Source organism: Pantoea sp. LS15 (assembly GCF_012241585.1).
In the GTDB taxonomy this organism is placed as follows: Bacteria; Pseudomonadota; Gammaproteobacteria; order Enterobacterales; family Enterobacteriaceae; genus Enterobacter.
Map to the genome: position 1 here is coordinate 1 of NZ_JAAVXA010000005.1, position 115343 is coordinate 115343.

Genomic DNA, 115343 nt, shown 5'->3' on the forward strand with positions numbered 1-115343 from the left:
TGCACCGTCACCACTGTTCAGATAGTGGAGAACAACTTTCTGCTTGAATTCAGATGAATATTTTTTTCTGCCCATTGAAACGCAAAACCCCTAATCATTGGATGTCCAACTTTCGGGGTTCACTTCACCGGGCGGCCTTTTTTATTTCATCGCGTCTACACTTCATGGCAAAGTACATAAAAGCCTGTGCCATTTTCTCTTTGGTAGCATGGCCTTACGGACATAATGGATATTTGCCTGGAGTTTTATGCCCACCCATCTGATTTGGTTCCGTGCAGATCTGCGCGTACATGACAACACCGCGCTCGCTGCGGCTTGTCGTTCTCAGGATGCCAGCGTATTGGCGCTGTTTATCGCTGCGCCTGGACAGTGGCAGCTGCACGATATGGCACCGCGACACGCGGCTTATCTCAAATCGCATCTGAACGATCTGCAATGTTCGCTTGCCGAAAAAGGCATTCCCCTGATTTATAGAGAGGTGAGTGACTTTGCCGCACAACTTCAGACGGTACAGGAGATCTGTCAGCAGAACGAAGTCACACATCTTTTTTATAACTATCAGTACGAACTGAACGAGCGTCAGCGAGATCGCCAACTGGAGTCAATCCTGAAGGATGTTCAGTGCCAGGGATTTGATGACAGCGTAATACTGGCGCCGGGCAGCGTCATGACCGGCAGTCATGAAATGTACAAAGTGTTTACGCCCTTTAAAAATGCCTTTGTTAAACGCCTTAAAGAGGCACTGCCGGAGTGCGTGGCCGCACCCGCAGCCCGGGGCGACGTGATAGCGGATCTGCCTGAACTGACGTTTAACTATCCTCAGCAGGCGTTCAATGCGCTTCTGTTCCCCGAAAACGAGAAATCTGCCATCGCGAAACTGCGCCAGTTTTGCAAACAGGGCGCGGGCGAATATGACACGCGCAGGGATTTTCCCGCTATTGAAGGAACCAGCCGGTTATCGGCCTGTTTAGCGCTGGGTGTCCTTTCTCCACGCCAGTGTTTGCACCGCCTGCTGGCCGAACAACCTCAGGCGCTGGACGGAGGCGCTGGCTCAGTCTGGCTTAACGAACTTATCTGGCGTGAATTCTATCGCCATTTGATGACGTATCACCCTGATTTATGTAAGCATCGGCCATTCATTCCCTGGACCGATAACGTAAAATGGCAGTATAGCGAGACGCTTTTACAGGCCTGGCAGAAGGGAGAAACAGGCTACCCAATTGTTGATGCCGCGATGCGCCAACTGAATGAAACCGGATGGATGCACAACCGTCTGCGGATGATCACCGCCAGCTTCCTGGTGAAAGATCTGCTTATCGACTGGCGTATCGGGGAGCGCTATTTTATCTCTCAGTTGATCGATGGCGATCTGGCGGCAAACAACGGTGGATGGCAGTGGGCGGCCTCGACCGGCACCGATGCGGCTCCCTATTTCCGGATTTTTAATCCGACCACCCAGGGGCAAAAATTTGATGCTGAAGGCGCATTTATTCGTGCCTGGGTACCTGAACTGAAGGATGTTCCCGCCAAAGCGATTCACGAACCGTGGGTCTGGGCGGATAAACAGCACGTCACGCTGGATTATCCTCGTCCGATTGTCGACCATAAACAGGCGCGCGTCGCCACGCTGGCGGCGTACGAAGCCGCCCGTAAAGCTTAAGAGAGTCATGATGAAAAATAGCGAACTGGAAAGCCTGATTAACGAAAAACTGAACAGTGTCTCCTTCAGCGATTATGGCCCGAATGGGCTCCAGGTTGAAGGACGTGAAACGGTACAGAAAATTATCACCGGTGTGACGGCAAGCCAGGCTCTGCTGGATGAGGCTGTTCGTCAGGACGCAGACGCGGTGATTGTCCATCACGGTTATTTCTGGAAAAACGAATCGCCGATTATTCGCGGAATGAAGCGCAATCGCCTGAAAACGCTGCTGGCAAATGACATCAACCTGTACGGTTACCATTTGCCGCTGGATGCGCATCCGGAACTGGGTAACAACGTCCAGCTGGCACAGCTTCTGGGGATTACTGTCATGGGTGAGATTGAACCTCTGGTACCGTGGGGCGAACTGGCGATGCCGGTTCCAGGTCTGGAGTTGGCCTCCTGGATTGAAGCGCGCCTGGGGCGTCGTCCATTGTGGTGCGGTGATACCGGACCGGATTTGGTTAAACGTGTTGCCTGGTGTACCGGTGGCGGTCAGGGCTTTATCGACAGCGCTGCACGCTTCGGTGTTGATGCGTTTATCACCGGCGAAGTCTCAGAGCAGACGGTTCACTCAGCCCGTGAGCAGGGCCTGCATTTTTACGCGGCAGGCCACCATGCCACTGAGCGCGGTGGCATTCGCGCCCTCAGCGAATGGCTGACGGAAAATACCGAGCTGGATGTGACCTTTATTGATATCCCCAACCCGGCCTGATGAGAGGTGATTAAGTGCAGCGAGCGCGTTGTTATCTTCTGGGGGAAACCGCAGTCGTACTGGAGCTTGAACCCCCGATCACGCTGGCCACACAAAAGCGTATCTGGCGGCTGACGCAGCGTCTGACCGAGATCCCTGAAGTGGTGGAAACCATTCCAGGTATGAATAACATCACCGTGGTACTGCGTAATCCGCATACGCTGGCCCTCGATGCCATCGAACGTTTGCAGTGCTGGTGGGAAGAGAGTGAGGCGCTGGAGCCTGACTCCAGAACGATTGAGATCCCGGTCGTTTATGGTGGTTCGCAGGGGCCCGATCTCTTAGTGGTGGCTGAACACTGCGGCTTAACGGAAAAGCAGGTCGTTGAGCTGCACGCCTCTGTTGATTACGTTGTCTGGTTTTTAGGATTTCAGCCGGGCTTTCCGTACCTGGGAGGACTCTCTCCGAGGCTGCATACGCCGCGTCGCGCCGAGCCTCGCCTGAGTGTGCCAGCAGGTACTGTTGCGATTGGCGGTGAGCAGACCGGTATTTATCCACTGGCCTCACCGGGAGGCTGGCAGCTAATTGGGCGGACATCCACACCGTTATTTGAACCCGGGCAGGAATCGCCGGTTCTCTTGCGTCCTGGCGATACCCTTCGCTTTATTCCGCAGAAGGAGGGGGTATGTTAACGCTTATTCGCGCCGGGCTTTACACCTCCGTTCAGGATGCGGGCCGCTTTGGTTTGCGCCAGTCTGGCGTGAGCTACTGTGGTGCGCTGGACAGGCCTGCACTGGAGATTGCTAACGTGCTGGTGGGCAACCCTGGCAATACGGCTGCGCTCGAAATTACGCTGGGTCAGTGTGTCATTGAGTTTGCTCAGGAGACATGGTTTGCCTTAACCGGAGCGGGGTGTGAGGCCACGCTGGATGGCAAAGCCGTCTGGACGGGCTGGAGACTGCGGGCGAAAGCCGGACAGCGTTTGACGCTTAAACGTCCTCTGCACGGTGTCCGGAGCTATCTTGCGGTCGCGGGCGGTATTGATGTACCTGCGGTCCTGGGGTCTTCCAGTACCGATCAGAAAGCGGGTATCGGTGGGCACGAAGGACGTTTGTTACGCGACGGAGATCGCCTTGCGATTAAACCTTCAGCCCGCCATTTCTCCACGACGCTTGGCGTAAAACAGCTGTTGTGGGGAAATCAAATCCGCGCGTTGCCCGGACCGGAATATCAGGAGTTTGATGAGGTCTCTCAGGAGTCTTTCTGGCGTTCACCGTGGAAAATAAGTCCGCAAAGTAACCGCATGGGCTATCGTCTTCAGGGGCAACCACTGACCCGTACCACCGACCGGGAATTGCTTTCCCACGGTTTATTGCCTGGTGTCATTCAGGTACCGGGTAATGGTCAACCCATCGTCCTGATGAACGATGCGCAGACAACGGGCGGATACCCGCGAATTGCCTGCATTATTGAGGCCGATCGCTACCATCTGGCACAAATTCCCCTCGGGCAGCCGATTCATTTCGTGCAATGCTCACTGGAGGAGGCGCTGAAAGCGCGTCAGGATCAGCAGCGTTATCTGGAACAACTGGCGTGGAGGCTTGATGGCAAAGATTGATTTAAACGCCGATCTGGGCGAGGGCGGCAGCGCCGACGCGGAGCTGATGACACTGGTCTCTTCGGTCAATATTGCCTGCGGTTTTCACGCGGGCGATGCGCAAACCATGCTGGTGAGCGTGCGTCGTGCCATTAAAAATGGCGTGGCGATTGGCGCTCACCCGAGCTTCCCTGACAGGGAAAACTTTGGCCGTACAGCGATGGTGCTCCCACCTGAGACGGTATACGCCCAGACGCTTTACCAGATTGGTGCGCTGGAGGCGATAGTGCGTGCTGAGAAGGGGACGCTGCGCCACGTGAAGCCGCACGGCATGCTCTATAACCAGGCGGCAAAAGATCCGGCTCTGGCAGATGCTATTGCCCGTGCGGTAAGAGACTGCAATCCACAGCTTATTCTGGTGGGACTGGCGGGTAGCGAGCTTATTCGTGCCGGGCAGCGGCTGGGTTTAACCACTCGCCAGGAAGTGTTTGCTGACCGGGGTTATCAGCCTGATGGTAGCCTGGTTCCCCGTTCACAACTTGGGGCGCTTATCACCGACGAAGCGCAGGCGTTAGCGCAGACGCTGGAGATGGTGCGTCTGGGACAGGTCACAGCGGTTGATGGCACTTTAGCACGGGTGCAGGCGGAGACGGTTTGTTTACACGGTGATGGTGAGCATGCGCTGCAGTTTGCGCGCCGTTTGCGTGCAGCGTTTGCAGAGCAGGGGATCCTCGTCAGCGCCTGACAAACACGATAAGGACAGAAAAATAGCAGAAGGCCCGGTAGGCGTTAGCGCCACCGGGCTTGTCTTTTAGCGCTTCAGATCAGACTTAAAATCACGCTGCTCGTAGCCGGTATACAGCTGACGAGGACGGGCGATTTTCATGCCTTCGCTGTGCATTTCGTTCCAGTGCGCAATCCAGCCTACGGTACGTGCCATAGCGAAGATCACGGTGAACATGGAAGACGGAATACCCATCGCTTTCAGGATGATACCGGAGTAGAAATCGACGTTCGGGTAGAGTTTCTTCTCGATGAAGTACGGGTCGTTCAGCGCGATGTGTTCCAGCTCCATCGCCACTTCCAGCAGATCATCTTTGGTGCCCAGCTCTTTCAGCACTTCGTGGCAGGTCTCACGCATTACAGTTGCGCGTGGGTCGTAGTTTTTGTAAACACGGTGACCAAAGCCCATCAGGCGGAAGGAGTCATTCTTGTCTTTCGCGCGACGCACGAATTCAGGAATGTGTTCAACAGAGCTGATTTCTTCCAGCATCTTCAGTGCCGCTTCATTCGCGCCGCCGTGTGCCGGTCCCCACAGGGAGGCAATGCCCGCAGCGATACAGGCGAACGGGTTCGCGCCTGAAGAGCCTGCGGTACGTACGGTGGAGGTAGAGGCGTTCTGTTCGTGGTCAGCGTGCAGGATCAGAATACGGTCCATTGCGCGTTCCAGAACCGGGTTCACTTCGTATTCTTCGCATGGTGTGGAGAACATCATGCGCAGGAAGTTACCGGCGTAGGAGAGGTCGTTACGTGGATACACAAACGGCTGACCGATGGAGTATTTGTAGCACATCGCTGCCATAGTTGGCATTTTGGACAGCAGGCGGAACGCCGCGATATCACGGTGGCGTGGGTTATTCACGTCCAGAGAATCGTGGTAGAACGCCGCCAGCGCACCGGTAATCCCGCACATCACCGCCATCGGGTGAGAGTCACGACGGAAAGCATGGAACAGACGAGTAATCTGCTCATGGATCATGGTGTGACGGGTCACGGTGGTTTTGAATTCATCGTATTGTGCCTGCGTCGGTTTTTCGCCGTTCAGCAGGATGTAGCACACTTCCAGGTAGTTGGATTTAGTGGCTAATTGATCGATGGGGAAGCCGCGATGGAGCAGGATACCTTCGTCACCGTCAATGTAGGTGATTTTGGATTCGCAAGATGCGGTAGAGGTAAATCCAGGGTCAAAGGTGAAAACTCCTTTAGAACCCAGCGTACGGATATCAATAACATCCTGACCGAGCGTGCCTTTTAGCACATCCAGTTCAATAGCAGTGTCACCATTTAGGGTGAGCGTTGCCTTTGTATCAGCCATTTACGGTCTCCTTAGCGCCTTATGCTTAAGACTGCGCTTTACCGGATTTGCTTTCAGCTGTTAATCACCGTTACCAGATTGTTATTTGGCTTACCGCTCAGCTCACGAGGACAAACCAGGGTACAGAGCTATGGCGCCTTGCAGGTAAACGAATGAAATACCAGTGAAACAACAGCAAATCAGCGTTTTTGCAGTCCGAATTATTCAAACCTGTATATCACTAATAACTGTCCTGATAACTTCGGTCAATACCATCACACTGTTACATAACTATTTGTCAGGTGAAAGAGAGACCTCATAACTTTTGCGCATTATATGCCTTTTCTGATGACGTTTGTAACAATATTGTTTAACATTTGTCAAATCAGATGATTAAAATTTAAAAAGATGTTGTTATCGTGACCCTGATCACTGTTCCAGAGAAAACCCGACAAACTGTATGTAGGTTAATTGTAATGATTTTGTGAACGGCCTATACTGCCGCCAGGTCTCCGGAACACCCTGCAATCCCGAGCCACCCAGCGTTGTAACGTGTCGTTTAAGCATCTGGAAGCAATGTTTTGCATGACGCGCAGTTATAGAAAAGGAACGCTGCTTGACCCGCATCGCAGTCCGGAGGAAGGAAACAATAAGAACAGCATGTGGGCGTTATTCATGATAAGAAATGTGAAAAAACAAAGACCTGTCAATCTGGATCTCAAAACGATCCGGTTCCCTGTAACAGCAATAGCGTCCATTTTGCACCGTGTTTCTGGTGTGATTACGTTTGTGGCGGTCGGTATTCTGCTGTGGCTACTGGGCACCAGCCTCTCTTCCCCTGAAGGATTCCTCCAGGCCTCTGCCATCATGAACAGTTTCTTCGTGAAATTTATCATGTGGGGCATTCTGACCGCGCTGGCGTACCACGTTGTGGTGGGTGTTCGCCATATGCTGATGGACTTTGGCTATCTGGAAGAAACGTTCGAAGCCGGGAAACGCTCCGCTAACATTTCATTTGTGATTACAGTCGTGCTCTCACTTCTCGCAGGAGTTCTCGTATGGTAAGCAACGCCTCCGCATTAGGACGCAACGGCGTACATGACTTCATTCTGGTCCGTGCTACCGCCATCGTTCTCACCCTTTACATCATCTATATGATCGGTTTCTTCGCGACCAGCGGCACGCTGACGTGGGAAATCTGGAGTGGGTTCTTCGGATCTGCCTTCACCAAAGTGTTCACCCTGCTGGCGCTGTTCTCCATCCTTATTCATGCCTGGATTGGCATGTGGCAGGTGTTGACCGATTACGTTAAACCACTGGCTATTCGCCTTCCTCTGCAGCTGGCAATCGTCGTTGCTCTGGTGGTTTACGTTATTTATGGATTCGTTGTGGTGTGGGGTGTGTAATGAAACTGCCAGTCAGAGAATTTGATGCTGTCGTGATTGGTGCGGGTGGCGCAGGTATGCGTGCCGCACTGCAAATTTCCCAGAGCGGCCAGAGCTGTGCGCTGCTCTCTAAAGTATTCCCAACCCGTTCCCACACTGTGTCTGCGCAGGGCGGTATCACCGTTGCGCTGGGTAACTCCCATGAAGATAACTGGGAATGGCACATGTATGACACGGTAAAAGGTTCCGACTACATCGGCGACCAGGATGCCATCGAATATATGTGTAAGACGGGCCCGGAAGCGATTCTGGAGCTGGATCACATGGGCCTGCCATTCTCCCGTCTGGAAAATGGCACCATCTATCAGCGTCCTTTTGGCGGCCAGTCGAAAAACTTCGGCGGCGAGCAGGCGGCACGTACTGCGGCAGCGGCTGACCGTACCGGTCACGCACTGCTGCACACCCTGTATCAGCAGAACCTGAAAAACCACACCACCATCTTCTCTGAGTGGTATGCGCTGGATCTGGTGAAAAACGCCGATGGCGCAGTGGTGGGTTGTACCGCGCTGTGCATCGAAACCGGTGAAGTGGTCTACTTCAAAGCACGTGCAACCGTGCTGGCTACCGGTGGTGCAGGCCGTATCTATCAGTCCACCACTAACGCCCACATCAACACAGGTGACGGCGTCGGTATGGCTATCCGCGCTGGCGTGCCGGTGCAGGATATGGAGATGTGGCAGTTCCACCCAACCGGTATCGCCGGTGCGGGCGTTCTGGTAACAGAAGGCTGCCGTGGTGAAGGTGGTTATCTGCTGAATAAACATGGCGAGCGCTTCATGGAGCGTTATGCCCCGAATGCGAAAGACCTGGCGGGTCGTGACGTGGTGGCGCGCTCCATCATGATCGAAATCCGTGAAGGCCGCGGCTGTGACGGTCCATGGGGTCCACACGCCAAGCTGAAACTCGACCATCTGGGTAAAGAAGTACTGGAGTCCCGTCTGCCAGGCATCCTGGAACTGTCCCGTACCTTCGCTCACGTTGACCCTGTAAAAGAGCCAATCCCGGTAATCCCAACCTGTCACTATATGATGGGCGGTATTCCGACCAAAGTGACCGGTCAGGCGCTGACCGTGAACGAGCAGGGCGAAGATGTGGTTATCCCGGGCCTGTTCGCGGTAGGCGAAATCGCCTGCGTCTCCGTACACGGTGCCAACCGTCTGGGCGGTAACTCTCTGCTGGACCTGGTGGTATTTGGTCGTGCGGTGGGCCTGCATCTGCAAGAGTCGATTGCAGAACAGGGCGACCTGCTTGACGCGACCGACGCTGAAATTGATGCTTCTCTTGAACGCCTCAACCGCTGGAACGGTAACCGTAACGGCGAAGATCCGGTGGAAATCCGTAAGGCTCTTCAGGAATGTATGCAGCACAACTTCTCGGTATTCCGTGAAGGTGACGCGATGGCCAAAGGTCTTGAACAGCTGAAAGCGATCCGCGAGCGTCTGAAAAATGCCCGTCTGGACGACACTTCCAACGAGTTCAACACCCAGCGCGTTGAGTGCCTGGAGCTGGATAACCTGATGGAAACCGCATTTGCCACCGCGATGTCGGCAAACTTCCGTACCGAAAGCCGTGGCGCGCATAGCCGCTTCGACTTCCCGGAGCGTGACGATGAAAACTGGCTGTGCCATTCCCTGTATCTGCCAGAGTCGGAAACCATGACGCGCCGTCAGGTGAACATGGAACCGAAACTGCGTCCGGCGTTCCCGCCGAAGATTCGTACTTACTAATGCGGAGACAGGACAATGAAACTCGAATTCTCAGTTTATCGTTATAACCCGGACGTAGACGATGCTCCGCGTATGCAGGATTACACCCTGGAAGCGGAAGAAGGTCGTGACATGATGCTGCTGGATGCCTTAATCCAGCTGAAAGAAAAAGATCCGACGCTGTCGTTTCGTCGTTCCTGCCGTGAAGGGGTGTGTGGCTCTGACGGCGTGAACATGAACGGCAAAAATGGTCTGGCCTGCATTACGCCAATTTCCGCGTTGCAGCGCCCGGGTCAAAAAATTGTTATCCGTCCTCTGCCAGGCCTGCCGGTTGTGCGTGATTTGGTGGTGGACATGGGGCAATTCTATGCACAATATGAGAAGATTAAGCCTTACTTGTTGAATAATGGGCAAAATCCACCCGCTCGCGAGCACTTACAGTCTCCTGAGCAGCGTGAAAAACTCGATGGGTTGTACGAGTGTATTCTCTGTGCATGTTGTTCGACGTCCTGCCCATCGTTCTGGTGGAACCCGGATAAGTTTATCGGCCCGGCCGGTCTGCTGGCTGCCTATCGCTTCCTGATCGATAGCCGCGACACCGAAACCGATAGTCGTCTGGAAGGACTGAGTGACGCTTTCAGCGTATTCCGCTGCCATAGCATCATGAACTGCGTCAGTGTGTGTCCGAAGGGGCTGAACCCGACACGCGCCATCGGCCATATTAAGTCGATGTTGTTGCAGCGCAGTGCATAAGTAGTGAGAGGGGAGCGCTGTTCCCCTCACCCTGACCCTCTCCCTGTGGGAGAGGGGACAGATTGCAGAAACCTTTAAAAACTGCCCTGTACTACCCTGAAGTCCAGACAGTTTCTAAAGGTTCCTTCGCGGGCCAAATGAAAAGAGCTCGCAGGTGAACCCCGGCACGTACACGTGGTGTGCGTGGTAGTTTCTACGGCGAAAGTAAGCATAAAAATGCTTAAGGGATCACGATGCAGAACGGCGCAATGAAAGCCTGGCTGGACTCTTCTTACCTCTCTGGTGCCAACCAGAGCTGGATAGAACAGCTCTATGAAGACTTCTTAACCGATCCTGACTCAGTGGACGCAAACTGGCGTTCCATGTTCCAGCAGTTACCTGGCACGGGAGTCAAACCGGATCAATTCCATTCCAAAACACGTGATTATTTCCGTCGTCTGGCGAAGGATGCCTCACGTTACTCTTCTGCGATTTCCGACCCTGACACCAATGCGAAGCAGGTTAAAGTCCTGCAGCTTATCAACGCTTATCGCTTCCGTGGTCACCAGCATGCGAATCTCGATCCGCTGGGACTGTGGCAGCAAGACCGTGTGGCCGATCTCGATCCGGCGTATCACGATCTGACCGAGGCCGATTTCCAGGAAAGCTTTAACGTAGGTTCCTTTGCCATCGGCAAAGACACGATGAAGCTGGGCGATCTGATTGACGCGCTCAAGCAAACCTACTGCGGCTCCATCGGCGCGGAATACATGCACATTACCTCTACCGAAGAGAAACGCTGGATCCAGCAGCGTATCGAATCCGTAGCGGGCCACGCGACCTTCTCGGCTGACGAGAAAAAACGCTTCCTTAACGAACTGACCGCTGCCGAAGGTCTTGAGCGCTATCTGGGCGCGAAATTCCCGGGCGCAAAACGCTTCTCGCTGGAAGGCGGTGATGCGCTGGTGCCGATGCTGAAAGAGCTGATTCGTCACGCAGGCAAGAGCGGCACCCGTGAAGTGGTACTGGGTATGGCGCACCGTGGTCGTCTGAACGTACTGGTCAACGTGCTGGGTAAAAAACCGCAGGACCTGTTCGACGAATTCGCGGGCAAACATAAAGAACATCTCGGCACTGGCGACGTGAAGTACCACATGGGCTTCTCGTCTGATATCGAAACCGAGGGCGGTCTGGTTCACCTGGCGCTGGCGTTTAACCCGTCACACCTGGAGATCGTCAGCCCGGTGGTTATCGGTTCCGTGCGTGCGCGTCTGGATCGTCTGGACGAGCCGAGCAGCAATAAAGTACTGCCAATCACCATCCACGGTGATGCGGCGGTAACAGGGCAGGGCGTGGTTCAGGAAACCCTGAATATGTCCAAAGCGCGTGGTTACGAAGTGGGCGGTACCGTTCGCATCGTGATCAACAACCAGGTGGGCTTCACCACCTCTAACCCGCTGGATGCACGTTCTACCCCGTACTGCACCGACATCGGTAAAATGGTACAGGCGCCGATCTTCCACGTTAACGCGGATGACCCGGAAGCTGTTGCTTTCGTTACCCGTCTGGCGCTGGACTTCCGTAACACCTTCAAGCGCGATGTGTTCATTGACCTGTTCTGCTACCGTCGTCACGGCCACAACGAAGCGGATGAGCCAAGTGCAACCCAGCCGCTGATGTACCAGAAAATCAAAAAACACCCGACCCCGCGCAAAATCTACGCTGACAAGCTGGAAGCTGACAAAGTGTCCACGCTGGAAGATGCAACCGAAATGGTTAATCTCTACCGCGACGCGCTGGATGCGGGTGAATGCGTGGTGAAAGAGCTGCGCCCAATGAACATGCACTCCTTTACCTGGTCGCCGTACCTCAACCACGAGTGGGATGAGAGCTACCCGAACAAGGTCGAGATGAAGCGCCTGCAGGAGCTGGCTAAACGCATCAGCACCGTACCAGACGCTATCGAGATGCAGTCTCGTGTGCAGAAAATCTACGCTGACCGTCAGTCCATGGCGGCAGGTGAGAAACTGTTCGACTGGGGCGGCGCGGAAACCCTGGCTTACGCAACCCTGGTTGACGAAGGCATTCCTGTTCGTCTGTCCGGTGAAGATGCGGGCCGTGGTACCTTCTTCCACCGTCACGCGGTTGTTCACAACCAATCCAACGGTTCAACCTACACCCCGCTGCAGCACGTGCACAACGGTCAGGGCCAGTTCAAGGTCTGGGACTCCGTGCTGTCTGAAGAAGCGGTGCTGGCATTCGAATACGGTTACGCCACCGCAGAACCTCGCACCCTGACCATCTGGGAAGCGCAGTTCGGTGACTTCGCCAACGGTGCGCAGGTTGTTATCGACCAGTTCATCTCTTCTGGTGAGCAGAAATGGGGCCGTATGTGTGGCCTGGTGATGCTGCTGCCGCACGGTTATGAAGGCCAGGGTCCGGAGCACTCCTCCGCGCGTCTGGAGCGTTATCTGCAACTCTGCGCTGAGCAGAATATGCAGGTCTGCGTACCGTCTACTCCGGCTCAGGTTTACCACATGCTGCGTCGTCAGGCGCTGCGCGGTATGCGCCGCCCACTGGTGGTCATGTCGCCGAAATCGCTGCTGCGTCATCCGCTGGCCGTGTCCAGCCTGGACGAACTGGCGAATGGCACCTTCCTGCCAGCCATCGGTGAGATTGATGAACTGGATCCGCAGGCTGTGAAGCGTGTGGTGATGTGTTCTGGTAAGGTTTATTACGACCTGCTGGAACAGCGCCGTAAGAACGATCAGAAAGATGTCGCCATCGTGCGTATCGAACAGCTTTATCCGTTCCCGCACCAGGCGGTGCAGGAAGCGCTGAAACCGTACGCTCACGTTCATGATTTTGTCTGGTGCCAGGAAGAGCCGCTCAACCAGGGCGCATGGTACTGCAGCCAGCATCATTTCCGTGAAGTGATTCCATTTGGGTCAGCCCTGCGCTATGCAGGTCGCCCGGCCTCCGCCTCACCGGCGGTAGGGTATATGTCCGTTCACCAGAAGCAGCAACAAGATCTGGTCAATGACGCGCTGAACGTCGATTAATTAAAGGATACATAATGAGTAGCGTAGATATTCTTGTTCCCGACCTGCCTGAATCTGTAGCTGATGCGACCGTCGCTACCTGGCACAAAAAACCAGGCGATGCCGTTAAGCGCGATGAAGTGCTGGTAGAAATCGAAACTGACAAAGTGGTACTGGAAGTACCGGCTTCGGCGGATGGTGTTCTGGATGCAGTGCTGGAAGATGAAGGCACGACCGTAACCTCTCGTCAGATCCTGGGTCGTCTGCGCGAAGGCAACAGCGCGGGCAAAGAGTCCAGCGCGAAATCTGAAGAGAAAGCCTCTACGCCGGCTCAACGCCAGCAGGCTTCTCTGGAAGAGCAGACCAATGACGCACTCAGCCCGGCGATCCGTCGCCTGCTGGCAGAGCACAACCTGGACGCGGCTGCTATTAAAGGCACCGGTGTGGGTGGTCGTCTGACGCGTGAAGATATCGAGAAGCACCTGGCGAAAGCGCCTGCGAAAGCAGAAGCAAAAGCCCCTGCGGCAGCGCCAGCAGCACAGCCTGCTCTGGGTGCCCGTAGCGAAAAACGTGTGCCAATGACTCGCCTGCGTAAGCGTGTGGCTGAGCGTCTGCTGGAAGCGAAAAACTCCACCGCGATGCTGACCACCTTCAACGAAGTGAACATGAAGCCAATCATGGACCTGCGTAAGCAGTACGGTGACGCGTTTGAAAAACGTCACGGTATCCGTCTGGGCTTTATGTCCTTCTACGTGAAAGCGGTGGTTGAAGCGCTGAAACGCTACCCGGAAGTGAACGCGTCCATCGACGGTGATGACGTGGTTTACCACAACTACTTCGACGTCAGCATGGCGGTTTCTACTCCGCGCGGCCTGGTGACCCCGGTTCTGCGTGATGTGGATACCCTGGGTATGGCTGATATCGAGAAAAATATTAAAGAGCTGGCTGTGAAAGGCCGCGACGGCAAGCTGACCGTAGATGATCTGACCGGCGGTAACTTCACCATTACCAACGGCGGCGTATTCGGTTCGCTGATGTCTACCCCAATCATTAACCCGCCGCAGAGCGCGATCCTGGGTATGCATGCCATCAAAGATCGTCCTATGGCGGTAGACGGTAAAGTTGAGATCCTGCCGATGATGTACCTGGCACTTTCTTACGATCACCGTCTGATCGATGGCCGCGAGTCCGTGGGCTTCCTGGTGGCGATTAAAGAGCTGCTGGAAGATCCAACGCGTCTGCTGCTCGACGTCTAGTTTGCAGTCTTGCCCGGCGGCATATGGCTGCCGGGCCTATAAAAGCACGACCTAACGATTACCTGAAGGATGGATAGAACACATGAACTTACATGAATATCAGGCCAAACAGCTGTTTGCCCGGTATGGCTTACCGGCTCCGGTGGGTTATGCCTGTACTACCCCGCGTGAAGCAGAAGAAGCCGCATCTAAAATCGGTTCCGGCCCTTGGGTAGTTAAGTGTCAGGTTCACGCTGGTGGCCGTGGTAAAGCGGGCGGTGTGAAGGTTGTTAAGAGCAAAGAAGAGATTCGTGCGTTTGCTGAACATTGGCTCGGCAAGCGTCTGGTTACGTACCAGACAGATGCGAACGGCCAGCCGGTTAACCAGATCCTGGTAGAAGCCGCGACCGACATCGCGAAAGAACTGTACCTGGGTGCGGTCGTTGACCGTAGCTCCCGTCGCGTGGTGTTCATGGCGTCTACCGAAGGCGGCGTGGAAATCGAAAAAGTGGCAGAAGAAACCCCTCATCTGATCCACAAAGTGGCAATCGATCCGCTGGCAGGCCCAATGCCTTACCAGGGTCGTGAGCTGGCGTTCAAACTGGGTCTGGAAGGTAAACTGGTTCAACAGTTCACCAAGATCTTCATGGGTCTGGCGACCATCTTCCTGGAGCGCGACCTGGCGCTGATCGAGATCAACCCGCTGGTGATCACCACCCAGGGTGACCTGATCTGCCTCGACGGTAAACTGGGCGCTGACGGCAACGCACTGTTCCGCCAGCCGGATCTGCGCGAAATGCGTGACCAGTCTCAGGAAGACCCGCGTGAAGCGCAGGCTGCACAGTGGGAACTGAACTACGTGGCACTGGATGGCAACATCGGCTGCATGGTTAACGGTGCGGGCCTGGCAATGGGCACCATGGACATCGTTAAGCTGCATGGCGGTGAGCCAGCAAACTTCCTCGACGTAGGCGGTGGCGCCACCAAAGAGCGCGTAACCGAAGCATTCAAAATCATCCTGTCTGACGACAACGTGAAAGCCGTTCTGGTTAACATCTTCGGCGGTATCGTGCGTTGTGACCTGATCGCCGACGGTATCATCGGTGCAGTTGAAGAAGTGGGTGTTAACGTTCCGGTTGTTGTGCGTCTGGAAGGTAACAACGCTGAACTCGGCGCGAAAAAACTGGCTGACAGCGGCCTGAATATTATTGCAGCGAAAAGTCTGACGGATGCAGCTCAGCAGGTTGTTGCCGCAGTGGAGGGGAAATAATGTCCGTTTTAATTAATAAAGATACCAAGGTTATCTGCCAGGGCTTCACCGGTAGCCAGGGGACTTTCCACTCCGAACAGGCGATTGCCTACGGTACGCAGATGGTTGGCGGCGTAACGCCAGGTAAAGGCGGCACCACACATCTGGGTCTGCCAGTCTTTAACACCGTGCGTGAAGCGGTAGAAGCGACGGGCGCAACCGCGACCGTGATCTACGTTCCGGCACCGTTCTGCAAAGATTCCATCCTGGAAGCGATCGACGCAGGCATCAAACTGATTATCACCATCACCGAAGGTATCCCGACGCTGGATATGCTGACCGTGAAGGTGAAGCTGGATGAAGCTGGCGTGCGTATGATCGGCCCGAACTGCCCGGGCGTTATCACCCCAGGCGAATGCAAAATCGGCATCATGCCAGGTCACATTCACAAGCCGGGCAAAGTGGGTATCGTTTCCCGTTCCGGTACGCTGACCTATGAAGCGGTCAAACAGACCACCGATTACGGCTTCGGCCAGTCCACCTGTGTGGGCATCGGCGGTGACCCGATCCCGGGTTCTAACTTCATCGACATCCTGAAGCTGTTCCAGGAAGATCCACAGACCGAAGCGATCGTGATGATCGGTGAGATCGGTGGTAGCGCTGAAGAAGAAGCGGCTGCTTACATCAAAGAACACGTAACCAAGCCGGTTGTCGGTTATATCGCGGGTGTGACTGCGCCGAAAGGTAAGCGTATGGGTCACGCAGGCGCGATTATCGCGGGCGGTAAAGGTACGGCTGATGAGAAATTCGCAGCGCTGGAAGCCGCAGGCGTGAAAACTGTTCGCAGCCTGGCGGATATCGGCGAAGCACTGAAATCCATCATTAAGTAAGTCCTCTCTGCTCCCCGAAAGGGGGGCGTTGAAGTATAAAAATGTCCGTTTCGACATGGTTGGCCGCTGTAAAGCGGCCTTTTTTATTGTTTGCGTTTAGCGACCAGAGTGAATTTGTAGTCGTCGGTGTTAAACACGTTGCGGCTATATTCAAATACCTGGCCATCTTTCAGAAACCCGCGGGACACTTTTTCCAGTATCGGTTTTGCCGGATCGAGCGCCAGTGCGGCGATTGCTTCTTGCGAAGGCATGATCGGCACCAGCTCCTGCTCACTGCGGTCGATAACCATCTTTTTAATTTGTTCGATGTAATGATATTTGGAGTTTTCCATCACCGCCCAGGTGAGGTCGTCGAACATTGCCAGCGGCATCCACGTCTCTTCCAGATTCACGGGTTTTTGCTTAATAAAACGTACGCGTTTGATATGCCAGACGTTGTCATCAGGGCGAATGTTGAGTTTTTCCGCGAGTTTCTCATCCGCTTTGATCACTTCGAATGTTTTTACGTCGCTATGGGTATCAACGTTTCGATCCGCCAGTTTTTCATAAAAACCGGTGAGTTGATAAATGTCGTAATTAACTCGCTCCTCTTTGACATAGGAGCCGCTGCCCTGAATGCTCTCAATAATGTGCTCTTCGGTGAGCAGTTTCAGTGCCTGTCTCACCGTTACCCGACTCACGCTAAAGGCTTCCTGCAGACTGGATTCCGTCGGTAACGCATCACCAGGTTTTAACTCACCGGCGTTGATTTGCTCGCGAAGCGCATCGGCTATCTGCCGGTACATCGGTTTATTGCCCATATCATCTGCCTTTCTAATACCTTTTAACGGAATTATGCCTTCAGATTATAATTTGTAAACAATGCAAATTAAATACAAATTGTTATGTTTAGTTGAAAGTGATCACATAAATGTATTGTTTTGTCTGCCACACTCGATCCCGAAAAATAACCATTGAGTGTGAGGATCTTTATGGACCTGACGACCCTGACCCACCCCAGCGCAGTCTGTGTGCAGGCGAGATATACCAGCCGTGATGAGGCAATACGCCAGCTCACCCAGCGGCTGGTGGCACTGGGCAAAATTGCAGATAGTGAGACATTTTTGGCTGATGTCTTTCACCGGGAATCGCTTGGCCCTACCGCGCTGGGAGAAGGCCTGGCGGTACCGCATGGCAAATCTGGCGCAGTGAAAGAGGCCGCTTTTGCGGTAGCAACATTACGGGAGCCGCTGGCCTGGGAAGGTGTCGATGGCCCGGAAAACGTCGAGCTGATTGTCCTGCTCGCCATTCCCCCTGCTGAGGCGGGTTCAACGCATATTCAGGTGTTGACGGAACTGACATCTCACCTGGCGGATGATGTGCTTCGGGCGCGGGTGATGGCGGCAACCACGGCAGAAGCGCTGCTTGCCGCGTTAAATGATGTGCCACAGGATGAAGATGTTATCGCGTCAGAAGATGCGCCCACTGTTGTCTGTGTGACGGCGTGTCCGGCCGGGATTGCGCATACCTACATGGCTGCTGAGTACCTTGAAAAAGCCGGGCGCAAACTCGGCGTGAACGTGGTGGTTGAAAAACAGGGGGCGAACGGCATTGAAGGACGCCTTACCCCTGAGCAACTGCAGGAAGCTCGCGCCTGTATTTTTGCGGCAGAGGTGGCTATCAAGGAAAGTGAGCGTTTTCAGGGGATTCCCTCGCTATCAGTGCCTGTCGCGGAACCGCTGCGACATGCTGAGGCGTTGATTGAGCGCGCGCTCGCATTACAGCCCTCACAGGGCGCGCGCCCTGTGCAAACAGAAACTGAGGCGAGAAAGAGCGTTAAAACGGAACTCAAGCAGGCGCTTCTCAGCGGGATCTCCTTTGCGGTGCCGCTTATTGTCGCCGGGGGCACGGTGCTGGCCGTCGCAGTGTTACTGGCGCAGATCTTTGGATTGCAGCATCTGTTCGATCAGGAAAATTCGTGGCTGTGGATGTACCGCAAACTCGGTGGCGGCATGCTCGGCATTTTAATGGTGCCTGTGCTGGCAGCCTACACCGCGTACTCGCTTGCGGATAAACCCGCGCTGGCTCCGGGCTTCGCTGCCGGTCTTGCTGCCAACATGATCGGCTCAGGTTTTTTGGGCGCGATCGCAGGTGGTTTGATTGCGGGTTATCTGATGCGTTGGGTGAAAAACCATATCCGTCTCAATAATCGCTACAACGGTTTCTTAACCTATTACCTCTACCCGGTTCTCGGTGTGCTGGGCGCAGGCAGTCTGATGCTGTTTGTGATTGGCGAGCCGGTGGCATGGCTGAACAACACTCTGACGGCCTGGCTTAACGGTCTATCCGGCGCCAATGCGCTATTACTCGGTACGCTCCTCGGTTTTATGTGTTCGTTCGATCTGGGCGGGCCTGTCAATAAAGCCGCGTACGCATTCTGTCTGGGGGCAATGGCCAACGGTGTATATGGCCCTTACGCCATTTTTGCCTCTGTCAAAATGGTATCGGCGTTTACCGTCACAGCGTCAACGATGCTGGCCCCGCACCTCTTCAAACAGTTTGAAATCGAAACCGGTAAATCAACGTGGCTTCTCGGGCTAGCGGGTATCACAGAAGGGGCGATCCCAATGGCGATTGAAGATCCTGTCCGGGTTATTGGTTCGTTTGTACTTGGATCGATGGCAACGGGTGCGATTGTTGGCGCGATGGGGATCGGCTTGTCTACGCCAGGGGCGGGGATTTTCTCCCTCTTTTTACTTCATGACGCGGGGCTGGGCGGTGTGGTCGCTGCGGCGGGCTGGTTCACTGCGGCATTGGCAGGTACCACCCTCTCTACGCTCGTTTTGCTGCTCTGGCGACGTCAGGCCGTCAAAAAGGGCAAATACATCACAGAAGACGTTACGCCGTAAAACTCACTAACAGGAAACGAAGATGAAAGCTGTATCTCGCGTTCATATTACACCGCATATGCACTGGGACCGTGAGTGGTACTTCACCACCGAAGCGTCGCGTATTCTTCTGGTCAATAATATGGAGGAGATCCTGACCCGCCTGGAGCAGGACGATGAGTATAAATATTACGTTCTTGATGGGCAGACGGCGGTGCTGGAGGATTACTTCGCCGTGGTGCCTGAAAACCGGCCACGGGTGAAGGCGCTGGTCGAGCGTGGAAAGCTGATTATCGGTCCGTGGTATACCCAGACCGATACCACGATTGTCAGCGGTGAGTCGATTGTCCGCAACCTTATGTACGGCATGCGTGACTGCATGGCGTTAGGTGAGCCGATGAAAATTGGCTATCTGCCGGACTCGTTTGGTATGTCCGGGCAACTTCCGCATATCTACAATGGGTTTGGCATTACCCGTGCCTTGTTCTGGCGTGGATGTTCTGAACGTCACGGAACCGATAAAACCGAGTTTTTTTGGCAGAGTACAGACGGCAGTGAAGTGACGACACAAGTGCTGCCGCTGGGCTACGCGATTGGTAAGTACTTACCGGAGGACGAAGACGGGTTGCGGAAACGACTCGATAGCTATTTTGATGTGCTGGAAAGCGCCTCTGTAACCAGAGACATTTTGCTGCCCAATGGCCACGACCAGATGCCGTTACAGCAGAACATTTTTGCGGTGATGGATAAGCTTCGTGAAATCTACCCGCAACGTAAATTTGTAATGAGTCGGTTCGAGGAGGTGTTCGAGCGGATTGATGCACATCGTGATGAACTGGCGACGCTGAAAGGCGAGTTTATTGACGGGAAATATATGCGCGTGCACCGGACAATCGGCTCGACACGTATGGATATCAAAATCGCCCATGCGCGCATTGAGAACAAAATCGTCAATATCCTTGAGCCGCTGGCGACGCTCGCCTGGACGCTGGGCTTCGATTATCACCATGGCTTACTGGAAAAAATGTGGAAAGAGATCCTCAAAAATCACGCTCACGATAGCATCGGCTGCTGCTGCAGCGACAAGGTACATCGAGAGATTGTCTCCCGGTTCGAGCTGGCCGAAGACATGGCCGATAACCTGACGCGTTTCTATATGCGCAAGATTGTCGACAACATGCCGCAAAGTGATACCGATAAGCTGGTCATGTTCAACCTGATGCCCTGGCCGCGTGAAGAGGTGATGAACACCACAATACGTCTGCGCGCCAGCCAGTTCCGTCTGCTTGATGAGAAAGGTAACGAGATCCCGTATTTCATCCGTAGTGCGCGAGAGCTCGACCCAGGTCTTATTGACCGGCAGATTGTCCATTACGGCAATTACGAACCGTTTATGGAGTTTGATATCCAGCTGAATCAAATCCTGCCGTCGATGGGGTACCGAACGCTGTTTATCGAACCGAATGTTGCCGGGAAGGTGCTTTCCCCGGAGAGAGAAACAGAAACCCTGCTGGAAAATGCCTTCTGGCAAATAGAGATAAACGACGACGGCACGCTGCGTCTGAGGGACAAAGAATCCGGGTGTATTTATGACCGGGTGCTGGAAGTCGAAGAGAGTTCGGATGATGGCGACGAGTATGACTACTCGCCTTCGCGAGAAGAGTGGCGACTCACTTCAGCACAAGGAGAGCATGATGTTGAGGTGGTGCATGAGGGGTGGCGGAGCAGGGCGGTAATCCATCATCGGATCGCCGTTCCGGCAAATCTGGCCGAGCGTTCGGCGCGTCAGCGAAAGGGGTCTCTTGACGTAGCGTTTGAAGTCACTCTTGCGCACAACAGCAGACGCATTGATGTTGACGTGCGTCTGGATAATCAGGCAGATGATCACCGTGTTCGGGTGCTCATCCCTACGCCATTTACCACGCAAGAGGTGCTGGCCGATACGCAGTTTGGCTCGATCACCCGCCCGGTACAGGACCCGGCGATGGAAAACTGGCAGGAAGAGGGCTGGAAAGAAGCGCCGGTGCCCGTCTGGAATCTATTGAACTACGCCGTTCTTCGGGAAAGGAGAAACGGACTTGCGTTGTTCACTGAGGGACTGCGCGAATTTGAGGTCGTGGGCGAGAACAAAAAAGCATTTGCCTTGACCTTATTGCGCGGTGTGGGATTACTCGGCAAAGAGGATCTGTTGTTGCGGCCAGGCAGGCCGTCGGGTATCAAACTGCCTGTTCCTGACTCTCAGGTTCGTGGCCGGTTAACCTGTCGTTTTAGTCTGTTCAGTTTCAGTGGAACGCCGGAAAACGCGGGTGTCGCGCAGCAGGCCAAATCGTGGTTAACGCCCGTGCAGTGCTATAACAAAATTCCCTGGGATGCGATGAAACTGAATCGCTCGTCGTTTACCACGCCGGAAAGTTACAGTCTGTTAGCCCTTTCGCCCACGGGATGCGTGCTCAGTGCGCTCAAGAAGGCGGAAGATCGTGACGAACTTATTCTTCGCCTGTTCAATCCTTCGACGTTCAGCGCATGTGACACGACGTTATCCGTGAACCCGACGGTGAAACGGTGCTGCGAGACGGATATGAATGAACGGATAACGGGCAGGGAAGAGATGCAGGGCATTGTGGGAGGGTTTAGACCTGGAGAGTCGCGCACTTTTAGCCTCCTTATCGACCGATAGCCGGTGATGCCCGTAAAAGGCCACAGGGAGTGTGGCCTTTTATACTAAATAGTCACAGTGCGGTGTTAACTTATGGGGTAATAAAAGTGAATTAAATGTAATTTTGCGGTTTTGCGGAAGAAAAATGGAAAAATAATTAGAGAAGACTATTCTTTATTGTTTACCTCTATGTGAAATGGCATTGTTCTGCTGCGTTAATTAAAATCACTTCTGTTCATATTTTTTCCCGTCTTCGATAACCAATTACACTTTCGAACGCACATGTCATTAACAAGAATTTTACCATTCTTACCACGATTAAACATGGTTAACATTGAAGTTTGTTTTTGATTTAAATCAAAGTTTAATCCTTGGAAAAAGGTACTGAAAAGCGCTAAATTGTCCCCGATCAAAATGGCCGAAAAGTGGTAATTTTGCTATAAATTGATCACCGTCGAAAAACGTAAATGTGATTCAATAAAAACCTGTTTATTGTAAGGGTTTTGCAGCGTATTATATTTGCGGGATCAATTTGAGTTTTTTATTAACGTATTTGTAACCTGACGTCATCGTTTTTATCCTCCCTCAGGGTAATAACGACGACAGGGATGCGAATAATTTGTATTGGGGCATGCGTGTGGATCTCTCTCTGACGGGGTTCACTCTCGGAGTCTTCATGCGATGAGCAAGGAGTCATGATGTTAGATATAGTCGAACTGTCGCGCTTACAGTTTGCCTTGACCGCGATGTACCACTTCCTGTTTGTGCCACTGACGCTCGGTATGGCGTTCCTGCTGGCCATCATGGAAACGGTATACGTTCTCTCCGGCAAACAGATTTATAAAGATATGACCAAGTTCTGGGGCAAGTTGTTTGGTATCAACTTCGCACTGGGTGTGGCTACCGGTCTGACCATGGAGTTCCAGTTCGGGACTAACTGGTCTTACTATTCCCACTATGTAGGGGATATCTTCGGTGCGCCGCTGGCCATTGAAGGTTTGATGGCCTTCTTCCTCGAATCCACCTTTGTAGGTCTGTTCTTCTTCGGTTGGGACCGTCTGGGTAAAGTCCAGCATATGGCAGTGACCTGGCTGGTGGCATTAGGTTCGAACCTGTCCGCGCTGTGGATCCTGGTGGCGAACGGCTGGATGCAAAACCCAATCGCGTCTGATTTCAACTTCGAAACTATGCGTATGGAGATGGTCAGCTTTGCCGAGCTGGTACTGAACCCGGTTGCGCAGGTTAAATTCGTTCACACCGTGGCATCTGGCTATGTGTGTGGCGCGATGTTTATCCTGGGTATCAGTTCTTACTACATGCTGCGTGGTCGTGACTTTGCATTTGCTAAGCGCTCTTTCGCTATCGCTGCAAGTTTCGGTATGGCCGCAATCCTCTCTGTTATCGTCCTGGGTGATGAATCCGGTTACGAAATGGGTGACGTGCAGAAAACCAAACTGGCTGCTATCGAAGCTGAATGGGAAACGCAACCGGCCCCTGCTGCCTTTACCCTGTTCGGTATCCCGGATCAGGATGCGCAGCAAAACCACTTCGCCATTCAAATTCCTTACGCGCTGGGCATCATCGCAACCCGTTCTGTTGACAAACAGGTGACGGGGCTGAAAGAGCTGATGGTGCAGCATGAAGGCCGTATCCGTAACGGTATGAAAGCTTACGCACTGCTGGAACAGTTGCGTGCTGGCTCGACCGACCAGGCTGTGCGTGACCAGTTCAACGACGTGAAGAAAGATCTGGGTTACGGTTTGCTGCTGAAGCGCTATACCCCGAATGTGTCTGATGCGACGGAAGCTCAGATCCAGATGGCAACCAAAGACTCCATTCCGCGTGTTGCACCGCTGTACTTCGCATTCCGTATCATGGTGGGCTGCGGCATCATCATGCTGCTGATCATCGCGGCGTCCTTCTGGTCTGTTATCCGCAACCGCATCGGCGAGAAGAAATGGCTGCTGCGTACTGCGCTGTACGGTATTCCACTGCCATGGATCGCGATTGAATCCGGTTGGTTTGTTGCAGAGTATGGCCGTCAGCCATGGGCAATTGGTGAGGTGCTGCCAACGGCGGTAGCGAACTCCTCCCTGACAGCGGGCGACCTGATCTTCTCCATGCTGCTGATTTGTGGTCTGTACACCCTGTTCCTGGTGGCTGAACTGTTCCTGATGTTCAAGTTCGCGCGCCTTGGCCCAAGCAGCCTGAAAACCGGTCGCTATCACTACGAGCAGTCCACTGCGACTACTCAGCCGGCACGCTAAGACAGGAGTCATCAAATGATCGATTATGAAGTATTGCGTTTTATCTGGTGGCTGTTGATCGGCGTTCTGCTGATCGGTTTCGCTGTCACGGATGGTTTCGACATGGGGGTGGGGATGCTCACCCGTTTCCTCGGTCGTAATGACACCGAGCGTCGAATCATGATCAACTCCATCGCCCCGCACTGGGACGGTAACCAGGTGTGGCTGATCACCGCAGGCGGCGCGCTGTTCGCTGCCTGGCCGATGGTGTACGCGGCTGCGTTCTCCGGTTTCTACGTGGCGATGATTCTGGTGCTGGCGTCTTTATTCTTCCGTCCGGTTGGTTTCGACTACCGTTCCAAGATTGAAGACACCCGCTGGCGCAACATGTGGGACTGGGGCATTTTCATTGGTAGCTTCGTTCCACCGCTGGTGATCGGCGTGGCGTTCGGTAACCTGTTGCAGGGCGTACCATTCCACCTGGACGAATACATGCGTCTTTACTACACCGGTAACTTCTTCCAGTTGCTGAATCCGTTTGGTCTGCTGGCAGGTGTGGTAAGCGTAGCGATGATCATCACTCAGGGCGCAACCTATCTGCAGATGCGTACTGTCGGTGAATTGCACCTGCGTTCCCGTGCGACGGCTCAGGTTGCTGCGCTGGTCACGCTGGTCTGCTTTGCACTGGCTGGTGTGTGGGTGGTGTACGGAATTGATGGCTACGTTGTGACGTCTGCGATCAACCATACTGCGCCGTCTAACCCGCTGACCAAAGAAGTGGCGCGTCAGGCCGGTGCATGGCTGGTGAACTTCAATACGACGCCTGCGCTGTGGGCTATCCCGGCACTGGGCGTGCTGCTGCCGCTGCTGACGGTTCTGACGTCTCGTCTGGAAAAAGGCGCCCTGGCGTTTGTGTTCTCTTCATTGACCCTGGCGTGCATTATCCTGACTGCAGGTATTGCAATGTTCCCATTCGTGATGCCATCCAGCACCATGCTGAATGCTAGCCTGACCATGTGGGATGCAACCTCCAGCCATATGACGCTGAACTTAATGACTTATGTTGCTTGCGTGTTCGTTCCGATTGTTCTGGCCTACACCATCTGGTGTTACTGGAAAATGTTCGGACGTATTACTAAAGAACATATCGAAAGCAACACCCACTCTATGTACTAAGTAAGGAGCTGAATATGTGGTATTTCGCATGGATTTTAGGGACGCTTCTTGCCTGTGCTTTTGGTGTCATCACTGCCCTGGCGCTTGAGCACGTTGAAGCGACTAAAGCGGGTGAAGAAAAACACTAATGAACATTATCGCAAGGTTATATGCGGTAATGGATAAGCGCCCGTTACGGGCGCTTTCTTTAGTGATGGCATTACTGCTGGCAGGTTGTATCTTCTGGGACCCTTCGCGCTTTGCAGCGAAAACCAGCGAGCTTGAAATCTGGCACGGTTTCCTCATTATGTGGGCGGTGTGTGCAGGTGTGATTCACGGCGTGGGCTTTCGTCCGAAAGCCGTTCACTGGCAGGGCATCTTCTGTCCACTTATCGCTGATCTCGTTCTGCTTGCTGGATTGATTTTCTTCTTCTTCTGAATAAGAAATGTCCGTTAACGTTATGGGCTTACCCAAGCCCATAAAAATTTACTCTCCGTTTACTTTCTCCCATTCCAAACCACCTTTCCCGCGCGTATAGTAGCGAAGTTTAAAAGAGTTAACTTTTATTGCATTACCGGGATGTAAAGTGAATACAACGCTGTTTCGATGGCCGGTTCGTGTCTATTACGAAGATACCGATGCCGGTGGTGTGGTTTACCACGCCAGCTACGTTGCTTTTTATGAACGGGCACGCACAGAGATGCTGCGCCATCATCACTTTAGTCAACAGGTGCTGTTGGCTGAGCGAGTTGCCTTCGTGGTACGCAAGATGACGCTTGAGTATTTTGCGCCTGCCAGACTCGACGATATGCTCGAAGTCCAAACTGAAATTACATCAATGCGCGGGACCTCACTGGTTTTCACGCAGCGGATAGTCAATGCAGAGAACACCGTACTGAACTCAGCTGAGGTACTGATTGTCTGTGTTGATCCAACCATAATGAAGCCTCGTGCGCTTCCTAAGTCTATTGTCGCGGAGTTTAAGCAGTGACTGACATGAATATCCTTGATTTGTTCCTGAAGGCAAGCCTTCTGGTTAAACTTATCATGTTGATTTTGATTGGTTTTTCAATCGCATCCTGGGCCATCATCATCCAGAGAACGCGTATCCTCAATGCCGCTGGTCGTGAAGCTGAAGCGTTTGAAGATAAGTTCTGGTCGGGTATTGAGCTTTCTCGTCTGTATCAGGAAAGCCAGGGACGCCGTGAAAACCTTACGGGCTCCGAGCAAATTTTCTATAGCGGTTTCAAAGAGTTTGCCCGCTTGCACCGTGCAAACAGCCATGCCCCGGAAGCGGTAGTAGAAGGTGCCTCGCGTGCGATGCGTATCTCCATGAACCGTGAACTGGAAAACCTTGAAACGCATATTCCTTTCCTGGGGACGGTAGGTTCTATCAGCCCGTATATCGGTCTGTTTGGTACGGTGTGGGGGATCATGCACGCCTTTATCGCACTCGGTGCGGTGAAGCAGGCGACATTGCAGATGGTTGCCCCGGGTATTGCAGAAGCACTGATTGCGACCGCTATCGGTCTGTTTGCGGCAATCCCGGCGGTTATGGCTTACAACCGTCTGAACCAGCGCGTGAACAAACTGGAACTGAACTACGACAACTTTATGGAAGAGTTCACTGCGATTCTGCACCGTCAGGCGTTTACCAGCACCGAGAGCAACAAGGGGTAAACCATGGCCAGATCGCGTGGACGAGGTCGTCGCGAGCTCAAGTCCGAAATCAATATCGTTCCACTGCTGGACGTGCTGTTGGTACTGCTGCTGATCTTCATGGCGACAGCGCCAATCATTACCCAGAGCGTGGAAGTGGATCTGCCGGATGCGACAGAATCACAGGCGGTGAGCACCAATGACGATCCTCCGGTCATCATTGAGGTTTCCGGCGTAGGGCAATACAGCGTGGTGGTAGAAAAAGATCGTATGGATCAGTTACCTCCTGAGCAGGTTATTGCTGAAGCACAGCGTCGCCTGGAGTCAAATCCGAAAACGGTCTTCTTAATCGGTGGCGCAAAAGACGTACCATACGATGAAATTATTAAAGCGCTGAACTTGCTACATAGTGCGGGTGTTAAGTCAGTTGGCTTAATGACTCAACCTATTTGATCATCCGCGTAGTTTTTGGGAACCGATAGTGTCAAAGGCAACCGAACAGAACGACAAGCTTAAGCGAGCGATAATCGTCTCCGCAGTGCTGCACGTTATTCTCTTTGCAGCGCTGATCTGGAGTTCGTTCGACGAGCATATTGATGCATCAGCCGGCGGCGGTGGAGGCTCTTCCATTGACGCCGTGATGGTGGATCCCGGTGCGGTAGTACAGAACTATAATCGCCAACAACAGCAGAAGGCGAGTGCCAAACGGGCTGAAGAGCAGCGTGAAAAACAGGCGCAACAGCAAGCGGAAGAGCTGCGTGAAAAGCAGGCCGCAGAGCAGGAGCGTCTGAAGCAGCTTGAGAAAGAACGTTTGCAGGCGCAGGAAGCGGCGAAAGAGCAGGCACAGCAGCAGAAACAAGCTGAAGAGGCTGCGAAGAAAGCACAGGAACAGCAAAAGCAGGCAGAGGAAGCGGCAGCAAAAGCCGCAGCGGACGCCAAAGCGCAGGCTGATGCCCAGGCCAAATTAGCGGCCGAAGCGGCGAAAAAAGCCGCTGCTGATGCTCAGAAAAAAGCTGAAGCAGAAGCTGCGAAAAAAGCCGCTGCTGATGCTCAGAAGAAAGCTGAAGCAGAAGCCGCGAAGAAAGCCGCTGCTGATGCCCAGAAGAAAGCAGAAGCCGAAGCCGCGAAGAAAGCTGCTGCTGATGCTCAGAAGAAAGCTGAAGCCGAAGCTGCTAAGAAAGCTGCTCAGGAAGCAGAGAAAAAAGCTGCTGCTGACGCCGCGAAGAAAGCAGCTGCCGCAGAGAAAGCGGCTGCAGAAAAAGCGGCTGCCGCTGAAAAAGCTGCCGCTGACAAAAAAGCTGCAGCTGAGAAGGCTGCTGCCGATAAGAAAGCCGCAGCTGAAAAAGCGGCTGCGAAAAAGGCTGCTGCTGCGGAGAAAGCCGCTGCCGCTGCGGGCGTTGACGACCTGCTGGGCGATCTCAGTTCTGGTAAGAATGCGCCGAAAACTGGCGGTGGGGCGAAAGGAAACAACGCAGCGCCGACGGGAAGTGGTAACACTAAGAGTAACGGTGCTACTGGCGCTGAGATCAATGACTATAAGAACCAGATAGCTGCGGCTATATCCAGCAGGCTTAACGATAAATCGCTGTATACCGGGAAAACGTGCAGGCTGCATATTAAGCTGGCTCCTGACGGACTGGTGAAGAGCGTTGAGTCAGAGGGCGGGGATGAAGCATTATGCCAGGCCGCGCTTGTGGCGGTTAACCAGGCCAAATTGCCTAAGCCGCCTACTCAGGCTGTCTACGAGGTATTCAAAGATGCTTCGCTGAACTTTAAGCCATAAGCAGAGCGGTAACGGTATCCCCGTTAACGGGTTCTGATAGTTTTGTGTATATGAGTTTGTTAACCTTCTGCTAAATTATCCAGGACTTATTGTTCGGATAAGGGAGATATGATGAAGCAGGCATTACGATTAGCTTTTGGTTTTTTAGTACTGTTAACTGCAACAGTACATGCAACGGTCAGCATTGATATTACTGACTGGAACGACTCGGCACGCCCAATCGGTGTTGTCCCGTTCCAGTGGGCCGGTCCTGGTGCTGCGCCTGAAGATGCCGGTGGCATCGTGGCGGCTGACCTGCGTAACAGCGGTAAATTCAACCCGTTAGACCGTTCTCGTCTGCCTCAGCAGCCGGGTAGCGCGCAGGAAGTACAGCCTGCTGCATGGTCTGCTCTGGGGATTGATGCCGTGGTTGTGGGTCAGGTTACGCCTAACCCTGACGGCTCCTACAATGTTGCCTGGCAGCTGGTTGATACCGGTGGTGCGCCGGGTACCGTTCTGGCACAGAACTCCTACAAGGTCACTAAGCAGTACCTGCGCTACGCTGCTCATGCTGCCAGCGATGCGGTATTCGAAAAACTGACGGGCATTAAAGGTGCGTTCCGTACCCGTATTGCCTATGTGGTACAGACTAACGGTGGTCAGTTCCCTTACGAACTGCGCGTATCTGACTACGACGGTTACAACCAGTTCCTGGTGAAACGTTCTTCCCAGCCTCTGATGTCTCCAGCATGGTCTCCGGATGGCGCTAAACTGGCTTACGTTACCTTCGAAAGCGGCCGTTCTGCGCTGGTTATCCAGACGCTGGCTAACGGTGCTGTTCGTCAGGTGGCCTCATTCCCTCGTCACAATGGTGCGCCTTCATTCTCTCCGGATGGGTCTAAACTGGCGTTTGCGCTGTCTAAAACCGGTAGCCTGAACCTGTACGTGATGGACATTGGCTCTGGTCAGATTCGCCAGGTGACTGATGGTCGTAGCAACAATACTGAACCTTCATGGTTCCCGGACAGCCAAAATCTGGCATTTACCTCTGACCAGGCAGGCCGTCCGCAAATCTATAAAGTGAATGTCAACGGCGGTGCTCCGCAGCGTATTTCCTGGGAAGGTACACAGAACCAGAACGCAGACGTGAGCAGCGACGGTAAGTTTATGGTAATGGTGAGCTCCAACGGTGGGCAGCAGCACATTGCCAAACAAGATCTGGTAGCGGGTGGCGTGCAAGTTCTGTCGTCAACGTTCCTGGATGAAACGCCAAGTCTGGCACCTAACGGCACTATGGTAATCTACAGCTCTTCTCAGGGGATGGGATCTGTGCTGAATCTGGTTTCTACAGATGGGCGTTTCAAAGCGCGTATTCCGGCAACTGATGGACAGGTAAAATCACCTGCCTGGTCGCCGTATCTGTAAATAATAATTAATTGATTACTAAAGGAATCATAGAAATGCAACTGAACAAAGTGCTGAAGGGGCTGATGATCGCTCTGCCTGTAATGGCAATCGCAGCGTGTTCTTCTAACAAGAACGCAAGCAATGACCAGAGCGGCGAAGGCATGATGGGTGCCGGCACCGGTATGGACGCGAACGGCAATGGCAACATGTCTTCTGAAGAGCAAGCGCGTCTTCAGATGCAGCAGCTGCAGCAGAACAACATCGTTTATTTCGATCTGGATAAATACGACATCCGTTCTGACTTCGCTGCGATGCTGGATGCTCACGCTAACTTCCTGCGTAGCAACCCATCTTACAAAGTCACCGTAGAAGGTCACGCGGACGAACGTGGTACTCCTGAGTACAACATCTCCCTGGGTGAACGTCGTGCTAACGCTGTTAAAATGTACCTGCAGGGTAAAGGCGTTTCTGCTGACCAGATCTCCATCGTTTCTTACGGTAAAGAAAAACCTGCAGTACTGGGTCACGACGAAGCGGCTTACTCCAAAAACCGTCGTGCCGTACTGGTTTACTAAGAGAATTGCATGAGCAGTAACTTCAGACATCATCTGTTGAGTCTGTCGTTACTGGTTGGAATAGCGGCCCCCTGGGCCGCTTTTGCTCAGGCACCAATCAGTAGTGTCGGCTCAGGCTCGGTAGAAGACCGGGTCACTCAACTCGAGCGTATTTCTAACGCTCACAGCCAGCTTTTAACCCAACTCCAGCAACAACTTTCCGATAACCAAAACGATATTGACTCTCTCCGTGGCCAGATTCAGGAAAGTCAGTATCAGCTTAACCAGGTTGTGGAACGCCAGAAGCAAATCTTGTTGCAGATAGATAGCCTGAGCAGCGGTGGTGGTGCAGCACAAGCACAGCCGGCAGCGGGCGATCAGAGCGGTGCGGCAACTTCTGCGCCAGCCCCGGCGGCTGATGCTTCTGCTTCAACAGGAGCGCCTGTACAAAGCGGTGACGCGAATACGGACTATAACGCGGCCATTGCCCTGGTACAGGATCAATCTCGTCAGGATGACGCGATTGCGGCGTTTCAGAACTTTGTTAAGAAATACCCTGATTCCACTTATCAACCAAATGCGAACTACTGGCTTGGTCAGTTGAATTACAACAAGGGTAAAAAGGACGATGCGGCGTTTTATTTTGCCTCTGTGGTGAAAAATTACCCGAAATCGCCAAAAGCGCCAGATGCGATGTATAAGGTCGGCGTGATCATGCAGGACAAAGGCGACACTGCGAAAGCCAAAGCGGTTTATCAGCAGGTGGTCTCAAAATTCCCGGGTACCGAAGGTGCTAAGCAGGCGCAAAAACGTCTGAATTCGATGGGATGATTATCGCATGACCAGAAATCGCGTTATTTCTGGTCGTGCAGCATGATTACTAAGCAGTTAAGTGATCTTCATCGAAATTTTTGTTGCGCTGAATTCTTAAATCAGTAATATATGCCGCCGTTGCCACGGGATATCAAACAACGTGAAAACAGCGTAAAAGTGGGTCGTTAGCTCAGTTGGTAGAGCAGTTGACTTTTAATCAATTGGTCGCAGGTTCGAATCCTGCACGACCCACCACTTAACACATTATCGGCAGTACAGAGTGGGTGATTAGCTCAGTTGGTAGAGCATCTCCTTTACACGGAGGGGGTCGGCGGTTCGAGCCCGTCATCACCCACCACTCGGGTCGTTAGCTCAGTTGGTAGAGCAGTTGACTTTTAATCAATTGGTCGCAGGTTCGAATCCTGCACGACCCACCACTTTAAAGTGGCACCGAGTAAAAATCTTCGAAGTCAGCACCCGAATGGGTCGTTAGCTCAGTTGGTAGAGCAGTTGACTTTTAATCAATTGGTCGCAGGTTCGAATCCTGCACGACCCACCACTTCGAAGAAAAAATTCCCGCAAGGGGTCGTTAGCTCAGTTGGTAGAGCAGTTGACTTTTAATCAATTGGTCGCAGGTTCGAATCCTGCACGACCCACCAGTGTAAAAAGGCGCCCTAAAGGCGCCTTTTTGCTATCCATTCCGATGACATTTCCTCGTAAATTCGCTATCTTGTTTAGTATACAAAACACAATTGCCGTCCGTTTTGCTATGTCATGCAAATGAAAGGCAATATTGTTAAGCCCGTAAAACGAGAAGCCATAATGAGTGTGATGTTTGATCCTGAAGCCGCAATCTATCCGTTTCCGCCAAAGCCTGTTCCACTGAGCCTGGATGAAAAGCAATTCTACCGTGAGAAGATCAAACGACTTCTCAAAGAGCGAGACGCGGTGATGGTGGCGCATTACTACACCGACCCGGAAATTCAGCAACTGGCGGAAGAGACCGGGGGGTGTATTTCTGACTCACTGGAAATGGCACGCTTCGGTGCCAGGCACTCCGCTTCGACGTTACTGGTTGCTGGCGTGCGTTTTATGGGCGAAACAGCAAAAATCCTGAGCCCTGAAAAAACCATTCTGATGCCGACGCTTAATGCGGAGTGTTCACTCGATCTCGGCTGCCCGATTGACGAATTCACGGCTTTCTGTGACGCCCATCCTGACCGGACCGTGGTGGTTTACGCTAATACCTCTGCGGCGGTAAAAGCGCGGGCTGATTGGGTGGTCACGTCGAGTATCGCCGTTGAGCTGATTGAACATCTGGACAGCCTGGGTGAGAAGATTATCTGGGCACCAGACCGTCATCTTGGAAATTATGTCCAGAAGCAGACCGGGGCTGACGTTCTTTGCTGGCAGGGCGCCTGTATTGTACATGATGAATTCAAGACGCAGGCACTGGCTCGCATGAAGGCGCTTTATCCTGACGCCGCCATTCTTGTTCACCCTGAATCACCGCAGTCTATTGTCGACATGGCGGATGCCGTGGGCTCAACCAGCCAGCTTATCAACGCGGCCAGAACGCTACCCCATAAACAGCTCATCGTGGCGACCGATCGCGGTATCTTCTATAAGATGCAGCAGGCCGTGCCGGAGAAAGAGCTTCTTGAAGCGCCTACAGCGGGTGAGGGGGCAACCTGTCGAAGCTGCGCACATTGTCCGTGGATGGCGATGAATGGTCTGAAGGCGATTGCCGAAGGGCTTGAGACAGGCGGTGCAGCGCATGAAATCCATGTGGATGCCGCTCTGCGTGAAGGTGCGTTAATTCCGCTTAACCGCATGCTGGATTTTGCGGCTACACTACGTACTTAATTCAAAACGCTCCGGGGAAAAGATGGATTTTTTTAGCACGCAGAACATTCTGGTTCATATACCGATTGGTGCAGGTGGCTATGACCTGTCATGGATTGAGGCCGTAGGTACGCTGGCTGGTTTACTCTGTATCTGGCTGGCGAGCCTTGAGAAGATCAGCAATTACGCGTTTGGGCTGATTAACGTTACGCTGTTTGCGATTATCTTCTTCCAGATCCAGCTATACGCCAGCCTGCTTTTGCAGCTGTTCTTCTTCGCTGCCAATATTTACGGCTGGTACGCGTGGTCGCGTCAGAACAGTCAGCAGGAGGCGGAGCTGCAAATCCGCTGGCTGCCCTTGCCGAAAGCTATCGCCTGGTTTGTCGCCTGTGTGGTCGCCATTGGTTTAATGACCATCTATATCAACCCGGTATTTGCTTTCCTGACCCGTATAGCGGTGTCGGTGATGTCTGGTATGGGGTTGAATGTGTCTATGCCTTCACTTCAGCCAGATGCTTTCCCGTTCTGGGATTCCTGCATGATGGTGTTGTCGATTGCCGCGATGATCCTGATGACCCGTAAGTACGTTGAGAACTGGTTGCTGTGGGTCATCATCAATGTCATCAGCGTGGTGATCTTCGCCCTGCAGGGCGTCTATGCGATGTCACTGGAATATCTGCTGCTGACCTTCATTGCGTTGAACGGTAGCCGGATGTGGATTAACAGCGCGCGTGAGCGAGGCTCTCACGCGCTTTCCAGTTAATGGTGATGATGATGTGAATGGCCGGACTGCACCTCATTCAGGTGGCAGTCCGGTCCGTTACACGGCTGATACTCCATCTGGATGGTCGCATGACTAATCTCATAGTGATGTTCAAGAAAGTGCTGGATCCGTTCAAGCAGCGCATCATGGTCATGAGGTGGGATCACCTGAACGTGCAACGTCATAACCGGTTTCTCCCCCACCAGCCAGACATGCACGTGATGTACATTGCGGACTTCCGGGACAGAGCGGTGCAGGTTACGTTTCAACTCAGCAATATCTATTGATGTTGGTGCTCCTTCAAGCAGTTCATTGACGCTCTCCTTCAGCAGTCGCCAGGCGCTACGCAGTACCAGACACGACACCAGCACTGAAAGAATCGGGTCGGCAGGCGTCCAGCCGGTATAGAGGATCACCAGCGCGGCCACAATCGCCCCCACTGAACCGAGCAAATCACCCAACACATGCAAAGCCGCAGCACGTACGTTGAGGTTCTTTTCCCCACTTCCGCGGTGCAAAATCCAGAAAGCCAGAATATTAGCCAGCAGCCCTGCCACGGCGATGACCATCATTGTCATCCCTGCAACGGGTTGCGGATGTCTGAAACGCTGGAAGGCCTCCCAGACGATGAGAATGGTAATGACAACCAGCGCAATGGCGTTAACAAAGGCGGCAAGCGTGGTAAGCCTGAGCCAGCCAAATGTATGACGGGCGTTTGGCGGACGACGTGCAAACTGTACTGCCAGCAGCGCAAACAGCAGAGCTGCGGCGTCGGTAAGCATATGACCGGCATCTGCCAGTAGAGCAAGAGAGCCTGAAACCAGCCCACCAATGACCTCGATGACCATGAACGTTGCGGTGACGCCGAAAGCCAGCGTCAGTCGTTTAGCGTTTTCGTCCCCGGAAGCGTGCGAATGAGAGTGCGCCATATCAATTTTCCTGGTTCATTTTTAGGTTAAGTGTAGAGTTTTTAATGTGTTAGACAAACGTATTTTTTGGTCTGTTTCTGCAAATCCGGGAGAGAGTGTAAAAGACGGTTTACACTAGGCGGCGAGCAAGTTAGATTGAAGGGATTGCATTCACTACTAGAGTTATGGCAGAGCTGGAAAGAAAATGAATTATCAGAATGACGATTTACGTATCAAAGAGATCAACGAGTTATTACCTCCAGTAGCACTCCTTGAGAAATTCCCCGCCACTGAAAATGCCGCAAACACGGTTTCTCATGCTCGTAAAGCGATCCATAAGATCCTGAAAGGTAATGACGATCGTCTTCTGGTGGTGATTGGTCCTTGCTCTATCCACGACCCGGCAGCCGCGAAAGAGTACGCCGCCCGTCTGCTCACCTTGCGAGAAGAGTTGAAAGACGAGCTGGAAATAGTCATGCGCGTCTACTTTGAAAAACCGCGTACCACCGTGGGATGGAAAGGGCTGATTAACGATCCGCACATGGACAACAGCTTCCAGATCAACGACGGTCTGCGCATTGCACGCAAACTACTGCTCGAAATCAACGACAGTGGCCTGCCGGCAGCTGGTGAGTTTCTGGACATGATCACGCCGCAGTACCTGGCTGACCTGATGAGCTGGGGCGCAATTGGCGCACGTACCACGGAATCGCAGGTTCACCGCGAACTGGCTTCCGGTCTCTCTTGCCCGGTAGGGTTTAAAAACGGGACTGATGGCACTATCAAGGTAGCTATTGACGCTATCAACGCTGCCGGGGCGCCGCACTGCTTCCTCTCTGTGACCAAATGGGGTCACTCCGCCATCGTTAACACCAGTGGTAACGGTGATTGCCATATCATTTTGCGCGGTGGCAAAGAGCCAAACTACAGTGCAAAACATGTGGCGGAAGTGAAAGTCGGTCTGGAAAAAGCGGGACTGCCATCTCAGGTGATGATCGACTTCAGCCACGCTAACTCCAGCAAGCAGTTTAAAAAGCAGATGGAAGTAGGGGCAGATGTCTGCCAGCAGATTGCCGGTGGTGAAAAAGCGGTGATTGGGGTGATGATCGAAAGCCATCTGGTTGAGGGTAACCAGAACCTGGAAGGCAGCGAGCCGCTTGTCTATGGCAAGAGTGTGACGGATGCCTGCATCGGCTGGGAAGATACCGACACGATCCTGCGTCAGCTGGCGAATGCGGTAAAAGCGCGTCGCGGCTGAATAATCAGGCACAAATAAAAAAGCGCGGAAGGTTCCGCGCTTTTTTTATGTCGGGCGAAAATTACTTCGCTTTACCCTGGTTGGCGACAGCCGCAGCTTTTGCTGCGATCTCATCTGCGTTACCCAGATAGTAGTGTTTGATTGGTTTGAAGTTTTCGTCGAACTCATACACCAGCGGTACGCCAGTCGGGATGTTCAGTTCGAGGATCTCGTCTTCACCCATGTTGTCCAGGTATTTCACCAGCGCACGCAGGGAGTTACCGTGAGCAGCGATGATCACGCGCTCACCGCTTTTCAGGCGTGGCAGAATGGTTTCGTTCCAGTAAGGCACAACGCGGTCGATGGTCAGCGCCAGGCTTTCAGTCTGTGGCAGCTCGGCATCGGTCAGTTTTGCGTAACGTGGATCGTGACCCGGGTAGCGCTCATCATCTTTGGTCAGCTCTGGTGGAGTAACCGCGAAGCCACGACGCCACTGTTTAACCTGCTCGTCACCGTATTTCTCAGCGGTTTCCGCTTTGTTCAGACCCTGCAGCGCACCGTAGTGACGCTCGTTCAGTTTCCAGGATTTCTCAACTGGCAGCCAGGCCTGATCCAGTTCGTCCAGAACGTTCCACAGAGTGTGGATGGCACGTTTCAGCACAGAGGTGTAAGCAAAATCAAAGCTGAAGCCTTCTTCCTTCAGCAGTTTGCCTGCTGCTTTTGCTTCGCTTACGCCTTTCTCGGACAGATCAACGTCGTACCAACCGGTAAAGCGGTTTTCGTTGTTCCACTGGCTTTCGCCGTGACGCACCAGGACCAGCTTAGTTACAGCCATATCTTACTCCTCAAGCATTTTAGAATGATAACAATTCTCATTATATTGCCGTGGCCGTGCCAGCAGCAACGCTTAACCCTAACCATAGCGAAAATAGTCTCTGAGTGTAAGATGCTTGTGAATCCAGGGTTATGATTTTGTCTGCGATCGGCGCTATTTTCAGCAAGGCGAGCAGAAAAAAGCCCTCCGACAGGAGGGCTGGAAATTAATGCGGAATAAAATGGTATTCCGTCACGCTGATGTACTCTTCACCCGGGCGCAGTACACAATCTGGCTGCGGCCATTCCGGATGATTGGGGCTGTCCGGCAGGAACTCGCTTTCCAGCGCCAGGCCTTGCCAGTCGCTGTACTCATCGTGTTCGCGCGCTGTCGTGCCGCCAAGGTAGTTGCCTGAGTAGAATTGCAGTGCAGGGGCTGTGGTATACACCGTCATCTGCAGCTTCTCATCCGCAGACCAGACTTGTGCAGCTGGCTGGTTAACATCACCCTTTGCCTGCAGCAGGAAAGCGTGATCGTAACCTTTCACTTTGTGCTGATCGTCATCGCTGAGGAAATCCTGGGCGATAGATTTTGCACTGCGGAAGTCAAAGCTGGTGCCGCTCACGGACTTCAGCCCCTGATAAGGGATGCCCATTTCATCCACTGGCAGGTATTCATCTGCCAGGATCTGCAGCTTATGATTACGCACATCGCACTGGTTACCGTCCAGGTTGAAATAAGCGTGGTTGGTCAGGTTAACCGGACACGGTTTGTCGACCGTCGCACGGTACTCAATGGCGATACGGTTGTCGTCGGTCAGCGTAAAGCGTGCGGAGGCGATAAGGTTCCCCGGGAAGCCCTGATCGCCATCAAGCGAATCCAGTGAGAACAACACTTCCCCGTCGTTTTGCCGAACAATCTTCCAGCGGCGTTTGTCGAACCCGTCCGGACCACCGTGCAACTGGTTCTCACCCTGGCTTGGAAGCAGAGAATACTCCACGCCGTCGAGTTCAAAACGGCTCTTAGCGATGCGGTTAGCGTAGCGCCCTACAGATGCGCCCAGATAGGCGGACTGATTGACATACTGCTCAGGCGAGGCACAGCCGAGCAGGGTTTCGCGCACGCTGCCGTCCGGCATCGGTACGCGGGCAGAAAGAAGGGTTGCACCCCAGTCCATCAGCGTAACCACCATCCCCGCGCTGTTGCGCAGGGTTAACAGGCGATACGGCAGACCATCCGGTGCGAAGGTAGGTGTTTCGTTTAGCACTGTCCGGCTCCTTGTGATGCTTTACACACGTAGAACGTTTCTTTAATACCTGTTTTCGCTTCGTATTGTTTCTCTACCGCCTGCTGGACGGCAGGAACCAGTTCTTCCGGCACCAGGGCAACAATGCAGCCCCCGAAGCCACCGCCGGTCATACGCACGCCACCTTTATCGCCAATGACTGCCTTGACGATTTCCACCAGGGTGTCGATTTGCGGAACGGTGATCTCGAAATCATCGCGCATGGAGGCGTGAGATTCCGCCATCAACTCACCCATACGTTTCAGATCACCTTTCGCCAGCGCGGACGCGGCTTCGACGGTACGGGCGTTCTCCGTCAGCACGTGACGAACGCGTTTGGCGACGACCGGATCCAGCTCGTGGGCCACCTTATTGAATTCATTAAGCGTCACGTCGCGCAGGGCGGGTTGCTGGAAGAAGCGCGCACCAGTTTCGCACTGCTGGCGGCGGGTGTTGTACTCGCTCCCCACCAGCGTGCGTTTAAAGTTGCTGTTGATAATAATGACCGCGGCACCTTTTGGCAGCGGAACGGCTTTGGTGCCAAGCGAGCGGCAGTCGATCAGCAGCGCATGCTCTTTTTTACCCAACGCGGAGATCAACTGATCCATAATGCCGCAGTTGCAGCCCACGAACTGGTTTTCTGCTTCCTGACCGTTCAGGGCGATTTGCGCGCCATCCAGCGGCAGATGATAAAGCTGCTGGAACACGGTTCCTACGGCGACTTCCAGAGAGGCTGAGGAGCTTAAGCCTGCCCCCTGTGGTACGTTGCCACTGATAACGAGATCGGCACCGCCAAAGTTCTTGTTACGTTTCTGCAGGTGCTTCACTACGCCGCGCACGTAGTTAGACCATTGCTGGTTGTCGTGTGTCGCAATCGGGGCATCGAGAGAAAACTCGTCTGTCTCATTGCCGTAATCCGCCGCAATCACGCGGACTTTGCGGTCGTCGCGTTTTGCACAGCTGATGACTGTCTGGTAATCAATGGCACAAGGCAGCACAAAACCGTCGTTGTAGTCGGTATGTTCACCAATCAGGTTGACGCGGCCAGGTGCCTGGATAACGTGGGTGGCAGGGTAGCCAAATTTTTCAGCAAACAGGGATTGTGTTTTATCTTTCAGACTCATTTTTTTTAGACTCCTGATTCGCGATAGTGGACGTCGCTGACGGCACGCAGACGTTCTGCCGCCTGTTCCGCCGTCAGGTCACGCTGCGTTTCCGCCAGCATTTCATAGCCCACCATAAATTTACGTACCGTCGCAGAACGCAGCAGCGGCGGATAGAAATGGGCATGCAACTGCCAGTGTTGATTCTCTTCACCGTTAAACGGTGCGCCGTGCCAGCCCATGGAGTACGGGAAGGAGCACTGGAACAGATTGTCATAACGGCTGGTCAGTTTTTTCAGTGCCAGAGCAAGGTCGTCGCGCTGTGCGTCACTGAGGTCCGTAATGCGCTGCACGTGTGCTTTTGGCAGCAACAGCGTTTCGAAGGGCCAGGCGGCCCAGTAAGGCACCACGGCCAGCCAGTGTTCGGTTTCCACCACAGTGCGGCTGCCATCTGCCAGCTCACGTTGGGTGTAGTCCACCAGCATTGAAGAACCGTTTTCCGCGTAATAGGTTTTTTGCAGACGGTCTTCACGTTCGGCTTCGTTAGGCAGGAAACTGTTCGCCCAGATCTGCCCGTGCGGATGCGGGTTAGAGCAGCCCATAGCCACACCTTTGTTTTCAAACACCTGCACCCATGGGTAAGTCTGACCCAGCTCTGCGGTTTGTGTTTGCCAGGTGCTTACTACTTCTTTCAGCGCCTCAATGCTCAGTTCCGGCAGCGTTTTGCTGTGATCGGGCGAGAAGCAGATCACGCGACTGGTTCCGCGCGCGCTTTCGCAGCGCATCAGCGGATCGTGGCTTTCCGGCGCGTCCGGCGTGTCGGTCATCAGGGCGGCAAAATCGTTGGTAAAGACGAAGGTGCCCTTGTAGTCCGGGTTTTTATCTCCGGTGACGCGGGTGTTACCCGGACACAGGAAGCAGTCCGGATCATGCTGTGGCAGTGTCTGTTTCGCAGGCGTCTCCTGCGCCCCCTGCCAGGGGCGCTTGGCGCGATGCGGAGAAACTAAAATCCATTGCCCGCTTAACGGGTTAAAACGACGATGCGGATGATCGACGGGATTAAATGAAGTCATGACGGATCCTTAGTCCGGATAACCTTGTGGGTGGCGGGACTGCCAGTGCCAGGTATCTTGTGCCATTTCATCCAGCGTGCGGGTAACACGCCAGTTAAGCTCTTTATCGGCTTTGGAGGCATCGGCCCAGTAAGCAGGAAGGTCACCTTCACGACGCGGTGCGAAGTGATAGTTCACCGGCTTACCGCAGGCTTTGCTGAAGGCATTAACCACATCCAGCACGCTGCTGCCGATCCCGGCGCCGAGGTTATAAATATGTACGCCCGGCTTGTTTGCCAGTTGCTGCATGGCCGCCACGTGCCCGTCGGCCAGATCCATAACGTGGATGTAATCACGCACGCCGGTGCCATCTTCGGTTGGATAGTCATTACCAAAAATCGCCAGTGAGTCACGACGACCAACTGCAACCTGTGCGATATACGGCATCAGGTTGTTGGGAATACCCTGAGGATCTTCACCCATGTCACCTGATGAATGTGCACCGACCGGGTTGAAGTAGCGCAGCAACGCGATGCTCCACTCAGGCTGTGCTTTTTGCAGATCGGTCAGGATCTGTTCCACCATCAGTTTGCTTTTGCCATACGGACTTTGCGGCGTACCGGTTGGGAAACTTTCAACGTAAGGAATTTTAGGCTGGTCACCATAGACGGTGGCGGATGAGCTGAAGATAAAGTTTTTGACGTTTGCCGCACGCATGGCGGAGATTAAACGCAAGGTTCCGTTGACGTTGTTGTCGTAATACTCCAGCGGTTTCGCAACGGATTCACCGACCGCCTTCAGGCCGGCGAAGTGGATCACCGTTTCAATGGCGTGGTCGTGAAGGATCTCGGTCATCAGTGCTTCATTGCGGATGTCGCCTTCCACGAACGTTGGCTGTTTACCGCCAAGACGTTCAATTACAGGCAGCACGCTGCGCTTACTATTGCACAGGTTGTCGAGGATGATGACATCATGACCATTTTGCAGCAGTTGCACACAGGTATGACTTCCTATGTAACCGCTACCACCTGTTACCAGAACTCGCATATTTCGCTCCATTGGGCTTATGGTATGTAATAACCATAGCATAACAGAGTCGCGAAAAGTGTGACATGGGATAAAATAGTGGAATCGTTTACACTGTTTTTAAATACCGATTTTCAGATGTCGTGTGGCATTGTAGATCAAAGGGATAGAGATGTCTTAATGCAGGTTATCTGAAAAACGGAGGGCTGAGCCCTCCGGAGTTTAGTCGATTTTGCTCAGCAGATAATCATAGCGTTCACCGTCAGGGACAAACTCCAGACGGTGTGTGATGCAGGATGGGGCGTCTTCGGCATGGTGTGAAACAAACAGCAGTTGCGTTTCGCCTTCATTAATGAGGACATCCACAAAGCGGCGGATTAACTGTCGGTTCAGCGGGTCCAGTCCCTGCAGGGGTTCATCGAGGATCAGAAGCGTAGGGTGCTTCACCAGAGCGCGAACGATCAGCGCCAGCCGCTGCTGTCCCCACGACAGGCTATGAAACGGCGCGTCAGCGACCCGGGTATCCATTCCGAGAATATCCAGCCATTGCTGAGCCAGCTTGTGCTGTTTGTCCGATACCGCCTGATAAATGCCGATGGAATCAAAATACCCGGAGAGGATCACATTGCGCACCGTTGTGCTGACACGGTAATCCAGATGCAGGCTGCTGCTGACATAACCGATATGCTTTTTGATATCCCAGATGGTTTCGCCACTGCCGCGGCGCCGACCAAACAGCGTGAGATCGTTACTGTAACCCTGCGGATGATCTCCGGTGATCAGGCTTAGCAGCGTCGATTTCCCCGCACCATTAGGGCCAACAATCTGCCAGTGCTCGCCAGGATTGACTGTCCAGTTGAGGTGGTTAAGGATTGGGCGATCGTCATAAGAGACAAGTCCATCACGCAGCACGATGCGCGGCTGGTGAGGATCAAGCGCATGTCGGGCTGACGGGGCGTCGGGTTCCGGAAGCGTGATTCCATCAAGCTGTTCACTGTGTGCGAGTTGCGCAATTAATGCCTGCTTAAGCAGTACTGATTTTTCGCCTGTTTCAGTCAAGTTACAGTCGGCCAGCACACCTGCATTCTGGATAAAATCCGGAATTTCATCGAAGCGGTTAAGCACCAGCACAACGGTATATCCCTGCTGGTTAAGCGAACCCAGCAGAGTTGCCAGCTGGGCGCGAGACTGCACGTCAAGACCATCGAACGGTTCGTCGAGGATCAGCAACTCAGGTTCGCTCATCAAAGCCTGACAAAGCAGCGTTTTCCGTGTCTCGCCGGTTGAAAGATACTTAAAGCGGCGGTTCAGCAGGGCGGTGATGCCGAACTGTTCTGCCAGGTGCTGGCAACGGGCGGGATCGTTCACCTCATCCTGAATAATCTCCGCTGTCGTGCGGCCGGTATCTTCTTCACCAGGGCTGAGTAAATCGGTATTGTTGCGCTGCCATTCGTCACTCACAAGCTTTTGCAGTTGTTCAAATGACAGGCGTGTCAGGCGCGAAAAATGGCGCTGATATTCACCTTTGAGAAGAGGGAGCTCGCCAGCCAACGCACGGGCAAGGGCTGATTTACCGCTGCCGTTCGTGCCGACAAATGCCCAGCTTTCACCTGCGCGTATTGCCAAATCGGCAATCGTCAGTGTTCGGGTATCGCTAAGACGAAACGTGCCTTGCGAAATATGCAATGATGACATGATTTATCCCATTTTTTGCAGCGACAGATGTCAGGGATACTCACTGTCGGTACGATTGTCAATGTGCTCAGCACAATGTGGCGATAATCACCCGGTCTGCGTTGAAATATGCGGTGACTGCAGCACCTTCTTCTAATCCATCAGCCTCGCTGAGCGGTACCGTCGCGCAGAGCATTTGTCCGTCCGCCAGGGTCATCAGCACTTCACACTGTTCCTCACCGTGCTCAATGTGGCTGATTGCACCGTGAAGCTGGTTATCGGCTGCCTTTGCTGTATCGGGATTGCTCGTGATATTGACCCATGGCGCTTTCAGTAACACCAGCACCTCTTTACCTTCATTCAGCTCAAGACGTTTTGCACTCTGCGACGTTATTGCGGCTTTCAGGCGGGTAGTCCCATCGGCAAGCAGGATCTCGATATGCTGCTGTATCTGGAGATTATCGCGTGCCGTTACCGTACCAAACCACTGGTTACGGGCGCTGGTTTGTAACGAGAAACGGGATATGGCGGCCAGCAAACTGTCCAGCGGGAGATTGTCGTCATCACTCAACACATCAAACGCTTTTTGCTGGATCTGGGCCAGGAGATCGTAAAGCTGAATCAGACGCTGCCCATAACGCGTAACCACTGCACCGCCGCCGCCTTTACCGCCTGTGGCTCTGTCCACCAGCGGTTGCTCGCTCAGGGTGTTCATCTCGTTGATGGCATCCCAGGCACTTTTGTAACTGATACCGGCGTTTTTTGCCCCCTGGCTAATCGAGCCTGTTTGTTCTATCTGTTTAAGCAGGGTGATACGACGCGGATCGGCGAAAAGCTTTTGCTGAAGTCGGAGGGTGAGGAGAATTTCGGCCTGCATAACAGTATCCTGGCAAAAAGAGTATTGTGACCCAAATGGTGCAGGGCGCAAAGGGTACCGCACAAAAGGGGATGTTTTTCTCACTTGAAAGGGTAGAATAAGCTATTCACAATCTCTGGAGAAAACCATGTTAGAGTTGTTAAAAAGTCTGGTATTCGCCGTGATCATGGTACCAGTAGTGATGGCCATCATCCTCGGTGCCATCTACGGCCTGGGTGAAGTGTTCAACGTCTTTTCGAACATTGGTCACCGAGACCAGGCTAAAAAGCAGCATTAATTCCCTACAAACCGCCCGGCCAGTCCGGGCGTTTTGCTCTCAAGATTTTCTCCTTTTCGCCGATATTCTTTAAACCACCAGACCGACTTACTCCTTGAGCGGTAAGATTAAACGCTGGGATCTCTTTGAAGTTATCGTTATATTGATATGTATATAACGATACTGACAGGAGTGACAAATGGCTTGTTCATGGGTACGCCTTTTCGCAGGGGCAGCACTGACGCTTTCTCTTACCGGATACGCACTGGCAGACGACGGTAAAATTACGGTCTTTGCGGCGGCGTCGCTGACCAATGCGTTGCAGGATATCGCTGCTGTGTATAAAAAAGAGAAGAACGTTGACGTAGTCTCCTCTTTTGCATCTTCCTCAACGCTGGCACGCCAGATTGAAGCGGGTGCACCGGCAGATCTGTTTATCTCAGCCGACCAGAAGTGGATGGATTACGCGGCGGATAAAAAATCTGTTGATGTGGCGACCCGCGAAACACTGCTGGGGAATAGCCTCGTCGTGGTTGCGCCGAAAGCAAGTGCACAGAGCGACATCACTATCAACAGTAAGACTAACTGGATCAGCCTGCTAAATGGTGGCCGCATGGCGGTGGGGGATCCTGAGCACGTACCGGCCGGGATCTACGCCAAAGAAGCACTGCAAAAACTGGGCGCATGGGAGACATTGTCACCGAAACTGGCACCTGCTGAAGATGTCCGCGGTGCGCTGGCGCTGGTAGAACGCAACGAAGCTCCGCTGGGTATTGTCTACGGTTCTGATGCCGTTGCCAGCAAAGGTGTCAAAGTGGTGGGGACCTTCCCGGAAGACTCCCACAAGAAAGTGGAATACCCTGTTGCGATTGTTGATGGACATAAAAATGCGACGGTTTCTGCCTTTTATGATTATCTGAAAGGACCAGAAGCATCTGCAATCTTTAAACGTTATGGATTTACAACTCACTAATGATATTGACCGATCCTGAATGGCAGGCCGTGCTGCTGAGCCTTAAAGTCTCTTCCCTGGCAGTCGTGCTGAGTTTGCCCTTCGGGATCTTCTTTGCCTGGTTACTGGTCCGCTGTAAGTTTCCAGGTAAAGCCCTGTTGGACAGTGTGCTTCATCTTCCCCTCGTGTTGCCGCCCGTGGTGGTCGGTTATCTGTTACTGATTTCAATGGGACGTCGCGGCTTTATTGGTGAGAAGCTCTATGACTGGTTTGGGCTGACGTTTGCTTTTAGCTGGCGCGGTGCGGTACTGGCGGCGGCGGTGATGTCATTCCCTCTGATGGTCAGGGCTATCCGTCTGGCGCTGGAGGGGGTGGATCTCAAACTGGAACAGGCGGCCCGCACGCTGGGCGCCGGGCGCTGGCGCGTTTTCTTTACCATTACGCTGCCGCTGACATTACCCGGCATTATTGTCGGTACGGTGCTGGCCTTTGCCCGCTCGCTGGGCGAGTTTGGCGCGACAATTACCTTTGTGTCGAATATCCCCGGTGAGACGCGAACGATTCCGTCGGCCATGTATACCCTGATTCAGACACCGGGTGGAGAAAGTGCCGCAGCGCGACTGTGCATTATATCAATCGTATTAGCGCTGGTATCATTGCTGGTGTCGGAATGGCTGGCGCGACTCAGCCGTGAGCGGATGGGGAAATAGTCATGCTGGAGCTTCAATTTACCCAGACGCTGGGAAATCATACCCTGACGATTAATGAAACGCTGCCAGCCAGCGGCATCACCGCTATTTTTGGCGTGTCTGGCGCGGGGAAAACGTCGTTGATTAATGCAATCAGCGGTCTGACCCGCCCGCAATCAGGGCGCATTGTATTAAATAACCGCGTCTTAAATGACGTGGAAAATAAGGTGTATCTTTCGCCTGATAAACGCCGTATCGGCTATGTTTTCCAGGATGCACGATTATTTCCGCACTACAGTGTGCGCGGAAATTTGCGTTATGGCATGGCGAAAAGCATGGCCGGTCAGTTTGATAAGCTGGTGACCCTTTTAGGGATTGAACCGCTGCTCGACAGGCTGCCATCTTCGCTTTCCGGCGGCGAGAAACAGCGTGTGGCGATTGGCCGGGCGTTACTGACCGCGCCAGAGTTACTGTTGCTCGATGAACCTCTGGCCTCGCTGGATATTCCACGTAAACGTGAACTCCTGCCGTATCTGCAGCGCCTGACGCGTGAAATTAATATTCCGATGCTCTACGTTAGCCACTCGCTGGATGAGATCCTGCATCTGGCCGATAAAGTGCTGGTGCTGGAAGAGGGCAGTGTTAAGGCCTTCGGCAACCTGGAAGAGGTGTGGGGCAGCAGCGTGATGCACCCCTGGTTACCCAGGGAACAGCAGAGCAGCATTCTCAAAGTCAGCGTGCTGGAACACCATCCGCATTACGCAATGACTGCGCTGGCACTGGGTGATCAGCATCTGTGGGTCAACAAAATTGACAAACCGTTGCAGTCTGCACTGCGTATTCGCATTCAGGCGTCGGATGTCTCTCTGGTCTTGCAACCGCCGTTGCAGACCAGTATCCGAAATATTCTGCGTGCGAAAGTGGCGGAGTGCTTTGATGATAACGGCCAGGTTGAAGTAAAGCTTGAGGTCGGCAGCAGGACGCTCTGGGCGCGTATCAGCCCGTGGGCCAGAGATGAATTGGGGATCAAACCCGGCCTGTGGCTTTACGCGCAAATTAAGAGCGTCTCGATCACCGCCTGATTACAGCAGGTGAGTATAAATGTACTGCGCGATACTGTCGGTAGTGTTATCGCCAATCACCACGTTGGCGCGCGCTTTCACCGCGTCATCGGCATTGCCCATCGCCACGCCGGTACCGGCGGCTTCCAGCATGCTGATGTCGTTGTAGTTGTCGCCGAAGGCGATCACGTCACGCATCGACCACCCCTGAGATTCCACATACTGTGTCAGACGTTTGCCTTTGCTGTTGCCTTTGCGGGCGATATCAACCTGGTCATGCCAGGACCATTCACACTCCAGACCCAGAGTCTCTTCCACGTGTTTTGCGAAGGTATTCAGTTTGGTGGTGTCTTCATCCGTTAGCGCGAATTTCCAGATAGCATCAACATCCTTCGCCGCCTGGCGCAGAGAGGATACCAGGGTAAAGACCGGACGCTGGGCTTCAGGCAGGGACTGCGCCCAGTTGCTGGTGCGGATCACATGGCCGGTCGGGCGTTCATAGACCATCGCGTTATCCACATACATCAGGCCGTGTACGGCGTGTTCATCCAGCAGATCAATCAATTGCAGCGCCTGAGGAACCGGCAGCGGATCAGATTCCAGAACCTTTTTCGCCTGATAATCATACAAATAAGTGCCATTACAACAAATTGCAGGTGTATCTAACGCCAGTGCCTGATAAAAAGGGTGAATGGCAACGTGATGTCGACCCGTTACGATAAGGAGTTGATATCCCACTTCCTGCGCGCGTTTAAGCGCTTCAAGGGAGGAGGGGAGGAGGGTTTTTTGCGGCGTAAGTAAGGTACCGTCTAAATCCAGAGCAATCACACGCGAGGTCATTTGTTTTTCCGGGTTAATATTGAATTTACGTTTTGATGGGATGGTACACCGAGAGGCGGATGCTTCAAAACTCCTGTCGACAATTCAGCATTCACCGTCAAAAGTTAACTACTTTCATGCGCAGTGAGGAGTGAATATTCATGAAACAAACCGTTTATACCGCCAGTCCTGAAAGCCAGCAGATCCACGTCTGGCGTTTAAATACCGAGGGGACACTCACGCTGGTTCAGGTTGTTGATGTGCCAGGCCAGGTGCAGCCGATGGTCATCAGTCCGGATAAACGTTTCTTGTACGTGGGTGTACGCCCGGAGTTTCGCGTGCTGGCTTACCGTATTTCTCCGGATGACGGCGCGCTGACTTACACTGCCGAAGCGCCATTGCCGGGCAGCCCAACCCATATTTCAACCGATCATAAAGGTAACTTTGTCTTCAGTGGCTCTTATAACGCGGGCTGTGTCAGTGTTACACGTCTGGACGACGGCATTCCGGTCGAGACTGTGGATGTGGTGGAAGGGCTGGAAGGCTGCCACTCGGCGAATATCACGCCGGACAACCGCACGCTGTGGGTGCCAGCGCTGAAGCAGGATCGTATCTGCCTGTTCACCCTGAGCGACGATGGTCACCTGGTGGCACAGAATCCGGCGGAAGTGACCACCGTAGAGGGGGCTGGGCCGCGTCATATGGCCTTCCATCCGAACCAGCAGTACGCCTACGTTGTGAACGAACTGAACAGCTCGGTGGACGTCTGGGAACTGAAAGATCCTAACGGCCAGATTGAGTGCGTGCAGACGCTGGATATGATGCCGTCTGACTTCTCTGACACCCGTTGGGCTGCGGATATCCACATTACGCCAAATGGCCGCCATTTGTACGCCTGTGATCGTACCTCCAGCCTGATTACCGTGTTTAGTGTCTCGGAAGATGGCAGTGTGCTGGCGATTGAAGGATTCCAGCCAACGGAAACCCAGCCGCGCGGTTTTAATATCGACCACAGTGGTAAATATCTGATTGCAGCAGGGCAGAAATCCCACCACATTGCGTTGTATGAAATCAAAGGCGAGCAGGGCCTGCTGGAAGAGAAAGGGCGCTATGCGGTAGGCCAGGGGCCTATGTGGGTTGTGGTTAATGCCCACTAAGCGGCTTAAAACAAAAAACCTCGCGAATGCGAGGTTTTTTTATGCCCGGTGGTGGCCGGGTGAGCACATAGAAAAGAAACCAACAAGTTCATAATAATGGCGGGTCTAAGGCCTGTAAACCGGTTGAAAAGAAAGACATCGATAATGGGCTATCTTGTTTTCAGATATGTCATTTATATTCAATGTTTTACGCGTTTATTCTTTATATATTCCTAATTCCCCTCTAACTGTTTTTATGTACAGTGTTGAGTTGATATACTTCTCTTCGTTGGTTCGTTGTGCTGCAGTTCCGCAATTCAGTATCCGTTTCAAGTCCTGGCTGTCGGGTGGTGCTGCCAGTGCCTTAACTGCGGAGCACATAGAAATGAAACCAACACACTTCTGGTGACAGGCAGCGGAAAGGTAAACCAGAGGAGAAGTGCTCTATACCAAAGGAGTGGCGTATGAGCGGTGTGGAATGGGCAATTCTGTTCCTGCAACTCATAGTTGCGATTATGCAACTATTGGATGCGTATCTTAAGTTCGGTACCTGACGTATCCAGTCGCAGTAAAAAGGGGGATTAACATCCCCCTTTTACTCTTATCTTACTGCTTCGGCTCAGCAACTACTTTGCTACCCAGACCGCGGTTGTTGTATTCCCACATGCGGTTGAAGTTAGCGTCGTTCAGGTTGCGCTGCACGTTTCCTTTATCGTCCACCGCACCGGTATTGCCGGAGAACGGACGTTTGGAGATTGCGGCATCTGCCCATGGCTTCGCCATGTTAAAGCCTTCGTTGATCACGCTATCGCGGATCACCACCTGACCGTTGGTAGCAGAGTCCACATCCAGGGAGCGACCCAGTTGCGCCACGCCATCACCGGCAGCATTGAAGCGACTGTTGACGGCGAGGAAACCGTAGAACAGGTTAGACTGTGTTGCTGGCGCAAACACGTAACCTTCCTGCTGAGTACGTGAGTTCACCACGCGGAAGTCGGTGTTATCAAACACCACCGCGCCACGACCGGATACCAGGTCAACGTCACCTTCAATGTAGCTGTTGGTGACCAGCGTACGGGTCAGACGGTTATTCTGCAGGGTGTTCTGTACACCGCTGTTGGTCACGAAGAAGGTGTTCTGACGACCCAGAATGTTCACGTTGTTGATCTGGACCTTGTCACCATCGCTACGCAGCGCCACGGCCTGATGGTTACCTGCATCGACGCTGTCACCCAGGGTGTTCTGAATGGTCAGGTTCTGCAATTGCAGACCGTTGTTCTGAGACCAGACAACCGCTGAACACATCATGCCAACGGTAGCGGCACGCTTGCTCTGGCAGTTATCAAACATGTACCACGCAGGTTTACCCGGCATGTATTTACCGGCTGGGTTCACCAGGTGGCGCCAGGCGTTGCTGTCGATTTCGGAATCAATCGCCAGGCCAATTTTTACGTCGATCGCTTTTTCGCCCAGACCGTAAAGGGTAATACTGCCTGGTGCCGCCGGAACGTAAACGGTGCCTTCATATTCGCCTGGCAGGATCGCGATGTACTGACGAGAAGCGCTGTGCTTCGTGATGGCAGCATCAACCGCAGCCTGAATAGAGGTATGCGTTACACCCTGCGCACCTGCTGGCCCAACGACGAAGTCAGGCTGTTTTGGCAGGTTAATAGAAGACGGTGTCCACGGCGCAGCGTTGGGTTCCATCGCCGAGAAGTAGTGTGCACGGTCGAAGTTCTTCGCTTCATCAGCGGACAAAATCGGGCGGGAGGCGGTACCCGGTGCTACCTGCTCAGAAGGCAGCTGATCCGGTGGTGTTGAACTGCATGCGGATAATGTCACGCCAAAGGCGAGTGCTAACGCCAGACGGGAAATCCTGGAAATGTTCAAGGTAAAGCTCCTGGGTATGCAAGTCTTAACGGGATAGACGAAATAGCCTGCTTTTTTATACTAAGTTGAGCGAAACGGGAAGTTAAAAAGGGTAAAAGTTGCATTTTTTGCCCTCGGGGGGCGGGAAAGTCATCACAAATAAATAACATTTTCCATCAGGACGGTTGACAGCGGGCAGTGGATGAAAATAAATGTCTATACAACCCATGACAAGTGGAATACTCATGCAGCAGCTTCATCCCGACGATGTAATATGGCGAAATGCGCGACTGGCAACGATGGATCCGGAAGGCGACGCGCCGTATGGCCTGAAAGAGCAACACGCTCTGGTGGTGCGCGGCCAAACCATTCAGGCCGTTATCCCTGAATCTGAAATACCTTCAAGACACCGTCACAGCGTCGATCTTCAGGGACGTCTGGTTACACCAGGCCTGATTGACTGCCATACCCACCTGGTGTTTGGTGGTGATCGCGCGGCGGAGTGGGAGCAGCGTCTGAACGGTGTCTCTTATCAAACGATCAGCGCCCAGGGAGGCGGGATTAACGCTACTGTGACGGCGACGCGCAACAGTTCAGCTGAAACCCTGCTGAAACTGGCGCAACAGCGGCTGCAGCGTCTCATTAACGAAGGTGTGACGACGGTCGAGATTAAGTCCGGATACGGGCTAAACGCTGATGCCGAAGAGAAGATGTTGCAGGTTGCACGTCAGTTGAGCCTGACTAATTCGATAGAGATCAGTCCAACGCTGCTGGCTGCACATGCGGTTCCGGCGGAATACCGTCACGATCCGCAGGCATATCTTACGCTGGTGTGCGAGCAGATCATGCCTGAGTTGTGGCGCAAAGGATTATTCGAAGCCGTGGATGTTTTCTGCGAAAACGTTGGCTTCACGCCCGAGCAAACCGAGCGACTTTTCCGCGCCGCCACAGCGCTGGGTATTCCGGTGAAAGGGCATGTGGAACAGCTATCAAATCTGGGTGGCGCAGCGCTGGTCAGCCGTTACAGAGGGCTTTCCGCCGATCATATTGAATATCTCGACGACGCAGGCGTTCAGGCGATGGCGCAAAGCGGTACGGTTGCTGTATTGCTGCCTGGCGCGTTTTATTTTCTTCAGGAGCGCCAGCGACCGCCGGTTGAACAGCTCAGGAAACAGGGCGTGCCGATGGCCGTCGCGACCGACTATAACCCCGGCACTAGCCCGTTTGCCAGCCTGCACCTGGCGATGAACATGGCCTGCGTCCAGTTTGGTCTGACCCCTGAAGAGGCCTGGGCTGGCGTCACGCGACATGCTGCCCAGGCGCTGGGTCGTGGTGCAACCTACGGACAGTTACGGGCAGGATTTGTCGCCGATTTTATCGTCTGGGATGCTCACCATCCGGTTGAGATGGTCTACGAACCGGGACGCAATCCGCTGTATCAACGTATTTTCCGTGGGGAGGCAGTATGAGTTTATGGCGGCCCGTAGCTGAAACGGTCTGGCTTGGGCGCGACGACAGCGCCGAAGCCAGCAACGCAAAGCGCATTTTTCAAACGATACAGCAGCAGCCGAATTTCACGCCGCTTTCATCCGGCATTGCGCTGATAGGCTTTGAATGTGATGAAGGGGTTAAACGCAATCAGGGCAGACCCGGCGCCGTGCAGGCTCCGGATATTCTGCGAAAGGCGCTGGCGAATATGGCAAGCCATCAGGGGCACGAACGGCTCGCGGATATGGGCTCGGTTTACGTAGAAGGTGACGAGCTGGAAGCGGCCCAGCAGGCTTTAAGTGATGCCGTCACGGCTTGCCAGCAGTCCGGGATGCGTACGCTGGTCTTTGGTGGCGGGCACGAAACTGCCTGGGCGCACGGACGGGGCCTTCTGGATGCGTTCCCGAATGAACGCGTGGTGGTGATAAATCTCGATGCACATCTTGACCTGCGCAAGGCTGACCGTGCCACCTCAGGCACCCCATTTCGCCAGCTAGCGCATTACTGCGATGAGCGCGGCCGGGAATTTCAGTACGCCTGCTTTGGCGTGAGCCGCGCGGCGAACACGATGGCACTTTGGGATGAGGCTGCACGTCTGAACGTCACGCTGGTGGAAGATTTGCATTTCAGACGCGACGCGCTTTCTGCGCTGGAAACGGTGCTGGCGCGGGCCGATCGTATCTACCTGACGATTGATCTGGACGTCCTGCCCGCCAGCGAAATGCCTGCCGTTTCCGCACCGGCAGCTTTAGGGGTGCCGGCGCTGGAACTTCTGCCAGTCATCGAAAAGATCTGCCGCAGTGGCAAGCTGCAGGCCGCTGATCTGGTAGAGTTTAACCCACAGTATGATCGAGACGGACAAGGCGCAAAGCTTGCCGCCCGTCTGGCCTGGCAAATTGCTCACTGGTGGGCATAACAACATTTAAGGAATCACGATGTTTTCACGCTCACCCCTGCCGCAGTCGAGCCCTCCCGCGCCTTTTTACGAAAAGGTGAAGCAGGCGATTAGCGAAAAAATCGCCACCGGTGTCTGGCGGCCTCACGACCGTATTCCTTCTGAGGCCGATCTGGTGGCACAGTTTGGTTTTAGTCGGATGACCATCAACCGGGCGCTACGCGAACTGACCGATGACGGTCTGCTGGTGCGCTTGCAGGGGGTCGGTACGTTTGTGGCGGAACCGAAAGGCCAATCAGCCCTGTTTGAAATCCGCAGTATTGCCGATGAGATCACCGCGCGTAACCATCAGCACCGTTGTGAGGTGCTTGTACTGGAAGAAACCCATGCCAGCGCCGAGCAGGCCGTAGAGCTGAACGTCAAAGAGGGCAGCCGTATCTTCCACTCCGTGATGGTGCATTTTGAAAACGATATTCCGGTGCAGATTGAAGACCGCTGCGTGAACGCTGAACGGATACCGGACTATTTGAATCAGGATTACACGCAAACCACACCGCATGCGTATCTTTCGCTTGTCGCACCATTGACTGAAGGGGAGCACATTGTGGAAGCCGTTCGCGCCACGCCGCAGGAATGCGAACAGCTGCGCATTAAAGAGCACGATCCGTGCTTGCTGATCCGTCGTCGTACATGGTCGTCATCGCAAATTGTGTCGCATGCCAGACTGCTTTTCCCGGGTAACCGTTACCGGTTGCAGGGTCACTTTATGTCATAAGTTTTAAAAGCGTGATAGCTAACTCAATATAACAAAATTGTATCTTTTTTGTTAAATTCGACCTTGTGTGTGCTTGTCTATACAAGTATATCTAAATGCATCATCTGTCCCGTATGAGGAGCACACAATGTCGTCAGGTAAATACCGCCAACAGGATGTCCGCGCCCCGCGCGGCACCACCCTTACCGCAAAAAGCTGGCTCACCGAAGCCCCGCTGCGCATGTTGATGAACAACCTTGATCCTGAGGTTGCGGAAAACCCCCACGAGCTGGTGGTCTACGGCGGCATAGGCCGCGCCGCGCGCAACTGGGAGTGCTATGACGCAATTGTAAAATCCCTGACCGAACTCGAACACGACGAAACCCTGCTGGTGCAGTCCGGCAAACCGGTTGGCGTGTTCAAAACGCACAAAAACGCGCCGCGCGTGCTGATTGCTAACTCTAACCTCGTGCCGCACTGGGCAACCTGGGAACATTTTAACGAGCTGGACGCTAAAGGGCTGGCGATGTATGGCCAGATGACCGCCGGGAGCTGGATCTACATCGGCAGCCAGGGAATTGTACAGGGCACCTACGAAACTTTCGTGGAAGCGGGTCGCCAGCACTATAACGGTTCGCTGAAAGGTCGCTGGGTATTGACCGCTGGTCTCGGCGGCATGGGCGGCGCGCAGCCACTGGCCGCCACCCTTGCCGGCGCCTGCTCGCTGAACATTGAGTGCCAGCAGAGCCGCATTGATTTCCGTCTGCGTACCCGTTACGTCGACGAACAGGCAACCAGCCTGGACGATGCGCTGGCGCGTATCAAAAAATACACAACCGAAGGCAAAGCGGTGTCGATTGCCCTGTGCGGCAACGCGGCAGATATTCTTCCTGAACTCGTGGCTCGCGGTGTGCGCCCGGATCTGGTGACCGACCAGACCAGCGCTCATGATCCTTTGCACGGTTACCTGCCAAAAGGCTGGACGTGGGAAGCCTACCAGCAAAAAGCGGAAACCGACCCGGAAGGTACGGTACTTGCTGCCAAACGTTCCATGGCAGAACACGTCTCCGCCATGCTGGCCTTTAGCAAGATGGGCATTCCTACCTTTGATTACGGCAACAACATCCGCCAGATGGCGAAAGAGATGGGCGTGAATAATGCCTTCGACTTCCCGGGCTTCGTTCCTGCTTATATTCGCCCACTGTTCTGCCGCGGTATCGGTCCGTTCCGCTGGGTTGCCCTGTCCGGTGACCCGGAGGATATCTACAAAACCGACGCCAAAGTGAAAGAGATTGTCGCGGATGACGAACATCTGCACCACTGGCTGGATATGGCCCGCGAGCGCATCAACTTCCAGGGCTTACCGGCGCGCATCTGCTGGGTAGGGCTGGAGTGGCGGCAAAAACTGGGTCTGGCCTTTAACGAAATGGTGCGCAGCGGCGAAGTCTCCGCGCCGATTGTGATTGGCCGTGACCATCTGGACTCCGGTTCCGTTGCCAGCCCTAACCGTGAAACCGAAGCCATGCGCGATGGTTCGGATGCAGTCTCCGACTGGCCTTTGCTGAACGCCTTACTGAATACCGCCAGCGGCGCGACCTGGGTATCGCTGCACCACGGTGGCGGCGTGGGGATGGGCTTCTCCCAACATTCCGGGATGGTTATTGTCTGTGACGGAACGGATGAAGCTGCTGCGCGTATCGCTCGCGTGCTGCACAACGACCCGGCAACCGGTGTGATGCGTCACGCAGACGCTGGTTACGAGATTGCCATTGAATGTGCCAAAGAGCAGGGGCTAAACCTGCCGATGAGCGCTGCCACACAAGGAAATCATGAATGAACGCCTTAACACTCACACCTGGCTCACTGACGCTCAAACAACTGCGTAGCGTCTGGCGTCAACCGGTCACGCTCTCGCTTGATGAAAGTGCCCACGCTGCGATCAACGACAGTGTTGCCTGCGTCGAAGCCATTGTTGCCGAAGGGCGCACCGCCTACGGCATTAACACCGGTTTTGGGCTGCTGGCGCAGACACGTATTGCGACACACGATCTGGAAAACTTACAGCGTTCACTGGTGCTTTCACACGCGGCGGGTGTCGGCCAGCCGCTGGATGATGAGATTGTCCGCCTGATGATGGTGCTTAAAATCAACAGTCTGGCGCGCGGTTTCTCGGGTATTCGCCTGAGCGTGATCCAGGCGTTAATGGCGCTGGTGAACGCAGAAGTCTATCCGTGGATCCCGGCAAAAGGTTCTGTCGGTGCATCCGGCGATCTCGCGCCGCTGGCGCACATGTCGCTGCTGCTGCTCGGTGAAGGGCAGGCGCGCTGGAAGGGAGAGTGGCTTCCTGCGAAAGAGGCACTGAAAAAAGCCGGATTGAACCCGATCACCCTGGCGGCAAAAGAGGGACTGGCGCTGCTGAACGGTACTCAGGCGTCCACGGCATTCGCTTTACGCGGCCTGTTTGAGGCTGAAGATCTTTTCGCCTCAGCAGTGGTGTGCGGAGCCTTGACCACTGAAGCTGTACTGGGCTCGCGTCGCCCGTTCGACGCCCGTATTCACGACGTGCGCGGCCAGCGTGGGCAAATTGATGCCGCCGCGATGTACCGTCATGTACTCACCGAAACCAGTGGTATTGCAGATTCACACCACAACTGTGAAAAGGTGCAGGATCCATATTCCCTTCGTTGCCAGCCGCAGGTGATGGGCGCGTGTCTGACGCAACTGCGCCAGGCTGCAGAGGTGTTGCTGGTGGAAGCCAACGCGGTGTCCGATAACCCACTGGTATTCGCGCAGGAAAATGAAGTGGTGTCCGGCGGTAACTTCCATGCTGAGCCTGTGGCAATGGCGGCGGATAACATTGCCCTGGCGATTGCTGAAGTCGGTGCGTTGTCTGAACGCCGCATTGCGTTGATGATGGATAAACACATGTCTCAGTTGCCACCGTTCCTGGTACGTAACGGCGGGGTTAACTCGGGCTTTATGATTGCCCAGGTGACGGCGGCGGCTCTGGCGAGCGAGAACAAAGCTCTGTCGCATCCGCATAGCGTGGATAGCCTGCCAACATCGGCAAACCAGGAAGATCACGTTTCTATGGCACCGGCTGCCGGGCGTCGTTTGTGGGAGATGGCATCCAACACCCGTGGCGTGCTGGCGGTGGAATGGCTGGCGGCGTGTCAGGGAATCGATCTGCGCGAAGGGCTGAAATCCAGTCCGCTGCTGGAACAGGCGCGTCATGCGCTGCGCGAGCATGTATCGCATTATGACGACGACCGCTTCTTTGCGCCGGATATTGATAAAGCGATGCAGCTTCTGGAAGAAGGGCGGCTGGTGGGGCTGTTGCCTTCGGTGCTGTGATTTTTTGCCCGGTGGCGCTGCGCTTACCGGGCCCAGGAGTGCGAAATGTAGGCCGGGTAAGGCGTAGCCGCCACCCGGCTTTTTTTCTATGAATACATCGCCGTAATCGACGCGCTGCCCAGCGAATGGAAATGTACGTTAAACCCTACCATCGCGCCGCTCGCCCCTTCATCCACCTCAATCTTGTCCACATCCAGCGCATGCACCGTGAAAATGTAGCGGTGGGTTTCCCCTTTTGGCGGCGCTGCGCCACCGTAACCCGCTTTACCAAAATCGGTACGGGTCTGAATCGCGCCTTCAGGCAGAGCAACCAGGCCGGAGCCGGAACCCTGTGGTAGTACGCGTGTATCGGCGGGCAGGTTCGCCACAATCCAGTGCCACCAGCCTGAGCCTGTCGGTGCATCCGGGTCGTAACAGGTGACCACAAAACTTTTGGTTCCGGCCGGAACCTCGTCCCACGCCAGGTGCGGAGAGATATTATCCCCCTGGTACCCCATGCCGTTGAAAACATGACGCTCCGGCAGTTTTTCACCGTCGCGCAGATCTTTACTGATGATTTTCATACGATTTACCCTCGTTAATCACTCGTGCAGAAAGTGTAATGCATAGGGTTAAATCGCGAAATGCGCGGGAATGTTAACGGCTTCGACGACCGCGTCGGTTAGCTTCCGCAACTGATCGGGCGTAATGATATACGGCGGCATCAGATAGATAAGCTTGCCGAATGGACGAACCCAGACGCCACGTTCGACAAAGAAGCGCTGTAGTGCGGCCATATTCACCGGATGGGTGGTCTCAATCACGCCGATAGCGCCCAGCACGCGTACGTCCACCACAAAATTCGCACCAGAGGCAGCGCTCAGCTCTGCTTTCAATTGCGTCTCTATCGCTGCAACCTGCGTTTGCCACTTGCCGCTTTCCAGAATGGCAAGGCTTTCGCTCGCCACCGCGCAGGCCAGTGGATTGCCCATAAACGTCGGGCCGTGCATAAAGCAGCCCGCTTCACCGTCGCTTATAGTGTCGGCAACATGGCGGGTAGTCAGTGTGGCGGAAAGCGTCATCGTACCACCGGTGAGCGCTTTACCCAGACACAGAATATCTGGCGCGATGCCCGCATGTTCACAGGCAAACAACTTGCCGGTGCGGCCAAAGCCGGTGGCGATCTCATCGGCAATCAGCAGAATGCCCTCGCGGTCGCACATCTTGCGAATACGCCTCAGCCACTCCGGGTGGTACATCCGCATCCCGCCAGCCCCCTGCACGACAGGCTCCAGGATCACGGCGGCGATGTCATGACGATGCGCCGCCATCAGGCGGGCGAAACCGACCATGTCCATCTCGTTCCACTCGCCATCGAAGCGGCTCTGCGGGGCCGGAGCAAACAGGTTTTCCGGCAGATACCCCTTCCACAGGCTGTGCATAGAGTTATCCGGATCGCACACCGACATCGCCCCGAAGGTATCGCCGTGATAGCCGTTGCGGAAGGTCAGGAACCGCTGACGGGATTCCCCTCTGGCATGCCAGTACTGCAGCGCCATTTTCATCGCCACTTCCACCGCCACAGAACCGGAGTCCGCCAGGAACACGCACTCCAGGGCTTCAGGCGTCATTGCCACCAGGCGACGGCATAAATCTACCGCGGGCTGATGGGTGATCCCGCCAAACATCACGTGCGACATCTGGTCAATCTGCGCTTTCATTGCCGCATTCAGGCGCGGGTGGTTGTACCCGTGAATAGCTGCCCACCAGGAAGACATCCCGTCAACCAGCGGCTCACCGCTGGCGAGGTGTAGCTCGCAACCGCGTGCCGAAGCCACCGGATAAACGGGAAGGGGGCGGGTGGTGGAGGTGTAAGGGTGCCAGATATGCTGCTTGTCGAAGGCGAGATCGTCCTGGGTCATAATCGACTTGTAAACCATTTTGAAAAGTTTTAGGTTTACGAGTATAAACCGAACCGAAAATTAACAAAACCCTTTGGAGAAGCCCAATGGCTCACCACGCACGCTGGACGATGTCGCAAGTCACTGAATTATTTAACAAGCCTTTCCTTGAGCTGATGTTTGAAGCCCAACAGGTACATCGTCAGCACTTCGACCCCCGCCATGTACAGGTCAGTACGCTGCTGTCGATCAAGACCGGTGCCTGCCCGGAAGATTGCAAATATTGCCCACAGAGCGCGCGTTATAAAACCGGTCTGGAATCTGAACGGCTGATGGAAGTAGAGCAGGTGCTCGACTCGGCGCGTAAGGCGAAAAACGCGGGCTCGACCCGCTTCTGCATGGGTGCCGCGTGGAAAAACCCGCACGATCGCGACATGCCGTATCTGGAGCAGATGGTGAAGGGCGTTAAGGAGATGGGACTCGAAGCCTGTATGACCCTTGGTACCCTGAATGAAGAGCAGGCGCAGCGCCTCTCTGCGGCCGGGCTGGATTACTACAACCACAACCTCGACACCTCGCCAGAGTTTTACGGCAATATCATCACCACGCGTACCTACCAGGAGCGTCTGGACACGCTGGATAAAGTCCGCGATGCCGGTATTAAAGTCTGTTCAGGCGGTATTGTGGGCTTAGGTGAAACGGTGAAAGATCGCGCGGGTCTGCTGCTGCAACTGGCGAACCTGCCAACGCCGCCGGAAAGCGTGCCAATCAACATGCTGGTGAAGGTCAAAGGCACGCCGCTGGCGGATAACGACGACGTGGATGCGTTTGACTTTATCCGCACCATTGCGGTGGCGCGCATCATGATGCCGACCTCTTTCGTTCGCCTCTCCGCAGGTCGCGAGCAGATGAATGAGCAGACCCAGGCGATGTGCTTTATGGCCGGGGCCAACTCCATCTTCTACGGCTGCAAACTGCTGACCACACCGAACCCGGAAGAGGACAAAGATGTTCAGTTGTTCCGTAAACTGGGGCTTAACCCGCATCAGACAGAGGTGCTGACGGGTGATAACGAGCAACAGCAGCAACTGGAGCAGCAGATTTTCAACGCCGACACCGAACAGTTCTATAACGCGGCAGCCGTATGACCTGGCAGGCACGTATCCATTCCGCGCTGGAAGAGCGTCGGGCGGCAGATGCGTTTCGCGTCCGCAGGGTAGTTGAAAACGGCGCAGGCCGTTTTCTTACCCGTGATAACCGGCAGTTTTGTAATTTCTCCAGCAATGATTATCTCGGGCTGAGCCAGCATCCGGCCATCGTTCGCGCCTGGCAGCAGGGGGCGGAGCGATTTGGCGTGGGCAGCGGTGGTTCGGGACATGTCAGCGGATACACTACAGCGCATCAGGCACTGGAACAGGAGCTTGCCGACTGGCTGGGTTACCCGCGTGCGTTGCTGTTTATCTCTGGTTTTGCCGCGAATCAGGCGGTTATCGCTGCCCTGTTGGGAAAAGATGACCGCATTGTCGCCGACCGTTTAAGCCACGCCTCGCTGCTGGAGGCGGCAAATTTAAGCCCGGCTCAGCTGCGCCGTTTTGCCCATAACGATGCGGGGCAACTCGCTACGCTGCTGGATAAACCCTGCGACGGTCAACAACTGGCGGTCACGGAAGGTGTGTTCAGCATGGACGGCGACAGCGCGCCGCTTGCCGCGCTGCACGAGGCAGCAAAAAGGCAAAACGCCTGGCTGTTGGTCGACGATGCCCACGGTATTGGTGTGATGGGGGATGAAGGACGCGGTAGCGCGCACCAGCAAGGCGTGAAGCCGGAACTGCTGATTGTGACCTTCGGCAAAGGCTTTGGTGTGAGCGGAGCCGCTGTATTGTGCAGTGAGTCCGTTGCTGACTATCTGTTGCAGTTCGCCCGGCATTTGATTTACAGCACCAGTATGCCACCCGCCCAGGCCGTGGCGTTATCTGCGTCAATGGCGGTGATCCGCAGCCAGGAAGGCAAAGAACGTCGTGAGCGTCTGGCGGAACATATTCAGCGTTTTCGTCAGGGGTTGTGCCATCTTCCTTTCCGCAGTACCGATTCGCAAAGCGCCATCCAGCCGGTGATCGTGGGTGAAAACAGTCTGGCGCTCACGCTGGCAGAGACGCTGCGCGAGAAGGGGATGTGGGTAACTGCCATTCGTCCACCCACCGTGCCACCGGGCACGGCGCGTCTGCGTCTGACACTGACGGCGGCGCACGAAGCAGAGGACATTTCGGCACTTCTGGAGGCACTGTATGTCGCCAGTCAATAAACAGGCCATTGCGGCAGCGTTTGGCCGGGCGGCACGCAGCTATTCGCAGCATGATGAACTCCAGCGCCAGAGTGCACTGGGGTTACTGGCTTTACTCGGCGAGACCCGTTTTGCGCAGGTGCTGGATGCCGGATGTGGTCCCGGCGGGAATAGTCGATACTGGCGCGAGTCGGGAAGCCACGTTACGGCCATTGACCTGTCATCAGACATGCTTGATGAGGCGCGTCATCAGCAGGCTGCGCATCATTATCTGGTGGCGGATATCGAGGCCATTCCGTTGGCCGAGGCTCAATTTGATCTGGTCTGGAGCCATCTGGCAGTGCAATGGTGTAACAGCCTGCCACTGGCGTTAAGCGAGCTTTACCGCATGGCGCGTCCGGGTGGCAAGGTGGCCTTTACCACGCTGCTGGAAAGCTCGCTACCGGAGCTGGATCAGGCGTGGCGAGCAGTTGATGAACAGCCGCATGCCAACCGATTTTTATCGCATGATCAGGTCACGCAGGCGCTGGCAGGCTGGCGCTATCGAAGCACGGTGCAGGTCATCACCCTCAATTTCAGCGATGCAGTCAGTGCCATGCGCTCGCTCAAGGGCATTGGTGCCACGCACCTGCATGCCGGACGCGAGAAAAAGCCACTCACCCGTGGGCAGTTGCAACACCTGGAGCTGGCCTGGCCACAGCAGCGGGGGCATTTCCCGCTCTCTTATCAACTTTTTCATGGGATTATCGAACGTGACTGAACGTTATTTTGTCACCGGAACGGATACGGAAGTGGGCAAAACAGTTGCCAGTTCTGCACTGTTGCAGGCGGCGCGGCAGCGGGGAAAAGCGACTGCTGGCTATAAGCCTGTTGCCTCCGGCAGCGAGATGACTGCGGAAGGGTTACGCAACACCGATGCGCTGGCGCTGCAGCGTAACAGTACTCTTAAACTCGACTATTCAGCGGTGAATCCCTACACCTTCGCCGAGCCGACGTCGCCGCACATTATCAGCGCCGACGAAGGACGGCCGATTGATTTCGCCGCGCTGTCTGCCGGGTTGCGGACACTGGAAAACCAGGCAAACTGGGTGCTGGTGGAGGGGGCAGGAGGCTGGTTTACGCCGCTTTCGGACACGCAGACATTTGCTGACTGGGTACAGGCCGAGCGGCTCCCGGTCATCCTTGTCGTCGGCGTCAAGCTGGGCTGTATCAATCACGCTATGTTGACCACACAGGCCGTACAGCAGGCTGGACTGCATCTGGCAGGCTGGATAGCTAACGACGTAGTTGAACCCGGTAAACGACACCAGGAGTATCTGACGACACTCAGGCGTGTCATTCCCGCGCCGTGCCTCGGGGAAATTCCCTGGCTTGCTGACGGCGCGGAAAATGCCGAAACGGGTCATTATCTTGATCTCAGCGTCTTGCTTCCCGCGACATCCAGTGAGCGATGAGCTCGTCATCCAGTTCCTTAACGTGGCCCTGCGCCACGTTACGCCCGCGATAGAGCATACAGAAACGGTCCGCAACCCGGCGGATAAACGACAGCTGCTGTTCAGCTAATAACACCGTCATACCTAACTCCCGGTTTAAGCGCGCCAGCAGCAGCCCCAGCTTCTGGGCAAAGCCGTGACCTGCACCATGCATGGGTTCATCCAGAATCAGCATTTGCGGGCGATTCACCAGCGCATTGGCCAGAGCCAACTGATACTGGTCGTCTGGTGAGAGCGTGTTGGCGCGGGTCTGTCGCAGCGCGTAGAGCTCCGGGAAAAGGTCGTAAACATCGCTTTTTGCTTCCGGGTCGGGTTTTCCTGTCGCTCGCATGGCAATATGCAGATTCTCCTCAATCGTTAACTGGGAGAAGATCCGCCTGTCCTGCGGGACATAGCCTATTTTCGGGTCTGAACGTTGTTCTGATGGCGGGTTGAGCAAATCACATGGCGGGGCCCCTGCTTCATGCCAGATAATCGTGCCGCTCTCGACGGGCAGTTTCCCGGCGATACAATTCATAAGCGTGGTTTTTCCCATTCCCGGCAGGCCAACCACGCCTGTACACATCCCCTGCGGAAAATCTAAATCCACGTTCCATAGCGTATGTTGGCTTCCGTAAAACTGATTCACTGCACGCAGACTCAACATCTTTCTCTCCTTAAAAATGTGTGTAGGTGAGGCTCGTTTTTGATTGTGCAAAACTCCTGCCAGAAACCTGAAAGTGATTAAAAAAAGAGCTTTTTTAGGAGTAAACCTCAACGTTGCGGGATAACAAATTGAGGTTTTGCACATCGACGGTGCCAGAGATGTTGAGTTGTGGTGCAGGGCAGGAAATGATGGAAATGTGAGCAAGATCCCATCGGTTGGTTATGAATGACACAACTGTTAATCACCAAAAAATAGCTATAAAAATTTTTTGTTGCTGTCCCATGGGAAAATCCGGGAATTTGCTGAGCGGCAGTCTGCACGGGCTGGAAGCAGTTATCCACTATTCCTGTGGATAACCATGTGTATTAGAGTTAGAAAACACGCGATAAGCGAGAGAAGACGCGGCTTACGCCCAAATTGGCGCGAAACACGGCTTTAGAAAATATCGCTTATTATTTAATTGGTTAGATAAAAGCAATTACCGTAATGAAAGTGTCACCGGTTGCCATAAAACTATCATTACCTGGCTTGACAAATGTTAAAAAAGAAAAAGTTCTGGGGATAACCTGGCCCGGGTGGTGTTTTATGTTGTCAGAGTCCAAACTTTGACCGCTATTACGCTAATCATTCAGTCGCTACTCTAAATATCCTGACATGCTACTGGTTTTTCATCCAGTGTTTTTTACTGGCATTCCTGGCAACAAGGAGTAAAATTACTCACCTGCCGCTTATAACGTCATCAGGTCGTCGCCCATGAGTAAACCGTTCAAATTGAATTCTGCTTTCCGTCCATCTGGCGATCAGCCTGAGGCGATCCGTCGTCTGGAAGAGGGGCTGGAAGATGGGCTGGCGCACCAGACGCTGCTGGGGGTAACCGGCTCGGGCAAAACGTTTACCATTGCCAACGTTATCGCGGACCTGCAGCGTCCCACAATGGTACTTGCCCCCAACAAAACCCTGGCTGCGCAGCTTTATGGCGAGATGAAAGAGTTCTTCCCGGATAACGCGGTGGAATATTTTGTCTCCTACTACGATTACTACCAGCCAGAAGCCTATGTTCCGAGCTCTGACACCTTCATTGAGAAAGATGCCTCGGTAAACGAACACATTGAGCAGATGCGTCTTTCCGCAACGAAAGCGCTGCTTGAGCGTCGTGATGTGGTGGTGGTGGCGTCTGTTTCTGCGATCTACGGTCTGGGCGATCCGGATCTGTATCTCAAGATGATGCTGCACCTGACGCAGGGGATGATCATCGATCAGCGTGCGATTTTACGCCGCCTGGCAGAGCTGCAGTACACCCGCAACGACCAGGCGTTCCAGCGTGGCACCTTCCGCGTACGCGGTGAAGTGATCGACATCTTCCCGGCTGAATCGGACGACATGGCGCTGCGTGTCGAGCTGTTTGACGAAGAGGTTGAACGCCTGTCGCTATTTGACCCGCTGACCGGCCATATTGAGTCGGTGATCCAGCGCTTCACCATCTACCCGAAAACGCATTACGTCACGCCACGCGAGCGTATCGTGCAGGCAATGGAAGAGATCAAAGTGGAGCTGGCCGAGCGCCGTAAGGTGCTGCTGGCGAACAATAAGCTGCTGGAAGAGCAACGTCTGAGCCAGCGAACCCAGTTTGATCTGGAGATGATGAACGAGCTGGGTTACTGCTCCGGTATTGAGAACTACTCACGCTTCCTCTCCGGTCGTGGGCCGGGCGAGCCGCCGCCGACGCTGTTTGATTACCTCCCGGCAGACGGTTTGCTGGTGATCGACGAATCCCACGTCACGATCCCACAGATCGGCGGGATGTATCGCGGTGACCGCGCGCGTAAAGAGACGCTGGTGGAGTATGGTTTCCGACTGCCATCGGCGCTGGATAACCGTCCGATGAAGTTTGAAGAGTTTGAGGCGCTAGCGCCGCAAACCATTTATGTGTCGGCAACGCCTGGTAACTACGAGCTGGAGAAATCAGGCGACGAGGTGGTTGATCAGGTGGTGCGTCCAACAGGGTTGCTGGACCCGGTCATTGAAGTCCGGCCGGTGGCGACTCAGGTGGATGACCTGCTTTCTGAGATCCGCGCCCGTTCCGCCATTAATGAGCGTGTGCTGGTGACCACACTCACTAAACGCATGGCAGAAGACCTGACCGAGTATCTGGAAGAGCACGGTGAGAAGGTGCGTTATCTGCACTCGGATATTGATACCGTTGAGCGTATGGAGATTATCCGCGATCTGCGTCTGGGCGAGTTTGACGTGCTGGTGGGGATCAACCTGTTGCGAGAAGGTCTGGATATGCCGGAAGTCTCGCTGGTGGCGATTCTGGATGCAGACAAAGAAGGCTTCCTGCGTTCTGAACGTTCCCTGATCCAGACGATTGGTCGTGCCGCGCGAAACGTTAACGGTAAAGCGATTCTGTACGGTGACAAAATTACGCCGTCGATGGCGAAAGCGATTGGTGAAACGGAGCGCCGCCGCGAGAAGCAGCAGCGCTACAACGAAGAGCACGGCATCATCCCGCAGGGGCTGAACAAGAAGGTGGTGGATATCCTGGCGCTGGGTCAGAACATTGCGAAGACCAAAACGAAAGGTCGCGGCAAGGCGCGTTCAGTGGTGGAAGAGGATACCGTTGTGCTGACGCCAAAAGCGTTGCAGCAGAAAATCCACGAACTGGAAGGCCAGATGATGCAGCACGCGCAGAATCTGGAGTTCGAAGAGGCGGCGCAGATCCGCGACCAGTTACATCAGTTGCGGGATCTCTTTATCGCGGCATCGTAGTGGATTTTGCCCGGTGGCGCAGCGCCACCGGGCATATTTGGTTATCCCAGCGCCTGAATCGCTTTCTCCAGTGCCTCACGCAGCAGGTGGCGGTCATGACGGTATTTGATGTCTGTGGCCTCCAGCGGCTCCTGCACCACCAGACGATCGCCGATACCGGATACATCAACCTTTGGCCCCACCACCACGCCGTCAATGATCTTCTTCCCGACGTAATGCTCCATTAAATTCAGTTTGTCCGGCAGCGACAAGCTCGCCGCTGCCGGGCTCAGCTCACGGCCCAGGTTGCCGATGTAAACCATCGGGGCAGGGGTGCGGCGCAGCGCCTGTGCCAGCTCTTTCACCAGCAGAATCGGCATCAGGCTGGTATAAAAACTGCCCGGACCGATCAGGATAAGATCCGCTTCCCCGATTGCCTCCACCGCTTCTCGCGTGGCGGGTACGCTCGGGTAGGTCATTAACTCTGTTGGCGGCAGGATGAGTTGGTCAATATTCACCTCGCCGTAAACTTCATGTCCTTCGGCATCGATTGCCATCAAGTCAACCGGTTGTTCAGACATAGGGATCAGGAATGCATCGACTTTAAGCAGATTACGGATTAAATTGATGGCTTCCAGAGGCCGTACGCTCAGGTGATCAAGCGCCTTTAACATCAAGTTTCCGAGGTTATGCCCGGAAAGTTCGCCATTACCGCCAAAACGGTACTCAAACATCGCCGAAGCCACGCTCGGTTCAGTAATTAACTGGTTCAGACAGTTGCGCATGTCTCCCCAGGCAATGCCGCCTTCGGCACGACGGATGCGTCCGGTTGAGCCGCCGTTATCGGTGGTGGTTACTATCCCTGTCAACCTTGAGCCGAGTGACGACAAAGAGGACATAACCCGACCCAGGCCGTGGCCTCCGCCAAGAGCGACTACCCGGTCAAGATCCGCAAAAGTGCGATTGCGCATACGTATTCCTTATCACGTTTGATCGCGTAACAGTAACCTAACTACCCCTAAAAGACGATGCCTCAGCCGATGCAAAATGACGTATATCAATGTGAAAGTGCGGTTTTTAGGTATTCTGTAGTGAAAATTCAGGATTGATTCGCTATATAGATGATTATATAGCGTAAAGGGATAATGGCGCAGTCAGAATTTCCGCGCTACTATCGCCATAACCACGTTTTCAAAATTGAAAACATACACTCTAGCCCTTGTGCCTGTGTCGAAAGATATGGCGCTCTGGCCGTGGCGAATTTGCCACCAGGGTACAGAAAGAAATGACTGTGCCTCCCGTATCTGGAAAGGTGTACATGGCTTCACAACTTACTGATGCTTTCGCGCGTAAGTTTTATTACTTACGTCTGTCGATTACCGATGTGTGCAACTTCCGTTGCACCTACTGTCTGCCCGATGGCTACAAACCGGGCAGCGTCACCAATAACGGCTTTCTCTCCGTGGATGAAGTGCGGCGTGTGACGCGCGCATTCTCTGAACTCGGCACGGAAAAAGTGCGTCTGACCGGGGGCGAGCCCTCGTTGCGTCGCGATTTCCCCGACATCATTGCTGCCGTGCGTGAAAACAAACGTATCCGCCAGATTGCGGTCACCACCAACGGCTACCGCATGGCGCGTGACGTGGCGAACTGGCGTGATGCGGGATTAACCGCCATCAACGTTAGCGTCGATAGCCTCGATGCCCGTCAGTTTCATGCCATTACCGGTCAGGATAAGTTCCAGCAGGTCATGGATGGTATCGATGCCGCGTTCACGGCGGGCTTCGAAAAAGTCAAAGTCAACACGGTGTTGATGCGCGATGTAAACCATCATCAGCTGGACACCTTCCTGGCGTGGATCAAATCACGTCCCATTCAACTGCGCTTTATCGAGCTAATGGAAACCGGCGAGGGCAGCGAGCTGTTCCGTCGTCATCACATCTCTGGCATGGTGCTGCGCGACGAGCTGCTGAAACGCGGCTGGATCCATCAGATCCGCCAGCGCAGCGACGGCCCGGCACAGGTCTTTTGTCACCCGGATTACGAAGGGGAGATTGGGCTTATCATGCCCTATGAGAAAGACTTCTGCGCCAGCTGCAACCGCCTGCGCGTCTCCTCCGTTGGTAAGCTCCATCTTTGCCTGTTCGGCGACGGCGGCGTAGACCTTCGCGATCTGCTGGAAGACGATGCGCAGCAGGATGCACTTGAAGCACGCATTTCTGAAGCGCTGACGCATAAAAAACAGACCCACTTCCTGCATCAGGGCAACACCGGAATTACTCAGAACCTGTCTTACATCGGCGGGTAATCAGGCTTAAGAAGGAATCAGAAGATGAGTCAGGTAAGCGCAGAATTTATCCCGACACGCATTGCTATCCTTACCGTTTCCGACCGTCGTGGCGAAGAGGATGATACCTCCGGCCACTGGTTGCGTGATGCAGCCCACGAAGCGGGTCATAAGATCGTTGATAAAGCGATTGTGAAAGAGAACCGCTACGCCATTCGCGCGCAGGTTTCGCAGTGGATTGCCAGCGATGAGGTGCAGGTGGTGCTGATTACTGGCGGCACCGGCTTTACCGCAGGCGATCAAGCCCCCGAGGCGCTGCTCCCGCTGTTTGACCGCGAGGTGGAAGGATTCGGTGAAGTTTTCCGTATGCTCTCGTTTGAAGAGATTGGTACCTCCACGCTGCAGTCGCGTGCGGTAGCGGGTGTCGCGAACAACACGCTGATTTTCGCCATGCCTGGCTCGACGAAAGCCTGTCGCACTGCGTGGGACAATATTATCGCCCCACAGCTGGATGCCCGTACCCGTCCGTGTAATTTCCATCCCCATTTAAAGAAATAAGCTATGTCACAACTGACCCACATTAACGCCGCTGGCGAAGCGCATATGGTGGACGTCTCCGCCAAAGCGGAAACGGTGCGCGAGGCACGCGCGGAAGCGTTCGTCACCATGCTGCCGGAGACCCTGGCGATGATTATCGACGGTAGCCATCATAAAGGCGACGTTTTTGCGACTGCCCGTATTGCAGGAATTCAGGCCGCCAAACGTACATGGGATTTAATCCCGTTGTGCCATCCCCTGATGCTGAGCAAGGTTGAGGTGAATCTGCAGGCGCAGCCAGAGCACAGCCGCGTTCGCATTGAGTCACTCTGTCGCTTAACCGGCAAAACAGGCGTGGAGATGGAAGCCTTGACCGCGGCCTCTGTTGCCGCGCTGACGATCTACGACATGTGCAAAGCGGTGCAAAAAGATATGGTGATTGGCCCGGTTCGCCTGCTGGCGAAAAGCGGCGGCAAATCCGGCGATTTTAAGGTGGACAGCCATGATTAAGGTGCTCTTTTTTGCCCAGGTACGTGAGCTGGTGAATACCGACAGCCTGACGCTGGATGCGTCCTTCGAAAACGTTGCCGCCCTGCGCGCGCATCTTGCCGCACAAAGCGACCGTTGGGCGCTGGCGCTGGACGAAGGCAAGCTGCTGGCCGCTGTTAACCAGACGCTGGTGGAGTTCACCCATCCGCTGAACGCAGGTGATGAAGTGGCGTTCTTCCCACCGGTGACCGGGGGCTAAGATGGCGGAAACCCGAATTCTGGTAGGTCCTGAACGCTTCAGCGTGGGTACAGAATATAACTGGCTGGCTGAGCGTGATGAAGACGGTGCGGTGGTGACCTTCACCGGCAAAGTGCGTAACCACAACCTGGGTGACAGCGTGAAAGCACTGACCCTGGAGCACTATCCGGGCATGACGGAAAAATCGCTGGCGGCGATTGTGGAAGAAGCACGCGGGCGCTGGCCGCTCGGACGAGTGACAGTTATCCACCGTATTGGCGAAATGTGGCCTGGCGAGGAAATTGTCTTCGTCGGGGTGACCAGCGCACACCGTGGCAGCGCGTTTGCGGCAGGGGAGTTCATTATGGACTACCTCAAAACCAAAGCGCCGTTCTGGAAGCTTGAAGCCACGCCGGAAGGTGACCGCTGGGTTGAATCTCGCGACAGCGATAAACAAGCCGCCAGCCGTTGGTAGTCGGTTTACGTGGATGTGTTAATCTTAACGTGTGTGTCAACTTAATCTTAATCAGGAGTGAATCATGGACCGATTTCCGCGTTCCGATTCGATAGTACAGCAGACCCGTAGTGGGCTGCAGACGTATATGGCTCAGGTGTATGGCTGGATGACGGTTGGCCTGTTGCTGACCGCGTTTATCGCGTGGTATGCGGCCAATACACCGGAGCTGATGATGTTTATCTTCTCCAGCAAAATCACCTTCTTTGGGCTGATTATTGCCCAGCTAGCGTTGGTGTTCGTCCTTTCAGGCCTGGTGCAAAAGCTCAGTGCCGGCATGGCGACTACGCTGTTTATGCTCTACTCGGCGCTGACCGGGCTGACGCTTTCCAGCATTTTCATCGTTTACACTTACTCTTCCATCGCCAGTACCTTTGTGGTGACCGGCGGGATGTTTGGTGCGATGAGCCTCTACGGTTACACCACCAAACGCGATCTGAGCGGCTTTGGCAGTATGCTGTTTATGGGGCTGATTGGGATTGTGCTGGCGTCGCTGGTGAACCTGTGGCTGAAGAGTGAAGCACTGATGTGGGCGGTGACCTATATCGGGGTGGTGATCTTTGTTGGGTTGACGGCTTATGACACCCAGAAGCTGAAAAACATCGGCGAGCAGATCGACGTACGCGACAGTTCGAACCTGCGCAAATACGCGATCCTGGGGGCCCTGACGCTGTATCTGGACTTTATCAACCTGTTCCTGATGCTGCTGCGGATCTTCGGCAACCGTCGTTAAAGTTGTTTTGCCGGGTGGCGGCTGCGCCTTGCCCGGCCTACGAAACTAAAAAACGGCAACCTGGTTGCCGTTTTGCTTTTATTTTGCCAACGCCTTCTCGTTCTTCGCTCTCAGCTTTTTCGCCCGACTCTCCAGCATCAGATAACAGACCGTTGCCAGCGCCAGCGGCAGGAAGTAATACAGCATACGGTAGGCCAGCAGGGCAGCGATAATCGTCCCCTGAGAGACATGTTCCCCGGCCAGCAGCGCGATAAACACCGCCTCCAGCACGCCGATCCCTGCCGGAATATGGACAATCACCCCGGCAATACTGCTCACCAGCAGTACGCCCAGCACGAAGAAGTAGTTCACATCTTCGCCAGTCAACAGCCAGATAATTGCCCCCATAGTCATCCAGTTGGCGCTGGATACCGCCATCTGCAACACCGCGAAGCGCCATGAAGGTAATACCAGCTTTTGCCCTTTAATGGTCATATGACGGCGTTTAGCAAAGGCGCAGGCCCACAGATAAAAAGCGATAGTCAGCAGCAACACGATGCCGAGAATACGCAGCGTGGCCTCATCGATATACCAGTGCGTGGGCAACTGCACCACACCGAGGGTAAAAATCACCCCGCCGAGCAGAATGTACCCCAGCCAGTTGGTGGTAATGCTGAGCGAGAAAATTCGCGTAATAGTTCCGCCCGGTAGTCCCAGCCGCGAGTAGAGGCGATAGCGCATGCCAATCCCACCGACCCAGGTGCTTAATGTCAGGTTAAAGGCATAGCAAATGAACGACACCAGCATTACCTGGCGTTTAGCCAGTTTGTGGCCGCAATAGGCGCGCCCCAGCAGGTCATAGCAGCCGTACATCAGATAGCTGATAATAACCAAGCCAACGGCAGCCAGCAGCACCAGTCGGTTGTAGTTGCGGATAACTTTCCACACCTCTTCCCAGTCAACTTTCTGCGCGTAAACCACCAGCAACACGGCGACCGTAATAAAGAAGATCCAGGTGAGGATTTTTTTTGCCAGCCGCCAGCGCGGATGCGATTTTGACATCAGGTTTTCCCTCCGTCTTGCGCTTCAACGCGATCCTGGGTTTCCATTTCAGGTTGCACAGGCGGCTCCACGAGCGCCAGTTTTGGTGTATGTGCTGGCAGCCAGCCGACCATCGCCGGGAAATGGCGCAGGAAGTGGAACACCAGCACGCTGATGCCCAGGTTCCACCAGGTGCGTTTGGGTACCATGGATTCATCCACGCGCACGCAGTCGTTGACGATCAATGCCTGCAGGTTATCCCGCAGTGTCTGGTTAAACTGGCGATCGTAAATGATCAAGTTTGCTTCAAGGTTGAGCGATAAACTTAGCGGGTCAAGGTTACTGGAGCCGACGGTTGCCCAGTGATCGTCCATCAACGCAACTTTGCCGTGTAGCGGGCGACGGCGGTATTCGTAAATCTGCACACCACCTTTCACCAGATAGTGATACAGCAGCCGTGCGCCGACTTTGACTATCGGCATATCCGGCTCGCCCTGCACAATCAGCTTCACACGTACCCCACGTCGAGCCGCATTGCGCATGGCATGCAGCAGACGATAGCCCGGGAAAAAGTAGGCGTTGGCGATGATCACTTCACGCTTCGCATTGGCGAGCATCTTCAGATAATGACGCTCAATGTCGTTTCTGTGCTCGGCGTTATCTCGCCAGACGAAAAGTGCCTGCGCTTCGCCGGGATTCCGGTTCTCCTCCGGACGATGGCGGCGCTTCCACCAGCGACGTACCACCTCTTTACCGGGCAAGTTTTCCAGTTCGAATAGCAGAATATCCTGAACCACGGGCCCTTCGATGCGGATCGCATAATCCTGTTTCGCTTCCGGGCCGTAATCGGACATATGTTCAGCGGAGTAGTTAATGCCGCCGACAAACGCCACCGTCTCATCCACCACCACAATTTTGCGGTGCATCCGGCGGAAAAGGTTGGTACGCATGCCGAACAGGCGAGTTCCGGGATCGTAGTAGCGGAAGATCACACCCGCTGAAGTGAGTTCATTGACGAAGGCGTCACTGAGATCCGGTGAACCATAGCCATCAAGGAGGACTTCAATATTGACACCACGCCGGGCGGCGCGCAGCAGCACGCTGTGCAGTTGTTTACCGACGTCGTCTTCGAACCAGATAAAGGTTTCGAGGATCACTTTCTGCTTTGCATGGTCAATCGCTTTGAACACGGCCGGGTAATACTCGTCGCCATTAACCAGCAGCGTGATCCGGTTACCATCTTGCCAGGAACATTTCATAAGTGGATCTCCGCACTCAGCGGGGCATGGTCGGAGAGATGTCGCCAGTTGAGTAACGCCAGGGCGGTCGGACTGCTGGCGTGAGCATTTTTCACGTAGATCCGGTCAAGACGCAGCAAGGGGAAACGTACCGGAAAGGTGCGCGCGGGTCTGCCGGTCGCGCGGGTGAAAATTTCCTCCAGCCCGGCATTCACTTTCAACGGATGGTTCGCCCGCTGTCGCCAGTCGTTGAAATCGCCGGCCACGACCACCGGTTCACCTTCAGGAAGTGCATTGGCCCACTCGGCCAGCATGTTCAGCTGCGCCTGGCGATGGGCTTCGCGCAGACCGAGATGAACACAGCCGACATGGATGGGAAGCTCAAGGTCGGGTGGAGTGATGCGGCAGTAAAGCAGGCCGCGTTTTTCGCTTTCCCCGACGGAAACGTCGCGGTTCTCGTAATATTCAATCGGGAAACGTGACAGCACCGCATTGCCGTGATGGCCTTCCGGATAGACCGCGTTGCGCCCGTAAGCGTAATCACTCCACATGGTGTCGGCCAGAAATTCGTAGTGGGGCGTGTCAGGCCAGTTCTCAACATGGAGCGGATGCACTTCGTGTGCGCCCATTACCTCCTGCAGGCAAACAATGTCCGCATTGACGGTGCGTACCGCGTCGCGCAGCTCCGGTAAAATGAAGCGGCGGTTAAATGCTGTGAAGCCTTTATGAATGTTTATTGTCAGCACGTTAAGCGAGAAATGCTGCATTTTTGGCGTCATAAGCTCCTTCCTGAGTGTCTATCCCGATGAAAATAAAGTGTAGTAGGCGTCACAAAAAGATGCGGTGTTACGGAATTTTCCGTAAAGTGCGGTAGTCTGAATAAGCAGAGAAAAATCCTTCAGGAGAGAAGCCATGAAGTGGCAACAACGTGTTCGTGTCGCAACTGGCCTGAGTTGCTGGCAGATAATGTTGCATTTACTGGTCGTGGCCGTGCTGGTGATGGGCTGGATGAGTGGCACGCTGGTGCGTGTTGGCCTGGGACTATGCGTCCTTTACGGCGTCACCGTACTGTCGATGTTGTTCTTACAGCGCCACCATGAAGCACGCTGGCGTGAGGTGGGTGATGTGCTCGAAGAGCTCACCACCACCTGGTACTTTGGTGCCGCGATGATTGTGCTTTGGTTGTTGTCCCGTGTACTGCAAAACAACCTGCTGCTGGCCCTGGCCGGTCTGGCAATCCTCGCAGGGCCTGCGGTGGTCTCGTTACTGACCAAAGAGAAAAAGCTACGCAATGTTGCGTCTAAACATCGCGTACGCCACTGAGCCCGTCGTGGCCGCTATGACCAGTAGCGGCCACAAACTTCCCCACACAATATCCAGACTCGCATCCTTCAGATAAATTTGCTTGGTGATATCCGTAAAGTGTCGAATCGGGTTTATCCACGTTAAATCCTGCAACCACACTGGCATGTTCTCGACTGGGGAAACATACCCCGAAAGCAAAATCGCTGGCATCATAAAGACGAACACCCCGATAAACGCTTGCTGTTGCGTGGAGCAGAGCACTGAAATCAGCAGTCCAAATCCCACCAGTGACAGACCATAAATCACCATCGTGAAGTAAAACAGCGCCAGCGATCCGGCGAAGGGGATCTGGTACGCCCAAATACCCACGCCCAGTACAATGGTGGCCTGAAAGGTGGCAACAATCAGGGCCGGAACCGCTTTACCGACGAAAATTTGCCAGGTAGCAAGCGGGGAGACCAGTAGTTGATCCAGCGTACCTTGTTCGCGCTCGCGGGCGACGGACAGAGAGGTGACGATCATCACCCCAATGGTGGTAATCATGGCGATCAGCGACGGTACCACAAACCATTTGTAATCCAGATTCGGGTTATACCAGTTACGCACCACCAGTTCGCTGTTATTGGGTTTAGGTTTGCCCTCCATCAGCTCCTGCTGGTAATTCTTGACCACCTGTTGCAGGTAGTTGGCCGCGATCTGGGCGCTGTTGGAGTTACGTCCGTCGAGGATCAACTGCATGGGTGCGGTCTGGAAAGTGTCCAGGTTACGGGAAAAATCTGCCGGGAATCTCACCAGCAGCAGTGCTTTTTGTGTGTCGATAGTGGGCTGGATTTCCTGCGGGCTTTTCAGCAGCAGAATGTGGGTAAAGGCTTTTGCACGTGCAAAACGCTGCGTCAGTTCAACGGAGTGTTTACCGTTGTCTTCGTTGTAGATGGCGATGGTGGCGTTCGTCACCTCAAGCGTGGCGGCAAACGGAAACAGTAAAACCTGAATAAGTACCGGCAACACCAGAATGGCACGGGTTTGCGGCTCGCGCAGCAGCGATTGCAATTCTTTGCGGATCAATGTCCATAAACGGTGAAACATGTTCGCTCCTTAATCCAGTCGCCGTTTGGTTTTTATCCACGTCAGGCCAATAAACATCGTTGCCGACGCCATCAGGAACAGCGTGTTGATAATCAGCACCACCGGAATATTTCCCGCGAGGAACAGGCTTTGCAGCGTGCTCACGAAGTAGCGAGCCGGAATAATGTAGGTCACGGCGCGGATCACGGCGGGCATGCTGTCTATCTGGAAAATAAACCCGGACAGCATAATCGACGGTAAAAAAGCGGCGTTGAGCGCTACCTGGGCGGCGTTAAACTGGTTGCGGGTGACGGTGGAGATAAGCAGCCCCATGCCGAGCGTGCTGAGCAGAAACAGGCTGGTGATAAAGAACAGCACGACCAGCGAGCCGCGGTACGGCACACCGAGAATAAATACCGACACAAGCATACAGAGCAGCATCGCCAGCATGCCGAGGAAGTAGTAGGGGATAAGCTTACACAGCAGCAACTCGACACGCGTCACTTCGGTAGAAAGCAGCGCCTCCATGGTGCCGCGCTCCCACTCACGGGCGATCACCAGCGAGGTCAGGATCGCGCCAATGACCGTCATGATAATGGTCACCGCGCCAGGAATAATAAAGTGCTGACTGATGGCGGCGGGGTTAAACCAGTAGCGGGTCTGCACGTCAATCAGAGGGTCGAACGTTTCACCCCGGTCCTCAGCGCGCTGCATCTGCCAGAGCTGCCAGATACCCTCCACGTAACCCTGCACAAAGTTCGCGGTATTCGGCTCGCTGCCGTCGGTGATCACCTGGATCGGCGCATCAGTATTCGCACGCGCCATATTGGCGGCGAAATCGACCGGGATCACCACCAGCCCGCGAATTTTCCCAGCCTGCATCTTCTGGATCAACGCCTGGCGGTTGTCGCTGATGGTGGCGTCAATGTAGGGTGAGCCGGTCATCGCGTGGGTGAAATCCAGCGCCTCTTCGCTCTGCTGTTCCAGCAAAATACCGACTCTGAGCTTGCTGGAGTCGAGGTTAATGCCGTAGCCAAAGATAAACAGCAATAGCAGGGGGATCACCACGGCAATCAGCCAACTGCTGGGGTCACGCACGATCTGGCGCGTCTCTTTGATGCACAGCGCGCGCACCCTGCGCCAGGAAATGACGTTATTGTGCATGGGTATTCTCCTTATCCCAGTCATGGATGAGGGTGATAAACGCCTGCTCCATCGTCGGGTCCGGGACATCATCGTCGGCGGCCTGTGCTTTCAGGTCATCTGGCGTACCGTGGGCAATCAGCTTGCCGCGGTACACCAGCCCGATACGGTCGCAGTACTCAGCCTCATCCATAAAGTGGGTCGTCACCATCACGGTAACCCCTTTTTCAACCATGCTGTTGATGTGCAGCCAGAATTCGCGGCGGGTGAGGGGATCAACGCCGGAGGTTGGTTCATCGAGAAACAGAATATCGGGCTCATGCATCAGGGAACAGGCCAGCGCCAGCCGCTGTTTGAAGCCGAGCGGCAGTTCATCCGTTGCGTGAGAGGCAATGCTGGTTAACCCGAATGCGTCGCTCATACGGCGGATTTTCTCGTTCTGCGCCCGCCCGCGCAGGCCGTACACACCGGAGAAAAAGCGCAGATTCTGTTCGACCGTCAGGTTGCCATAGAGGGAGAACTTCTGCGCCATATAACCCAGATGCTGACGCGCTTTGCCGGAACTGACCTTCAGGTCCATATCCAGTACCAGCGCTTTACCGGCGGTGGGGACCAGCAAACCGCACATCATCTTAAAGGTGGTGGATTTTCCGGCGCCATTCGGCCCGAGCAGGCCAAAAATCTCACCGCGTTTCACCGCGAAATTCACGTTATCGGTGGCGGCGAAATCACCAAATTTTTTAGTGAGGGATTTGGCTTCAATCACCGTTTCGCCCGGCGTACCTTCAACCGTATGCAGGATCGCCCCGAGGGGAGATTCTAACGTGCCCGCACCGCCCAACAGGTCGATAAACGCATCTTCGAAGCGCGGTGCGGTCTCTTCCATCTCGATCTCAGGCATACCTGGCGCACGGCGAATATCATCAACAGTTGCTTCTTTCTTGAGGATCACGCGTACCGAACGGCCCTGAATCATCCCGTCGCTGACCTGCGGCAATTTCAGCACTCGCTGTAACAGCTTGCGGTTGGATTCCTGCGGGCTGTGCAACAGAAAACTGCGCCCGGACATACTTTGTGTCAGTGTCGTCGGCTCACCCTGATAAAGCAGTTCACCTTCGTTCATCAGCAGCACATCCCGGCACTGCTCCGCTTCGTCAAGGTAGGAGGTGCTCCAGAGGATCAGCATCCCGTCGCCTGCCAGTTCGTGCACCATCTGCCACAATTCACGGCGAGAAATGGGGTCAACGCCGACACCAGGCTCATCCAGAAGCAGAACTTTCGGTTCACCGACCAGCGTACAGGCCAGCCCCAGTTTCTGTTTCATGCCGCCGGAGAGCTTACCTGCCAGCCGGTCAGTGAATGGTCCGAGTGAGGTAAACTCCAGCAAACGAGCGAAGGTCTTCTGGCGAATGTCGCCGGTTACGCTGCGCAGGTCGGCATACAGATTCAGGTTTTCCATTACCGTCAGATCTTCATACAGACCAAACTTCTGCGGCATATAGCCGAGCATGGCGTGGAGCGCGCTGTCATCCTTGATCGGGTCGAGCCCGAGCACGCTGGCGGCTCCGTCATCCGGCTTAAGCAACCCCGCCAGCATCCGCATTAGCGTGGTTTTGCCGGCACCGTCCGGGCCGACCAGTCCGGTGACATAGCCCTTCTGAATGGTGCAGTTCAGCGGCGCGACGGCCGGTTTGTCCATTCCCGGGAAGCGTTTAACCAGATTGCTAAGCTCAATAACCGCGTCATTCATGTCGTTCCCCGTTGTTTACTTTTACGGTGACAGGCATGCCCTGACGCAGCGCGTCGTCCGCATCGGTCACGATGATACGCAGGCGATAGACCAGGTCGGTACGCAGATCCGGCGTTTCAACGGTTTTTGGTGTGAATTCGGCGGTTGGGGAAACGAAGCCTACTTTGCCGTGATACGGCTTGTCCGGTCGACCATCGGTATAGAGCAACAGCTCGCGTCCCGGCTGCATCTGGCCGAGATTCGGCTCGTCGATGTACGCACGCACCCATACCGGACGGGTCAGGGAGAGTGTTAAAACGGTGCTGCCCGCGCTTAGCATGCTGCCTGGCTCCACGGCGCGGGTCATCAGTGTACCGTCAGACGGTGCAACCAGAGTGGTATCGTGAAGATCCAGTTCGGCCTGGGCAAGTTGCGCCTGAGCCTGTTCAAGACTGGCTTTCGCCTGGGCAATGTCCTGCGGGCGATTACCGGTGTGGTACTGACTCAGTTTGTCCTGGGCGGATTTGAGCGTGGCCTGCGCCTGATCGCGGGAAGAACGGGCATTTTCGAGGTCATTGGCAGAAATGGTGCGGCTTTTCCACAGCCCCTGCTGACGGGCATAGAAGTTTTGTGCGTAGTCGTAAGCTGCCTGCGCCTGTTTGACCGCTGCGGCGGCCTGCGCAATCTCTTCGTCGCGATAACCCGCCAGCATCAGGTCATATTGTGCCTGGGCTACAGATACGCCTGCCTTTGCCTGCATCAGCGCGTTCTCGTAAGGGGCTTTATCCAGCATACCCAGCGTCTGACCGCGCATAATTGTGTCGCCTTCATCAACGTTAAGCGATGCCAGACGTCCTCCCACGCGGAAGCTCATATTCACCGTACGAATATCGACGTTACCGTAAAGCGTCAGGCTTCTCTCCTGGTGGCTTTGATACCACAGCCAGCCACCGACTCCCGCAGCAAGCAAAACAACAACCACCAGAATGATGGCGACAGGTTTTTTCATGACTTCAGGCTCCTTTGCGTTAAACCTTGCAGGATCAGATCGAGATGACAGGTGATGACCTGGATAATCTGCGCGGCTTTATCCTCATCAAATTGTGACCAGCCGGTGCGTAACAGGATAGTCTCCCGCCCCAGACGGAAGGCGAGGATTTCACCCAGCAGGGCATGGGTATGCAAAATTGTCTCGGTATCGTTGGCATCCCGCCCGGTATAGGCGGCGATCAGCCGGGTCAGGTGAGTATGCATCGGGGCAATCACCTGATCGTGCACTCGCTGGTACGCAGCAGTAGGGGAGAGCTGCTCGCGGGAGATAAATTTACTCAGGTTGAGCGTATCGTCGTGCGTCAGCAGGCGGATCATATTGTGGCAGGCGTTGAGGATCAGCTGGCGGATGGCATCGCGATCCGGCGACGGCTGGCTGAGCAGCGCGGTGGCTTCCTCAACGTGCGGGTGAAATTGCGTGCCGATGAAATCGGCGATCCACTGAGCACAGGCGAGGTATAAATCCTCTTTTGAGCCAAAATAGTAGGGTATGGCTGCAATGTTCTGCCCGGCCAGTGCCGCAATATCGCGCGTCGTGGCATGCAATCCATACTCGCCAAACTGTGCCAGGGCGGCGGCGATAAGCTGGCTTTTGGCCTGTTCACCTTTGGTTGTTGTTGGGGTTGTATTCATAGCAGCATTAAAAATTAATCAATCGATTGATTAACATTATGCCCGGTTCACCATTTTGTCCAGTTGTCTCCCCGGCGGGAAATATTTCGTTGATGAATGGCTGAGGGATATTTTATGCGCCACGTCACAAAAGCTGCTACACTCCGCTGCTTCACGACATTGTGGTTTTTGTCCTTACCATTGTTATATCTCCCTGAAAACTACACCTGTGATGGTCGGGGCGGTTCGGAGTTTTTATGTCTTTTGATTCCCTTGGCCTGAACCCGGAAATTCTGCGTGCGATTGCAGAGCAGGGCTACGTCGAGCCAACCCCAATCCAGCAGCAGGCTATCCCCGCCGTCTTGCAGGGCCGTGATCTGATGGCCAGCGCCCAGACCGGGACCGGTAAAACCGCCGGTTTTACCCTGCCGCTGTTAGAGCTGCTGGTTAAGAACCAGCCGCATGCTAAAGGCCGTCGTCCGGTTCGTGCGCTGATCCTCACCCCAACCCGTGAGCTCGCAGCCCAGATTGGCGAGAACGTGCGTGACTACAGCCGCTATCTCAACATTCGCTCGCTGGTGGTTTTCGGTGGTGTAAGCATTAACCCGCAGATGATGAAGCTGCGTGGCGGTGTGGACGTGCTGGTTGCAACGCCGGGTCGTCTGCTGGATCTGGAACACCAGAACGCGGTGAAACTGGATAACGTCGAAATTCTGGTACTGGACGAAGCCGACCGCATGCTCGACATGGGCTTTATTCACGACATTCGCCGCGTGCTGGCTAAACTGCCACCGCGTCGTCAGAATCTGCTCTTCTCCGCAACCTTCTCCGATGAGATCAAGGCGCTGGCAGAAAAGCTGCTGCATAACCCGCTGGAAGTCGAAGTGGCGCGTCGCAACACCGCGTCTGAGCAGGTGACGCAGCACGTTCACTTCGTAGATAAAAAGCGTAAGCGGGAATTGCTCTCCCAGATGATCGGTCAGGGCAACTGGCAGCAGGTACTGGTCTTCACACGCACCAAGCACGGTGCGAACCACCTGGCGGAACAGCTGAATAAAGATGGCATCCGCAGTGCGGCCATCCACGGTAACAAGAGCCAGGGGGCACGTACCCGCGCGCTGGCTGACTTCAAATCTGGCGATATCCGTGTGCTGGTGGCAACCGACATTGCCGCCCGTGGCCTCGACATTGAAGAGCTGCCGCACGTGGTGAACTATGAGCTACCAAACGTGCCGGAAGATTATGTTCACCGTATTGGCCGTACCGGTCGTGCGGCGGCAACGGGTGAAGCGCTTTCTCTGGTTTGCGTGGATGAGCATAAGCTGCTGCGTGATATTGAACGCCTGCTGAAGAAAGAGATCCCGCGTATCGAAACGCCGGGCTATGAAGTTGACCCGTCGATTAAAGCTGAGCCGATTCAGAACGGTCGTCAGGGTGGTCGTGGTCAGGGTGGCGGTGGTCGCGGTCAGCAACCGCGTCGTGCCGACGGTGGTGCGCCAAAATCAGCGGGTAAACCGCCGCGTCGTAGCAACGAAGCCAAACCTGCCGGTGAAAACCCGTGGCGCAGTGGCGAAGGGAAACCCGCAGGGGAAGGGCAGCGCCGACGCCGCCCACGTAAACCTGCTAACCCGCAGTAATCTGGAAGCCCGGTCGTAAAGCCGGGCTTTTCTTTTTGCGACAGCAAAGAGAAAGTGCCACAATAGTGGCTGTTTATACAGTATTTCAGGTTTCCAATGGCTTTAACCGCTGCGCTCAAGGCGCAAATTGGCGCATGGTATAAGGCGCTACAACAGCAGATACCCGACTTTATCCCCCGAGCGCCGCAGCGGCAGATGATTGCTGACGTGGCAAAAACGCTTGCCGGGGACGACGGGCGACATCTGGCGATTGAAGCCCCCACTGGCGTCGGGAAAACCCTTTCGTATCTCATTCCCGGCATCGCGATTGCGCGGGAAGAGGACAAAACGCTGGTGGTCAGCACCGCCAACGTGGCGTTGCAGGATCAGATCTTCAGCAAAGATTTACCGCTGCTGCGCAAAATCATCCCTGATCTGCGTTTTACCGCAGCCTTTGGGCGCGGACGCTACGTCTGCCCGCGTAACCTGGCGGCACTTGCCAGCAGTGAGCCGAATCAGCAAGATTTGCTGGCGTTTCTCGATGACGAACTGACGCCGAACAACAAGGTCGAGCAGGAGCAGTGTGCAAAGCTAAAAGCCGATCTCGATGGCTACAAATGGGATGGCCTGCGCGATCACACCAGCCAGGCAATTAGCGATGACTTATGGCGCCGGCTAAGTACCGATAAAGCGAGCTGCCTGAACCGCAACTGCCACTACTATCGGGAGTGCCCGTTCTTTGTCGCCCGACGTGAAATTCAGGAGGCGGAAGTGGTGGTCGCCAACCATGCGCTGGTGATGGCGGCGCTCGAGAGCGAAGCGGTGCTGCCGGAGCCCAAAAACCTGTTGCTGGTGCTCGATGAAGGCCACCATTTGCCCGATGTGGCGCGGGATGCGCTGGAAATGAGTGCCGAAATTACCGCCCCGTGGTTCCGCCTGCAACTGGATCTGTTCTGCAAGCTGGTGGCAACCTGCATGGAGCAGTTCCGGCCAAAAACCACACCGCCGTTGGCGGTACCCGAGCGGTTAAGCGAACACAGTGAAGAGGTTTACAGCCTGATTGCTTCGCTCAATAACATCCTCAATCTCTACCTTCCGGCAACTCAGGAAGCGGAACACCGCTTTGCGATGGGAGAGCTTCCTGAAGAGGTGATGGAGATTTGCCAGCAACTGGCGAAGCATCTGGAAAAGCTGCGTGGCCTGGCGGAGATGTTCCTGAACGATCTCAGTGAGAAAACCGGTACCCATGACGTCGTCCGTCTGCACCGTATTCTCCTTCAAATGAACCGTGCGCTGGGCATGTTCGAATCACAGAGCAAGCTCTGGCGGCTGGCATCAATGGCGCAGGCGTCGGGTGCACCCGTCACCAAATGGGCCACCCGCGAAGTGCGGGACGGACAAGTGCATCTCTTTTTCCACTGCGTGGGCATCCGCGTGGCCGATCAACTGGAGAAGCTGATCTGGCGCAGCGTGCCGCACGTGGTGGTGACCTCCGCGACATTGCGCTCACTCAACAGTTTTTCTCGTTTACAGGAGATGAGCGGTCTGAAAGAGAAAGCGGGCGACCGTTTTGTCGCGCTGGAGTCACCGTTTAACCACTGCGAGCAGGGCAAGCTGGTCATTCCGCGCATGAAGTTTGAGCCGTTGATTGACAATGAAGAGCAGCATATTGCCGAAATGGCAGCCTATTTTCGCGAGCAAGTCGAGAGCAAAAAGTACCCCGGGATGCTGGTGTTATTTGCCAGTGGGCGGGCGATGCAGCGTTTCCTGGAGCACGTTACCGATCTGCGTTTATTGCTGCTGGTGCAGGGAGATCAGCCTCGCTACCGGCTGGTGGAAACGCACCGTAAACGCATTGATAACGGCGAGCGCAGCGTGCTGGTGGGTTTGCAGTCATTTGCAGAAGGGCTGGATCTGAAAGGGGACTACCTGACGCAGGTGCATATCCATAAAATCGCTTTCCCGCCGATCGACAGCCCGGTGGTGATCACCGAAGGGGAATGGCTGAAAAGCCTTAACCGCTATCCGTTTGAGGTGCAGAGCTTACCCGCGGCATCGTTTAACCTGATCCAGCAGGTAGGGCGTCTGATCCGTAGCCACGGTTGTTGGGGTGAGGTGGTGATTTACGACAAACGCTTGCTCACCAAAAATTACGGTCAGCGGCTGTTGAATGCTTTGCCCGTTTTCCCCATCGAACAACCGGAAGTGCCTGAGGTAAAAAAACGCCCGGCCAAATTACTTGCCGGGCGTAAGAAAAGCCTCCGTGCTAAGGGGCGCGGTCCTACTGGTAAGTGAAGGTCACCTGCACGACGCTGTTGAACGTGCCGGCGGTGACGGGCATTGAGGTGGCGTAGTAACGCGCAGCTAAGGGAAAGTCTGCCGTATGATCGCTTTGATTGATCAGCACACTAAAGCTGGCCAGTGGCGCGATAAGTATGTGATCCTGACGATCGGCCAGTTCGAGAGCCAGGCCGCCAGCCGTGCCGTTATTCGCAAATTTTGTCGGATGTGCGCCATCCGCCTGTCCGTGAAACGTAGCGGTGGCGAGGGTTGTGGTGGCCGGGCATTTTGAGAGTGTCAGATCTACGTTTTTCCATACCCCCGTGTCACCGATGTCTTTAAAATCACCTGACGCTGCCTGACCGAGATCGACAGTTAAATTCTGGCTGGCGCTGTCAACGGAACAGGTATTGGCTAAAATATTCCCCTGCATAAGCACCTGTATTTCGTCTGCGCAGGCGTGAGATGCCAGACCAAGCAGTAAAACCGGAAGATATTTTGTCATTTATACCCCAGCGTGATGGTGGCAATGCTGTTGGCGCTGCCTGGTGTGACGTCGGCTGCGGTTTGCTCGTAACGAACCTGAAAAGGAATCGCCAGCGTTTCATTGGCTTGCGCAACTGCGACAGTGTTCTTGTATGTGCCAAAGTCCGGGACTTCTCCGTCAAATAACATGTGAACCCCTATCCCCGTTGCGACACCGGTTTCCTGAGTCAGGTTGATGACGCCCGGGAAGTTCAAATCATAGCCATTTGCGCTTGTTATCATGACTTCCGGCTGCACGGTGTCGGTGCAATTCACATCCACGTCAAATGTCTTATAGGGAGCCATCGTACCCGTGCCAGTAAACGCACTGACCGGGAAATCCCCTAAGGTAATTGTCAGGCTTTTTGGGGAGACCGAGCAGGTCACCTCGTGAACCGTGATATTCCCTGCGTAGGAAATGGTATTGGGATAGCCAATCCCCTCATGGCCAAACACGCCAATGCCAAAGCGGGTTTGTTCCTGAACGAGTGTGCCTGATGAGACCGTATTGCTGGTTTTCACCAGCTCCAGTGTGACGTCAAAACTGAATGAGAGTTGTCCGTCGGTGGAGACGTACCCAATGGGCGTGCTGCGCGAATCACACTGTACGCCGCCAGCACCGCTGATACGCTGGCCCTTGTCGTTCATCAATGCGATACCAATCCCGGGCACACCTGAGTCATAAACGCCAGTCATGCCCGGAATTTCAGCTCCTGTACCGTAATAGCAGGATACGATTTCCAGCCCACTATCAATGCTTTGATCGCAGTTTCCCGCCACATGGACAGTATTTTCCGAACCGGGAATCGTCGCGCCTACGGCCAGTGTTGAGGAAACCGAAATCGACGCGACGTTGATCATTTTTGGCATATCCGGGGTGGTGCAGGTCGCTTTCGCATGCGGCATAAATAATGCTGCCGTTCCCAGAATCAGTAAAAAAAAGCAGTGTTTAATCAATTGCATAATATTGAACCTGAACGGTGGATCACTGACACTGCGCGTCAGCACGAATAATGGTGGATTTATCTTTCTCATCCGTTAGCACGTATTCAGCACTGCAATGCTCGCTGGCATCTTGTCCCCAACTGACAGAGAGTTTTCCGTGCTGAGGTAAACCGGAGAGGTAAGTCTGGCCGTCGTTGCCCACAATAAACTCACTGTCCTTATCATCGGTGGTGACCGTTGCGCCAAAGGGCAGCGGTTTACCGTTTTGTGTCAGCGTCATCAGTACCCGATGTCCCACGCGAGTGTTGAAGCTTGCCCGAACGACAGCCCCACGTGTCGGAGTGACAATCTGCGCGGCGTGGGTCACGTCGGCATCCTCTGGTAGCGTTTCAGTGTCCAGTGAAATGGTGTTATGGCGATAGGCGGTGACAAATGGCACAACGGTATAGCCACGGAAATCGGTCTCGACACCCGTCTGGTTGGTGATATGTGTGCCATGGGTCCCCGGAGCCTTTACCAGAGCGATGGTTTCCCCTAGCGGCTGACTTAATGTGATGCCGTTAGCATGCGCCACGACGCCACCCTGCAGACCCATGTTCACCGTGCGCTGATATTTATCCTGACTAATACCGCCGCTCACTTCGCCATAGGTTGCCTTATAGTCGGCATTTGCACTGGTGGAATTGCCGCTGCCGGTTGTGCTCAACCCTTCCTGAATATTCCAGTTGAGATTCTCCTCCTTCAGCGCCGTACCGTTCAGGCCAATATTCTGCGTGGTACCCTCTTTGGCGTTATTCAGATTGTACGTAGCCCATGTGTTGTGCATCCAGTGGTCAAGCGGAACGGAAACACTCAGAGAGAACTGGTTGTCGTTTGTGACTGACTCCCCAGTCTCATCGCTGTCGTTTGTATTCTTGTTCATGCTGTAGCTCAGGCTGTAGCTCATGCCATGCCAGCTATTGTTGTAGCTGACTCTCATGGAGGTCATGTCCTGACTCTGGCTCCAGTAAGTCTCTTTCACCATGCTCAGGGTGACGGACCCCCACCCTTTGGGCAGTGTCTGGTCGATAGTCGCTTCTGTCCGTGCGCGACGCTGTTGTGGGGCCGACCAGTCGTCCGAGCGGGTCCAGGACTCCATGGTGTCTTCCAGGGTGTAAAACCCTTTGCTGTTGTAGCGATAGCCCGCGAGAGAGAAGTTGGTACCGGAGCCGGCAAAATCTTTGCTGTAACGTACACGCCAGGACTGGCCTTTGCTGGTCTGTTGCTTTTTAAGCAGGGCTTTCGCGCGGGTCACGTCGATGGAAAAGGCACCTAAATCCCCCATGTTTTTTCCCGCGCCCAGCGCCTGGGACTGATAATGGTTACTCTGCTGGACGCCACCATAGGCGGTGAAACCATACGGTAAACCATAAATTGCGCTGCCCTGGGCAAACGGCGTTTTCTCTACGTCGCTGTCATATGAGCGATAACGGCCGGCAGTAACGCTATAGCGCAGGTTATGTTCACGCTGGAGCACCGGTACTGAAGCGTAGGGCACCACAAAATGGCTTTCGCTGCCGTCGGTTTCTTTTACTGTCACCTGAAGATCACCGCTGCTGCCCGTCGGGTAGAGGTCGTTGATCTCAAACGCACCGGGCGCAACGGTATTTTGATAAATGACGTAACCGTTCTGGCGCACCATCACCAGAGCGTTACTGTGCGCTGTGCCGCGAATAATCGGGGCATACCCTTTCTCGCTGTCCGGGAGCATGTCGCTGTCGGAATTAAGCTGCACGCCGGTATAGGGCACGCTATCAAAAACGTCGGCAGGGGAAGAACTTTGTCCGACCGTCAGACTGCTTTTCATCGCCACAATATCGCGCTGGGCGTAGGTATAAATGGATGAAAATGTCTGCTGTTGTTCTTTACCCGTGGTACTGCGGTTCCATGTTGAGTAGTTTCTGACCCGCCATGCGCCAATGTTAATGCCAGGCCGGAGATTGACGTACTGGCTGCTGGTATCCTGTTCACCCTGTTGCAGTGCGTGGCTTTGGCTCGCGGTCGCACTGTAATTGAGCAGACCCGCCGTGATCCCTTCATCAAACTCTTTTGGGTCGATATAGCCCCGTGGAACCTGGCCCAGTGCCAGTTGCGGAACACTGAGCAGCAATTGCTGATTGTGAACATGAAACGTCGCAGATGCGTCCGGAATGGCGTTTAAATCAGCACACTGGCCTTTTGCCATCAGCTCAGGATATTTTTTGGTTTTGATACCGAGGTTTTTTAAGTCGCTCAGACTAAAGCAAGGCTGAAGGGAGTTATTACCGTGCGGATCTTTTTGTAATTTGAACGTGACATCGCGTGTATCAATTTTGTTGTTATTAATAAAAATAGTGACCTGATATTTTCCTGGCGCTTGCCCGGGACCTTTTTCGTAGATCGACAGGTCGGTCTTTCCCTGTTGCGGATTATCAATATCCAGTAATGCCGGGTTAAAATAATCATCAGCCATAACCTGCTGTGCAAAGATCGCCATTGCCAGGCCACATAATATGACCAGCAATGAAGACATTCGACAGGTGAACGGCTTTTTATGGCTGTACATGATGAGCGTAATTATCTGCAGATGCTTTTAATGGACGGGTTTTGACCAGGTCTGACTGATACTGCCGTAGTCTGTAATAATCGAATACGCGACAGTTGACCCACCAATGTTGCCTGATAATGCAAAATGTGTTTCCGTTTCAGGGACGGCCCAGGTCGCTTTACCGACTTTATGACCATTCAGCGTCACCTTCTGGAAATTCATATAGAAAGGCGTTGGGTTATTCACGACCAGATCGTTGCCTTCACGATGCCACTCAAGTTTGTCAGCCACCTCTTCGGGTTTACCTTTAACGGCCGATGGGCGATATAACAATTTAATTCGCGTATTGATAGCAATTTGCAGCGTATTCATCCCTTCAACATGTTTTGAGGAGGGAATGGCTTTGATATTTAACCAGTACAGCGATTCGCGATCTTCCGGTAAATTTCCGCCGGTGCGTACCACGCGCAGCACGTTATCCTCTTTCGCATCAAGACGAAAAAGCGGTGGTGTGATCAGAAAGGGGGCTTTGGCCAGGTTTCTACCGCCAGAATCAACCCAGGACTGTACCAGATAATCTGTCGCATCTGGGTTTGAAACGCCAAGAGAGGATTCCTTTTTATTTCCCTGGTAGACCAGACGGGTGCCATTAATAATAACACCTGCATGTGCAGTGGCGGCTGCCAGTAAAAGCGTGCTCAGTAAATAACCGTGGCGCATAACTATTTCTCAAAAAAAGAAGAGATATTAACGTCGATGAAAACGTTAATATCTCAGGGTGGATAATATCAGTTATAGATAACGGTAAAGGTTGATACAGAGTTAGCCGGACCTGCGGTAATTGCGGCCCCGGTTTGAATATACCGTGCGCCGAATATCAGGTCATTAACCGTCGTGCCGGAGGCTAACGGATATTGCTGAGAAGGCGTATACAGACTCACGGGTTGTTCAGACGCGTCAACCAATTGAATAGCGACACCTGTTGCAGCATCCGCAGCTGGCGTTAATGCCAGCGTAGCGTTGTTATTTGCATCCGGCGTTCCGCCAAAGTTAATGGCTGCGGAGGTAACGGTTTCCGGACAATCTTTTAACTGAATATCGAACTTTGTTAATGTGCTGGTGGAGCCCGCACCGGTAAATACCGTTTTAGACACTTTACCTAGCTGAACATTTAATGGATTACTTAACCCATTAACCACCTGACACGCAGAATCAATAATCTCTCCGGTGAAGTTTATCTGACCTTCTCCGTTTGTTGCCGCCAATGCAGATGCAGAACATCCCACTGTTGCGGCGATGAATAAACCTAAAGCAACCTTGTTCATAACAAATCCTGGTATGTTTCTGGTGAGAACGTTGCCTGGACGTTTTCACCGGTGACCCTTAATGACTTTCCGCTGGCTATTTAAGCAAACAATGACGTATTAAGAATCTTCTGGCGGAATTACAAATAATTGAAATAGTGCTTGAGTTTCACTTTTCATCATAAAAACAGAAGGTTGATCCCGTCGAAAAAAACTAACGTCTGGATGTTCTTCAGGGCTATATTGTTAACAAGATGATGTTTTCAGGAGAGATGTCGTGGATTATCGCAAAATTATCAAAGAAGTAGGGCGCGGGAAAAACCATGCCCGCGATCTGGACCATGAAACCGCTCGTGCGCTTTACACCCATATGCTCAATGGCGAAGTACCTGACCTGGAGATGGGGGGCATTCTGATTGCGCTGCGTATTAAAGGAGAAGGTGAAGCGGAGATGCGCGGCTTCTATGAAGCCATGCAGGCGCATACACTGCGTTTAACGCCGCCGGTGGCAAAACCGATGCCGATTGTGATCCCAAGCTATAACGGTGCGCGCAAGCAGGCAAACCTGACCCCACTACTGGCTATTTTATTGCATAAACTTGGCTTCCCGGTGGTGGTGCACGGTGTGAGCGAAGATCCTACGCGCGTACTGACGGAGACCATTTTCGGGATGTTGGGGATCGCACCAACACGACATGCTGGTCAGGCGCAGGCGAAACTGGATGGCCATCAACCGGTTTACATCCCTGTGGGTGCACTTTGCCCACCGCTGGAAAAGCAGCTTGATATGCGCTGGCGCATGGGAGTGCGTAACAGCGCACACACCCTGGCGAAACTGGCGACACCTTTTGGCGAAGATGCGGCTCTGCGTCTCTCCAGTGTTTCTCACCCTGAATATGTTGCGCGTGTGGGTAATTTTTTTGAGGACATTGGGGGCAGGGCATTGCTGATGCATGGCACAGAAGGCGAGGTTTATGCTAACCCGCAGCGTTGCCCTCAGGTGATGCTGATTGATTCCGTGGGTACGCGCGCCATTCTGGAGCGTGGGGACGAAAATAGCGGCGTGATATTGCCTGAGGCAAAAGATCCGCACACCACCGCGCACTGGATTGAGCAGTGTCTTGCCGGAAATGTACCCGTTCCCCATTCCCTCAAACTACAGATGGCCTGTTGTTTGCTGGCTACCGGGGAAGTTGAAACGTTCGAAGCAGGACTGAAACGCGTTGAAGAGGCGTTTTGAGCAAAAAAAAAGCCCGTCCAGTGGCGGACGGGCAAGCAAGGGTAACAACAGGGTCAATGAGGGGTGGAGCATCTCACCAGAGGGTACGGGTGAGGGTGGAGCATAATTCGTTCGATTATTTGTAAATAACCGCAGTACCGCTCAGCTTATTGTTGGTGTTAGCGGAGGTGATGGTGTATCCGCTTGCACCAGCAGCTGCGGCTTTCTCAGCCAGTTTGGCTTCCAGACCGTCCAGCGTGGTCGCGCCTTCTGCACTTACCACACCGATTTTATTCATGCCCTGGGCCTGAGTCGTTGAGACAGGCTCTGCAGCAAATACACCAAAAGACAGAGCGGACAGGGCAACAGCAGCAACAGCATATTTGATGGTTTTCATAATTAATCTCTCGCAGGTTATTCTGTTAAGGGGACGATGTTCCGTCGATGTGATAAGTATCACGCTTTTTTGCGGAGGATAAAATCGAAGAGAATTGACGTGGTCGCTCAAAAAAATTGAATGACAAATAACTTATTGAATATTAATAAATTCAAAGTGCCACGTTACACTTCTTGTTGAAGCGCTTTACAGAAGAGAGAAGAAAGGCACATTTTGCTACGCGTTTGACTAAAAATCGTGAGAGTAAAGGAATACGCTTGCGTGGTTAGCTTAGGTAAAGGAAGGTCAACGTAACTGGCTGTCTTTCGATCCTCTGCGATTATATCCCGAATGAGATGATATTTTTGAATCTTTATCCTGCTGGCAGGTTATGCATAACCGTACTCCTTGAATGGCCTTACGTCGTGCCTCCGGAATAGGTTCACCACATTCTTCGCATTCCGATAAACTTTCGCCGCGCGGAATTTCACCGCGAGCACGGGCAACGGCATCTTCAATTGTACTGTTGATCTGTTCGTTAACGGCGTCGTCATTCGCCCAACCTGAAGCCATGATCTCCTCCGGGAATCTGTTGAAGGCATACGCTCAATATGGGGTTAAAAATTGAACAGTCAAGAAACAGGCGAAGAAAACTGCACCTGTGTTGCAGATGCAGTGCGTTGAGTGGACGTTGGATTACTTGTAAATGGTCGCCGTGCCAAACATATGGTTATCGCCGCTGGCAGAATTAATCTCAAATCCTTTGGCGCCTTCCTGGCGGGCTTTCTCGGCCAGTTTACTTTGCAGATCGTCAAGGTTGCTTGCACGACTTACCGATACTGTACCTGCAGGTCGTAACTGGCTGGTATCGGTATTGTCAGTCAGTGACTGAACGGCCATGGCTGAGAATGACGCGGTCGCCAGCGCTGCGGCGATAACAGTAAGGGCTAGATACTTTTTCATAATCACATCCTCATGAGGAAACAACAGGTGATTCCCTTTAAGTTTAGAAGCCCGAGGAGTGTGATTTAGCGCAAAAATTTGATGATGTTCTGCTTATTTTTTGAACAACAAAAATTGACAATGTACTGACAGATCATAGAGATAAAGGTGATTGATTTTTGTCGCTTTTTTGAGCATCAAAGAGAAAGATTTACCGTTCGGCCCGCAAAGGGTATCTTACGCCGCTGTTTAAAGGAGAATGCCATGACTTCCCAAAAGCCGGGATTGCACCCACGAAATCGCCATCGCAGCCGCTACGATATGAACGCGTTATGCCAGAGCTGCCCTCCACTGCAGGACTATATCGTCCAGACGCCTGCGGGCGAGCCTTCGGTGAACTTTGCTGATCCTGTGGCAGTTAAAATGCTGAACAAAGCCCTGCTGGCGCATTTTTACGGTGTGGCGCACTGGGATATTCCAGAAGGCTTTCTCTGTCCACCTGTACCGGGGCGTGCTGATTACATTCACCACCTTGCCGACCTTCTTGCAGACGATCGTGGCGGTGTTGTTCCGCAGCAAGCTACCGTCCTGGATATCGGTACCGGGGCAAATCTGATCTACCCATTGATTGGCGCTCATGAGTATCAGTGGCGTTTTACCGGGAGTGAAATCGGCGCTGAAGCATTTGCCAGCGCACAGGCGATTATCAGCGCCAACCCTGGGCTAAGCCGCGCCATTCGCTTGCGTCGTCAGAAAGATGCGGCCTCTATCTTCAACGGCATTATTCACAAAAACGAAAACTACGATGCCACGATGTGCAACCCACCGTTCCATGATTCAGCGGCAGCGGCCCGGGCGGGGAGCGAACGTAAGCGCCGCAATCTGGGGCAGGCGGAAGATGCGGCGCTGAACTTTGGCGGACAGCAGCAGGAGTTGTGGTGCGAGGGCGGTGAAGTCGCCTTTATCCTGCGCATGATTGAGGAAAGCAAGCAGTTTGGTCGTCAGGTGAAGTGGTTCACAACGCTGGTTTCCCGTGGGGATAACCTGCCGCCACTCTACCGTGCCCTGACCGAAGCGGGTGCTGTGAAAGTGGTGAAAAAAGAGATGGCGCAAGGTCAGAAACAGAGCCGCTTTATCGCCTGGTCGTTTATGGACGATAACAAACGCCGCAAATAATGTGTCCCGTAAGCCGGGTCAGGCGAAGCCGCCACCCGGCAACCAGGCTACAGCGTCGGCTCCTGCGGTGGGAGCGGCGATGCGGGTGGTGGCAGCACCTGATATGTCTGCACAGGCATCCGCACATTCACCAGATCAAAGTGTTTTTTCACCATGCTGTCGAGGGCAAAGCGCACCGTCCACTGCTTCAGCGGTTGCGTGGTGAACGAGACACGCAGAGTAAATGCCGTGTTTGTCAGCCCGACAATGCCGGCAAATGACGGCTCCCCAATCACCAGCCCGCGAATATCGTCCATCTGCATCAGTTCTTCTACCGCGTCGCGCAGCGCCTGTTTAGCTTTTTCTGCATCTTCATGACGGTCCACATCATAGTTCGCCACGACGGAACCAATACCGCGCACAAAGTTGGCGAAAGTGGTGATCGAAGACCAGGGAATGATGTGGTACGCCCCGGTGTCCTGACGTACGCCGACTGAGCGAATAGACATCCGCTCTACCGTGCCGGTTAATGGCCCAATTGTGACCAGATCGCCCGTGTTCATTCCATTCTCAAACTGGATAAAAATGCCGGTAATAATATCCTTCACCAGAGTTTGCGAACCGAAGGAGATCGCCAGCCCCAAAGCACCTGCTCCCGCCAGCAGCGGGGCGATATTTACACCGATTTCCGAGAGCACAATCATGATAGTGATGGTGCTGATAATCACCGCCAGGGCGTTGCGGAACAGCGTCAGTAACGTTCGGGCACGGGCGCTGGGCAGCGGTCTGCCATGAATATCCGATACCAGACGGTTCTCAATAAGACTCGCCAGTAACGTCCAGCCGACGGCTGAGAAGAACAAAATCAGCGCAATGCGAATCAGAATGTCGACCGTTTTTTCACCCGCACCGTTATGCAGCCAGTTCCAGAAATCAAACAGGCTCCATGCATTCAGAAGCAGCATCATCGCCACGCAGACGGTCAGAATGCGCGCCACCTTAAGTGATACCGACATCCAGCCGTTTACGCGTTTTTGCAGTTCAGGGTAGCTACGCTGCACTTGCGGCGAGAGGGTAATGGTTTTCGAGATCCAGCGGGAGAGCAGGCCGGAGATAAAGGCTGCCACGCCAATAATGGCCAGGCTCTTAAATGTCGCCCCCATCATAAATTTCAGGCTGTTACCGGGATCGAACAGCGAGAAGAAGCACAGTACGATGAAGTAAGCGCTTGCCAGCCAGTGCCACACCAGCGCAAAAGCGCGAATGAAGAGGCTAAAGAACGAGAGGGAACGGTCGGCCAGGTGCAGCAGGCTCTCAGTAATGGCCTTTTTGTTATGGAAGATAAGGTACAGCGACCAGACGGTAATGCAGATCATAATTAGCACGTTTGCCAGCGCCCCAAACTGGACGTTCACCTGGTTGGAGATGATCGGCACGGCAACCAGCAGACCATAACCAATCAACCCGCTGAGCACGCTCAGACGCAGTGCCCAGTATTTTGCGCTCACATCCCGGATGGAGAAAGGGCGTAGCGCCGGTACGCGCGGACAAAAGAGTAACCGCAACAGCGCTTTAAAAAACTCGATCAGGGCAAAGGCATTCAGGAAAAGTGATTGCTGGAAGGCAATGGTTTTGTTGCCAGCATTCAGCTTGTCGGCCAGCATCTGGCCTAAAAACAGCGTCAACGCCAGCAGCAGTAAATCGATGATAAACGCTGAGGCTATCATTAACGGCAGGTGCAGCCAGCTGTTTTTCTGCTGATTCTTCCTGCGTCCCCATTGTCCCATCTTACGGTACAGCGGCCACGCGCACAGACGCACCAGCCAGTAAAAGAGAAATACCGCGCCGGCCAGCATCAGGAACTGTGTAGCGGCTGTGGTAAACGTTTTTGGGTTAAAGGGCTTATGCGGTGAGCCAATCAGGTTGCGGTAAAGCTGGGCAAAACGAGAGGAGAGGGCTTCACCATAGTGGCGACTGACGTCGGTGACGTTTTCCAGCACCGTTTTTTGCTCCTCCACTTGTGAAGGAGCGAGGGGCGGAACGCTCTCCTGCTGAGGCGTGGCGGCGGTTTTCCGCAGCTGATCAATTAACTCTTTCCGTGAGGAATCGTTTTCAAGGAGGTCGGCAAGCGCGCTGTAAGCCGCTTTTTTTTGTTCAACATCCGGCTCCGGAGGAGGCGAACCTGGCTGTGTAGAGGCCGTTCCGGCAGTGACCCCGGGTATCGTCACAGCGAGCGATGGCGCACTAAACAGGCTTATCAACAGCAGCAGGATCCACGGCACGGTGCCCTCCGGTGAAAATAGTGTGCAAAATGATAAGTATAGAGTGCGAGGGTCGGAGGGGAGTTTTTGGGAACAATCTGGCGTAAAAAAGCCGGGCATGCCCGGCTCTGTGTGAAGCGAATGAACGAGGATCAGGAGACGTGCTGCAGGAACTCCTGCAAACGCTGGCTTGGCGGGTTCGCAATCAATTCCTGCGGGTTACCGTCTTCCGCGATACGGCCTTTATCAATGAAGATCAGGCGGGACGCCACTTTCTCAGCAAAGCCGATTTCGTGGGTCACAATCACCATCGTCATCCCTTCTTCTGCCAGATCCTGCATGACTTTCAGTACTTCGTGGCGAAGTTCCGGGTCAAGCGCAGAGGTTGGCTCATCAAACAGCATCATCTTCGGTTTGACCGCCAGCGCGCGGGCGATAGCCACACGCTGCTGTTGACCGCCGGACAGCTCGGAAGGGTAGTGGTGTGCACGTTCTGCCAGACCGACTTTGGCGAGCAGATCTTTTGCCAGCGCTTCCGCCGCCGCTTTGTTGGCACCGCGCACACGCAGCGGACCAAACATCACGTTCTCCAGCGCCGTCAGGTGCGGGAACAGGTAGAACTGCTGGAACACCATGCCCGCTTCCTGACGAATCAGACGGTCGTCGACTTTCGGGTCGTTCACTTTCAGGCCATCGACGATCAGATCGCCGCTGGTGATCTCTTCCAGCTTGTTGATGCAGCGCAGCAGCGTCGATTTACCGGAACCGGATGGCCCGATGATGACCACCACTTCACCTTGTTTGATGTTCAGATCAATATTGTGCAGCACCTGGGTTGGACCAAAGTGCTTGGAAACGTTTTTAAATTCAATCACAGGATTTTCATCCTTCTTTCAAGACGACGCAGAACGAAGCTCAGAACCAGAGTAATGATCAGGTAGACAACGGCCACCGCACTCCAGATTTCCAGCGCGCGGAAGTTGCCAGCAATGATCTCCTGCCCCTGACGGGTCAGCTCAGCCACGCCGATAACGATGAACAGCGACGTATCTTTAATGCTGATGATCCACTGGTTACCAAGTGGTGGCAGCATACGGCGAAGTGCCAGAGGTAAAATCACGTGGCGGATCGTTTCGCGACGAGAAAGACCTAACGCCAGACCAGCTTCACTGAAACCTTTATGAATCGACAGAACCGCACCGCGGGTAATTTCTGCGATGTAGGCTCCTGAGTTGATCATAATGGTCACAACGGCCGCGCTGAACGGATCGATACGCAGGTCGGTGAAGGCCATTGGCAGGGCGAAGTAGATGAACATGACCTGCACGACAATAGGAGTGCCGCGGATCACTTCGATGAAAACCAGTGCGATGTGGTTTGCAATCCAGCCACCGTAGGTGCGGGCGAAACCGGCGACAAGACCGATAATCAACCCACCAACCAGACCCAGGACCGAAATCCACAGGGTCATCTTAGCGCCTTCAAGCAAGATAGGAATGGCAGGCCAGATGGCGCTCCAGTCAAACTGCATGATAATTTCCTGTTACTGTTACCGTGTTTCAAAAATATCAGGGGCGAAAGGTCGCCCCCGAGTGAACGTCATTTTTACGTATTATTATTTAGGCTCAGTACCGAACCATTTTTTGTAGATTTCGTTGTAGGTGCCGTTCTCTTTCAGCGTTTTCAGCGCACCGTTAACTTTTGTACGCAGGTCATCGCTGCCTTTAGGGAACGCGATACCGTACTGCTGTGCTTCCAGAGATTCACCGACAGCTTTGAACTTGCCGTTGCCTGCTGTTTTGATGAAGTACAGGATGTTTGGCGTATCATGCAGAACAGCATCAGCACGGTTGGTGCCGAGTTCCATGTACGCGTTGTCGATGTTCGGGAACTGACGCAGGTCTTTAGTTTTGATATTTGCTTTTGCGTAATCAACAGAACCGGTGCCGCTCTTCACTGCAACCACTTTACCGTCGAGATCTTTCACGCTTTTTACGTCGTTATTGTCGGCTTTAACCATGACCAGCAGGCCGCTTTTGTAGTAGCCGTCAGAGAAGTCGATGGCTTTTTTACGTTCATCAGTGATGGTGATACCGGCCAGAGCCAGATCAACGTTTTTGGTTTGCAGTGCCGGGATGATGCCGCTGAAGTCCATTGGCTTCAGGGTGTAATCCAGTTTGAGTTCTTTTGCGATAGCAGCCCACAAATCCACATCAAAACCAACGTATTTATCACCCTGTTTGAATTCAAACGGAACGAACGCCGTGTCGGTCGCCACAACCAGTTTGTCGGCAGCCTGAGAAGACACCGCAAAAGCCAGGGTAAGTGCAGCCAGTGAAACTTTTAATACAGACTTCATAGCATTTCCTTTTATATCCACGGGGCGATCCCCTGCGAGAACATGTGGCACAATGAAAAAATCGTGCCAACTTTACAACTTGTTGTTTTGCAAAGGGGATGATGTCATGCATTGCACAATAAACAGGGCAATGATGGCTGATTGCACCAAAGTGGAGCACTGTTTTGGTGCGCTTCGTTTGGGGCAACTGACGGAGAGATATTTAGCGTAAATTCTGACGAAAAAACAATCTCTCGTTAACGGTTGTGTGAGGTGATTATTACAATTTTTTCACGTTTGCACTGTCTCAGGGAAAAAACGTGCACCATAGATGTGCAAAACCCTCGCCACAGGCGAGGGTTGAAGAGAAAATTCCTATGAATTATTCGATGTTAGATTCAATGAACCACAGGAATTGGTCCAGATCACGAGAAGCGGCGGTGAAGATATCAGCTGTGTCTTCATCTTTTGCTTCGCTAATCGCTTTACGTACATCGTTTGCGACTATCGCGTAGCGGTCTGCAAGCTCTTTCAGGTGATCCTGAACGGTATGGATATCCAGCGGGTAACTTTTCAGTGGTGTTTTACTGTTAATCACCTGTGTGGTACCCAATGCCACACCACCTAACTGAACGGCACGTTCGGCCATCGTATCAAGGTGGGTGACCAGAGCAGTACGGAAGCCATCCAGCATTTCATGAACGGCAATAAAGTTTGCACCGCGCATATTCCAGTGGGCTTGTTTGGTGATCAGCGAAAGATCGATGAACTGGATCACCTGGCGATTCAACAACTCAATGGTCGCTTTTTTGTCGCTATCCGATACATCGTTACGGGTATAAAGCAGATTAGACGCTTTCGTTTTCACCAGTTTAGCGGTACTCATAATCTCATATCCTCTTGATGTTTATGTCCCAGGTAATTACGGAACTAAGTATAGCATCGGTTTTTTTGTCTGCGGTTTGGCTGTACCTATCAGTTTAATAGAGATAAGAGAGTTGAGGATTTAATTTGTTGAAATTAAATGGTTATTCCCAATATGGTACGGATTGATCTTAATTTGTTACTGGGGTTGGGGGGGGAAGGAGCATATTTCGATAATATGACAAACTGTGTATGAAATTATAACGCCTGTCGACCTGGCCTTTATTCTGCATGGCGGTGAAGCCATGCAGAATATATGACCTTAGTTGATATTGACCTTTTCAACTTTAGGTTCAGAACGCATGGTCAGCGTCGATCCCATTGAGGCCGCAATAATCGAGCAGAGCGCCAGCGTCTGGGTCAATGTCAGGGTTTCGCCAAGAAACACCATCCCGGAGATTGCGGCGAGCGCAGGCTCCATACTCATCAGGGTGCCAAATATGCGCGTCGGCAGGCGCGTAAGGGCGATCATCTCCAGAGAATAGGGGAGTGCTGTAGAGAGAATAGCGACCGCCAGCCCAATCGGCATGACTGACCATTGCCAGATAGATTCTGTTGCCTGGGCCATACCGATGGGCACAAACACGATAGCCGCAATCAGTGAACCCAATGCGACGGTTGCCGGGCCATGCTCTTCCCCAGCGCGTTGACCCGTGAGTATATAGATAGCCCAGCAGGCGCCTGCACCTAAGGCCAGCGCCGCGCCTGTCAGATCAATCTCAGAAACATTCTGACCCAGCGGCAGCAAGAACCATAACCCCAGAACGGCTAACACGACCCAGATAAAATCCACCGGCCGACGCGAGGAGAAGAGTGCCACGGCCAGCGGGCCGGTAAATTCCAGCGCAACGGCGATCCCCAGAGGGATTGTCTGGATGGAGAGATAGAACAGATAGTTCATTGCCCCCAGGGACAAACCATAAAATAGCAGGGGTAAACGCTGCTCTTTTTTGAAGCGTAAACGCCAGGGTTTGAAAATAACCACCAGTATTGCCGTACCCAACACGATACGCAGGGCAGTGACTCCAGGGGCACCAACCAGCGGAAAAAGCGATTTTGCCAGCGAGGCACCACTTTGAATGGACAACATTGCTATGAGTATGACTGCTACCGGCAACCAGACCGACGATGTGCGGGATAACCCAGGCATCCTTTCTCCTGTCAGCTTATGTCAAATGAAGTAAAGGTTGCAGTGTAAAGGAATTATGTTGCAACGGTTGAGACGCCGTTGAAAAAAAACCACGTGAAATCCGTAAAATGGTTAAGCGTTGTTGGATTTATCGCCTGTCAGATTAGGAATAATCTGGATGAATGTAACAGCGCAGGCGCGCACTATGGGCGTTTTGTAGTGAAAATTGCATGTGATTTGAAAGAGATAGCTGAAGCTGGAAATGTTCTGTTACAGGAAAGGAACCTTTAGACATCACGAATCACAAAGAGTTTCGCAAATTTTTTTGATATATTTAAAACTTACGGACTTACTTGAAGCACATTTGAGGTGGTTATGAAAAAAATTGCATGTCTTTCAGCACTGGCCGCTGTACTGGCTGTTTCCGCAGGTACCGCTGTAGCTGCTACTTCTACCGTTACCGGTGGTTACGCTCAGAGCGACTATCAGGGCGTGATGAACAAAGCTAACGGTTTCAACCTGAAGTATCGCTACGAGCAGGATAACAACCCGCTGGGCGTGATCGGTTCTTTCACTTACACCGAGAAAGATCGTTCTGAGAACGGCGCATACAACAAAGGTCAGTACTACGGTATCACTGCTGGTCCAGCTTACCGTCTGAACGACTGGGCAAGCATCTACGGTGTTGTAGGTGTTGGCTACGGTAAATTCCAGCAGACCGAAAACCAGGGTCTGAACCGCACTGCAAGCAACAGCGACTACGGCTTCTCCTATGGCGCAGGCCTGCAGTTCAACCCAATCCAGGACGTTGCTCTGGACTTCTCTTATGAGCAGAGCCGTATCCGCAACGTTGACGTTGGCACTTGGATCGCGGGCGTAGGTTACCGCTTCTAATCACTCCGGTGAGCTAATAAAAAATCCGCCCAATGTGGCGGATTTTTTTTATCTTTGTACCCTCTTCCGTGGAAGAGGGTAATGCTTACTTACTCTTTATATCGAAGATATCCGTTCCCAGATGGTTGTAGTCAACTTTCTGTAACTTGAAGTTGGTAACGTAAACTGGGGGAGCTTTCTTACCTGAAACGAATGGGTAAGCCGTTTTTATCTGCTCGGCAGAGATCCCCGTCCACTGAGAGAAGAACTGCAGAAAATCATTTGCTGAACGTCGGGCTTTGATGACGCGATGCTTTTTATCGTCACTCGACAGCACCATAAAGGGTACCTGGAAGTTCTGCTGGAACTTGTCATCGTGCGCCAGATACTGCACCTCTTTTCCACGTTCTTTAAACGCCAGCCCGTGATCTGAGAAATAGACCAGCGAGAAGCTGTCGCCCGTATTGCGTAACTGCTCGTACAACTTGCTGAGCAGGTCGTCGGTTTGCGTCATGGTATAGAGATAACAAGAGGTCTCTTTGGACTGCACGAACTCGGCGTACTTCCCACCAGTGCGATCGCAGGCCTGCGGATGCGATCCCATCAGGTGCAGGACAATCAACTGAGGCTGCGTACGCGGGGTGGCAAAGACCTGCGACGTCATTTTCAGCAGCGCTTCATCTTTCGTATTTTTATCGGCTTCAAAGTCGCCGCTCTTCAGGAACTGCACTTCATCAGCACGCTTAGCGATACTGGCGATGGCCGTATCGTATTCACCAATTTGCCCCTGATTGGAGAACCACCATGTCTGAAAACCTGCGCGGTTTGCCAGAGTGACAAAGTTATCCTGGTATTGTGGTTTGCCATCAACCACGCGGTTGAGCGTCAGACCGAGCGATTTCTGCGTTGAACCGCTGGCCGCGACATAATCGGTAAACAGTGTGCCATTAACCGAACTGGCAAACGGCGTGTTATCCCAGTGTCCACCAAACGCCCCCATGGCATCGCGACGCGCGCTTTCACCAATCACCACCACATAGGTGTGATATTTCGGCTTAACAGCCAGCACGTTCCAGGTGTCTTTCATATTGGAAAGTTCAGCCATGCGGGCCTGCTCGTCGAGAACCTCTTTATTATTGACTACGACGTCTTTCACGAAGCGGAAAACTGGATAGCCGATATTGATGAGCCTTAGCTTACCGTCCCAGGGAATATTCTGGATGGGGGCGACAAACGCCACGGCAATGCTGAACACCAGACAGAGTATTTCGATCTTACCCCAGGATTTTTTCTCGCCCGACTGACGACGGATGGCGATAACGCCCAACGCGAAAATAAAGAGCCCAACCACGTAGCTGTACCATGGGAAGATCGTCAGGATCTCCGTCGACTCTTCCATGTTGGTCGAGTGCAGCGCGAGCAGGGTATTAAAGTTTGGCGAGCCGTACGCCTGACCAAACGGGAAATAGAGCGCAGCAACCAGCGAGCAGATCCCGATTAACGTTTTTTGCGCGCGCGGTGCGGCTTGCCATAGCAAATGCAAAATGCAGGTGAAAGCAACCGCATAGAGCAGACTAAAGGGATAGCCAAGCGCAAAGTTAATCAGCAATGACTGCAAAAAGTAAAACCCCGTCCACGGGTTTAGGGCCCGGCTGCGGGTAACAACAGTATCTATCAGGGTTAAATTCATAGGTCACTATCATGGATAAAAACGCCATGTGCTCACCCTGGCGTCAAGGGTCATAACCTGCCTGACAGTGCGTGGAGAGGGAATGAGGGTCCGCTTCAGCGAGCCGCAAATTGTGCAGGGCTGCAAGAAGATAGTGCGAGTAGTAAATAATATCAACAGTTGCTAAGCAGATGTTTTGCGAAGGGGACTGCAAATCCGTAAAAAAGATCGGGAATAAGGCGGCTAAACGCCATCGTACAGAGGGATTATGACGAAAAAATGAAGCGGCGTACCGCAACGCCGCTTAGTGAGAAGGTTTATCGTCCTGTTGCGGTTTGTTGTTAAACATATCGCACAGCATGTTCAACAGCATTAAGCGCACTTTAAAGGGGGAGTGAGTAAACACGGTCATACACCTCTTGAATTCGTTCATAAGACCTCCTGATTTTAGATCCCTTCGATCCATGAAGGGTGACTGCATTACATACAGATATAGCACAGGCTATATTGTAAAGCATTAACTATCTACCAAAAACAATAAGTTATAATTATATCAATAGATTGCGATAGTAAATAAAGGCCAGTATTCGGTAGTATTTCTAAGCTGTCGCGACATTTCTGCGACATTTTAAAGGATTAAGTCGTACGGCATCTTCAAGGTGGCTAGGTGCGAAATGCGCATAACGCATAGTCATAGTGATGTCAGCATGGCCGAGAACTTTTTGCAGAACCAGAATGTTCCCGCCGTTCATCATAAAGTGGCTGGCAAATGTATGGCGCAGTACATGGGTAAGCTGGCCGGAGGGGAGTTCAATTTTTGCACGCTCCAGAGCAGAGCGGAAGGCATTGTAACAGGGCTGCGGAAACAGAGTGCCTTTCGTGTCAGGTATTTCGGATAGAATTTCGTCATCAAGGGGGATAGTTCTGTTGCGCTTTCCTTTGGTTTTGATGAACGTGACTTTAGCCAGCAACACGCAGCTGATGATTCAAATCATTCAGCAATACGGCAGAACCTGCCGCCGTTATCAGTTTGAAGTGATCACGTCTGAACGTCTGGTTATCCGGGCTGGGTGGGATCAGGGGGAATATGTGGTTTATCCGGCACGTCTGAACGGTACGGAAGCCAGCAGCGCAACGTTTAGCGCGAGTCTATAGGGAGGTTATATGTCACAGACAGCTATTACACTGGCCTTTGAACAGTGGAAAGCCAGCCAGGCGGTAACAGGCGAACCTGTTTTGCTGGATGAATTTGTTTTTGCCAACGTGCCGGGGCTGGATGTCAGTAAAGGAACGCTGAATGAACAGGCCGCAAGTGATGCGCTGAAAAAGCATGAACAGTCGCGTAATCATCCGGATGCCACCACTTCAGCGAAAGGTTTTACCCAACTGAGCAGCGAGGTAAACAGCGTTTCTGAATCTCTGGCCGCGACGCCAAAAGCAATCAAAACGGTGAATGACAATCTGACCGAGCTAAAAAAGAGTCTCGGAACGTCGTCTACCGCGGACATCGTAACATCGAAGGATGACACCACGGCAGGGCGAGTGCCAGTGGTTGGCTGGATGGGGCTCGGGGGCGTAGCACCACGAAGCAAACAGGCCGCTAACAGCAGTTATGACAGCATTCCTGCGGGATTGCCGTCAGGTTTCTGGTCACACGCCGTTTCAGGTGGTCCGTTTGCCTATTCTTTTGCGCTCCAGCAGGATGGCGGAGGCGTCAACAATACGCGCCACTTAATCATCCCGACAGATACCAGCGGTAAAATTGCCGTCAGGTGGGATGATGGGACAACTTTCCGATATCAGTATTTTTATACTGACAGGAATAAGCCCACCCCGGAGGATGTCGGCGCAGTAGATAAAAAAGGTGACACGATGAGCGGCGTGCTCAAAGTGGGCGCAGAAGTCCAGAGTACATCCGCGAACGGTTTCAGGATGGCGTATGGTGACTACGGCGCATTCTGGCGCAATGACGGCAATAACCTTTATCTGATGCTGACCAACAAAGGGGACGCTTTCGGAAACTATAACGCGCTTCGTCCCCTGCGCGTGAGCCTTGATACAGGGGCTGTGGTATCAGAGTCGCCGCTGACCGTAACCGATACTCTGAGCGTGTCTAAAGAAGTTACTGCTGGATACACAGGCGCGTTTGCCTTTGCCGAGCAGTACCGAACCAAAGCGCCATTTTTCAACAGCTACACCACCGTTGGGGCGAGTGAATACCATCCGGTAATAAAACAGCTCGCCACAATAACCGGAAAAAATTCCTGGGCGTTTTCCATGGGCTCTCTGGTGTCCGGCGATGCTCTTTCATGGCATCTGCAAATGAAAGGCAGTGGCGGAGGTGATGTTAATTTCAGATGGGATGTTGAAGGTAACTTTATGGCGCCAGGTCGGGTATATCCTGGTAACTTCAGTAACTTTGATGACCGCTATATCCAGAAGGATGGCTGTCATATTGCTGGTTTTGCCTCTGGTGATGCCACGCGCCCCTATATGCGTCACGCTGGTAGTAGTCTCGTTGTTTATCTGGCAAAAACCGGGGATTCGTACACTAAGGCTGAGTCAGATAATGGTTACGCCGCCAGAACTAACGTCTACACGAAAGCTGAAAGCGACGGGAGATTTCAGCCCAAAGGCTCCTACGGTGCGCCAAACTCAGCCTCTAAGGCGGCCAATGGTTGGTGGCAATGCGGAAGTACCGGAATTATCGAGCAGTGGTGTCAGGGGGCGACCATGACCAGTGAAACCACGCAGACGATCACCTTTCCGAAAGCATTCCCGAATGCCTGTCTGCATGTTGAGGTGGGAACCCTGAATGTGAATAACAGTAATGATACTGAGGGGATGTTCCAGTTAATTTCGAAATCAAATACCGGTTGTGTGGTAAGGGCTAACAGGGCTTATGGCAGCATTGGCCAGGTAGCTGCGTTAATCAGGGCTAAGGGGTATTAAATGGAAAGGGTATTTTACAGTGCCAGCCAGGGTGGATTTTATTTAGGCGGTGATAAAGCGCTTTATGAAGCTGCCGGAACCTGGCCGATTGATGCGATGGAAATCAGCCAGCGCTGGTATGAAATCCTCCTGGATGGTCAGTCAAAAGGAAGTGAAATAACCGTCAATGATTATGGTCAGCCCGTACTGACAAAACCTGTCATCGATCATGTTGCGGTGGCTGAGTCTGAAAGATTGCAGCGCATTAATGAAGCGGCTGAAGCCATCGCCCCTCTTCAGGATGCCGCCGATCTGGGGATTGCCACAGTTGCCGAAGAAAAGGCGCTTTCCAGCTGGAAGCTTTATCGGGTGATGCTGAACAGGCTGGATGTTAGTCCCGCGCCGGATATCGAATGGCCGGAGAGACCTCAAGATGTGGCGTGAGGCGAGAATAGCTTTCAGTGATTCAGTGGGAGCGCTGAATTGTTCCGTTATCCCGGTGCATCCCTGGCTGTACGGGGTAGGGCAACAGACAGAAAACGGTGCTTACCTCAGCCCGGTAAATGCGATTAATTACCTGGCTGAGAAACTGGCCGGAACGGGCGGGGCAAGTGATATCGTGATCATGATGGTTTCAGGCCAGACACATGACAGCTTTATGGCCAGCCTGGATAACGATTCCGGGATGTTCCAGTTTCCCCCTGAAGGGACGCTGGTCGAAATCGCTTTTACTGGCGGACGGCCGGATAAGCCTTTTGTGCGGCAGACCGTGCCGGACGGAACCAGCCTCCCGGATATCCAGCCTGGCGAACAGCTGCAACAGCAGCGTGCAGAAGTGTCGCAGCGCGTCACCCAGGCGGGGGACTGGGTGAGGCAGACAGACCAGACAATCAGTGAAACATCTATGGCGCGGATGGTTAAGGCCGATACGGAACTGCGGGAGCTGGTCAGCCGGGAAACTACGGTTAAGGCCACGGATAAAATTACTGTGCTGGGCACATCCACGCTGATGGCCGGAGCCATTCAGCAGGTATGTACAGGGGATTACAGCCAGGCAGTCAATAACCGCGTTGCGAGTATCGGCGGCAATGATGAAACGGACATAGCCGGGAGCCAGTCAGTCACAACGGGAAAAGACCTGATCGAGAAAATCGGGCAGATACGTAAAAGCGTGGCGGCCGTGCAACAGCAGATTATTGCCCCGGTGGTGTGGATTGGTTCTGGCACCATCAACGTGGCACAGCTGATGCTGGACACGCTGGACGTGGTGAAAGAGCTGGCAGAGCAAACAGCAAGCCACACGCACAGCAATACAGGAGCACCAACCAACGCGGGAGCCATCCGGAACACCGGAGCGAAAGCGGACACGCTGAACGGAAAATACTCCCCGGTTATTGGCCAGTAAACCAACCCAGAACATAACCCGCGAAATGCGGGTTTTTTTATGCCCTCTGTACCATGCCGGGTTCTATGCCCGACTAATAAATTTTTAGTGGCTGCACCATACGCCACCAGTGGCATTCTGCCGCCTCCATCCTCCTGGGAGTCTTCACGCTTCAACAGAAACAGATCGTGCCTACTGCGCGGCGCTGAGAGCGTCACAGCATGGCAAAAAAATTCTTTCGCAGACAAAAATCGCACTACACCGCACCCGCCTGCGGTTTTTGGATCATAAAAATTTTTCAGTTTTATTTTTCTTCAAAACATATCGCCAGACCGCGCCAGTGCTGGCGGCTTTGCAGAAAACCCAAACTGAAAAGATTGAAAAGAATTTCAGTGTTTTTCACTTTTATGGATCTGTGGAGGATCAAAATAAAAATGTAACTTACAGAAAAATAAAGGAAATATTAATTTTATGTGAGTGGGCGGGATCGTTTCGGCTGCGGAACTCAACTGTCAAAAATCGCTTTAAGTCAGGACTGGCGGGGATTACAGGCTGGTTGAGTGAATTTAAGAAACTGAAAATATAGACAGTTCATCGCGTCACGATGATTTTTAGCCTGAACTTTATGTATCATCATTGGAATTATCTTAATAAGGGAACATCAGTGGAAATTATTGAGACCAAATTATTTGGAAGAGTCAAAGCCCCGATAAACGTGGCAGAGCTTATAAAGATTGCCGAAGGGGTGTCTTCTCGAATGTCCATTGTCCATATGTGGCGAGGGCAGGGAGATATTGATTGGCCAATTCATAGTGCTGCTTATCGTAGACTGAACTTAGGTCGTCGTAAGGTCACTGAAGTTAGGATGCGTGACTATGAATTAGATTTGTTAAGAAGGGCGCGTCACAGAGGTTATGGATATGAGGATGGCAGAAGGCTGGCAGATTTTGAGGTTTTGGCAAAGCTACAGCATCATGGTGCCGCTACCCGTCTAATTGACTTTTCGAGGAACATTTTAGTCGCGCTATGGTTTGCCTGTAATTCTGAAAAAGGCAAAACAGGTCTTTTGCTTGGTCTCCACACAGATTACATCAACGGACAGGAGGAAGAAGCAGAGGAGCGGGAATACAACCAAATATTTATAGATGGCGAAAGTAACGCGGGTGCCACTACGTGGGAGCCTCCTGCAGTTACTAAAAGGATCGCCGCCCAAAGTGCCCAGTTTATGTACAGTATTGTGAGCGATCATAAAATGGGGAGTTTAGATTTTGACCAAAGAGAGGGCGCTTATCTTCCAATAGCCATCACTGCGGATGTCAAACAAAAATTCCTGAAATCCTTAGAGGGCACTTTCGACATCAGGGCTGTTACTTTGTTTCCTGATCTTGATGGCTTTTGTCATGCCAATACGGAGCACTTCAGGCAGTGGGATTCCTCCAGATGGTGATGCCCTAAAAAATGCCGCCGCTTTGTCGCTAAATGGCATGTGGTATAAATAAGGCATTGATTTAATTTATTTTTTATTTTCAGGCACTAAAAAATCATTTATACAGCGTTGAAGCCAGAGGGCAGTTGATAACGCAACCTGTACCCCAGATGCGAAAATCCCATGCGACACTCATACTGATAGAAACAAAAAAGCCACTCTTGAGAGTGGCTTAATTATATGATTCTAAAGCTAAAATTTGGTGGCCCTGCTGGACTTGAACCAGCGACCAAGCGATTATGAGTAGGGCATCTTCTTAACCTATAAACAATAATTAATTTATAGGATATAATTTAAATATTCATGTCCTTTTTCAATCATTGCCTCCAATATAAAATTATAGAGCTTTATTTCGCGGATAATACTTTCTGCTTCCGATATATTATGTATTCCAATCGACGGTAGGCTTAATATGGATTTGAGTTTGGAACAGAGTAAATCAATTTGCGACAAGTTTATCGTCATAGTCTTAGTGAATTCTGAAAGGTCACTTGATTCGATATGCTCTTTTAACTCTGATTCAAATGTTTGAAGGTCTGATAACAGTGATAAACTTTGGTGTTTTAAATTGGATGTCTCGTGTAAGGCTTCATCAGCACTACTAGTAAGTATAAACAACGATGATTTTGAAAATTTATTGTAAGATTGGTTAGATCCAATTGTACTGAAAATATTTGAATTATGTTCGAATTTTTTCCTGAATTGGTCTAGTTTATCATGTGACCATGAAATTGCAATTTCATCTACAATATCTGGTGTTGGAGCATTCGATAGTTCTTCAACCTCTTTTAAAGAGGAATCGCGTATTTCAATGTTTGCAAGATGTTCTTTTGATTCATGTAAAAAAGTAAGTTGATTAACAATTTTGAAGTTTTCAATATTTGCTTTTTCACATATTTCAGTTTTGAGAGCAGCTAAAGCTCCATGTGTTTTCCCTTCATGAATGAACCACCAATCTTGTTTGAGATCATCGCACACAAATATTACGTTATTAATGTTATCCGATTTGGATTTTTCTATGATTTCATACCATAGATAAAGATCCCCATATTTCGCCTGAATTTCTACTCCTGAAAAGAAATATGTTTCAGTTTTCTTTACATCCATAAAGCCTGGTGGGATCTTATTTTTGTAGCGTTGTTCGCCTTCAGTATTTATAGTATTTATTTGTTCGGTCGTAGGGGGCGTGCCTAGATTATTTTGAATGATCGAATCAATTTCATCCCTTATGAAGTCGTGTTGCGATATTTGTTGCTTGCTTTCTATACGGGGCTTAATTTTATCATTTATGTAATCATCAATAGGTATTTTGATTCTATGTTGTAGCTCTGATATTTCATCATTTAAAGAATTATATAGGTGTTTTTTTACACCACCAGAAGATAAAATATTCTGTAAATAGATATTTTCTAATTCTTTTTTTATCTTGGTTAGGCTGGAAATGCTTTCTTCAATTACTATGCGTCTCTTTCTTTGATATTCAAATCCTACTTGAAAAGGTATCCAAGTTCTTGTTGAAATCTCTTTCATTACTTTGAGAATGTCTTCTCTTGTATGATCTTCGCAACGATAGAGATTAAGTAGGCAATTAGTATCAAATACAAATAATGTTGAATCAGATAACCAAATTTGTCCTAGAGATTCGCTCGGGGTACTGTAGAATCCAGCAAAGGTTGATTTCAAAATTAAGCTCCATTTTTTAGAATCATCAGTTTTATCGAAGTTAATTTAGATCATATTACACTGGCTTTACAATCTATGTCTTAAGTCCATTAACTAATGACCATTACCACAGAACCTATAATTTAAACAAGTGGATCTTTTTGTGCGACATTTTTGAGTCATTGAAAACAATTTATGGTCATTTATAAATTTTAATTATGATTAAGTCATTGATCTTAATGATAATTTTAAATGAGTGGCAATTTAAGCAAGCTATATTGTATAGCTATGGCTATTTCGTTAATTTTTTGTGCTTACAGAGTGATGGTTTACAATGTGCGCTCTCGATACCGGGCGCTGGAAGCGTCACCCCACTGAGGAAGTACAATGAACCGTCGCGCAGGTAAGCCAACGATGAGAAAAACGACGCAACTGGTGAATGTTGAAGAGCATGTTGAAGGGTTCCGCCAGGTACGTGAAGCGCACCGACGTGAACTGATTGATGATTATGTGGAGTTGATTTCCGATCTGATCCGTGAGGTCGGGGAAGCGCGTCAGGTTGATATGGCTGCCAGACTGGGGGTTTCGCAACCTACCGTTGCTAAAATGTTAAAGCGACTGGCTTCTGTGGGGCTCATTGAAATGATTCCCTGGCGCGGTGTTTTCCTGACGCCGGAAGGGGACAAGCTTGCGCAGGAGAGCCGCGAGCGCCATCAGCTCGTTGAGAACTTTTTACTGGTACTGGGTGTAAGTCCGGAGATCGCCCGCCGGGATGCGGAAGGAATGGAACACCACGTTAGCGAAGAGACGCTGGTGAAGTTTCGTGAATTTACTCTTAAATATGGTTCCTCCGCTGAATGAATATTCCTGGATTACAAGCCCTGGCACGCGACCGTTTCTTTCATCTCTTATTAATTGTTGGCGCAGGGTTAAGCCTCTTTGTCCCTTTTGCGCCACATGCATGGCCTGCGGCGATTGACTGGCGAACCATCATTACCTTGAGCGGTTTAATGATGCTCACTAAAGGTGTTGAGCTGAGCGGCTATTTTGACGTGCTGGGACGCAAAATGGTGCGCCGCTTTGCCACCGAGCGTAAGTTGTCACTGTTTATGGTCTTCTCTGCTGCGGTGCTGTCGACCTTTTTGACCAACGACGTAGCACTGTTTATCATCGTGCCCCTCACGCTCACGCTGCGAAAGCTTTGTGAGATCCCGGTAAGCAGGCTGATCATCTTTGAGGCGCTGGCCGTGAATGCCGGTTCTCTTTTGACTCCCATTGGTAACCCACAAAATATCCTCCTCTGGGGACGTTCCGGGTTGTCGTTTGCCGCATTTACCTGGCAGATGGCCCCGCTGGCACTGGTGATGATGTTGTCGCTACTGGCGGTTTGCTGGTTTGCGTTTCCTGATAAAAAACTGCAATACCACAGCGGAACAATGGGTCCACAGTGGCAACCTCGTCTGGTCTGGAGCTGCCTGGGACTGTATATCGTCTTTCTGTTCGCGCTGGAGCTGAAATATGAGCTGGTGGGTGTCCTGCTCGTGGCCGCGGGGTTTGTCCTCCTGGCGCGGCGCGTTCTGGTGAGCGTGGACTGGACGTTACTGCTGGTCTTCATGGCGATGTTTATTGATGTGCATCTCCTTATCCAGCTTCCGGTACTGCAAAACGTTCTTCACAGTGTCAGCACGCTTTCCCAGCCTGGTTTGTGGTTGACGGCGATTGGCCTGTCTCAGTTTATCAGTAATGTGCCGGCCACCATTCTGCTGCTCAACTATGTGCCACCTGACACGCTCCTGGCCTGGGCAGTTAACATCGGCGGATTTGGGCTCCTGCCCGGTTCTCTGGCCAATCTGATTGCCCTGCGTATGGCTAACGATCGCCGTATCTGGTGGCGCTTCCATGTCTGGTCGATCCCAATGTTGATTTGGGCGGCACTGGCAGGCTTTTTACTGCTTTAGAGAAATGGGCAAGAAATAGACAGAAACGACACATTCGCAATGAGAACCAGAGAGGTATAACTCTCTGGTCGCCATTGAATGAACATTGAGAGGTGTGTCGTATGCGTTATCAAAAACTGGGCAATACCGGTCTGTTTGTTTCCGAACTGTGCCTCGGCACCATGACCTTCGGCGGAGAAGGGGGGATGTGGGGCAAGATTGGTCAACTGCAGCAACGCGACGCCGAGCAACTTGTGGGCCGCGCGCTGGACGCCGGGATAAACTTTATCGACACCGCGGACGTTTACTCTGAAGGACGCTCAGAGGAGATCACCGGTCAGGCGCTGAAAAACCTGAAAGTACCGCGTGAGAACGTGGTGGTTGCCACCAAAGTGTTCGGTGAAACGGGCACGGCGGGGGTGAACTCACGCGGCAGTTCCCGCTACCACATTATCAGCAGCGTAAAAGAGAGCCTGCGCCGCCTCCAGCTCGATCATATCGATCTCTATCAGCTACACGGTTTTGACCCAGCAACTCCCATCGAAGAGATGCTCTATGCGCTGGATAATCTGGTGCAGCACGGCCATGTACGTTATATCGGCGTATCGAACTGGGCGGCGTGGCAAATTACCAAAGCGCTCGGTATTTCTGAACGTCTTGGGCTGGCGCGTTTCGCATCTCTGCAGGCGTATTACACCATTGCCGGACGCGATCTTGAACGTGAGTTGGTACCGATGATGCAGAGCGAAGGGGTTGGGCTGATGGTCTGGAGCCCGCTGGCGGGCGGTCTTCTGAGCGGAAAATATGGCCGTGACGGGCAAAGTGAAGCGGGTGGCCGTCGTCTGGCGTTCGACTTCCCGCCGGTGAATAAAGAGCGCGCCTTCGACTGCGTGGACGTGATGCGCACTATTGCCGAAAGCAAGGGGGTCTCCGTGGCGCAAATCGCGCTGGCGTGGCTGCTGCATCAAAAAGCCGTGACCAGCGTGATTATTGGTGCCAAACGCGTTGAGCAACTGGACGATAATATTGCCGCGACCGGGATCAGCCTGAGCGAACAAGAGCTAAAACAGCTCGATACCGTAAGCGCGTTGCCACGCGAATATCCTGGCTGGATGCTGGAGCGGCAGGGGGAATATCGCCGCAATCAGTTAATGCAACAGTAACCTTTCTTATCCCGGTGGCGGCTCGATCACCGGGTTTTTTTCCCGCATTGCTCACAAAAAACGATCCTCCTCTTTGATTGATTTTTCATCTTCGCCTATATGACTAGTCATGTAATTTTAAATGACTAGTCATATGAGAGGGGACGATGAATCAATTACTGCCAGCCAACTTTTTATGGGGTAACTCGGTATCGAGTATGCAGACGGAAGGCGCATGGAACGAGGGCGGGAAGGGGATGTCGGTGTATGACATTCGTGAGGCCGGAGAAAATGTCTCCGACTGGAAAGTCGCAACGGACTCTTACCACCGTTATCGGGAAGATTTTGACCTGATGCAGGACCTGGGCATGAATTGCTATCGCTTTCAGATCGCCTGGAGCCGCGTCTGCCCGCAGGGAGATGGTGATTTTAATGACGAAGGTATCGCCTTTTACGACCGCTTTATTGACGATCTGATTGCTCGTGGTATAGAGCCGATGATTTGTCTCTATCACTTCGATATGCCTCTGGCGCTGGCACAGGAGTACAACGGTTTTAATGATCGCCATGTGATGGATGCCTTTATCCGTTATGGCAAAAAGATGATCGACTGCTTCGGTGATCGCGTGAAGTACTGGCTGACCTTCAACGAGCAGAACATCTTCCATATGCCGGAAGCCTTCCGGATTTCCGGCTATATGAAAGGGGAGAAAACCCTGCGCGAGTTGTATGAGCTACAGCACCATACAATGGTGGCGCACATGGCGTTGACTGAGTATCTGCACCAGACTAAACCGGGGAAATTGATGGGCGGCATGCTGGCGCATCAGTTGATCTATCCGGCCACCTGCAAACCGCGCGATATATTCTGTGCGCAACAATACGATGAATTCCTCAACCAGAACCTGCTGCGCGTCTTTGCCGGCCAGGGCTACAGCCCGGCGGTGTTGGCAGTGGTGGAACAGGAAGGCTTTAGCGACATCTACCGTGCTGACGATCTCCAGCTTCTGGCGCGCACTAAAAACGACTTTATGGCGTTCAGCTACTACGCCAGTAAAACCCTGGACAGCGATGCGATCCCCGAAGGCACCCCGGTTAATTATTACCTGCTGCAGGGTGAGAAAAATAATCCGTACCTGAAGGCTACCGAATGGAACTGGCAGATAGATCCGCTCGGGTTCCGCACCATCATCACGCGTTATGCCAATGACTGGCGCATGCCGGTCTTCCCGATCGAAAATGGCATTGGGATGATCGAGTCCTGGGATGGTGTAAATCCGATCGAAGATACCTACCGTATCGACTATCACCGGGCGCATATCGAGGCCATGAAAGAAGCGATCTTTGAAGATGGTGCAGAAGTGATGGGCTATCTCGGCTGGGGCCTCATCGACATTCTCAGCTCTCAGGGGGACATGCGTAAACGCTACGGTGTGGTTTATGTCAACCGGGAAAACCACGACCTGAAAGACCTGAAACGTGTGCCGAAGAAAAGTTACGCGTGGTTAAAACAGGTTATCCATACCAACGGACGCGAGATGTAAGTTGTACGCTGCCGGGCCGTTTTTGTGACTGATTGATGGGAAATATCCGCTATGTCTGAAACAAAAATAACACCGCATATGCAGTCCTTTGTCGATAAATTTGTAGAGTTCTCGGCGCGTCTGGCAAACCAGGTGCACTTGCGTTCCCTGCGCGATGCTTTCGCCACGGTAATGCCGATTTTCATCCTCGCGGGTCTGGCGGTGCTGGTGAATAATGTGGTGTTTCCGTGGATCTTTGAAGGCGACACGCTGGCACAATGTAAGCTGTGGGGGGAGGCGATAATCAACGGTACGCTGAATATCGCTGCTCTGCTATTGGCTCCAATGATTGCCTGGTCGCTGGCGCGTAACAAAGATTTCGACAATCCGGTCTCGGCAGTGGTTATCGCGGTCAGCAGTTTTATCATCATGATGCCGATGCGCTTACAGCTCACGCCCGTCGGCAGCGATACCACGGTGAACGTCACCCAGGTGCTGACGTTTGCCAATATCGGCTCCACCGGGATTTTCGCCGGGGTGTTGATAGGTTTGCTTTCAACGGAGTTGTTTATTGCTATTTCGCGCCTGAAAGCACTGCATATTTCGCTCGGGGAAAATGTGCCACCCGCGGTGAGTAAATCCTTTACCGCGCTCATCCCGACTATTCTCACGCTCTCTCTGTTTGCGGTACTGGCAGCGCTGCTGGCAAGCGTACTGCATACGGATTTGATCCACCTGATCACTACCTTTATTCAGCAGCCACTGCGGCTAATCAACACCAGTCTGCCGGGCACGATCTTTATCTACAG

The 115343-nt window shown here is 53.2% G+C and carries 108 protein-coding genes, 5 tRNA genes, 2 pseudogenes and 1 riboswitch (1 of these 116 running past the window's edge); of the genes and pseudogenes, 73 read left to right on the forward strand and 42 right to left on the reverse strand.

Going from position 1 to position 115343, the window contains the following annotated elements; all coding sequences use genetic code 11:
• Nucleotides 1-247 precede the first annotated feature (247 nt).
• From phrB to pxpA, 5 genes are read left to right on the forward strand one after another with little or no spacing between them, the layout of a single operon-like run.
• Nucleotides 248-1660, forward strand: coding sequence for a deoxyribodipyrimidine photo-lyase (gene phrB / locus HED65_RS09455; RefSeq protein ID WP_114978382.1), 1413 nt, complete (start codon nt 248-250; stop codon nt 1658-1660).
• Between the two features lie 10 nt (nt 1661-1670).
• A complete protein-coding gene (locus tag HED65_RS09460; protein ID WP_114978383.1) occupies nt 1671-2414 on the forward strand; it encodes a type 2 GTP cyclohydrolase I in 744 nt (247 codons plus the stop codon).
• Nucleotides 2415-2428: 14 nt separating this feature from the next.
• Complete coding sequence (gene pxpB / locus HED65_RS09465) at nt 2429-3085, forward strand: 5-oxoprolinase subunit PxpB (protein ID WP_114978384.1); 657 nt, start codon at nt 2429-2431, stop codon at nt 3083-3085.
• Nucleotides 3079-4011, forward strand: coding sequence for a 5-oxoprolinase subunit PxpC (gene pxpC, locus HED65_RS09470; RefSeq protein WP_114978385.1), 933 nt, complete (start codon nt 3079-3081; stop codon nt 4009-4011). The genes pxpB and pxpC overlap by 7 nt, the downstream gene beginning before the upstream one ends.
• The gene (gene pxpA / locus HED65_RS09475; protein ID WP_114978386.1) at nt 3998-4735 is read left to right on the forward strand and encodes a 5-oxoprolinase subunit PxpA; all 738 of its coding nucleotides are present in this window, start codon (nt 3998-4000) and stop codon (nt 4733-4735) included. Before pxpC ends, pxpA begins: the two co-directional genes overlap by 14 nt.
• Nucleotides 4736-4801: 66 nt before the next feature.
• Here pxpA and HED65_RS09480 read toward each other — a convergent pair whose 3' ends face one another.
• A complete protein-coding gene (locus HED65_RS09480; protein ID WP_114978387.1) occupies nt 4802-6085 on the reverse strand; it encodes a citrate synthase in 1284 nt (427 codons plus the stop codon).
• 639 nt (nt 6086-6724) lie between these two features.
• Between HED65_RS09480 and sdhC the strand changes: the two genes are divergently transcribed.
• From sdhC to sucD, 8 genes are all read left to right on the forward strand, one after another.
• Entirely contained in the window at nt 6725-7129 is a 405-nt protein-coding gene (gene sdhC, locus HED65_RS09485) for a succinate dehydrogenase cytochrome b556 subunit (RefSeq protein WP_020684965.1), read from the forward strand.
• Nucleotides 7123-7470: a succinate dehydrogenase membrane anchor subunit gene (gene sdhD / locus HED65_RS09490; protein ID WP_008501088.1), complete on the forward strand. Its 348-nt coding sequence runs from the start codon at nt 7123-7125 to the stop codon at nt 7468-7470. The genes sdhC and sdhD overlap by 7 nt, the downstream gene beginning before the upstream one ends.
• Nucleotides 7470-9236, forward strand: a complete 1767-nt coding sequence (sdhA, locus tag HED65_RS09495; RefSeq protein ID WP_114978388.1) for a succinate dehydrogenase flavoprotein subunit — start codon at nt 7470-7472, stop codon at nt 9234-9236. Before sdhD ends, sdhA begins: the two co-directional genes overlap by 1 nt.
• Nucleotides 9237-9251: 15 nt before the next feature.
• Complete coding sequence (gene sdhB, locus HED65_RS09500) at nt 9252-9968, forward strand: succinate dehydrogenase iron-sulfur subunit SdhB (RefSeq protein ID WP_008501090.1); 717 nt, start codon at nt 9252-9254, stop codon at nt 9966-9968.
• Nucleotides 9969-10201: 233 nt separating this feature from the next.
• Nucleotides 10202-13009 carry a 2-oxoglutarate dehydrogenase E1 component gene (sucA, locus tag HED65_RS09505; protein ID WP_114978389.1) on the forward strand — a complete coding sequence of 936 codons (2808 nt, stop codon included), beginning with the start codon at nt 10202-10204 and terminating at the stop codon, nt 13007-13009.
• A 14-nt stretch (nt 13010-13023) separates the two neighbouring features.
• Nucleotides 13024-14244 carry a 2-oxoglutarate dehydrogenase complex dihydrolipoyllysine-residue succinyltransferase gene (odhB, locus tag HED65_RS09510; protein WP_028019435.1) on the forward strand — a complete coding sequence of 407 codons (1221 nt, stop codon included), beginning with the start codon at nt 13024-13026 and terminating at the stop codon, nt 14242-14244.
• Between the two features lie 82 nt (nt 14245-14326).
• Nucleotides 14327-15493: an ADP-forming succinate--CoA ligase subunit beta gene (gene sucC / locus HED65_RS09515; protein WP_006809579.1), complete on the forward strand. Its 1167-nt coding sequence runs from the start codon at nt 14327-14329 to the stop codon at nt 15491-15493.
• On the forward strand, nt 15493-16362 hold the full coding sequence (gene sucD / locus HED65_RS09520; protein WP_008501094.1) for a succinate--CoA ligase subunit alpha: 870 nt from the start codon (nt 15493-15495) through the stop codon (nt 16360-16362). The genes sucC and sucD overlap by 1 nt, the downstream gene beginning before the upstream one ends.
• 83 nt (nt 16363-16445) lie before the next feature.
• Here sucD and HED65_RS09525 read toward each other — a convergent pair whose 3' ends face one another.
• The gene (locus tag HED65_RS09525; RefSeq protein ID WP_114978390.1) at nt 16446-17162 is read right to left on the reverse strand and encodes a GntR family transcriptional regulator; all 717 of its coding nucleotides are present in this window, start codon (nt 17160-17162) and stop codon (nt 16446-16448) included.
• A 171-nt stretch (nt 17163-17333) separates the two neighbouring features.
• Here HED65_RS09525 and mngA point away from each other — a divergent pair, with 171 nt between their 5' ends.
• The 20 genes from mngA to pnuC all read left to right on the forward strand — a co-directional run bounded on the left by mngA (nt 17334) and on the right by pnuC (nt 34090).
• A complete protein-coding gene (gene mngA / locus HED65_RS09530; protein WP_114978391.1) occupies nt 17334-19250 on the forward strand; it encodes a PTS 2-O-a-mannosyl-D-glycerate transporter subunit IIABC in 1917 nt (638 codons plus the stop codon).
• 22 nt (nt 19251-19272) lie between these two features.
• Complete coding sequence (gene mngB, locus HED65_RS09535; protein ID WP_114978392.1) at nt 19273-21906, forward strand: mannosylglycerate hydrolase; 2634 nt, start codon at nt 19273-19275, stop codon at nt 21904-21906.
• 677 nt (nt 21907-22583) lie between these two features.
• Complete coding sequence (gene cydA, locus HED65_RS09540; RefSeq protein WP_028019427.1) at nt 22584-24152, forward strand: cytochrome ubiquinol oxidase subunit I; 1569 nt, start codon at nt 22584-22586, stop codon at nt 24150-24152.
• Between the two features lie 15 nt (nt 24153-24167).
• The gene (cydB, locus tag HED65_RS09545; RefSeq protein WP_028019426.1) at nt 24168-25307 is read left to right on the forward strand and encodes a cytochrome d ubiquinol oxidase subunit II; all 1140 of its coding nucleotides are present in this window, start codon (nt 24168-24170) and stop codon (nt 25305-25307) included.
• A gap of 14 nt (nt 25308-25321) precedes the next feature.
• Complete coding sequence (gene cydX / locus HED65_RS09550) at nt 25322-25435, forward strand: cytochrome bd-I oxidase subunit CydX (RefSeq protein WP_003858598.1); 114 nt, start codon at nt 25322-25324, stop codon at nt 25433-25435.
• Nucleotides 25435-25725, forward strand: coding sequence for a cyd operon protein YbgE (gene ybgE / locus HED65_RS09555; protein WP_028019425.1), 291 nt, complete (start codon nt 25435-25437; stop codon nt 25723-25725). The genes cydX and ybgE overlap by 1 nt, the downstream gene beginning before the upstream one ends.
• A gap of 148 nt (nt 25726-25873) precedes the next feature.
• Nucleotides 25874-26278, forward strand: a complete 405-nt coding sequence (gene ybgC, locus HED65_RS09560; RefSeq protein WP_003858593.1) for a tol-pal system-associated acyl-CoA thioesterase — start codon at nt 25874-25876, stop codon at nt 26276-26278.
• Entirely contained in the window at nt 26275-26967 is a 693-nt protein-coding gene (gene tolQ, locus HED65_RS09565) for a Tol-Pal system protein TolQ (RefSeq protein WP_114978393.1), read from the forward strand. Before ybgC ends, tolQ begins: the two co-directional genes overlap by 4 nt.
• 3 nt (nt 26968-26970) lie before the next feature.
• Nucleotides 26971-27399 (forward strand): colicin uptake protein TolR, encoded by a 429-nt coding sequence (gene tolR / locus HED65_RS09570; protein WP_003858589.1) that lies wholly within the window; start codon nt 26971-26973, stop codon nt 27397-27399.
• Nucleotides 27400-27427: 28 nt separating this feature from the next.
• Nucleotides 27428-28729 carry a cell envelope integrity protein TolA gene (tolA, locus tag HED65_RS09575; protein ID WP_114978394.1) on the forward strand — a complete coding sequence of 434 codons (1302 nt, stop codon included), beginning with the start codon at nt 27428-27430 and terminating at the stop codon, nt 28727-28729.
• A gap of 111 nt (nt 28730-28840) precedes the next feature.
• On the forward strand, nt 28841-30133 hold the full coding sequence (gene tolB, locus HED65_RS09580) for a Tol-Pal system beta propeller repeat protein TolB (protein ID WP_114978395.1): 1293 nt from the start codon (nt 28841-28843) through the stop codon (nt 30131-30133).
• A 35-nt stretch (nt 30134-30168) separates the two neighbouring features.
• Complete coding sequence (gene pal, locus HED65_RS09585) at nt 30169-30690, forward strand: peptidoglycan-associated lipoprotein Pal (protein ID WP_003858578.1); 522 nt, start codon at nt 30169-30171, stop codon at nt 30688-30690.
• Between the two features lie 9 nt (nt 30691-30699).
• The gene (cpoB, locus tag HED65_RS09590; protein WP_108090576.1) at nt 30700-31500 is read left to right on the forward strand and encodes a cell division protein CpoB; all 801 of its coding nucleotides are present in this window, start codon (nt 30700-30702) and stop codon (nt 31498-31500) included.
• Nucleotides 31501-31661: 161 nt separating this feature from the next.
• Nucleotides 31662-31737: transfer RNA gene (locus HED65_RS09595), tRNA-Lys, on the forward strand.
• Between the two features lie 27 nt (nt 31738-31764).
• A tRNA-Val gene (locus HED65_RS09600) sits at nt 31765-31840 on the forward strand.
• A 3-nt stretch (nt 31841-31843) separates the two neighbouring features.
• Nucleotides 31844-31919 (forward strand) — tRNA-Lys (locus tag HED65_RS09605).
• Between the two features lie 46 nt (nt 31920-31965).
• Nucleotides 31966-32041 (forward strand) — tRNA-Lys (locus HED65_RS09610).
• Between the two features lie 24 nt (nt 32042-32065).
• Nucleotides 32066-32141: transfer RNA gene (locus HED65_RS09615), tRNA-Lys, on the forward strand.
• Between the two features lie 163 nt (nt 32142-32304).
• Nucleotides 32305-33348 carry a quinolinate synthase NadA gene (gene nadA / locus HED65_RS09620; protein WP_114978396.1) on the forward strand — a complete coding sequence of 348 codons (1044 nt, stop codon included), beginning with the start codon at nt 32305-32307 and terminating at the stop codon, nt 33346-33348.
• A gap of 22 nt (nt 33349-33370) precedes the next feature.
• Complete coding sequence (gene pnuC, locus HED65_RS09625; protein WP_114978397.1) at nt 33371-34090, forward strand: nicotinamide riboside transporter PnuC; 720 nt, start codon at nt 33371-33373, stop codon at nt 34088-34090.
• On the opposite strand, the gene zitB is transcribed toward pnuC, so the two are convergent.
• Nucleotides 34087-35019: a CDF family zinc transporter ZitB gene (gene zitB, locus HED65_RS09630; RefSeq protein ID WP_114978398.1), complete on the reverse strand. Its 933-nt coding sequence runs from the start codon at nt 35017-35019 to the stop codon at nt 34087-34089. The genes pnuC and zitB overlap by 4 nt on opposite strands.
• Nucleotides 35020-35203: 184 nt before the next feature.
• Here zitB and aroG point away from each other — a divergent pair, with 184 nt between their 5' ends.
• Nucleotides 35204-36256, forward strand: coding sequence for a 3-deoxy-7-phosphoheptulonate synthase AroG (aroG, locus tag HED65_RS09635; protein ID WP_114978399.1), 1053 nt, complete (start codon nt 35204-35206; stop codon nt 36254-36256).
• 61 nt (nt 36257-36317) lie between these two features.
• Here the strand turns inward: aroG and gpmA are convergent, their stop codons facing one another.
• The 7 genes from gpmA to modE form a co-directional block, all read right to left on the reverse strand.
• Nucleotides 36318-37070 (reverse strand): 2,3-diphosphoglycerate-dependent phosphoglycerate mutase, encoded by a 753-nt coding sequence (gpmA, locus tag HED65_RS09640; protein ID WP_114978400.1) that lies wholly within the window; start codon nt 37068-37070, stop codon nt 36318-36320.
• A gap of 205 nt (nt 37071-37275) precedes the next feature.
• Nucleotides 37276-38316, reverse strand: a complete 1041-nt coding sequence (gene galM / locus HED65_RS09645) for a galactose-1-epimerase (protein WP_114978401.1) — start codon at nt 38314-38316, stop codon at nt 37276-37278.
• On the reverse strand, nt 38310-39458 hold the full coding sequence (gene galK / locus HED65_RS09650; RefSeq protein ID WP_114978402.1) for a galactokinase: 1149 nt from the start codon (nt 39456-39458) through the stop codon (nt 38310-38312). The genes galM and galK overlap by 7 nt, the downstream gene beginning before the upstream one ends.
• A gap of 5 nt (nt 39459-39463) precedes the next feature.
• Entirely contained in the window at nt 39464-40510 is a 1047-nt protein-coding gene (galT, locus tag HED65_RS09655) for a galactose-1-phosphate uridylyltransferase (RefSeq protein ID WP_114978403.1), read from the reverse strand.
• A gap of 9 nt (nt 40511-40519) precedes the next feature.
• Complete coding sequence (gene galE / locus HED65_RS09660) at nt 40520-41536, reverse strand: UDP-glucose 4-epimerase GalE (protein WP_114978404.1); 1017 nt, start codon at nt 41534-41536, stop codon at nt 40520-40522.
• Nucleotides 41537-41737: 201 nt separating this feature from the next.
• Complete coding sequence (gene modF / locus HED65_RS09665) at nt 41738-43210, reverse strand: molybdate ABC transporter ATP-binding protein ModF (RefSeq protein WP_114978405.1); 1473 nt, start codon at nt 43208-43210, stop codon at nt 41738-41740.
• 67 nt (nt 43211-43277) lie between these two features.
• Nucleotides 43278-44066 carry a molybdenum-dependent transcriptional regulator gene (gene modE, locus HED65_RS09670; RefSeq protein ID WP_114978406.1) on the reverse strand — a complete coding sequence of 263 codons (789 nt, stop codon included), beginning with the start codon at nt 44064-44066 and terminating at the stop codon, nt 43278-43280.
• A 127-nt stretch (nt 44067-44193) separates the two neighbouring features.
• On the opposite strand from modE, the gene HED65_RS09675 reads away from it, so the two are divergent.
• From HED65_RS09675 to modC, 4 genes are all read left to right on the forward strand, one after another.
• Nucleotides 44194-44343 (forward strand): AcrZ family multidrug efflux pump-associated protein, encoded by a 150-nt coding sequence (locus HED65_RS09675; protein ID WP_008501118.1) that lies wholly within the window; start codon nt 44194-44196, stop codon nt 44341-44343.
• A 178-nt stretch (nt 44344-44521) separates the two neighbouring features.
• Nucleotides 44522-45295, forward strand: coding sequence for a molybdate ABC transporter substrate-binding protein (gene modA / locus HED65_RS09680; RefSeq protein WP_114978407.1), 774 nt, complete (start codon nt 44522-44524; stop codon nt 45293-45295).
• Nucleotides 45295-45984 carry a molybdate ABC transporter permease subunit gene (gene modB, locus HED65_RS09685; protein ID WP_114978408.1) on the forward strand — a complete coding sequence of 230 codons (690 nt, stop codon included), beginning with the start codon at nt 45295-45297 and terminating at the stop codon, nt 45982-45984. The genes modA and modB overlap by 1 nt, the downstream gene beginning before the upstream one ends.
• Nucleotides 45985-45986: 2 nt before the next feature.
• Nucleotides 45987-47045 carry a molybdenum ABC transporter ATP-binding protein ModC gene (modC, locus tag HED65_RS09690; RefSeq protein WP_114978409.1) on the forward strand — a complete coding sequence of 353 codons (1059 nt, stop codon included), beginning with the start codon at nt 45987-45989 and terminating at the stop codon, nt 47043-47045.
• Here the strand turns inward: modC and HED65_RS09695 are convergent, their stop codons facing one another.
• Entirely contained in the window at nt 47046-47864 is an 819-nt protein-coding gene (locus tag HED65_RS09695) for a pyridoxal phosphatase (protein ID WP_114978410.1), read from the reverse strand.
• Between the two features lie 140 nt (nt 47865-48004).
• On the opposite strand from HED65_RS09695, the gene pgl reads away from it, so the two are divergent.
• Nucleotides 48005-49000 carry a 6-phosphogluconolactonase gene (pgl, locus tag HED65_RS09700; protein ID WP_114978411.1) on the forward strand — a complete coding sequence of 332 codons (996 nt, stop codon included), beginning with the start codon at nt 48005-48007 and terminating at the stop codon, nt 48998-49000.
• A gap of 443 nt (nt 49001-49443) precedes the next feature.
• Complete coding sequence (tisB, locus tag HED65_RS09705; protein ID WP_114978412.1) at nt 49444-49533, forward strand: type I toxin-antitoxin system toxin TisB; 90 nt, start codon at nt 49444-49446, stop codon at nt 49531-49533.
• A gap of 52 nt (nt 49534-49585) precedes the next feature.
• Here tisB and HED65_RS09710 read toward each other — a convergent pair whose 3' ends face one another.
• Entirely contained in the window at nt 49586-50869 is a 1284-nt protein-coding gene (locus tag HED65_RS09710) for a putative acyl-CoA thioester hydrolase (RefSeq protein ID WP_114978413.1), read from the reverse strand.
• Between the two features lie 224 nt (nt 50870-51093).
• Between HED65_RS09710 and hutI the strand changes: the two genes are divergently transcribed.
• From hutI to hutH, 5 genes are all read left to right on the forward strand, one after another.
• Entirely contained in the window at nt 51094-52317 is a 1224-nt protein-coding gene (gene hutI, locus HED65_RS09715) for an imidazolonepropionase (protein WP_114978414.1), read from the forward strand.
• Nucleotides 52314-53252, forward strand: a complete 939-nt coding sequence (gene hutG / locus HED65_RS09720; RefSeq protein ID WP_114978415.1) for a formimidoylglutamase — start codon at nt 52314-52316, stop codon at nt 53250-53252. The genes hutI and hutG overlap by 4 nt, the downstream gene beginning before the upstream one ends.
• A 19-nt stretch (nt 53253-53271) precedes the next feature.
• On the forward strand, nt 53272-54006 hold the full coding sequence (locus tag HED65_RS09725; RefSeq protein ID WP_114978416.1) for a histidine utilization repressor: 735 nt from the start codon (nt 53272-53274) through the stop codon (nt 54004-54006).
• Nucleotides 54007-54133: 127 nt separating this feature from the next.
• Nucleotides 54134-55822: a urocanate hydratase gene (gene hutU / locus HED65_RS09730; protein WP_114978417.1), complete on the forward strand. Its 1689-nt coding sequence runs from the start codon at nt 54134-54136 to the stop codon at nt 55820-55822.
• Nucleotides 55819-57339 carry a histidine ammonia-lyase gene (gene hutH / locus HED65_RS09735; RefSeq protein WP_114978418.1) on the forward strand — a complete coding sequence of 507 codons (1521 nt, stop codon included), beginning with the start codon at nt 55819-55821 and terminating at the stop codon, nt 57337-57339. The genes hutU and hutH overlap by 4 nt, the downstream gene beginning before the upstream one ends.
• Nucleotides 57340-57425: 86 nt before the next feature.
• Here hutH and HED65_RS09740 read toward each other — a convergent pair whose 3' ends face one another.
• Entirely contained in the window at nt 57426-57902 is a 477-nt protein-coding gene (locus HED65_RS09740; RefSeq protein WP_014883071.1) for a kinase inhibitor, read from the reverse strand.
• A 48-nt stretch (nt 57903-57950) separates the two neighbouring features.
• On the reverse strand, nt 57951-59240 hold the full coding sequence (gene bioA, locus HED65_RS09745) for an adenosylmethionine--8-amino-7-oxononanoate transaminase (RefSeq protein WP_411266778.1): 1290 nt from the start codon (nt 59238-59240) through the stop codon (nt 57951-57953).
• 86 nt (nt 59241-59326) lie between these two features.
• On the opposite strand from bioA, the gene bioB reads away from it, so the two are divergent.
• Genes bioB through bioD form a run of 4 tightly spaced genes read left to right on the forward strand, consistent with a single transcriptional unit; the run spans nt 59327 to nt 62954 of the window.
• Complete coding sequence (gene bioB, locus HED65_RS09750) at nt 59327-60367, forward strand: biotin synthase BioB (protein WP_047173447.1); 1041 nt, start codon at nt 59327-59329, stop codon at nt 60365-60367.
• Nucleotides 60364-61521, forward strand: coding sequence for an 8-amino-7-oxononanoate synthase (bioF, locus tag HED65_RS09755; protein ID WP_114978420.1), 1158 nt, complete (start codon nt 60364-60366; stop codon nt 61519-61521). The genes bioB and bioF overlap by 4 nt, the downstream gene beginning before the upstream one ends.
• The gene (gene bioC / locus HED65_RS09760; RefSeq protein ID WP_114978421.1) at nt 61505-62260 is read left to right on the forward strand and encodes a malonyl-ACP O-methyltransferase BioC; all 756 of its coding nucleotides are present in this window, start codon (nt 61505-61507) and stop codon (nt 62258-62260) included. The genes bioF and bioC overlap by 17 nt, the downstream gene beginning before the upstream one ends.
• Nucleotides 62253-62954, forward strand: coding sequence for a dethiobiotin synthase (bioD, locus tag HED65_RS09765; protein ID WP_168112386.1), 702 nt, complete (start codon nt 62253-62255; stop codon nt 62952-62954). The genes bioC and bioD overlap by 8 nt, the downstream gene beginning before the upstream one ends.
• Here the strand turns inward: bioD and HED65_RS09770 are convergent.
• Nucleotides 62917-63639 (reverse strand): ABC transporter ATP-binding protein, encoded by a 723-nt coding sequence (locus tag HED65_RS09770; RefSeq protein WP_114978423.1) that lies wholly within the window; start codon nt 63637-63639, stop codon nt 62917-62919. The genes bioD and HED65_RS09770 overlap by 38 nt on opposite strands.
• A gap of 753 nt (nt 63640-64392) precedes the next feature.
• Between HED65_RS09770 and uvrB the strand changes: the two genes are divergently transcribed.
• Nucleotides 64393-66408, forward strand: coding sequence for an excinuclease ABC subunit UvrB (gene uvrB, locus HED65_RS09775; protein WP_049006456.1), 2016 nt, complete (start codon nt 64393-64395; stop codon nt 66406-66408).
• A 41-nt stretch (nt 66409-66449) separates the two neighbouring features.
• On the opposite strand, the gene yvcK is transcribed toward uvrB, so the two are convergent.
• Entirely contained in the window at nt 66450-67358 is a 909-nt protein-coding gene (yvcK, locus tag HED65_RS09780; RefSeq protein WP_114978424.1) for a uridine diphosphate-N-acetylglucosamine-binding protein YvcK, read from the reverse strand.
• A gap of 225 nt (nt 67359-67583) precedes the next feature.
• Nucleotides 67584-67718, forward strand: a riboswitch (molybdenum cofactor riboswitch).
• On the opposite strand from yvcK, the gene moaA reads away from it, so the two are divergent.
• From moaA to HED65_RS09810, 6 genes are all read left to right on the forward strand, one after another.
• Complete coding sequence (gene moaA, locus HED65_RS09785) at nt 67706-68695, forward strand: GTP 3',8-cyclase MoaA (protein WP_114978425.1); 990 nt, start codon at nt 67706-67708, stop codon at nt 68693-68695. (Overlaps the previous riboswitch by 13 nt.)
• A 24-nt stretch (nt 68696-68719) precedes the next feature.
• Nucleotides 68720-69232, forward strand: coding sequence for a molybdenum cofactor biosynthesis protein B (moaB, locus tag HED65_RS09790; RefSeq protein ID WP_114978426.1), 513 nt, complete (start codon nt 68720-68722; stop codon nt 69230-69232).
• A gap of 3 nt (nt 69233-69235) precedes the next feature.
• A complete protein-coding gene (gene moaC, locus HED65_RS09795; RefSeq protein WP_049008689.1) occupies nt 69236-69721 on the forward strand; it encodes a cyclic pyranopterin monophosphate synthase MoaC in 486 nt (161 codons plus the stop codon).
• Nucleotides 69714-69959 carry a molybdopterin synthase sulfur carrier subunit gene (gene moaD / locus HED65_RS09800; protein WP_023310854.1) on the forward strand — a complete coding sequence of 82 codons (246 nt, stop codon included), beginning with the start codon at nt 69714-69716 and terminating at the stop codon, nt 69957-69959. The genes moaC and moaD overlap by 8 nt, the downstream gene beginning before the upstream one ends.
• A gap of 1 nt (nt 69960) precedes the next feature.
• Nucleotides 69961-70413 (forward strand): molybdopterin synthase catalytic subunit MoaE, encoded by a 453-nt coding sequence (gene moaE, locus HED65_RS09805; RefSeq protein ID WP_114978427.1) that lies wholly within the window; start codon nt 69961-69963, stop codon nt 70411-70413.
• Nucleotides 70414-70477: 64 nt separating this feature from the next.
• Nucleotides 70478-71185: a Bax inhibitor-1/YccA family protein gene (locus HED65_RS09810; protein WP_024908758.1), complete on the forward strand. Its 708-nt coding sequence runs from the start codon at nt 70478-70480 to the stop codon at nt 71183-71185.
• A 78-nt stretch (nt 71186-71263) separates the two neighbouring features.
• On the opposite strand, the gene HED65_RS09815 is transcribed toward HED65_RS09810, so the two are convergent.
• From HED65_RS09815 to HED65_RS09825, 3 genes are read right to left on the reverse strand one after another with little or no spacing between them, the layout of a single operon-like run.
• Nucleotides 71264-72226 (reverse strand): lysylphosphatidylglycerol synthase transmembrane domain-containing protein, encoded by a 963-nt coding sequence (locus HED65_RS09815; RefSeq protein WP_114978428.1) that lies wholly within the window; start codon nt 72224-72226, stop codon nt 71264-71266.
• Nucleotides 72226-73464: a cardiolipin synthase ClsB gene (gene clsB / locus HED65_RS09820; protein ID WP_114978429.1), complete on the reverse strand. Its 1239-nt coding sequence runs from the start codon at nt 73462-73464 to the stop codon at nt 72226-72228. Before clsB ends, HED65_RS09815 begins: the two co-directional genes overlap by 1 nt.
• Nucleotides 73461-74222 carry an endonuclease/exonuclease/phosphatase family protein gene (locus tag HED65_RS09825; protein WP_114978430.1) on the reverse strand — a complete coding sequence of 254 codons (762 nt, stop codon included), beginning with the start codon at nt 74220-74222 and terminating at the stop codon, nt 73461-73463. The genes clsB and HED65_RS09825 overlap by 4 nt, the downstream gene beginning before the upstream one ends.
• A 133-nt stretch (nt 74223-74355) precedes the next feature.
• Here HED65_RS09825 and HED65_RS09830 point away from each other — a divergent pair, with 133 nt between their 5' ends.
• Nucleotides 74356-74766 (forward strand): YbhQ family protein, encoded by a 411-nt coding sequence (locus HED65_RS09830; RefSeq protein ID WP_014883088.1) that lies wholly within the window; start codon nt 74356-74358, stop codon nt 74764-74766.
• On the opposite strand, the gene HED65_RS09835 is transcribed toward HED65_RS09830, so the two are convergent.
• Genes HED65_RS09835 through cecR form a run of 5 tightly spaced genes read right to left on the reverse strand, consistent with a single transcriptional unit; the run spans nt 74728 to nt 80368 of the window.
• Entirely contained in the window at nt 74728-75834 is a 1107-nt protein-coding gene (locus HED65_RS09835) for an ABC transporter permease (RefSeq protein WP_114978431.1), read from the reverse strand. The two genes, HED65_RS09830 and HED65_RS09835, sit on opposite strands and share 39 nt — an antisense overlap.
• Before the next feature lie 9 nt (nt 75835-75843).
• Entirely contained in the window at nt 75844-76977 is a 1134-nt protein-coding gene (locus HED65_RS09840; protein WP_114978432.1) for an ABC transporter permease, read from the reverse strand.
• Nucleotides 76967-78706 (reverse strand): ATP-binding cassette domain-containing protein, encoded by a 1740-nt coding sequence (locus HED65_RS09845; protein WP_114978433.1) that lies wholly within the window; start codon nt 78704-78706, stop codon nt 76967-76969. Before HED65_RS09845 ends, HED65_RS09840 begins: the two co-directional genes overlap by 11 nt.
• The gene (hlyD, locus tag HED65_RS09850; RefSeq protein ID WP_114978434.1) at nt 78699-79694 is read right to left on the reverse strand and encodes a secretion protein HlyD; all 996 of its coding nucleotides are present in this window, start codon (nt 79692-79694) and stop codon (nt 78699-78701) included. Before hlyD ends, HED65_RS09845 begins: the two co-directional genes overlap by 8 nt.
• Entirely contained in the window at nt 79691-80368 is a 678-nt protein-coding gene (gene cecR / locus HED65_RS09855) for a transcriptional regulator CecR (RefSeq protein WP_114978435.1), read from the reverse strand. Before cecR ends, hlyD begins: the two co-directional genes overlap by 4 nt.
• A 236-nt stretch (nt 80369-80604) precedes the next feature.
• Here cecR and rhlE point away from each other — a divergent pair, with 236 nt between their 5' ends.
• Both rhlE and dinG read left to right on the forward strand, forming a co-directional pair.
• On the forward strand, nt 80605-81984 hold the full coding sequence (gene rhlE, locus HED65_RS09860; RefSeq protein ID WP_049008675.1) for an ATP-dependent RNA helicase RhlE: 1380 nt from the start codon (nt 80605-80607) through the stop codon (nt 81982-81984).
• 96 nt (nt 81985-82080) lie between these two features.
• Nucleotides 82081-84258 (forward strand): ATP-dependent DNA helicase DinG, encoded by a 2178-nt coding sequence (gene dinG / locus HED65_RS09865; protein ID WP_114978436.1) that lies wholly within the window; start codon nt 82081-82083, stop codon nt 84256-84258.
• Here dinG and HED65_RS09870 read toward each other — a convergent pair.
• From HED65_RS09870 to HED65_RS09890, 5 genes are all read right to left on the reverse strand, one after another.
• Nucleotides 84245-84748 (reverse strand): fimbrial protein, encoded by a 504-nt coding sequence (locus HED65_RS09870; protein WP_114978437.1) that lies wholly within the window; start codon nt 84746-84748, stop codon nt 84245-84247. The genes dinG and HED65_RS09870 overlap by 14 nt on opposite strands.
• Nucleotides 84745-85731, reverse strand: coding sequence for a fimbrial protein (locus HED65_RS09875; protein ID WP_114978438.1), 987 nt, complete (start codon nt 85729-85731; stop codon nt 84745-84747). The genes HED65_RS09870 and HED65_RS09875 overlap by 4 nt, the downstream gene beginning before the upstream one ends.
• Nucleotides 85732-85753: 22 nt before the next feature.
• Nucleotides 85754-88297: a fimbria/pilus outer membrane usher protein gene (locus HED65_RS09880; RefSeq protein WP_147279792.1), complete on the reverse strand. Its 2544-nt coding sequence runs from the start codon at nt 88295-88297 to the stop codon at nt 85754-85756.
• A 27-nt stretch (nt 88298-88324) separates the two neighbouring features.
• Nucleotides 88325-88999, reverse strand: coding sequence for a fimbrial biogenesis chaperone (locus HED65_RS09885; protein WP_114978440.1), 675 nt, complete (start codon nt 88997-88999; stop codon nt 88325-88327).
• A gap of 68 nt (nt 89000-89067) precedes the next feature.
• Entirely contained in the window at nt 89068-89604 is a 537-nt protein-coding gene (locus HED65_RS09890) for a fimbrial protein (RefSeq protein ID WP_114978441.1), read from the reverse strand.
• Nucleotides 89605-89860: 256 nt separating this feature from the next.
• Here HED65_RS09890 and ybiB point away from each other — a divergent pair, with 256 nt between their 5' ends.
• Nucleotides 89861-90823: a DNA-binding protein YbiB gene (gene ybiB / locus HED65_RS09895; RefSeq protein ID WP_114978442.1), complete on the forward strand. Its 963-nt coding sequence runs from the start codon at nt 89861-89863 to the stop codon at nt 90821-90823.
• Nucleotides 90824-90938: 115 nt separating this feature from the next.
• On the opposite strand, the gene ybiJ is transcribed toward ybiB, so the two are convergent.
• The 3 genes from ybiJ to bhsA form a co-directional block, all read right to left on the reverse strand.
• The gene (ybiJ, locus tag HED65_RS09900) at nt 90939-91199 is read right to left on the reverse strand and encodes a DUF1471 family protein YbiJ (protein WP_114978443.1); all 261 of its coding nucleotides are present in this window, start codon (nt 91197-91199) and stop codon (nt 90939-90941) included.
• Nucleotides 91200-91484: 285 nt separating this feature from the next.
• On the reverse strand, nt 91485-91751 hold the full coding sequence (locus tag HED65_RS09905; protein WP_114978444.1) for a DksA/TraR family C4-type zinc finger protein: 267 nt from the start codon (nt 91749-91751) through the stop codon (nt 91485-91487).
• 123 nt (nt 91752-91874) lie between these two features.
• On the reverse strand, nt 91875-92141 hold the full coding sequence (gene bhsA / locus HED65_RS09910) for a multiple stress resistance protein BhsA (protein WP_114978445.1): 267 nt from the start codon (nt 92139-92141) through the stop codon (nt 91875-91877).
• A 243-nt stretch (nt 92142-92384) separates the two neighbouring features.
• On the opposite strand from bhsA, the gene rlmF reads away from it, so the two are divergent.
• Complete coding sequence (gene rlmF, locus HED65_RS09915) at nt 92385-93296, forward strand: 23S rRNA (adenine(1618)-N(6))-methyltransferase RlmF (protein WP_168112387.1); 912 nt, start codon at nt 92385-92387, stop codon at nt 93294-93296.
• A gap of 47 nt (nt 93297-93343) precedes the next feature.
• Here the strand turns inward: rlmF and ybiO are convergent, their stop codons facing one another.
• From ybiO to rhtA, 6 genes are all read right to left on the reverse strand, one after another.
• Entirely contained in the window at nt 93344-95557 is a 2214-nt protein-coding gene (ybiO, locus tag HED65_RS09920) for a mechanosensitive channel protein (protein WP_114978446.1), read from the reverse strand.
• A 131-nt stretch (nt 95558-95688) separates the two neighbouring features.
• Complete coding sequence (gene glnQ / locus HED65_RS09925; protein WP_014069454.1) at nt 95689-96411, reverse strand: glutamine ABC transporter ATP-binding protein GlnQ; 723 nt, start codon at nt 96409-96411, stop codon at nt 95689-95691.
• Nucleotides 96408-97067: a glutamine ABC transporter permease GlnP gene (glnP, locus tag HED65_RS09930; RefSeq protein ID WP_014169254.1), complete on the reverse strand. Its 660-nt coding sequence runs from the start codon at nt 97065-97067 to the stop codon at nt 96408-96410. Before glnP ends, glnQ begins: the two co-directional genes overlap by 4 nt.
• Nucleotides 97068-97151: 84 nt before the next feature.
• The gene (gene glnH / locus HED65_RS09935; RefSeq protein ID WP_013097464.1) at nt 97152-97895 is read right to left on the reverse strand and encodes a glutamine ABC transporter substrate-binding protein GlnH; all 744 of its coding nucleotides are present in this window, start codon (nt 97893-97895) and stop codon (nt 97152-97154) included.
• Nucleotides 97896-98256: 361 nt separating this feature from the next.
• Nucleotides 98257-98760 (reverse strand): DNA starvation/stationary phase protection protein Dps, encoded by a 504-nt coding sequence (gene dps / locus HED65_RS09940; RefSeq protein WP_008501171.1) that lies wholly within the window; start codon nt 98758-98760, stop codon nt 98257-98259.
• Between the two features lie 300 nt (nt 98761-99060).
• Nucleotides 99061-99948, reverse strand: a complete 888-nt coding sequence (gene rhtA, locus HED65_RS09945) for a threonine/homoserine exporter RhtA (RefSeq protein ID WP_049005393.1) — start codon at nt 99946-99948, stop codon at nt 99061-99063.
• 354 nt (nt 99949-100302) lie between these two features.
• Here rhtA and ompX point away from each other — a divergent pair, with 354 nt between their 5' ends.
• Nucleotides 100303-100821: an outer membrane protein OmpX gene (gene ompX / locus HED65_RS09950; protein WP_024908709.1), complete on the forward strand. Its 519-nt coding sequence runs from the start codon at nt 100303-100305 to the stop codon at nt 100819-100821.
• A gap of 85 nt (nt 100822-100906) precedes the next feature.
• Here ompX and HED65_RS09955 read toward each other — a convergent pair whose 3' ends face one another.
• The 3 genes and pseudogenes from HED65_RS09955 to HED65_RS09965 form a co-directional block, all read right to left on the reverse strand.
• Entirely contained in the window at nt 100907-102490 is a 1584-nt protein-coding gene (locus HED65_RS09955; RefSeq protein WP_114978447.1) for a phosphoethanolamine transferase, read from the reverse strand.
• A 283-nt stretch (nt 102491-102773) separates the two neighbouring features.
• Complete coding sequence (gene mntS / locus HED65_RS09960) at nt 102774-102902, reverse strand: manganase accumulation protein MntS (protein ID WP_032667017.1); 129 nt, start codon at nt 102900-102902, stop codon at nt 102774-102776.
• Nucleotides 102903-103068: 166 nt separating this feature from the next.
• A pseudogene (locus tag HED65_RS09965) lies at nt 103069-103431 on the reverse strand (tyrosine-type recombinase/integrase); the annotation flags it as partial.
• On the opposite strand from HED65_RS09965, the pseudogene HED65_RS09970 reads away from it, so the two are divergent.
• From HED65_RS09970 to HED65_RS09995, 6 genes and pseudogenes are all read left to right on the forward strand, one after another.
• Nucleotides 103430-103624: pseudogene (locus HED65_RS09970) on the forward strand (hypothetical protein); the annotation flags it as partial. The pseudogenes HED65_RS09965 and HED65_RS09970 sit on opposite strands and share 2 nt — an antisense overlap.
• Before the next feature lie 9 nt (nt 103625-103633).
• Nucleotides 103634-105421, forward strand: coding sequence for a phage tail protein (locus HED65_RS22660; protein ID WP_223256817.1), 1788 nt, complete (start codon nt 103634-103636; stop codon nt 105419-105421).
• Complete coding sequence (locus HED65_RS09980; RefSeq protein ID WP_114978448.1) at nt 105422-105844, forward strand: tail fiber assembly protein; 423 nt, start codon at nt 105422-105424, stop codon at nt 105842-105844.
• A complete protein-coding gene (locus tag HED65_RS09985) occupies nt 105834-106805 on the forward strand; it encodes a hypothetical protein (RefSeq protein ID WP_168112388.1) in 972 nt (323 codons plus the stop codon). The genes HED65_RS09980 and HED65_RS09985 overlap by 11 nt, the downstream gene beginning before the upstream one ends.
• A gap of 109 nt (nt 106806-106914) precedes the next feature.
• Nucleotides 106915-107370 (forward strand): hypothetical protein, encoded by a 456-nt coding sequence (locus HED65_RS22665; protein ID WP_114978449.1) that lies wholly within the window; start codon nt 106915-106917, stop codon nt 107368-107370.
• Between the two features lie 78 nt (nt 107371-107448).
• Complete coding sequence (locus HED65_RS09995) at nt 107449-108231, forward strand: FRG domain-containing protein (protein ID WP_114978450.1); 783 nt, start codon at nt 107449-107451, stop codon at nt 108229-108231.
• A 318-nt stretch (nt 108232-108549) separates the two neighbouring features.
• Here HED65_RS09995 and HED65_RS10000 read toward each other — a convergent pair whose 3' ends face one another.
• Nucleotides 108550-109953 (reverse strand): PIN domain-containing protein, encoded by a 1404-nt coding sequence (locus tag HED65_RS10000; RefSeq protein WP_147279794.1) that lies wholly within the window; start codon nt 109951-109953, stop codon nt 108550-108552.
• A 366-nt stretch (nt 109954-110319) separates the two neighbouring features.
• Between HED65_RS10000 and mntR the strand changes: the two genes are divergently transcribed.
• The 5 genes from mntR to HED65_RS10025 form a co-directional block, all read left to right on the forward strand.
• Nucleotides 110320-110793 carry a manganese-binding transcriptional regulator MntR gene (gene mntR / locus HED65_RS10005; RefSeq protein ID WP_114978452.1) on the forward strand — a complete coding sequence of 158 codons (474 nt, stop codon included), beginning with the start codon at nt 110320-110322 and terminating at the stop codon, nt 110791-110793.
• Nucleotides 110790-111890, forward strand: coding sequence for an anion transporter (locus HED65_RS10010; protein WP_114978453.1), 1101 nt, complete (start codon nt 110790-110792; stop codon nt 111888-111890). Before mntR ends, HED65_RS10010 begins: the two co-directional genes overlap by 4 nt.
• Before the next feature lie 101 nt (nt 111891-111991).
• Entirely contained in the window at nt 111992-113032 is a 1041-nt protein-coding gene (locus HED65_RS10015) for an aldo/keto reductase (RefSeq protein ID WP_114978454.1), read from the forward strand.
• 146 nt (nt 113033-113178) lie between these two features.
• Complete coding sequence (locus tag HED65_RS10020; protein ID WP_114978455.1) at nt 113179-114555, forward strand: glycoside hydrolase family 1 protein; 1377 nt, start codon at nt 113179-113181, stop codon at nt 114553-114555.
• Between the two features lie 51 nt (nt 114556-114606).
• A protein-coding gene (locus tag HED65_RS10025; RefSeq protein ID WP_028019357.1) for a PTS sugar transporter subunit IIC crosses the window boundary here: on the forward strand, nt 114607-115343 show its 5' portion. Its footprint extends 586 nt past the window's final position; only the first 737 of its 1323 coding nucleotides appear in the window; its start codon is at nt 114607-114609; the stop codon falls past the right edge of the window.

Bases quoted from the DNA above. Each gene is read 5' to 3' on its own strand.
- mngA (WP_114978391.1), top strand. From the start codon at position 17,334: ATGGACCTGACGACCCTGACCCACCCCAGCGCAGTCTGTGTGCAGGCG.
- dinG (WP_114978436.1), top strand. From the start codon at position 82,081: ATGGCTTTAACCGCTGCGCTCAAGGCGCAAATTGGCGCATGGTATAAG.
- gpmA (WP_114978400.1), bottom strand. From the start codon at position 37,070: ATGGCTGTAACTAAGCTGGTCCTGGTGCGTCACGGCGAAAGCCAGTGG.
- HED65_RS09835 (WP_114978431.1), bottom strand. From the start codon at position 75,834: ATGTTTCACCGTTTATGGACATTGATCCGCAAAGAATTGCAATCGCTG.
- moaB (WP_114978426.1), top strand. From the start codon at position 68,720: ATGAGTCAGGTAAGCGCAGAATTTATCCCGACACGCATTGCTATCCTT.
- mntS (WP_032667017.1), bottom strand. From the start codon at position 102,902: ATGAACGAATTCAAGAGGTGTATGACCGTGTTTACTCACTCCCCCTTT.
- sucA (WP_114978389.1), top strand. From the start codon at position 10,202: ATGCAGAACGGCGCAATGAAAGCCTGGCTGGACTCTTCTTACCTCTCT.
- HED65_RS09985 (WP_168112388.1), top strand. From the start codon at position 105,834: ATGTGGCGTGAGGCGAGAATAGCTTTCAGTGATTCAGTGGGAGCGCTG.
- nadA (WP_114978396.1), top strand. From the start codon at position 32,305: ATGAGTGTGATGTTTGATCCTGAAGCCGCAATCTATCCGTTTCCGCCA.
- hutH (WP_114978418.1), top strand. From the start codon at position 55,819: ATGAACGCCTTAACACTCACACCTGGCTCACTGACGCTCAAACAACTG.
- aroG (WP_114978399.1), top strand. From the start codon at position 35,204: ATGAATTATCAGAATGACGATTTACGTATCAAAGAGATCAACGAGTTA.
- sdhC (WP_020684965.1), top strand. From the start codon at position 6,725: ATGTGGGCGTTATTCATGATAAGAAATGTGAAAAAACAAAGACCTGTC.
- HED65_RS09740 (WP_014883071.1), bottom strand. From the start codon at position 57,902: ATGAAAATCATCAGTAAAGATCTGCGCGACGGTGAAAAACTGCCGGAG.
- hlyD (WP_114978434.1), bottom strand. From the start codon at position 79,694: ATGAAAAAACCTGTCGCCATCATTCTGGTGGTTGTTGTTTTGCTTGCT.
- glnH (WP_013097464.1), bottom strand. From the start codon at position 97,895: ATGAAGTCTGTATTAAAAGTTTCACTGGCTGCACTTACCCTGGCTTTT.
- glnP (WP_014169254.1), bottom strand. From the start codon at position 97,067: ATGCAGTTTGACTGGAGCGCCATCTGGCCTGCCATTCCTATCTTGCTT.
- HED65_RS09480 (WP_114978387.1), bottom strand. From the start codon at position 6,085: ATGGCTGATACAAAGGCAACGCTCACCCTAAATGGTGACACTGCTATT.
- sucD (WP_008501094.1), top strand. From the start codon at position 15,493: ATGTCCGTTTTAATTAATAAAGATACCAAGGTTATCTGCCAGGGCTTC.
- yvcK (WP_114978424.1), bottom strand. From the start codon at position 67,358: ATGCGCAATCGCACTTTTGCGGATCTTGACCGGGTAGTCGCTCTTGGC.
- cydX (WP_003858598.1), top strand. From the start codon at position 25,322: ATGTGGTATTTCGCATGGATTTTAGGGACGCTTCTTGCCTGTGCTTTT.
- cydB (WP_028019426.1), top strand. From the start codon at position 24,168: ATGATCGATTATGAAGTATTGCGTTTTATCTGGTGGCTGTTGATCGGC.
- pgl (WP_114978411.1), top strand. From the start codon at position 48,005: ATGAAACAAACCGTTTATACCGCCAGTCCTGAAAGCCAGCAGATCCAC.
- sdhD (WP_008501088.1), top strand. From the start codon at position 7,123: ATGGTAAGCAACGCCTCCGCATTAGGACGCAACGGCGTACATGACTTC.
- HED65_RS09875 (WP_114978438.1), bottom strand. From the start codon at position 85,731: ATGCAATTGATTAAACACTGCTTTTTTTTACTGATTCTGGGAACGGCA.
- mntR (WP_114978452.1), top strand. From the start codon at position 110,320: ATGAACCGTCGCGCAGGTAAGCCAACGATGAGAAAAACGACGCAACTG.
- HED65_RS09725 (WP_114978416.1), top strand. From the start codon at position 53,272: ATGTTTTCACGCTCACCCCTGCCGCAGTCGAGCCCTCCCGCGCCTTTT.
- pxpA (WP_114978386.1), top strand. From the start codon at position 3,998: ATGGCAAAGATTGATTTAAACGCCGATCTGGGCGAGGGCGGCAGCGCC.
- uvrB (WP_049006456.1), top strand. From the start codon at position 64,393: ATGAGTAAACCGTTCAAATTGAATTCTGCTTTCCGTCCATCTGGCGAT.
- HED65_RS09905 (WP_114978444.1), bottom strand. From the start codon at position 91,751: ATGGCTTCAGGTTGGGCGAATGACGACGCCGTTAACGAACAGATCAAC.
- modE (WP_114978406.1), bottom strand. From the start codon at position 44,066: ATGCAGGCCGAAATTCTCCTCACCCTCCGACTTCAGCAAAAGCTTTTC.
- ompX (WP_024908709.1), top strand. From the start codon at position 100,303: ATGAAAAAAATTGCATGTCTTTCAGCACTGGCCGCTGTACTGGCTGTT.
- HED65_RS09770 (WP_114978423.1), bottom strand. From the start codon at position 63,639: ATGTTGAGTCTGCGTGCAGTGAATCAGTTTTACGGAAGCCAACATACG.
- pxpC (WP_114978385.1), top strand. From the start codon at position 3,079: ATGTTAACGCTTATTCGCGCCGGGCTTTACACCTCCGTTCAGGATGCG.
- tisB (WP_114978412.1), top strand. From the start codon at position 49,444: ATGAGCGGTGTGGAATGGGCAATTCTGTTCCTGCAACTCATAGTTGCG.
- pal (WP_003858578.1), top strand. From the start codon at position 30,169: ATGCAACTGAACAAAGTGCTGAAGGGGCTGATGATCGCTCTGCCTGTA.
- odhB (WP_028019435.1), top strand. From the start codon at position 13,024: ATGAGTAGCGTAGATATTCTTGTTCCCGACCTGCCTGAATCTGTAGCT.
- HED65_RS09695 (WP_114978410.1), bottom strand. From the start codon at position 47,864: ATGACCTCGCGTGTGATTGCTCTGGATTTAGACGGTACCTTACTTACG.
- HED65_RS09825 (WP_114978430.1), bottom strand. From the start codon at position 74,222: ATGACGCCAAAAATGCAGCATTTCTCGCTTAACGTGCTGACAATAAAC.
- HED65_RS10020 (WP_114978455.1), top strand. From the start codon at position 113,179: ATGAATCAATTACTGCCAGCCAACTTTTTATGGGGTAACTCGGTATCG.
- galK (WP_114978402.1), bottom strand. From the start codon at position 39,458: ATGAGTCTGAAAGATAAAACACAATCCCTGTTTGCTGAAAAATTTGGC.
- zitB (WP_114978398.1), bottom strand. From the start codon at position 35,019: ATGGCGCACTCTCATTCGCACGCTTCCGGGGACGAAAACGCTAAACGA.
- galT (WP_114978403.1), bottom strand. From the start codon at position 40,510: ATGACTTCATTTAATCCCGTCGATCATCCGCATCGTCGTTTTAACCCG.
- HED65_RS09845 (WP_114978433.1), bottom strand. From the start codon at position 78,706: ATGAATGACGCGGTTATTGAGCTTAGCAATCTGGTTAAACGCTTCCCG.
- moaA (WP_114978425.1), top strand. From the start codon at position 67,706: ATGGCTTCACAACTTACTGATGCTTTCGCGCGTAAGTTTTATTACTTA.
- clsB (WP_114978429.1), bottom strand. From the start codon at position 73,464: ATGAAATGTTCCTGGCAAGATGGTAACCGGATCACGCTGCTGGTTAAT.
- sdhB (WP_008501090.1), top strand. From the start codon at position 9,252: ATGAAACTCGAATTCTCAGTTTATCGTTATAACCCGGACGTAGACGAT.
- bioF (WP_114978420.1), top strand. From the start codon at position 60,364: ATGACCTGGCAGGCACGTATCCATTCCGCGCTGGAAGAGCGTCGGGCG.
- cpoB (WP_108090576.1), top strand. From the start codon at position 30,700: ATGAGCAGTAACTTCAGACATCATCTGTTGAGTCTGTCGTTACTGGTT.
- modF (WP_114978405.1), bottom strand. From the start codon at position 43,210: ATGTCATCATTGCATATTTCGCAAGGCACGTTTCGTCTTAGCGATACC.
- tolB (WP_114978395.1), top strand. From the start codon at position 28,841: ATGAAGCAGGCATTACGATTAGCTTTTGGTTTTTTAGTACTGTTAACT.
- bioC (WP_114978421.1), top strand. From the start codon at position 61,505: ATGTCGCCAGTCAATAAACAGGCCATTGCGGCAGCGTTTGGCCGGGCG.
- rhlE (WP_049008675.1), top strand. From the start codon at position 80,605: ATGTCTTTTGATTCCCTTGGCCTGAACCCGGAAATTCTGCGTGCGATT.
- HED65_RS10010 (WP_114978453.1), top strand. From the start codon at position 110,790: ATGAATATTCCTGGATTACAAGCCCTGGCACGCGACCGTTTCTTTCAT.
- modA (WP_114978407.1), top strand. From the start codon at position 44,522: ATGGCTTGTTCATGGGTACGCCTTTTCGCAGGGGCAGCACTGACGCTT.
- hutG (WP_114978415.1), top strand. From the start codon at position 52,314: ATGAGTTTATGGCGGCCCGTAGCTGAAACGGTCTGGCTTGGGCGCGAC.
- modB (WP_114978408.1), top strand. From the start codon at position 45,295: ATGATATTGACCGATCCTGAATGGCAGGCCGTGCTGCTGAGCCTTAAA.
- HED65_RS09675 (WP_008501118.1), top strand. From the start codon at position 44,194: ATGTTAGAGTTGTTAAAAAGTCTGGTATTCGCCGTGATCATGGTACCA.
- moaD (WP_023310854.1), top strand. From the start codon at position 69,714: ATGATTAAGGTGCTCTTTTTTGCCCAGGTACGTGAGCTGGTGAATACC.
- pnuC (WP_114978397.1), top strand. From the start codon at position 33,371: ATGGATTTTTTTAGCACGCAGAACATTCTGGTTCATATACCGATTGGT.
- HED65_RS09810 (WP_024908758.1), top strand. From the start codon at position 70,478: ATGGACCGATTTCCGCGTTCCGATTCGATAGTACAGCAGACCCGTAGT.
- cecR (WP_114978435.1), bottom strand. From the start codon at position 80,368: ATGAATACAACCCCAACAACAACCAAAGGTGAACAGGCCAAAAGCCAG.
- HED65_RS09840 (WP_114978432.1), bottom strand. From the start codon at position 76,977: ATGCACAATAACGTCATTTCCTGGCGCAGGGTGCGCGCGCTGTGCATC.
- sdhA (WP_114978388.1), top strand. From the start codon at position 7,470: ATGAAACTGCCAGTCAGAGAATTTGATGCTGTCGTGATTGGTGCGGGT.
- bioB (WP_047173447.1), top strand. From the start codon at position 59,327: ATGGCTCACCACGCACGCTGGACGATGTCGCAAGTCACTGAATTATTT.
- HED65_RS09815 (WP_114978428.1), bottom strand. From the start codon at position 72,226: ATGTCAAAATCGCATCCGCGCTGGCGGCTGGCAAAAAAAATCCTCACC.
- sucC (WP_006809579.1), top strand. From the start codon at position 14,327: ATGAACTTACATGAATATCAGGCCAAACAGCTGTTTGCCCGGTATGGC.
- dps (WP_008501171.1), bottom strand. From the start codon at position 98,760: ATGAGTACCGCTAAACTGGTGAAAACGAAAGCGTCTAATCTGCTTTAT.
- moaC (WP_049008689.1), top strand. From the start codon at position 69,236: ATGTCACAACTGACCCACATTAACGCCGCTGGCGAAGCGCATATGGTG.
- modC (WP_114978409.1), top strand. From the start codon at position 45,987: ATGCTGGAGCTTCAATTTACCCAGACGCTGGGAAATCATACCCTGACG.
- rhtA (WP_049005393.1), bottom strand. From the start codon at position 99,948: ATGCCTGGGTTATCCCGCACATCGTCGGTCTGGTTGCCGGTAGCAGTC.
- tolR (WP_003858589.1), top strand. From the start codon at position 26,971: ATGGCCAGATCGCGTGGACGAGGTCGTCGCGAGCTCAAGTCCGAAATC.
- HED65_RS09830 (WP_014883088.1), top strand. From the start codon at position 74,356: ATGAAGTGGCAACAACGTGTTCGTGTCGCAACTGGCCTGAGTTGCTGG.
- HED65_RS09460 (WP_114978383.1), top strand. From the start codon at position 1,671: ATGAAAAATAGCGAACTGGAAAGCCTGATTAACGAAAAACTGAACAGT.
- HED65_RS09870 (WP_114978437.1), bottom strand. From the start codon at position 84,748: ATGACAAAATATCTTCCGGTTTTACTGCTTGGTCTGGCATCTCACGCC.
- bioA (WP_411266778.1), bottom strand. From the start codon at position 59,240: ATGACCCAGGACGATCTCGCCTTCGACAAGCAGCATATCTGGCACCCT.
- HED65_RS22660 (WP_223256817.1), top strand. From the start codon at position 103,634: ATGTCACAGACAGCTATTACACTGGCCTTTGAACAGTGGAAAGCCAGC.
- HED65_RS09885 (WP_114978440.1), bottom strand. From the start codon at position 88,999: ATGCGCCACGGTTATTTACTGAGCACGCTTTTACTGGCAGCCGCCACT.
- HED65_RS09890 (WP_114978441.1), bottom strand. From the start codon at position 89,604: ATGAACAAGGTTGCTTTAGGTTTATTCATCGCCGCAACAGTGGGATGT.
- ybgE (WP_028019425.1), top strand. From the start codon at position 25,435: ATGAACATTATCGCAAGGTTATATGCGGTAATGGATAAGCGCCCGTTA.
- HED65_RS10015 (WP_114978454.1), top strand. From the start codon at position 111,992: ATGCGTTATCAAAAACTGGGCAATACCGGTCTGTTTGTTTCCGAACTG.
- cydA (WP_028019427.1), top strand. From the start codon at position 22,584: ATGTTAGATATAGTCGAACTGTCGCGCTTACAGTTTGCCTTGACCGCG.
- HED65_RS09955 (WP_114978447.1), bottom strand. From the start codon at position 102,490: ATGAATTTAACCCTGATAGATACTGTTGTTACCCGCAGCCGGGCCCTA.
- rlmF (WP_168112387.1), top strand. From the start codon at position 92,385: ATGACTTCCCAAAAGCCGGGATTGCACCCACGAAATCGCCATCGCAGC.
- galE (WP_114978404.1), bottom strand. From the start codon at position 41,536: ATGCGAGTTCTGGTAACAGGTGGTAGCGGTTACATAGGAAGTCATACC.
- bhsA (WP_114978445.1), bottom strand. From the start codon at position 92,141: ATGAAAAAGTATCTAGCCCTTACTGTTATCGCCGCAGCGCTGGCGACC.
- HED65_RS09525 (WP_114978390.1), bottom strand. From the start codon at position 17,162: ATGGGCAATAAACCGATGTACCGGCAGATAGCCGATGCGCTTCGCGAG.
- hutI (WP_114978414.1), top strand. From the start codon at position 51,094: ATGCAGCAGCTTCATCCCGACGATGTAATATGGCGAAATGCGCGACTG.
- HED65_RS09980 (WP_114978448.1), top strand. From the start codon at position 105,422: ATGGAAAGGGTATTTTACAGTGCCAGCCAGGGTGGATTTTATTTAGGC.
- ybiJ (WP_114978443.1), bottom strand. From the start codon at position 91,199: ATGAAAACCATCAAATATGCTGTTGCTGCTGTTGCCCTGTCCGCTCTG.
- phrB (WP_114978382.1), top strand. From the start codon at position 248: ATGCCCACCCATCTGATTTGGTTCCGTGCAGATCTGCGCGTACATGAC.
- mngB (WP_114978392.1), top strand. From the start codon at position 19,273: ATGAAAGCTGTATCTCGCGTTCATATTACACCGCATATGCACTGGGAC.
- hutU (WP_114978417.1), top strand. From the start codon at position 54,134: ATGTCGTCAGGTAAATACCGCCAACAGGATGTCCGCGCCCCGCGCGGC.
- HED65_RS09880 (WP_147279792.1), bottom strand. From the start codon at position 88,297: ATGTACAGCCATAAAAAGCCGTTCACCTGTCGAATGTCTTCATTGCTG.
- moaE (WP_114978427.1), top strand. From the start codon at position 69,961: ATGGCGGAAACCCGAATTCTGGTAGGTCCTGAACGCTTCAGCGTGGGT.